General features: G+C 61.1%; 92 protein-coding genes, 1 tRNA gene and 1 pseudogene. 44 read left to right on the forward strand and 50 right to left on the reverse strand.

All coding sequences use genetic code 11. From position 1 onward, the window contains the following. The 3 genes from ACIPQ1_RS12905 to ACIPQ1_RS12915 all read left to right on the forward strand — a co-directional run. On the forward strand, positions 1-247 hold a 247-nt coding region (locus ACIPQ1_RS12905; protein WP_446534276.1), incomplete at its 5' end, for a hypothetical protein. 261 nt (positions 248-508) lie between these two features. Further along, on the forward strand, positions 509-2,167 hold the full coding sequence (locus ACIPQ1_RS12910) for a nitrite/sulfite reductase (protein WP_186706674.1): 1,659 nt from the start codon (positions 509-511) through the stop codon (positions 2,165-2,167). Continuing rightward, positions 2,151-2,645 (forward strand): DUF934 domain-containing protein, encoded by a 495-nt coding sequence (locus ACIPQ1_RS12915; RefSeq protein ID WP_123413203.1) that lies wholly within the window; start codon positions 2,151-2,153, stop codon positions 2,643-2,645. Before ACIPQ1_RS12910 ends, ACIPQ1_RS12915 begins: the two co-directional genes overlap by 17 nt. Before the next feature lie 315 nt (positions 2,646-2,960). On the opposite strand, the gene sohB is transcribed toward ACIPQ1_RS12915, so the two are convergent. Further along, positions 2,961-3,992 carry a protease SohB gene (sohB, locus tag ACIPQ1_RS12920; RefSeq protein WP_434705790.1) on the reverse strand — a complete coding sequence of 344 codons (1,032 nt, stop codon included), beginning with the start codon at positions 3,990-3,992 and terminating at the stop codon, positions 2,961-2,963. Between the two features lie 226 nt (positions 3,993-4,218). Here sohB and ACIPQ1_RS12925 point away from each other — a divergent pair, with 226 nt between their 5' ends. The 4 genes from ACIPQ1_RS12925 (at position 4,219) to ACIPQ1_RS12940 (ending at position 8,245) form a co-directional block, all read left to right on the forward strand. Beyond that, positions 4,219-4,929, forward strand: a complete 711-nt coding sequence (locus tag ACIPQ1_RS12925) for a histidine phosphatase family protein (protein ID WP_411385024.1) — start codon at positions 4,219-4,221, stop codon at positions 4,927-4,929. A gap of 51 nt (positions 4,930-4,980) precedes the next feature. Next, positions 4,981-5,295 carry an SCP2 sterol-binding domain-containing protein gene (locus ACIPQ1_RS12930; RefSeq protein WP_207961865.1) on the forward strand — a complete coding sequence of 105 codons (315 nt, stop codon included), beginning with the start codon at positions 4,981-4,983 and terminating at the stop codon, positions 5,293-5,295. A gap of 214 nt (positions 5,296-5,509) precedes the next feature. Beyond that, a complete protein-coding gene (locus ACIPQ1_RS12935; protein WP_446534238.1) occupies positions 5,510-7,228 on the forward strand; it encodes a hydrogenase maturation protein in 1,719 nt (572 codons plus the stop codon). A 153-nt stretch (positions 7,229-7,381) separates the two neighbouring features. Next, the gene (locus ACIPQ1_RS12940) at positions 7,382-8,245 is read left to right on the forward strand and encodes a LysR family transcriptional regulator (RefSeq protein WP_446534239.1); all 864 of its coding nucleotides are present in this window, start codon (positions 7,382-7,384) and stop codon (positions 8,243-8,245) included. 236 nt (positions 8,246-8,481) lie between these two features. Here ACIPQ1_RS12940 and ACIPQ1_RS12945 read toward each other — a convergent pair whose 3' ends face one another. Then, positions 8,482-8,715: a YdcH family protein gene (locus tag ACIPQ1_RS12945; protein ID WP_186706669.1), complete on the reverse strand. Its 234-nt coding sequence runs from the start codon at positions 8,713-8,715 to the stop codon at positions 8,482-8,484. A gap of 217 nt (positions 8,716-8,932) precedes the next feature. Between ACIPQ1_RS12945 and ACIPQ1_RS12950 the strand changes: the two genes are divergently transcribed. Next, complete coding sequence (locus ACIPQ1_RS12950; RefSeq protein WP_250965924.1) at positions 8,933-9,454, forward strand: DUF4142 domain-containing protein; 522 nt, start codon at positions 8,933-8,935, stop codon at positions 9,452-9,454. Between the two features lie 98 nt (positions 9,455-9,552). On the opposite strand, the gene ACIPQ1_RS12955 is transcribed toward ACIPQ1_RS12950, so the two are convergent. Together ACIPQ1_RS12955 and ACIPQ1_RS12960 are read right to left on the reverse strand one after the other, a co-directional pair. Beyond that, positions 9,553-10,338: a pyrroline-5-carboxylate reductase family protein gene (locus ACIPQ1_RS12955; protein WP_411385027.1), complete on the reverse strand. Its 786-nt coding sequence runs from the start codon at positions 10,336-10,338 to the stop codon at positions 9,553-9,555. After that, complete coding sequence (locus ACIPQ1_RS12960) at positions 10,328-11,032, reverse strand: TetR/AcrR family transcriptional regulator (RefSeq protein WP_250965922.1); 705 nt, start codon at positions 11,030-11,032, stop codon at positions 10,328-10,330. The genes ACIPQ1_RS12955 and ACIPQ1_RS12960 overlap by 11 nt, the downstream gene beginning before the upstream one ends. 454 nt (positions 11,033-11,486) lie before the next feature. On the opposite strand from ACIPQ1_RS12960, the gene choW reads away from it, so the two are divergent. The 6 genes from choW to ACIPQ1_RS12990 all read left to right on the forward strand — a co-directional run bounded on the left by choW (position 11,487) and on the right by ACIPQ1_RS12990 (position 18,061). After that, positions 11,487-12,335, forward strand: a complete 849-nt coding sequence (choW, locus tag ACIPQ1_RS12965) for a choline ABC transporter permease subunit (RefSeq protein ID WP_446534273.1) — start codon at positions 11,487-11,489, stop codon at positions 12,333-12,335. Continuing rightward, positions 12,332-13,555, forward strand: a complete 1,224-nt coding sequence (gene choV, locus ACIPQ1_RS12970) for a choline ABC transporter ATP-binding protein (protein ID WP_446534240.1) — start codon at positions 12,332-12,334, stop codon at positions 13,553-13,555. Before choW ends, choV begins: the two co-directional genes overlap by 4 nt. A 27-nt stretch (positions 13,556-13,582) precedes the next feature. Next, complete coding sequence (locus ACIPQ1_RS12975) at positions 13,583-14,521, forward strand: LysR substrate-binding domain-containing protein (protein WP_411385029.1); 939 nt, start codon at positions 13,583-13,585, stop codon at positions 14,519-14,521. Between the two features lie 139 nt (positions 14,522-14,660). Continuing rightward, entirely contained in the window at positions 14,661-15,917 is a 1,257-nt protein-coding gene (locus ACIPQ1_RS12980) for an aromatic ring-hydroxylating oxygenase subunit alpha (protein WP_446534241.1), read from the forward strand. Positions 15,918-15,926: 9 nt separating this feature from the next. After that, on the forward strand, positions 15,927-17,063 hold the full coding sequence (locus tag ACIPQ1_RS12985; RefSeq protein WP_446534242.1) for an FAD-binding oxidoreductase: 1,137 nt from the start codon (positions 15,927-15,929) through the stop codon (positions 17,061-17,063). Between the two features lie 83 nt (positions 17,064-17,146). Next, positions 17,147-18,061 carry a LysR substrate-binding domain-containing protein gene (locus ACIPQ1_RS12990; RefSeq protein WP_186731011.1) on the forward strand — a complete coding sequence of 305 codons (915 nt, stop codon included), beginning with the start codon at positions 17,147-17,149 and terminating at the stop codon, positions 18,059-18,061. Positions 18,062-18,074: 13 nt separating this feature from the next. On the opposite strand, the gene ACIPQ1_RS12995 is transcribed toward ACIPQ1_RS12990, so the two are convergent. Continuing rightward, positions 18,075-18,515, reverse strand: coding sequence for a hotdog fold domain-containing protein (locus ACIPQ1_RS12995; RefSeq protein WP_053121459.1), 441 nt, complete (start codon positions 18,513-18,515; stop codon positions 18,075-18,077). A 163-nt stretch (positions 18,516-18,678) separates the two neighbouring features. Between ACIPQ1_RS12995 and ACIPQ1_RS13000 the strand changes: the two genes are divergently transcribed. The 3 genes from ACIPQ1_RS13000 to ACIPQ1_RS13010 all read left to right on the forward strand — a co-directional run bounded on the left by ACIPQ1_RS13000 (position 18,679) and on the right by ACIPQ1_RS13010 (position 21,332). Next, a complete protein-coding gene (locus ACIPQ1_RS13000; RefSeq protein ID WP_250962185.1) occupies positions 18,679-19,311 on the forward strand; it encodes a TetR/AcrR family transcriptional regulator in 633 nt (210 codons plus the stop codon). A 290-nt stretch (positions 19,312-19,601) separates the two neighbouring features. Further along, entirely contained in the window at positions 19,602-20,480 is an 879-nt protein-coding gene (locus ACIPQ1_RS13005) for a glycosyltransferase family 2 protein (protein WP_250962186.1), read from the forward strand. After that, positions 20,481-21,332 carry an NAD-dependent epimerase/dehydratase family protein gene (locus tag ACIPQ1_RS13010; protein ID WP_446534243.1) on the forward strand — a complete coding sequence of 284 codons (852 nt, stop codon included), beginning with the start codon at positions 20,481-20,483 and terminating at the stop codon, positions 21,330-21,332. Between the two features lie 420 nt (positions 21,333-21,752). Here the strand turns inward: ACIPQ1_RS13010 and ACIPQ1_RS13015 are convergent, their stop codons facing one another. From ACIPQ1_RS13015 to ACIPQ1_RS13030, 4 genes and pseudogenes are all read right to left on the reverse strand, one after another. After that, positions 21,753-23,906 (reverse strand): glycosyltransferase, encoded by a 2,154-nt coding sequence (locus tag ACIPQ1_RS13015; protein WP_446534244.1) that lies wholly within the window; start codon positions 23,904-23,906, stop codon positions 21,753-21,755. Then, entirely contained in the window at positions 23,899-24,585 is a 687-nt protein-coding gene (locus ACIPQ1_RS13020) for a 2OG-Fe(II) oxygenase (protein ID WP_250962189.1), read from the reverse strand. Before ACIPQ1_RS13020 ends, ACIPQ1_RS13015 begins: the two co-directional genes overlap by 8 nt. Continuing rightward, complete coding sequence (locus ACIPQ1_RS13025) at positions 24,579-26,099, reverse strand: polysaccharide pyruvyl transferase family protein (RefSeq protein ID WP_446534274.1); 1,521 nt, start codon at positions 26,097-26,099, stop codon at positions 24,579-24,581. Before ACIPQ1_RS13025 ends, ACIPQ1_RS13020 begins: the two co-directional genes overlap by 7 nt. Then, a pseudogene (locus ACIPQ1_RS13030) lies at positions 26,079-27,302 on the reverse strand (ABC transporter ATP-binding protein); the annotation flags it as partial. The pseudogene ACIPQ1_RS13030 and the gene ACIPQ1_RS13025, both read right to left, overlap by 21 nt. 186 nt (positions 27,303-27,488) lie before the next feature. On the opposite strand from ACIPQ1_RS13030, the gene ACIPQ1_RS13035 reads away from it, so the two are divergent. The 12 genes from ACIPQ1_RS13035 (at position 27,489) to ACIPQ1_RS13090 (ending at position 41,335) form a co-directional block, all read left to right on the forward strand. Then, positions 27,489-28,307 (forward strand): ABC transporter permease, encoded by an 819-nt coding sequence (locus ACIPQ1_RS13035; protein WP_446534245.1) that lies wholly within the window; start codon positions 27,489-27,491, stop codon positions 28,305-28,307. Between the two features lie 66 nt (positions 28,308-28,373). Continuing rightward, positions 28,374-30,893 (forward strand): glycosyltransferase, encoded by a 2,520-nt coding sequence (locus ACIPQ1_RS13040; protein WP_446534246.1) that lies wholly within the window; start codon positions 28,374-28,376, stop codon positions 30,891-30,893. Positions 30,894-31,250: 357 nt separating this feature from the next. Further along, positions 31,251-33,560 carry a phospholipid carrier-dependent glycosyltransferase gene (locus ACIPQ1_RS13045; RefSeq protein WP_446534247.1) on the forward strand — a complete coding sequence of 770 codons (2,310 nt, stop codon included), beginning with the start codon at positions 31,251-31,253 and terminating at the stop codon, positions 33,558-33,560. 12 nt (positions 33,561-33,572) lie between these two features. Further along, positions 33,573-34,595, forward strand: coding sequence for a glycosyltransferase family 2 protein (locus ACIPQ1_RS13050; protein ID WP_411385037.1), 1,023 nt, complete (start codon positions 33,573-33,575; stop codon positions 34,593-34,595). A 92-nt stretch (positions 34,596-34,687) separates the two neighbouring features. Continuing rightward, complete coding sequence (locus tag ACIPQ1_RS13055) at positions 34,688-35,374, forward strand: class I SAM-dependent methyltransferase (RefSeq protein WP_446534248.1); 687 nt, start codon at positions 34,688-34,690, stop codon at positions 35,372-35,374. Continuing rightward, positions 35,371-35,778: a GtrA family protein gene (locus ACIPQ1_RS13060; protein ID WP_446534249.1), complete on the forward strand. Its 408-nt coding sequence runs from the start codon at positions 35,371-35,373 to the stop codon at positions 35,776-35,778. Before ACIPQ1_RS13055 ends, ACIPQ1_RS13060 begins: the two co-directional genes overlap by 4 nt. Positions 35,779-35,780: 2 nt before the next feature. Next, entirely contained in the window at positions 35,781-37,064 is a 1,284-nt protein-coding gene (locus ACIPQ1_RS13065; protein ID WP_446534250.1) for an NAD-dependent epimerase/dehydratase family protein, read from the forward strand. Further along, a complete protein-coding gene (locus tag ACIPQ1_RS13070) occupies positions 37,054-38,640 on the forward strand; it encodes an FAD-dependent oxidoreductase (protein WP_446534251.1) in 1,587 nt (528 codons plus the stop codon). Before ACIPQ1_RS13065 ends, ACIPQ1_RS13070 begins: the two co-directional genes overlap by 11 nt. Continuing rightward, the gene (gene wecB, locus ACIPQ1_RS13075; RefSeq protein ID WP_446534252.1) at positions 38,637-39,746 is read left to right on the forward strand and encodes a non-hydrolyzing UDP-N-acetylglucosamine 2-epimerase; all 1,110 of its coding nucleotides are present in this window, start codon (positions 38,637-38,639) and stop codon (positions 39,744-39,746) included. Before ACIPQ1_RS13070 ends, wecB begins: the two co-directional genes overlap by 4 nt. After that, a complete protein-coding gene (locus tag ACIPQ1_RS13080; RefSeq protein WP_446534253.1) occupies positions 39,737-40,843 on the forward strand; it encodes a glycosyl transferase in 1,107 nt (368 codons plus the stop codon). Before wecB ends, ACIPQ1_RS13080 begins: the two co-directional genes overlap by 10 nt. Before the next feature lie 60 nt (positions 40,844-40,903). Continuing rightward, positions 40,904-41,167, forward strand: a complete 264-nt coding sequence (locus tag ACIPQ1_RS13085; RefSeq protein ID WP_411385043.1) for a hypothetical protein — start codon at positions 40,904-40,906, stop codon at positions 41,165-41,167. An 81-nt stretch (positions 41,168-41,248) separates the two neighbouring features. After that, the gene (locus ACIPQ1_RS13090) at positions 41,249-41,335 is read left to right on the forward strand and encodes a hypothetical protein (protein WP_442087941.1); all 87 of its coding nucleotides are present in this window, start codon (positions 41,249-41,251) and stop codon (positions 41,333-41,335) included. 103 nt (positions 41,336-41,438) lie between these two features. On the opposite strand, the gene ACIPQ1_RS13095 is transcribed toward ACIPQ1_RS13090, so the two are convergent. Both ACIPQ1_RS13095 and ACIPQ1_RS13100 read right to left on the reverse strand, forming a co-directional pair. After that, positions 41,439-41,756: a type II toxin-antitoxin system RelE/ParE family toxin gene (locus ACIPQ1_RS13095; RefSeq protein ID WP_411385044.1), complete on the reverse strand. Its 318-nt coding sequence runs from the start codon at positions 41,754-41,756 to the stop codon at positions 41,439-41,441. A gap of 2 nt (positions 41,757-41,758) precedes the next feature. Then, positions 41,759-41,989 carry a type II toxin-antitoxin system ParD family antitoxin gene (locus ACIPQ1_RS13100; protein ID WP_250962202.1) on the reverse strand — a complete coding sequence of 77 codons (231 nt, stop codon included), beginning with the start codon at positions 41,987-41,989 and terminating at the stop codon, positions 41,759-41,761. A gap of 109 nt (positions 41,990-42,098) precedes the next feature. On the opposite strand from ACIPQ1_RS13100, the gene ACIPQ1_RS13105 reads away from it, so the two are divergent. Continuing rightward, positions 42,099-44,120 carry a DKNYY domain-containing protein gene (locus ACIPQ1_RS13105; protein ID WP_446534254.1) on the forward strand — a complete coding sequence of 674 codons (2,022 nt, stop codon included), beginning with the start codon at positions 42,099-42,101 and terminating at the stop codon, positions 44,118-44,120. Here ACIPQ1_RS13105 and ACIPQ1_RS13110 read toward each other — a convergent pair. From ACIPQ1_RS13110 to thrS, 11 genes are all read right to left on the reverse strand, one after another. Then, on the reverse strand, positions 44,117-45,157 hold the full coding sequence (locus ACIPQ1_RS13110; RefSeq protein ID WP_411385046.1) for a zinc-dependent alcohol dehydrogenase family protein: 1,041 nt from the start codon (positions 45,155-45,157) through the stop codon (positions 44,117-44,119). The genes ACIPQ1_RS13105 and ACIPQ1_RS13110 overlap by 4 nt on opposite strands. Positions 45,158-45,276: 119 nt before the next feature. Next, positions 45,277-45,516 carry a YceK/YidQ family lipoprotein gene (locus ACIPQ1_RS13115; protein WP_186706641.1) on the reverse strand — a complete coding sequence of 80 codons (240 nt, stop codon included), beginning with the start codon at positions 45,514-45,516 and terminating at the stop codon, positions 45,277-45,279. 154 nt (positions 45,517-45,670) lie between these two features. Further along, positions 45,671-45,747, reverse strand: a tRNA-Pro gene (locus tag ACIPQ1_RS13120). An 89-nt stretch (positions 45,748-45,836) separates the two neighbouring features. After that, positions 45,837-46,193, reverse strand: coding sequence for a MerR family transcriptional regulator (locus tag ACIPQ1_RS13125; protein WP_003179985.1), 357 nt, complete (start codon positions 46,191-46,193; stop codon positions 45,837-45,839). After that, complete coding sequence (gene ihfA / locus ACIPQ1_RS13130) at positions 46,174-46,476, reverse strand: integration host factor subunit alpha (protein WP_002553164.1); 303 nt, start codon at positions 46,474-46,476, stop codon at positions 46,174-46,176. Before ihfA ends, ACIPQ1_RS13125 begins: the two co-directional genes overlap by 20 nt. A 3-nt stretch (positions 46,477-46,479) precedes the next feature. Then, positions 46,480-48,858, reverse strand: coding sequence for a phenylalanine--tRNA ligase subunit beta (pheT, locus tag ACIPQ1_RS13135; protein WP_411385047.1), 2,379 nt, complete (start codon positions 48,856-48,858; stop codon positions 46,480-46,482). A 26-nt stretch (positions 48,859-48,884) separates the two neighbouring features. After that, positions 48,885-49,901, reverse strand: coding sequence for a phenylalanine--tRNA ligase subunit alpha (gene pheS / locus ACIPQ1_RS13140; RefSeq protein WP_186706639.1), 1,017 nt, complete (start codon positions 49,899-49,901; stop codon positions 48,885-48,887). A gap of 109 nt (positions 49,902-50,010) precedes the next feature. Beyond that, positions 50,011-50,367, reverse strand: coding sequence for a 50S ribosomal protein L20 (gene rplT / locus ACIPQ1_RS13145; protein WP_002553161.1), 357 nt, complete (start codon positions 50,365-50,367; stop codon positions 50,011-50,013). 30 nt (positions 50,368-50,397) lie between these two features. Beyond that, positions 50,398-50,592 carry a 50S ribosomal protein L35 gene (gene rpmI, locus ACIPQ1_RS13150; RefSeq protein ID WP_002553160.1) on the reverse strand — a complete coding sequence of 65 codons (195 nt, stop codon included), beginning with the start codon at positions 50,590-50,592 and terminating at the stop codon, positions 50,398-50,400. 60 nt (positions 50,593-50,652) lie between these two features. Continuing rightward, on the reverse strand, positions 50,653-51,204 hold the full coding sequence (gene infC / locus ACIPQ1_RS13155) for a translation initiation factor IF-3 (protein WP_169432615.1): 552 nt from the start codon (positions 51,202-51,204) through the stop codon (positions 50,653-50,655). Then, a complete protein-coding gene (gene thrS / locus ACIPQ1_RS13160) occupies positions 51,204-53,126 on the reverse strand; it encodes a threonine--tRNA ligase (protein WP_014337550.1) in 1,923 nt (640 codons plus the stop codon). Before thrS ends, infC begins: the two co-directional genes overlap by 1 nt. A 370-nt stretch (positions 53,127-53,496) precedes the next feature. Between thrS and ACIPQ1_RS13165 the strand changes: the two genes are divergently transcribed. Then, on the forward strand, positions 53,497-53,799 hold the full coding sequence (locus ACIPQ1_RS13165) for a hypothetical protein (protein ID WP_095962812.1): 303 nt from the start codon (positions 53,497-53,499) through the stop codon (positions 53,797-53,799). Between the two features lie 289 nt (positions 53,800-54,088). Then, positions 54,089-54,301 (forward strand): cold-shock protein, encoded by a 213-nt coding sequence (locus tag ACIPQ1_RS13170; protein ID WP_003179963.1) that lies wholly within the window; start codon positions 54,089-54,091, stop codon positions 54,299-54,301. 68 nt (positions 54,302-54,369) lie between these two features. On the opposite strand, the gene ACIPQ1_RS13175 is transcribed toward ACIPQ1_RS13170, so the two are convergent. Continuing rightward, a complete protein-coding gene (locus ACIPQ1_RS13175) occupies positions 54,370-54,684 on the reverse strand; it encodes an I78 family peptidase inhibitor (protein ID WP_250962207.1) in 315 nt (104 codons plus the stop codon). 155 nt (positions 54,685-54,839) lie between these two features. After that, positions 54,840-55,145, reverse strand: coding sequence for a hypothetical protein (locus tag ACIPQ1_RS13180; RefSeq protein WP_186706636.1), 306 nt, complete (start codon positions 55,143-55,145; stop codon positions 54,840-54,842). Positions 55,146-55,272: 127 nt separating this feature from the next. On the opposite strand from ACIPQ1_RS13180, the gene ACIPQ1_RS13185 reads away from it, so the two are divergent. Further along, positions 55,273-55,470 (forward strand): hypothetical protein, encoded by a 198-nt coding sequence (locus tag ACIPQ1_RS13185; RefSeq protein WP_250962209.1) that lies wholly within the window; start codon positions 55,273-55,275, stop codon positions 55,468-55,470. Between the two features lie 46 nt (positions 55,471-55,516). Here ACIPQ1_RS13185 and ACIPQ1_RS13190 read toward each other — a convergent pair whose 3' ends face one another. The 8 genes from ACIPQ1_RS13190 to ACIPQ1_RS13225 form a co-directional block, all read right to left on the reverse strand. After that, positions 55,517-56,545 carry a nucleoside hydrolase gene (locus tag ACIPQ1_RS13190; protein ID WP_003203636.1) on the reverse strand — a complete coding sequence of 343 codons (1,029 nt, stop codon included), beginning with the start codon at positions 56,543-56,545 and terminating at the stop codon, positions 55,517-55,519. A gap of 30 nt (positions 56,546-56,575) precedes the next feature. Further along, positions 56,576-56,980, reverse strand: a complete 405-nt coding sequence (gene rbsD, locus ACIPQ1_RS13195) for a D-ribose pyranase (protein ID WP_411385048.1) — start codon at positions 56,978-56,980, stop codon at positions 56,576-56,578. Further along, a complete protein-coding gene (rbsK, locus tag ACIPQ1_RS13200) occupies positions 56,977-57,891 on the reverse strand; it encodes a ribokinase (protein ID WP_446534255.1) in 915 nt (304 codons plus the stop codon). The genes rbsD and rbsK overlap by 4 nt, the downstream gene beginning before the upstream one ends. Before the next feature lie 23 nt (positions 57,892-57,914). Continuing rightward, the gene (locus ACIPQ1_RS13205; protein WP_411385050.1) at positions 57,915-58,934 is read right to left on the reverse strand and encodes a LacI family DNA-binding transcriptional regulator; all 1,020 of its coding nucleotides are present in this window, start codon (positions 58,932-58,934) and stop codon (positions 57,915-57,917) included. A gap of 3 nt (positions 58,935-58,937) precedes the next feature. Then, entirely contained in the window at positions 58,938-59,915 is a 978-nt protein-coding gene (locus ACIPQ1_RS13210; RefSeq protein WP_411385051.1) for an ABC transporter permease, read from the reverse strand. Beyond that, complete coding sequence (locus ACIPQ1_RS13215; protein WP_186706630.1) at positions 59,912-61,465, reverse strand: sugar ABC transporter ATP-binding protein; 1,554 nt, start codon at positions 61,463-61,465, stop codon at positions 59,912-59,914. The genes ACIPQ1_RS13210 and ACIPQ1_RS13215 overlap by 4 nt, the downstream gene beginning before the upstream one ends. A 55-nt stretch (positions 61,466-61,520) precedes the next feature. Next, entirely contained in the window at positions 61,521-62,480 is a 960-nt protein-coding gene (locus tag ACIPQ1_RS13220; protein ID WP_186706629.1) for a sugar ABC transporter substrate-binding protein, read from the reverse strand. A gap of 146 nt (positions 62,481-62,626) precedes the next feature. Next, complete coding sequence (locus tag ACIPQ1_RS13225; protein ID WP_446534256.1) at positions 62,627-63,079, reverse strand: hypothetical protein; 453 nt, start codon at positions 63,077-63,079, stop codon at positions 62,627-62,629. 204 nt (positions 63,080-63,283) lie between these two features. On the opposite strand from ACIPQ1_RS13225, the gene ACIPQ1_RS13230 reads away from it, so the two are divergent. Both ACIPQ1_RS13230 and ACIPQ1_RS13235 read left to right on the forward strand, forming a co-directional pair. Continuing rightward, positions 63,284-63,583, forward strand: a complete 300-nt coding sequence (locus ACIPQ1_RS13230; RefSeq protein ID WP_411385053.1) for a DUF1654 domain-containing protein — start codon at positions 63,284-63,286, stop codon at positions 63,581-63,583. 5 nt (positions 63,584-63,588) lie between these two features. Beyond that, positions 63,589-64,278, forward strand: coding sequence for an endonuclease (locus ACIPQ1_RS13235; protein WP_186706626.1), 690 nt, complete (start codon positions 63,589-63,591; stop codon positions 64,276-64,278). A gap of 155 nt (positions 64,279-64,433) precedes the next feature. On the opposite strand, the gene ACIPQ1_RS13240 is transcribed toward ACIPQ1_RS13235, so the two are convergent. Beyond that, entirely contained in the window at positions 64,434-64,799 is a 366-nt protein-coding gene (locus tag ACIPQ1_RS13240) for an SPOR domain-containing protein (RefSeq protein WP_411385054.1), read from the reverse strand. Between the two features lie 247 nt (positions 64,800-65,046). On the opposite strand from ACIPQ1_RS13240, the gene csrA reads away from it, so the two are divergent. Then, positions 65,047-65,241, forward strand: a complete 195-nt coding sequence (gene csrA / locus ACIPQ1_RS13245) for a carbon storage regulator CsrA (RefSeq protein WP_003179932.1) — start codon at positions 65,047-65,049, stop codon at positions 65,239-65,241. Between the two features lie 193 nt (positions 65,242-65,434). Here csrA and ACIPQ1_RS13250 read toward each other — a convergent pair whose 3' ends face one another. The 3 genes from ACIPQ1_RS13250 to ACIPQ1_RS13260 all read right to left on the reverse strand — a co-directional run bounded on the left by ACIPQ1_RS13250 (position 65,435) and on the right by ACIPQ1_RS13260 (position 69,170). Next, positions 65,435-65,890 carry a DUF2214 family protein gene (locus tag ACIPQ1_RS13250; protein ID WP_186706624.1) on the reverse strand — a complete coding sequence of 152 codons (456 nt, stop codon included), beginning with the start codon at positions 65,888-65,890 and terminating at the stop codon, positions 65,435-65,437. Positions 65,891-66,068: 178 nt separating this feature from the next. After that, complete coding sequence (gene cysS, locus ACIPQ1_RS13255; protein WP_446534257.1) at positions 66,069-67,451, reverse strand: cysteine--tRNA ligase; 1,383 nt, start codon at positions 67,449-67,451, stop codon at positions 66,069-66,071. Positions 67,452-67,472: 21 nt separating this feature from the next. After that, the gene (locus tag ACIPQ1_RS13260; protein ID WP_446534258.1) at positions 67,473-69,170 is read right to left on the reverse strand and encodes a glutamine--tRNA ligase/YqeY domain fusion protein; all 1,698 of its coding nucleotides are present in this window, start codon (positions 69,168-69,170) and stop codon (positions 67,473-67,475) included. A gap of 248 nt (positions 69,171-69,418) precedes the next feature. On the opposite strand from ACIPQ1_RS13260, the gene ACIPQ1_RS13265 reads away from it, so the two are divergent. Together ACIPQ1_RS13265 and ACIPQ1_RS13270 are read left to right on the forward strand one after the other, a co-directional pair. Further along, on the forward strand, positions 69,419-69,922 hold the full coding sequence (locus ACIPQ1_RS13265; protein WP_411385057.1) for a peptidylprolyl isomerase: 504 nt from the start codon (positions 69,419-69,421) through the stop codon (positions 69,920-69,922). Further along, a complete protein-coding gene (locus ACIPQ1_RS13270; RefSeq protein WP_446534259.1) occupies positions 69,919-70,686 on the forward strand; it encodes a UDP-2,3-diacylglucosamine diphosphatase in 768 nt (255 codons plus the stop codon). Before ACIPQ1_RS13265 ends, ACIPQ1_RS13270 begins: the two co-directional genes overlap by 4 nt. A gap of 114 nt (positions 70,687-70,800) precedes the next feature. Here the strand turns inward: ACIPQ1_RS13270 and ACIPQ1_RS13275 are convergent, their stop codons facing one another. From ACIPQ1_RS13275 to ACIPQ1_RS13305, 7 genes are all read right to left on the reverse strand, one after another. Continuing rightward, on the reverse strand, positions 70,801-72,330 hold the full coding sequence (locus ACIPQ1_RS13275; RefSeq protein WP_446534260.1) for a DHA2 family efflux MFS transporter permease subunit: 1,530 nt from the start codon (positions 72,328-72,330) through the stop codon (positions 70,801-70,803). 217 nt (positions 72,331-72,547) lie between these two features. After that, entirely contained in the window at positions 72,548-73,747 is a 1,200-nt protein-coding gene (locus ACIPQ1_RS13280) for an efflux RND transporter periplasmic adaptor subunit (RefSeq protein WP_186730384.1), read from the reverse strand. A 15-nt stretch (positions 73,748-73,762) separates the two neighbouring features. Next, complete coding sequence (locus ACIPQ1_RS13285; RefSeq protein ID WP_434571060.1) at positions 73,763-75,232, reverse strand: efflux transporter outer membrane subunit; 1,470 nt, start codon at positions 75,230-75,232, stop codon at positions 73,763-73,765. Continuing rightward, positions 75,229-75,702 (reverse strand): MarR family winged helix-turn-helix transcriptional regulator, encoded by a 474-nt coding sequence (locus ACIPQ1_RS13290; RefSeq protein ID WP_186706617.1) that lies wholly within the window; start codon positions 75,700-75,702, stop codon positions 75,229-75,231. The genes ACIPQ1_RS13285 and ACIPQ1_RS13290 overlap by 4 nt, the downstream gene beginning before the upstream one ends. A 240-nt stretch (positions 75,703-75,942) precedes the next feature. Further along, positions 75,943-79,629, reverse strand: coding sequence for a translocation/assembly module TamB domain-containing protein (locus ACIPQ1_RS13295; protein ID WP_446534261.1), 3,687 nt, complete (start codon positions 79,627-79,629; stop codon positions 75,943-75,945). Beyond that, positions 79,626-81,353, reverse strand: coding sequence for an autotransporter assembly complex protein TamA (locus tag ACIPQ1_RS13300; RefSeq protein ID WP_446534262.1), 1,728 nt, complete (start codon positions 81,351-81,353; stop codon positions 79,626-79,628). Before ACIPQ1_RS13300 ends, ACIPQ1_RS13295 begins: the two co-directional genes overlap by 4 nt. Positions 81,354-81,418: 65 nt before the next feature. Further along, the gene (locus ACIPQ1_RS13305) at positions 81,419-82,063 is read right to left on the reverse strand and encodes a GNAT family N-acetyltransferase (protein WP_411385063.1); all 645 of its coding nucleotides are present in this window, start codon (positions 82,061-82,063) and stop codon (positions 81,419-81,421) included. 177 nt (positions 82,064-82,240) lie between these two features. Between ACIPQ1_RS13305 and xthA the strand changes: the two genes are divergently transcribed. The 3 genes from xthA (at position 82,241) to ACIPQ1_RS13320 (ending at position 85,430) form a co-directional block, all read left to right on the forward strand. After that, positions 82,241-83,053: an exodeoxyribonuclease III gene (xthA, locus tag ACIPQ1_RS13310; RefSeq protein WP_434571067.1), complete on the forward strand. Its 813-nt coding sequence runs from the start codon at positions 82,241-82,243 to the stop codon at positions 83,051-83,053. Between the two features lie 205 nt (positions 83,054-83,258). Next, the gene (locus ACIPQ1_RS13315; RefSeq protein ID WP_446534263.1) at positions 83,259-84,593 is read left to right on the forward strand and encodes a substrate-binding domain-containing protein; all 1,335 of its coding nucleotides are present in this window, start codon (positions 83,259-83,261) and stop codon (positions 84,591-84,593) included. A gap of 492 nt (positions 84,594-85,085) precedes the next feature. After that, positions 85,086-85,430, forward strand: a complete 345-nt coding sequence (locus ACIPQ1_RS13320; RefSeq protein ID WP_446534264.1) for a DUF6124 family protein — start codon at positions 85,086-85,088, stop codon at positions 85,428-85,430. Positions 85,431-85,587: 157 nt separating this feature from the next. Here ACIPQ1_RS13320 and ACIPQ1_RS13325 read toward each other — a convergent pair whose 3' ends face one another. After that, the gene (locus ACIPQ1_RS13325; RefSeq protein ID WP_446534265.1) at positions 85,588-86,826 is read right to left on the reverse strand and encodes a M20/M25/M40 family metallo-hydrolase; all 1,239 of its coding nucleotides are present in this window, start codon (positions 86,824-86,826) and stop codon (positions 85,588-85,590) included. Between the two features lie 85 nt (positions 86,827-86,911). Continuing rightward, positions 86,912-87,997, reverse strand: a complete 1,086-nt coding sequence (locus ACIPQ1_RS13330; protein WP_446534266.1) for a diguanylate cyclase — start codon at positions 87,995-87,997, stop codon at positions 86,912-86,914. Positions 87,998-88,268: 271 nt separating this feature from the next. Between ACIPQ1_RS13330 and ACIPQ1_RS13335 the strand changes: the two genes are divergently transcribed. The 3 genes from ACIPQ1_RS13335 to ACIPQ1_RS13345 all read left to right on the forward strand — a co-directional run bounded on the left by ACIPQ1_RS13335 (position 88,269) and on the right by ACIPQ1_RS13345 (position 91,549). Next, positions 88,269-89,198, forward strand: a complete 930-nt coding sequence (locus tag ACIPQ1_RS13335; protein WP_446534267.1) for an alpha/beta fold hydrolase — start codon at positions 88,269-88,271, stop codon at positions 89,196-89,198. Between the two features lie 144 nt (positions 89,199-89,342). Further along, positions 89,343-90,731, forward strand: coding sequence for a 2-oxoadipate dioxygenase/decarboxylase HglS (hglS, locus tag ACIPQ1_RS13340; RefSeq protein WP_446534268.1), 1,389 nt, complete (start codon positions 89,343-89,345; stop codon positions 90,729-90,731). A gap of 299 nt (positions 90,732-91,030) precedes the next feature. Next, positions 91,031-91,549, forward strand: coding sequence for an Hcp family type VI secretion system effector (locus ACIPQ1_RS13345; protein ID WP_411385069.1), 519 nt, complete (start codon positions 91,031-91,033; stop codon positions 91,547-91,549). Positions 91,550-92,055: 506 nt separating this feature from the next. Here ACIPQ1_RS13345 and ACIPQ1_RS13350 read toward each other — a convergent pair. The 5 genes from ACIPQ1_RS13350 to ACIPQ1_RS13370 all read right to left on the reverse strand — a co-directional run bounded on the left by ACIPQ1_RS13350 (position 92,056) and on the right by ACIPQ1_RS13370 (position 96,760). Further along, a complete protein-coding gene (locus ACIPQ1_RS13350; protein ID WP_186708648.1) occupies positions 92,056-92,229 on the reverse strand; it encodes a hypothetical protein in 174 nt (57 codons plus the stop codon). 26 nt (positions 92,230-92,255) lie between these two features. After that, positions 92,256-92,498, reverse strand: coding sequence for a hypothetical protein (locus ACIPQ1_RS13355; RefSeq protein ID WP_250962236.1), 243 nt, complete (start codon positions 92,496-92,498; stop codon positions 92,256-92,258). A gap of 65 nt (positions 92,499-92,563) precedes the next feature. Further along, on the reverse strand, positions 92,564-93,634 hold the full coding sequence (locus ACIPQ1_RS13360) for a lipocalin-like domain-containing protein (protein WP_411385070.1): 1,071 nt from the start codon (positions 93,632-93,634) through the stop codon (positions 92,564-92,566). Further along, a complete protein-coding gene (locus ACIPQ1_RS13365; protein WP_446534275.1) occupies positions 93,624-96,092 on the reverse strand; it encodes an FtsX-like permease family protein in 2,469 nt (822 codons plus the stop codon). The genes ACIPQ1_RS13360 and ACIPQ1_RS13365 overlap by 11 nt, the downstream gene beginning before the upstream one ends. Continuing rightward, on the reverse strand, positions 96,092-96,760 hold the full coding sequence (locus ACIPQ1_RS13370) for an ABC transporter ATP-binding protein (RefSeq protein WP_186708642.1): 669 nt from the start codon (positions 96,758-96,760) through the stop codon (positions 96,092-96,094). The genes ACIPQ1_RS13365 and ACIPQ1_RS13370 overlap by 1 nt, the downstream gene beginning before the upstream one ends. Positions 96,761-97,114 lie beyond the last annotated feature (354 nt).

Raw genomic sequence — 97,114 nt, forward strand, 5'->3', positions numbered from 1 at the left:
TCCTTTGCCGGCTAATGCTATTGTACAGTCAGATATTTTTCGACTGACACCCCGCTATCGCGAGCAAGCTCGCTCCCACATTGGCTACGGCGTTGACGACAAATTATTGGTGACTGACCCAGAACACTGCGGTACCCACCACCAGGATAATCAGGAACAAAATGGCCCAGGCATCAACAGTACTGTCGCTTTTCCTTGCTTTGGTCGGATTGCTCATTGCATCGCCTCTTGTCGGTTTTGTAGGTGATTGCATAGGGACTCGACCACAGTTAAGACGATGATTGCCCGTACGACAAATGTGGGTTAGGCAATAATCAGTCTCATTAGTCGATTTGGTTCTTTACATATACTCAAACATCACTTTTGCGCATAACTCAAAACAGGTATCTTGCACCGGCTCCTCTAGGAGTGCGCGGCCGTGCGCGCAGAATTGCCGAGGCAGAACCCGATTCCAGCGAGCCAACATGCAGCTGTTTCTGATCGGCCCAAGCCTGAGACCGAGACTTATATGTACGTATATGACGAGTACGATCAGCGAATCATCGAGGACCGCGTCAAGCAGTTCCGTGATCAGACCCGACGCTATCTGGCAGGCGAGCTGAGCGAAGAAGAATTCCGCCCTCTGCGCCTGCAGAATGGCCTGTATATCCAGCGCTTCGCCCCGATGCTGCGCGTGGCCGTGCCTTATGGCCAGTTGACCTCGCGCCAGGTGCGCAAGCTGGCGCAGATTGCCCGCGACTATGACAAGGGCTATGCACACATCAGTACCCGGCAGAACGTCCAGTACAACTGGCCGGCCCTGGAAGACGTGCCTGAGATCCTGGCCGAACTGGCCACCGTGCAGATGCACGCGATCCAGACCAGCGGCAACTGCCTGCGCAACGTCACCACCGACCAGTTCGCCGGTGTCGCGGCCGACGAGTTGATCGACCCGCGGCCGTGGTGCGAAATCGTTCGCCAGTGGACGACGTTCCACCCGGAATTCGCCTACCTGCCGCGCAAGTTCAAGATCGCAATCAACGGCTCGACCTCGGACCGTGCGGCCATCGAAGTCCATGACATCGGCCTGGAGACGGTCTACAACGCCGCCGGCGAGCTGGGCTTCCGTGTGCTGGTGGGCGGCGGCCTGGGGCGTACCCCGGTGGTCGGCGCGTTCATCAACGAGTTCCTGCCGTGGCAGGACCTGCTGAGCTACCTCGACGCCATCCTGCGGGTGTACAACCGCTATGGCCGTCGCGACAACAAGTACAAGGCGCGGATCAAGATCCTGGTCAAGGCCCTGACGCCGGAAGTGTTCGCCGAGAAGGTCGAAGCCGAGATGGCTCACCTGCGTGGCGGCCAGACCACCCTGACCGAAGCCGAAGTGCATCGCGTCGCCAAGCACTTCGTCGACCCGCAGTACAAGGCGCTGGCCAATCAGGACGCCGAACTGGCTGCCCTCGACAAGGAACACCCGGGTTTCGCCCGCTGGCGCACCCGCAACACCCTGGCCCACAAGAAGCCGGGTTATGTCGCGGTGACCCTGTCCCTGAAACCGACCGGCGTCGCGCCGGGCGACATCACCGACAAGCAACTGGACGCCGTCGCCGACCTGGCCGAGCGCTACAGCTTCGGCCAACTGCGCACGTCCCACGAGCAGAACATCATCCTGGCGGACGTTGAACAGAGCCAGTTGTTCACCTTGTGGGGCGAGCTGCGCGAGCAAGGTTTCGCCACGCCGAACATCGGCCTGCTGACCGACATGATCTGCTGCCCGGGCGGCGATTTCTGCTCCCTGGCCAACGCCAAGTCGATCCCTATCGCCGAATCGATCCAGCGCCGTTTCGACGACCTGGACTACCTGTTCGACATCGGCGAGCTGGACCTGAACATTTCCGGTTGCATGAACGCCTGTGGTCACCACCACGTGGGCCACATCGGCATCCTGGGCGTGGACAAGAAAGGCGAAGAGTTCTACCAGGTCTCCCTGGGCGGCAGCGGTAGCCGCGACGCCAGCCTGGGCAAGATCCTCGGCCCGTCGTTTGCCCAGGACGACATGCCTGACGTGATCGAGAAGCTGATCGACGTGTACATCGAACAACGTACCCCGGACGAGCGCTTCATCGACACTTACCAACGTATTGGCATCGACCTCTTCAAGGAACGCGTCTATGCAGCGAATCATTAAGAACAACGAGGTCATCGACGAAACCTGGCACCTGCTGCCCAAGGACGCGAGTTTCGATGGCATCTCCAACTGTGACGACCTGATCGTGCCCCTGGCCCTGTGGCGCGATCATGCCCACGCCCTCAAGGCCCGCGACGGCGGCCTGGGTGTGTGGCTGGACGCCGACGAGGAAGCCGAGGAAATCGGTGATGATGCCAACCAGTTGCAGGTCATCGCCCTGAACTTCCCGGCCTTCACCGACGGGCGCAGCTACTCCAACGCACGCCTGTTGCGTGACCGCTATGGTTTCAAGGGTGAATTGCGAGCCATTGGCGACGTACTGCGCGACCAGTTGTTCTACATGCGCCGTTGCGGTTTCGACGCCTTCGCCTTGCGCGCCGACAAAGACCCCTATGAAGCCCTCGAAAGCCTCAAGGACTTCTCGGTGACCTACCAGGCCGCCACTGACGAGCCGCTGCCGCTGTTCCGTCGGCGCTGAAACCTGATACACAAAAAAGCCCTGATCCGGATGTACCGGTTCAGGGCTTTTTTGTTGATGGGTGATCGATGCCCAGCCCACCCCCGAACCACTGTGGGAGCGGGGGGGGGGGGGGGGGGGGGGGGGGGGGGGGGGGGGGGGGGGGGGGGGGGGGGGGGGGGGGGGGGACCGGGCGGGCCCACCCGCACCGGGGCTCGGGCAGGGGGGGGGTGTGTGGAGATGCAGTTTGTTTGGGCGCCGCGGTAGGGGGGCCACCCCCCCCCCCCCCCCCCCCCGCTCCCACAAGAGACTGGCGGTGCCCCTGCGGCCCTCGGATTACCAGAACCGTTGCTGGGTCAGGCGGCTCCACCAATTGAGCAGCACCCGATCCACCGAACCGCTGGCGGCCATGCCGATGCGTTCCTGCAGGCTTTTGCGTTCGGCGTAGTGCAGGTGGTACAGCTCGGCACCCTTGGCCCGTTCGGCCAGGTACTCGTCGCTGGTTTTCAGCTCGTCCACCAAGCGCTTGTCCAGCGCCGCGACACCCAGCCAGACTTCACCTGTCGCCACTTCATCGATAGCCAATTGCGGACGATAGTTGGACACGAAATTCTTGAACAGCTCGTGGGTGATGTCCAGGTCTTCCTGGAACTTCTCCCGGCCCTTCTCGGTGTTTTCGCCAAACACCGTCAACGTGCGTTTGTATTCACCGGCCGTCAACACTTCGAAATCGATGTCGTGTTTCTTCAGCAGACGATTGACGTTGGGCAATTGCGCGACGACGCCGATGGAACCCAGGATCGCGAAGGGCGCGCTGATGATCTTCTCGCCGATGCACGCCATCATGTAGCCGCCGCTGGCCGCGACCTTGTCGATGCAGACGGTCAGCGGCACGCCGGCCTGACGGATCCGCGCCAGTTGCGACGAAGCCAGGCCGTAGCTGTGGACCATGCCGCCGCCGCTTTCCAGGCGCAGCACCACTTCATCCTTCGGCGTCGCCAGGGTCAGCAGCGCGGTGATTTCATGACGCAGGCTCTCGGTGGCCGAGGCCTTGATGTCGCCGTCGAAGTCCAGCACGAACACCCGGGGCTTGGTTGCCGGCTTGTCCTTGTTTTTCTTCCCGGCCTTTTCAGCCTTGCCTTCGGCCTTGCGCAGCGTCTTGAGTTGATCCTTATCCAGCAGCGTCTGTTCCAGGCGCTCGCGCAGCCCCTTGTAGAAATCGTTGAGTTTGCTCACCTGCAACTGGCCGGCCGACTTGCGCCGCCCCTTGCTGCGCAGCGCAGCAAAACTGGCCAGCACCACCAGGATGGCGATCACCAGCGTCACGGTCTTGGCCAGGAAACCGGCGTATTCGATGAAAAACTCCACAGCAACTCCTTAAATGCAATGCGCCACTGAACGCAGGCGCGTAACGGCCCCAGCATACCCATGCGCCTGCGTCGCGGCCAGCCAAGAAACCTATGGTTACCTTGACGCGAGCGCGACAGGGCAAGGCTGCAACGGGCATTTCAAACAAGCGTATGTTTTATCATTGACAGCTCACCGCCATCCCCATAACCTCGCCAAACCTTCAACGTACCGGGATGACGCGGACGTGGGCAGTATCTATCTGATTCGACATGGCCAGGCCTCCTTTGGTGCGGACGACTACGATGTCCTCTCGCCCAATGGCGTACGCCAGGCGCAAGTGCTCGGCGGCCACCTCGCCGAGCTTGGTGTCGTATTCGATCGCTGCCTCTCGGGTGACCTGCGTCGCCAACAGGATACCGCCGTCGGCGCGCTGGGCCAGATGTCTGCCGCCGGCATGCCAGTCCCCGAGCTGGAAATCGACGCCGCGTTCAACGAGTTCGATGCCGACGCGGTCATTCGTGCCCTGCTGCCCGACATGCTCCCCGAGGAGCCCGAGGCGCTGCATATCCTGCGCAACGCTGCGCAGAACCGCGCCGAGTTCCAGCGCATCTTCGTGCTGATCGTCGAGCGCTGGCTCAGCGGCCGGTATGACCCGCCAGGCCTGGAAAGCTGGCTGGGTTTCGTCGAACGGGTCCAGGCGGGCCTGCAGCGCATCCTGGAACAAGCCGACAACACCCACAAGATCGCCGTGTTCACCTCCGGCGGCACCATCACCGCCCTGCTCCACCTGATCACCCGGATACCGGCCCGACAGGCCTTCGAACTGAATTGGCAAATCGTCAACACCTCGCTCAGCCACCTGAAATTCAGGGGCCGCGAGGTGGCCCTGGCTTCCTTCAACAGCCATGCCCACCTGCAACTGTTGAAGGCCCCGGACCTCATCACCTTTCGCTGAGTCCGGATTACTGTAGACCCTTGCTGTACCACCCAAATAAGGATCGAAACCATGACCTCCGTAGCCGACGCCGTACAAGCCATGAAAGCCAAGTTCAACCCAGCCGCCGCTGCCGGCCTGGACCTGGTATTCGGTTTCCGCATCGATGAATCCAAGCATTTCTCGCTGGTCGTCAAGGACAGCACCTGCGAACTGTTGGAAGGTGAAAACCCGGACGCCCAGGTGACCCTGGTGATGGACGCCGAAACCCTGGAAGGCATCGTCGACGGCAGCACCGACGGCATGCAAGCGTTCATGGGCGGCAAGCTGCGCACCGAAGGCGATATGATGCTGGCCATGAAACTGTCCGAGCTGTTCCCGGCCTGAGATTGAGTTCGCCCTCTTCACGAACCTTTCGATTGCAAACGAATCCCGCCCCCGTGGCGGGATTCGTGTTTCTGCCCTCCCTGATTCCCACCGCACACAACCTTGATCCCTGTCAGTTCCCGCTTCACCTGCAACCGCTAACGTAACGCTTCCATCAAGGCCAGGGACGGCTCATCGGGAGCCTGCGCCTGCGCATCTCAAGGAAGAGAGATTCATGCCCCCACTGAAGATCGTTCTGCTGTCCAGCGCCTTCAACGGCCTGACCCAACGCGCCTGGCTGGACCTGCGCGAGGCTGGCTATCGCCCCAGCGTGGTGCTGTTTACCGATGCGGCCTCGGTCTGCCGGCAAATCGAAGAAAGCGGCGCCGACCTGGTGATCTGCCCGTTTCTCAAGGATCGTGTACCCAAGCAATTGTGGCGCAACCCACGGCGCCCGGTGGTGATCATCCATCCGGGCATTGTTGGTGATCGCGGTGCCAGTGCCCTGGACTGGGCGATCACCCGGCAGCCTGATCGCTGGGGCGTCACCGCCTTGCAGGCGGTGGAGGAAATGGACGCAGGCCCCATCTGGGCCACTTGCGAATTCGACCTGCCCAAGGGCCTGCGCAAATCCGAGCTGTATAATGGCCCGGTCAGCGACGCGGCCATTCATTGCATCCGCGAGGTGGTGGAAAAACACCGCGACGGTTTCGTCCCGGTGCCGCTGGACTATGGCCGCCCTGACGTGATCGGGCGCTTGCAACCGAACATGACCCAGGACGATCGCAGCTTCAGCTGGCACGACAGCAGCGTTTTCATCCAGCGCTGCATCGACGCCGCAGACGGTCAACCCGGTGTGCTCGCCAGCCTGGCCGGCGAACAATTCTACCTGTACGACGCCCATCCGGATGTTCGCCATGGCCTGCCCGGCGAACTGTTGGCCGTGCGTGACGATGCGGTGCTGGTGGCAACAGGGGATGCAAGCCTGTGGATCGGCGCCCTGCGCCGCAAACCGCAACCCGGCGAACAGACTTTCAAACGCCCGGCGCGCCATGTCCTGTCGAACCGCCTCGAAGGCGTCCCGGTGCTCGACCGTTCCCTGGCCCGGCAGCCGTTCAGCGACGAGCCTTATCAACCTATTCGCTACCGCGAATGCGGCCATGTCGGGGAGCTGACGTTCGAGTTCTATAACGGGGCGATGAGCACGGAGCAATGCCAGCGCCTGGTGGCGGCACTGCGCTGGGCAAAATCCCGGGACACCCAGGTGCTGTTAATCCGGGGTGGACGCGGCAGCTTTTCCAACGGCGTGCACCTGAACGTGATCCAGGCCGCCGCCGAACCCGGCCTGGAAGCCTGGGCCAACATCCAGGCCATCGACGACGTCTGCCTGGAGTTGTTCAGCGCCCGGCAATTGGTGGTCAGCGGCCTGACGGGGAACGCCGGGGCCGGTGGCGTGATGCTGGCCCTGGCTGCCGATATCGTGCTGGCGCGCCACGACATCGTGCTCAATCCCCACTACGCGACCATGGGCTTGTACGGCTCCGAATACTGGACCTACAGCCTGCCCCGCGCGGTGGGTCCGGACATGGCCTGGAAACTCACCCAGGACTGCCTGCCCATCAGCGCCCTGGAAGCATTGCGCTGCGGCATGATCCAGGAGATCGGCCCGCGTTGCCCCGACGAGTTCGGCCTGTGGCTGCTGCAACGGGCCAACCGCGCACTGCTCGATCCGGCCTACGAAAGCATCCGGGTGCGCAAGGCCGAACGAAGCCTGGCGGCGATCCAGGCCTGTCGCAATGACGAACTCACACAGATGCGCCGCGACATGGTGGACGATCGCCACGGCTTCGCCGACAAGTGCCGTCGTTTCGTCTTCAAGCACAAGGCCTGCCGTACACCCGATCGCCTGGTTGCGCCTTGGGCACGGGCGGCACAGCCCCAAGCCGTCGAATAACAGCCAGCATCGAGACCATACTGCTCACTCAAGAACAACGATGCCCCCGTGGCGAGGGAGCTTGCTCCCGCTGGGCCGCGAAGCGGCCCCACGACGGTATCAGAGAGGCGCAGCAGCTCTTACAATGCCCGCTTCCCCCGCATCGGCCTGACCATGGACATCGACCTCGCCCGCACCTTCCTGGAAATCGTCCGCCACGGCAGTCTCGCCGCAGCGGCCGAGAAGCTGCACGTGACCCAGACGGCGATCACCGCCCGGGTCCAGAAGCTCGAAAGCCAGCTCGGCTGCGCGCTGTTCGTGCGCAACCGTGCCGGCGCGCGCTTGACCACCGACGGCGAGGCCTTCGTGGTCTACGCCAACCAGCTCGTGCAAACCTGGGAAGCGGCCCGCCGGGACCTGCCATTGCCCGAGGGCTATCGCAACGTCTTGCACCTGGGTGGCGAGGTCAGCCTGTGCAACCCGTTGATGCTGGCCTGGGCCGGAGCACTGCGCGAGAAAATTCCCGGCCATGCCTTGCGCATGGACATCCGCGACGGCGAAAAGCTGCTGCAGCAATTGGAGCTGGGGCTGCTGGATGCGGCGGTGGTCTATCAACCCGAATACTGGCCGCGCCTGCAAGTGGAACAATTGCTGGAAGAAAAACTCATCCTGGTGCGCCTGGCCGCCCGTCCCGAGCCCTACGTGTACATCGATTGGAGCGCGGATTTCCGGCGCCAACACGACACCGCGCTACCGGACAAGGCCAAGGCCGCGGTGACCTTCAACCTCGGTCCCCTTGCCCTGCAATACATCCTCGAGAATGGTGGCAGCGGCTACTTCCGCACACGGGTCGTGCAGAGTTACCTGGACAGCGGCATCCTGGAGCGGGTGCCCAAGGCGCCGGAGTTCAACTACCCGACCTACCTGGTGTATTCCAGGGACCGGGACTCGGCGGCGTTGCAGCAGGCGTTCGAAGTGCTGCGGGAGATCGTCAGGAGCGGTAGCGACTGGTCCCAGCGCTGGGATCCATTGACCTGACGGTCGGTCGTGCAAGGCTCCTTGGGTGGCGAGGGGATTTATCCCCGCTGGGCTGCGCAGCAGCCCTAAGACAGTGAACTCGATTTTCCTGACGCACCGAGTGGGCCGGTATGGGGGCCGCTGCGCAGCCCAACGGGGATAAATCCCCTCGCCACAGAGCACTAGTTCACTGTGCGACAGCGCAGCGGCGGGGACTTCCTCGCCACAAGAAAGCCCTCGGCACATTGCTGTCTGGGCTACCTCTGCATCCGCGCGGCGATCTGGTCCTTGATCTGAAGCCGTTCCTTCTTGAGTGTCTCCAGTGCATCGTCGGGCATTACGGCCGGGGGGCTCTCGGCCTTCACGACCTTGGCATCAAGTTTGGAATATTGCTTGATCAACGCATCGAGACTTTCATCCTCGCGGCGTTTTTTCAGGATGTCTTCTTCTGTGCACTTCAGATCCTGACAAAGATCATGGGACACCGGCATGGAGCACCTCCTTTGTTGGTTCGGTGGCAAGTGCTTTTCATGGCACTGCCTGTCACCAGCATGGCCTTGCCGGTCGGGTTCTGTCGACCGCCAATCCGACCAGCGGTGACCGTTCGTCGTACCGGATCGCTTGGCGATCAAACCTTTGCCCGGGCACAACCCTCCATTGATCAGAGACGACAAGAATCGCTCGTTCAACCTGTGTGGAGACTTACCTATGGACAGATTTACCCTGCGTCAACTCGGCCTGGCAGTTGCCCTGAGTACCAGCATGGGCATGGCATGGGCCGCGACTTCAAATGACTTTGTCGACAACGCGGCGGTCGGTGGCATTGCGGAAATCGAAACCAGCAAACTGGCCCTGGAAAAAAGCCAATCGGCGGACATCAAGACCTTCGCCAACAAGATGATCACCGACCACACCAAGGCCAACGAAGAGCTGAAGGCGCTGGCGAAAAAACATGACATCGAAGTGCCCGACGACACCACGCTGATGAAAAAAGCCAAGGGGAAAATCCTTGAGGTGCGCGATGAGTCCTTTGATGCGGCCTACGCCAACAATCAGGTCAAGGCCCACGAAGAAACCATCGAGCTGTTCAAGAAAGAAGCCAACACCGTTACCGACGACAAGAAAGCTGGCAACACCGAACTCAAGGCGTTCGCCCAGAAGATGCTGCCGGACCTGCAACATCACCTGGATGAAGCCAAGAAACTTCAGGCTGCTCACCCAAGCAAGTAACGGCAAGCCCGTCCCTTGAGCCGCCATAGGGCTCGCTCAAGAAAAAACGGCGCTTCTTCCGATAGAGGAAGGCGCCGTTTTTGTATCTCGAATTCTTATCAGGCCTGAAGCCCCTTGCGAGCCACTGCGGCACCGGCCTGCAACGCCCTGCCCACCTGCTCTTCGAAATCCCCCTGGCTCATCACCTGCAAGGCTGCGGCCGTGACGCCCCGATAAGCCACCAAGGCGTCGATCATCTGCTGGGGGTCGCGATTGGCCAACAGTTGACTGCTGTTGACCACGACATTTTTTGCGGCCATCTGCGCGATGTCGTCGGGTATGCCGGCCAGCATCGCTTGACGGGCCAGGGCCGTCATCAGCAAGGCCGCAAAGGCCGGGCCGGTGCCCGAGAGCGCAGAGAGGTAATCGATGAAGTCTTCTTGCTGGACTTCTGCCGCGGCGCCTACGCATTCGAACACACGCTGCACCAGGTTTTTCGTTGCCGCTCCTACCCCAGCCGAACAATGCCAAGGCGTAAAGGACTGCCCGATTTCCACCGCCGCGTTGGGCATCGCCCGCACGATCGCTGAAGCTGACGTCTGCGCGGCAATCATCTGGGCCGTAATCCCGGCCATCAATGAAATCACGGTTTTGCCCGTCGCATCGATGCCCAGGCTGGCGAAATGCTCGGGGCGCACCGCGATGATCACTACGTCGCTGCGATCCACCAACCCTTGGTTGTCCGTGACCAGGCGAGCGCCTTGTTCAGCCAACGGATGGTTGCCCGAGCGATTGGAAATGATCAGGTTCCCCGCCGGCACCAGTCCCTTGGCCAGGACCGCTCTGGCAATCGCGCCGCCCAACCACCCGGTGCCGCCAATGATCCCCAAGGTTTTATTGATCATCGGCATTGCCTTCGAAAGTGTCCGTCAACGGAACGAAGACCCCGGGCTCTTTTTCGGCATAGCCGAACTTCCCGTAGAAACGATCCAGCTCACGTGGCTTGGGGACTTTGCCGGTGAAGATGCTCACGTACTGCGGAATGCGCTGGAAGCGCACGGTGATCAACTCTGTGGTGTTCATGGTGATGTAGCCGATCTGCGTCAGGTAGATCGTTCGGGCCCGTGCATCAGCGCCTTGGGTGTCGTAGCCGAAGCGCTTGAACATGCTCGCCAGGGCATTCATGCGCTGCTCATCCACGACCGCCACCTCCTGGGCCACTTCAGCGGACTGAAGCGCCCAACTGCGCACGGCGAATTCAAATTGCGAGTCGAACAATTGCGGATTGAGCCAGCACTCGAACACATTCAGGATCGCCTCGGAAATGCTTTCGGCATAGCTTTCACTTTGCCGTATGAGCCCCCCTGTATTGGTCTCCCGCCAACGCGACAGCAATGCCGCCAGCAGTTGCTCGCGATCCTCGAAAAACCAGTAGAAGCTGGTGCGTGACAAGCCCAGGCGCTTGGCCAGCGGCATGACCCGAACCGCATCGATGCCCGACTCCTTCAGGGCCTCATAGGCCGCTTCCAGCCAACCCTCCGGCGAGCCCCGCCAGCCTGCGTCCTGGGCCTTGCCACGTGCCTTTCCTACCTGGGGCATCCTGCTTACCTTCTTCAATCATGCGTAGCGCGAATGTACTTGGATGACCGCTGAATGTACACCCAAGTACATTTAATCGACTTTTTTGACCCAGAAGTGGCGAATCATTGATGATAAAAACTCATGAGGCACTGACTTAAAATGGTTTGTCAGCCAAAGGCACCTGGATAACTATCTCCCACAGGCAACGGACTCCAAACCAAAACAACAACGAGCCGCCATTATGAATCTTGCAGTGCACTCTTCTGGAAAACCCTCGACATCCGGCCAAAGAAAGCCGGGGCGACTGGCGTTGTCACACGCTTCTTCTGTTACCCATTCCCTGCCCAAACTTCGATAACTGCTGACGCGACGCCTCGCACAGTCGTTTTGCGTTGCCTGCGAACCTGGCACGCGAAGCGGCGCCCGGGCGGTTGCTGGCATGCGGTTTCTTTCCATCAGCCGGATCAGTGATATGTGGATGACACAAGAGAAGCTTCCCCTGGGCGAACACATCGCTCGGTATGTCGAATGGTTGACTCAACATGGCGCCGGTATTTTCGACGCCATCTCGCTGTCGCTGTCGGGTGTGATCACCGCGTTTACCACCGCACTCCTGTGGTTCAACCCCTTGGCGTTGATCGCTGTTTTCGCCCTGCTCGCCTACTACATCCAACGCAAGGTGAGCCTCACCCTCTTCGTCACCTTCGCCTTCCTGCTGATCTTCGACCTCGGTTACTGGCAAGAGACCATGGAAACCCTTGCCCAAGTGACCTTCGCCACACTCGTTTGCGTGGTCATCGGTGTACCGCTGGGCATTGTTGCCGCGCACAAACCGATGTTCTACACACTGATGCGCCCGGTACTCGATCTGATGCAGACCGTACCGACCTTCGTTTACCTCATTCCTACGCTGACACTCTTCGGTCTGGGTGTGGTCCCGGGCCTGATCTCAACCGTGGTATTCGCCATCGCCGCCCCCATTCGCCTGACCTACCTGGGCATCCGTGATGTCCCCGAAGAACTGATGGATGCCGGCAAGGCCTTCGGCTGTTCGCGCCGCCAATTATTGGCGCGCATCGAACTGCCCCACGCCATGCCCAGCATCGCCGCCGGCATCACCCAATGCATCATGCTGTCACTGTCCATGGTGGTGATTGCCGCCCTCGTGGGCGCCGACGGGCTTGGCAAGCCGGTGGTCAACGCGCTGAACACCGCCGATATCTCGATGGGTTTCGAAGCGGGCCTTGCCATCGTGCTGCTGGCGATCACGCTCGACCGCATCTGCAAGCAACGTGAAACCCTGAAAAGAGGTGACGTATGAGCATCATCCGTTTTGAAGACGTCGACGTCATCTTCGCCGCCCGCCCGAAGCCTGCCCTGGATCTGCTCGACCAAGGCTTTTCCCGTCCGGAGATTCTTCAGAAAACCGGTTTGATCGTCGGCGTGGAGAAAGCCAACCTGGAGATCAACAAAGGTGAGATCTGCGTGTTGATGGGCCTGTCCGGCTCCGGCAAGTCCAGCCTGCTGCGCTGCATCAACGGGCTGAACACCGTCAGTCGCGGCAAACTGTTCGTCGAACACGAAGGCCGGCAGATCGACATCGCCGCTTGCACCCCCGCCGAGCTGAAAATGATGCGCACCCAACGCATCGCCATGGTGTTCCAGAAGTTCGCCCTGATGCCCTGGCTGACAGTGCGCGAGAACATCAGCTTCGGCCTGGAAATGCAGGGCCGCCCGGAAAAGGAACGGCGCAAGCTGGTGGATGAAAAACTCGAGCTGGTGGGCCTGACCCAATGGCGCAATAAAAAACCCCATGAGCTGTCCGGCGGCATGCAGCAACGGGTGGGCTTGGCCCGCGCCCTGGCGATGGACGCCGACATCCTGCTGATGGACGAACCCTTCTCCGCCCTCGACCCACTGATCCGCCAAGGCTTGCAGGATGAGTTGCTCGACCTGCAGCGCAAGCTGCACAAGACTATCGTGTTCGTCAGCCATGACCTGGACGAAGCCCTGAAGCTGGGCACGCGCATCGCCATCATGAAAGACGGCAAGATCATCCAGTACAGCAAGCCTGAAGAGATCGTACTGAACCCGGCCGACGACTACGTGCGCAACTTCGTCGCCCACACCAATCCGTTGAATGTGCTGTGCGCGAAAAGCTTGATGACCCCGCTGGGCCAGTGCGTTTTCGCCCGCGACGAATATTGCCTGGATATGGCTCAAAACCTGTGGATGGTGGTCACTGCGCAGCGTCATTTGAGCAGCGTGCGAAAAGGCGCCACGACCGCACACGTCCAATCCTGGAATCCGACCCAGGCCATCGGGACCTTGGCTCGGCAACCGACGTGCGTGCCGCCGACCACGACCATGCGCGACGCCCTGCAGATTCGCTACGAAACCGGCCACCCCCTCATCGTGCAGGACGAGGCCGGAACCCTCCTGGGCATCGTGGGCGACGGTGAACTGTATCGTGCATTGCTGGGGCATAACCTGTCACACCCGGTGCTTGCTGAACCCGCAGCAGAATCTTCGGTGGCGTAAGTCACGGCACGGCGTTGGAACACTTCTATGCAACCCAGCGATATCGATAAAAAGGTCAAGGGCTATCGGCGGCTGATACCGTCGATGACGGCGCTGCTGGAGTTCGAGGCGGTGGCGCGGCTGGCGAGCTTCACCCTGGCGGCCCAGGAACTGGGCGTGACCCAGGCGGCCGTCAGCAAACAGATCCGTTTGTTGGAAGAGACCCTGGAGACCAAGCTGTTCCATCGGCTTCATCGAGCGATCAAGCTGACTCATGAAGGTTATGTCCTGCACCTGGTCGTCGCGGAGTCCATACACCGCATGGCCAGTGTCTTCGACAAGATTGCCGAGGGTATTGGTGAGCAGGAGATCACCATCGCCTGCACCGAGGCGTTTTCGCACTTGCGAATACTCCCCAGGTTGACCGCGCTACGCACCCTGCAACCCAAGCTGAAATTGCGCTTGCTGACGCAGCAGGTCTCGCCCAGTTCATATCGCGATGACGTCGACCTGGCCATCCGTTTCGGCAATGGAAAATGGGAGGACGGAAGCTCGATTTTCCTCTTTGATGAAGAAGTCTTTCCCGTGTGTTCGCCGGCCTGGCTGGCCGCCAATCCGGCCCCTTCCTCCATTGCCGATTTCCTGGACACGGCGCTGATTGACTCCGATTCCACCCTGGAAGGCTGGATGACCTGGAACCGTTGGTGCCGGGAACTCGGTGATATGCGCCCCAAGCTCAGTTATTCATTTCGCTGCAGTTCCTACAACGATGCGATCCAGGCGGCCATGCAGGGCCACGGCATTGCACTGGGCTGGAGCCGGCTGATCGCGCACCGACTCAACAGCGGTGAGCTGATCAGAATCACGCCCTATGGGGTCAAGCCAAAAGACGCTTATTACCTGGTCATTCCAAGCGGTCGAAAACGTGAGTCCATCACCCAGGCACTGATCGACTGGCTGAGCGATGACAGCTACCTAAACCACTGATTATCAAGACGTTAAAGACCACTTCCAGGCATAACGCAAAGTTATGCGAACGTGAAAATAAAGCGCGTTGACGGTCTTATTGCACCTTCCCAAACTGTACTTGCCGCCTGATCAACCTTGAGTTTGAGCGAGACCCATAATGACTATCAATGCCGTGAAAACCCATCGTGCACTTCTGACCGACCGCACTCCCGGCCATGGCATGCCGGGTGGTTTGTTTGGTCGCCAGGATGTTTTTGAAACCGACGTCGAGATCTTTTTCACCCAGCATTGGATTCTGGTGGGGGTCACCAGCGACGTCCCCGAACCCGGTGATGTCTCCACCCTCGATATCGGCAAGTCATCCATCCTCCTGGTGCGCGACGATGACGAGCAGGTGCAGGCCTTTCGCAATGTCTGCCGGCACCGCGGGGCTCGCTTGAAGCAGGCCGGCAAGTCGACGGTGGGCATGCTGGTCTGCCCCTACCACCAGTGGACGTATGACCTCGACGGCAGCCTGAAACATGCAGCGCACATGGGGCAGGCCTTCGACCCTAAATGCAAAAGCCTGATTCCCGTGCACACTCGGGTTGTCGGCACCCATGTCTTCGTTTGCCTGGGCGACGAACCACCAGAAGACATCCAGTACCTTGATCAGGTCATGACACCGCGTTTCGCTCAATATGACATCGCCCGTTCAAAAATCGCCTTCGAATCGGAAATCATCGAGAACGGCAATTGGAAACTGGTGATCGAGAATAACCGCGAGTGTTATCACTGCGCAGCCACCCACCCGGAATTGACCGCCTCGTTCCTGCCCGAAGATTTCGGTTTCTGCACCGATGGCCTGGGGGAGGACTCACTCCAGGCGCTGGCGGAGTATCACCGCCGCAATGCCGAGACCAAGGCCAACTGGGAGCGCGAAGGTTATATCTGCGACGCCGTCGAACATCTAGGTGAAGACGTCGTGACCCAGTTCCGCTCGCAGCGGCTGGCCATTGCCGGCAACGGCGAATCCCAGACCCTGGACACCCGTGTGGCGTGCACCCGGCTGTTCGGCGACCTCACCCGCCGCGACTTGGGCGACATGCATTTCTGGACCCACAACTCGTGGACCCATGTCATGAGCGACCACGCCGTGGTTTCCTACATCATTCCGTTGGCGCCCGACAAGACTCTGGTGCGCAGCAAATGGCTGGTCCATGCCGATGCCGTCGAAGGCGTCGATTACCACCTGGATAAGCTGACCGAAGTCTGGGTCGCGACCAACCTGCAGGACGCCAGCCTCGTCGGCATCACCCACAGCGGCACCCAGGATCCGGCCTACACCCCCGGGCCGTTCTCGGCCTTTACCGAAACCTATGTCGACCAGTTCTCGCGCTGGTACGCGGCGCGCCTCGCCGCCCACGGCGTGTGAGGAATGAACATGACGACTTACGAACACCTGACGCGCCCTGGAAACGCCAGCGCGGTCCAGCGTTTCACCGACCCGACCACCTGGGGCACGTTCGGTGCGCAGTGGCACAGCGGCGAGCAGAAAATCCTGCAATGCTGCGCCGTACGCCAGGAGACCCACGATGTCAGGACGTTCATTTTTCGCTGTGCGGACTTCAGCGCCCTTAGTTTCGAGCCCGGTCAATTCATCACGATCTCGCCGGTCGTTGGCGGGCAAACCATTGCCCGCTGCTACACCCTGTCGTCTTCCCCGACCCGGCCCTTTGCATTTTCCATCACCGTCAAGCGCGTACCGGGGGGCGTGGTGTCGAACTGGCTGCATGACCACCTCAAGGCCGGCGATAGCCTGAAGGCGTCCGGCCCAGCAGGTAGCTTTACGCCGGTCGGCCATCCGGCCAACAAGTTGTTGTACCTGTCCGCCGGCTCCGGCGTGACGCCGTTGATGTCGATGACCCGGGCCGCATGCGACATGGCTGGCAACCTCGACATCGTATTCGTGCACAGCGCCCGCACGCCCACCGACATCATCTTCCACGGGGAATTGACGCGCATGCAGGCGGCCATGACGGGGCTGCGGGTCATCAGTATTTGCGAAGGGCTTGGCGACGCCCCTCAATGGCAGCAACCGATAGGCCGGCTCGACTTGTCGTTGCTGAGCCAGCAAGTGCCGGACTACAAGGAGCGGGAGATCTTCACCTGCGGTCCCCAGGGGTACATGGAAGCGGTCAAGTCGCTGCTCAGGGAAGCAGCGTTCGATTTCGCCCACTACCATCAGGAAAGCTTCGACATTGCCGCACTGAATGAGCAACCGTTGATCGAGCAGGCCGCTTCGCTCGATCGGCCAGCCGAGTTCACCGTGACCCTGTCGCGCTCCGGCAAGACATTCAGCATGGCGGCCAATCACACCGTGCTGTCCGCCGCCAAGAAAGCCGGCGCCATCGTGCCCTCCTCCTGCAGCCAGGGCGTGTGTGGTACCTGCAAGACCGCCCTGCTCCAAGGCACGGTGGACATGAATCACAACGGCGGCATCCGGCAGCGGGAAATCGACAAGGGCCTGCGTTTGCTGTGCTGCAGCAAGCCCACTTCCGACCTGGTGCTTGATCTTTAGCCGTTCCTCGCTAATTAGGTAGTCACTGCACGCCGGCTTCTGCACAATCTCTGTGCGCCTAACATTAATAAGACTGAAGCCTGATGAAACTGCAACCCTTGCCGCCACTCAACAGCCTGGTGGCGTTCGAGGCCGCCGCCCGCCACTTGAGCTTCACCATGGCGGCACGGGAACTGAACGTCACCCAAGGCGCCATCAGCCGCCAGGTACGCTTGCTCGAAGATTATCTGGGCACGGCACTGTTCACCCGCACGACCCGGGAAATCAACCTCACCGCCACCGGCAGCCAGTATTATGAAAGCGTGCGCGACACGCTGCAGCACATCGCCCAGGCCACCGCGGGCATACGCCATTGGCAAGGTGCGCAGCAAGTCACGGTGGTCACCAGCACGGCGATGGCGTCGCTATGGCTGCTGCCGCTGGTGTCGCAGTTCCAGCGCCAGAACGAGGAGATTGACCTGCGCATCATCGCGACGGATCAAGTCAGTGATTTTTCCCGGCTCGACTGTGACCTGGCGCTGTATTACTGCAGCACGCCGCCAAAAAACATGAAAGTCACGCCGCTGTTCAACGAGGAGATTTTCCCGGTGTGCAGCCCCGCTTATCTGGCGCAACACCCGGAAATCGAGACACTGGAGCAATTGGGTGGATGCACCTGGTTGTGGCTGGAAGACCAGCACAGCGACTGGATTGGCTGGAAAGAATGGTTCCAGCGTCTTGGCTACCCAGCGCCAGAACCTCGACGGCGCATCAATATCAACAGCTACGCCATGCTGATCCAATCAGCCCTGGCCGGGCAAGGGATCGCCCTGGCGTGGTCGGGCCTGCTCAGCAATCACCTGCAAACCGGCAACCTGGTGCGGCCAACGCACGCCATCCTGCGCACCGACGCGCAGTTCTGCCTGCTGGAACCCCAAGGCCGGGCCCCGAACAGACAAAGCGTCAACCGCTTCCGCCAGTGGCTGATGGCCCATCTGGCAGAAACGGTCGACGCTTGATGGGCCGGGCGATCTAGCCGATTTTCACGTTCATGGTGATGCGCGCCGTGAAGACCTTTACCCCCGCCTCGTCGAAGATCTCGACCGGGACAATCTTGTCGCCCGAAGTCTGCCAGTCGATGTCGCTGCCGTCGGCAATCGCGTGGATGGAGGTCTTGGCCTTGGCCAGGTATTCGACAGTCATGCCTTTGGGAATCCAGCGAGCGCCGCTGGGGATGGACACCTCGGTCATCATGCCGCCGGCCAGCTCTGCCGCGTTACACAGTGCGATGGCGTGAACGGACGCCAGGTGATTGGTGATTTCCTTGCGAAACGGCACCTTCACTTCGCCGCGACCGGGGGCCAACACCGAAATTTCCGGGTTGATGGTGCCGAAGTACGGGGCCATCTGGCAGGCCATATTGCTGAACGCGGACGGACCGACGCTTTGGTACATGCTGAGAGTCTGGCTCATGGGGTATCTCTGGTCAGGTGGGCTGGAGTCATGAACAGAACATTACTCGATTACAGAATTATGCTCTGTTACAGAACAATATTCTGTAATCTGCCACGCTGTCAATCGCTCGTGCCAAGCCTTCGTTTCAATTAACATGGCCCCTTTTTGCCCGGGCCGAAAAATGGAACCTGTCGATCTCCTCGAGCGCTGTTACCCAGGGCGTCGTGCCGAGTCCAAGCGGCATATCCTTCGATGTGCCTTGGCACTGTTCAATCAACAGGGCATAGAAGCGACCACCATCGATATCATCCGTGGCGAAAGCGAGATGAGCGTGGGGGCCATTTATCACCATTTCGAGAACAAGGAAGGTTTGGTCGCGGCGTTGTACATGACCGCCCTGGACGATCAGGCACGGCTCAGGGACAGCTACCTTGGTGCTGTCGCGTCGACCCGGGAGTGGGTGCATGCCCTGGTGTTCAGCTACGTGGATTGGGTGGTCAGCCAACCCGATTGGGCACGGTTCCAGTACCAGGCGCGCTTTGCGGTCGCGCGCAGCAGCTTCAACGAGCGGCTCGCCGAGGCGAATCTGGCCAGGAACGCCGAACTGAAGAAATGGTTCAGTGACCCGGCCCACCGGCAGGATCTGCAGGACCTGCCTTTCGAGCTGATCCCGTCACTGATCATCGGCTCGGCGGAAAGCTACTGTCGCGCCTGGCTCTCTGGCCGCGTCAAACGCAGCCCTGAAGGCTACCGGCAGCAGTTGGCCGAGGCCGCTTGGCGTGCCGTTGGCATGCACGCCGGCACCTCGTCCTGAAGGTTCTGAGCCCCCCGAACAGATTCATTGCATAGCGGCCCAGCCCTAGTGGCCTGTGTGGCTAATTCGTGCACTCGAATTAACCGTACAGGCCACTAGTTGCGCGCCGTCGGCATGGCGCGATGGCCGAAACTGGTCGATGGCCGCGAACCTGCTATCTTTGAAACAAACCTGAGTAGTTGCGATCCCATACGTATCCAGGTTTGTACAGGGAGTAACGAAGTTTGGAAGCAGTGGAACTGCTCGCTGTTGATGAATGGGCACCATCATGTCTACGTGGCGATTGTGATGTGATCATCGTCAACTACAACGCCGGTGAGCTTTTGCTGGCGAGTGTAGGGTCGGCGTTTGCCGCCGGGGCCTCCCGCGTGATCGTGGTGGATAACAACTCCCACGATGACAGCCTGGTGCAGTTGGAGCGAATCCACCCTGCCGGCGACTCGCTTCAGATCGTCCGCAATACCGCCAACCTCGGCTTTGCCGTGGCGTGCAATCAAGGTGCTCGCCTGTCTGCGGCCCCCAACGTTTTTTTCTTGAACCCGGACACCGAACTGGCCGCCAATGCCATGGACCGCATGCTGCAGGCACTGCGCAGCTCGCCCGAAATCGGCATGGTCGGAGGTTTCCTGTGCAATCCGGACGGCAGCGAGCAAGCCGGTGGACGCCGGGTGTTTCCAACGCCCAGACGCGCCTTCATGCGAGCTTTCGGGCTTTCGCGACTCTCGACGCTTTTCCCATCGCTGTTATCCGATTTTTTATTGCATAAGGAACCGCTACCCAGCGCCCCCACTGTCGTTGAAGCCATCTCCGGAGCTTGCATGCTGGTCAAGCGTGAAGCGATCGAGAGCGTCGGGCTGTGGGACGAAGACTATTTCCTTCATTGCGAGGACCTGGACTGGTGCATGCGCTTCCATCAGGCCGGCTGGCGCGTACTGTTCGTGCCGGATGCCCGGGTGATGCATGTGTTCGGCGGTTGCAGTCGTGATCGACCTTATTTCGTCGAATGGCACAAACACTTGGGGTTCCTGCGTTTCTATCGCAAGTTTTTCCGTCGTAAATACCCTGCCGTCCTGTGGATCAGCGTGGTGATCGGGGTCTGGTTTCGATTCAGCCTGGTGGTCCTTCGCCACGCCACCACCCGGCTTAAGCATGCATGGGACCTTCGATAATTGCGGCTAGGCGTATTGGGCGGCACCAGCCTCCTGGGCGAGCGCGCCCTGCCATTGCTGGCCCATGCCGGTCACTCGACGAGCGCCTTTGCCCGAAGCCTGCCCAGCGTGTCCTGCCCCGGGGTCACCTGGCGAAAGGCTGACGACTGGCACGGACTGGCGCTGGACACCTTCCTGTCATTCGCGCCCCTCTGGGTGCTACCCGACTACCTGGAGCGCCTTGCCGGCACCCAGGTCAAACGTGTTGTCGCCCTCTCATCCACCAGCCGTTTCGGAAAGCACGCATCGCCCGACGCTCGGGAAAGGGACGTGGCGCAACGCTTGATACGTGCAGAAGAACAGCTTGAGCAGTGGGCGGTCGAACGGCAAATCGAATGGGTAATCCTGCGACCGACCCTGATCTATGGTTTTGGCCGCGACAAGAATATTTCGGAAATCGCGCGGTTCATTCAACGCTTCGGATTTTTCCCACTGATCGGAGGCGGCACCGGGTTGCGCCAGCCGGTGCATGGGGATGACGTCATCCGGGCGTGCCTTTCCGCCGTGAGCACGCCTGACCTGCCTAGTGGCGCCTACAACCTCTCGGGGGGAGAGATCCTGTCTTATCACACCATGGTCAGGCGTATTTTCCAGGCCATGGGACGCCCGGAGCGAACACTGCCCCTCCCTGCCCCGGTATTGAGCCGGGCCGTTTCGATCATGCGCTGCCTGCCACGCTACCGACATCTTTCCAGCGCGCTGGTGGCGCGGATGAATGAGGATCTGGTGTTCGATCATTCCCACGCCAGTGATCGACTTGGCTTTGCGCCCAGGGCGTTTCAACTGATGGATGAGGACTTGCCTGGGCGCTGAGGCGGCTGACGGCGGTGGGTCAGCTGCCGGGATGTTGAGTTGACGGGGCCCATCGCGAGCAAGCTCGCTCCCACAAGGGTATCTGTGGTGCATGCAATACCTGGAACACCTCAAAAAACGGTGGGAGCGAGCTTGCTCGCGATGGCGGAGGGTCAGTTTGCGGTGATGTTGAATACCCACAAGGTTTTTTGGGTACTGCACGACCCTGTGGCGAGGGAGCGTGCTCCCGCTGGGGCGCGTAGCGGCCCCAAAAAAACGATGAGCGCTGCGCACTCAAGCGGGAGCAAGCTCCCTCGCCACAAAAACTATCCAGCCATCACGCCACAGATTGATCAACGGTAAACCCTGTGGGAGCGAGCTTGCTCGCGATGGCGGCGTGACCGTCGACGAGGATGTTGAAGGTGATGGCCCTGTGGCGGCTTAACCCTTCTCCCCCAGCTCGCTGCGGTGAACATGGGCTTGCCAAGCGCCCCATTTGCTTTCGAAGTACGCCTGGTTCTTGTCCCAGAGGGCCTGGTACTCGCCACTGGCGATCAGCTTCCTGAACGAGGCCTGCCCGTAGTGATGGATAAACGCATCTTCGGCGCAGACCGTCCGATATCCGGCCGCCTGCACGCGACGGCTGTAGTCGTCGTCCTCGAACATCCCGATCCCGAATGCCTCATCCAGATACCCCACCTCTTCGAGGACGCTGCGGCGAAAGGCAACACAAAACATCGCCAGCATCGAGATATCGAATGAGCGTCCCTTGCGGGTTTCGGTGTAGCGGTCTGCAAAGTCTTGCATCTGTTGAATGTCGGTATAGGAAACCTCGATTTTCGCTTCGTTGCCGACCGCATTCGTGACCGGCCCGACCAAGCCGATACTCGGATCCCGCACATGCCTGACCAGCGGGTCCAGCCAGCCGCCAGGCACGACCGTGTCGTTGTTGAGCAGCAGCAGCACGTCACCATCGGCTTCGCGCAAACCCTGGTTGTTCGCCGCGGCAAAGCCCCGGTTGTCCGGGTTCAGGATGATCTTCGCGCTCGGCACCGCTTGGCGCAGGCGTTCAAGATAATCACCTGTCCCATCGTCCGAGCCATTGTCGACAACAATGAGCTCGTAATGGGGCCAGGTGGTGTTACGCAGAATGCTGTTGACGCATTGAATGGTCAGGTTGAGGTTGTTGTACGTCACGAGCACGATGGAGACTTTTTCGTACAGGCCGACGATAGCCAGGTGCATGCTATTGAAGCGATCCTTCCAATCATTGGCCCGGGCCAGCTCCACGCGCCGTTTGTACAGGACCAGGTCGCGTTCGGCCAAGGCACGCTCGATCTGCTCGAGGAACTCATCGACCCCGGTGGCGAAGTACAGCAGGTCTTTATAGATGCTCATCTCCGTCAGTGGCGTAGAGATCACCGGCTTGCCTGCGCTGATGTACTCGTAGAACTTCACCGGATCAACCGCATGCGTCACGTTGTAGAGCCTGAAGGGAATCAGGCAGGCATCGAAATGATCCAGGTAAAGCGGCATTTGCGAGTACGGCTTGTGGCCCAACAGCTGCACATTGGGCTTGTGCTCGAGACCCGTCAGATCCTCGACGAAAATGTCCCCCACCAGGACGAAGTTCCACGCTGGCCGCCGGTCCGCCAGCGCCGCCAGCAAGGGATAATCAAGCCACTGGGCCAGGGCACCGTAGTAACCAATGACAGGCCCGACAAGCCCGCTCAACACATCATTGGTAAAACAGTGCTGCCGGAAAAAAGCGAAATCCACCGCGTTTCGGACCAACACACAGCGTGGGTTGTAGGCACACCATTTTTCGTAAAGCAACGCGGCGGAAACGGTCACCAGGTCGGCCTGGGCAATCAGGGTCTTTTCCTCGCTCAGCAACTGTTCGCCGATGTTCGGAAAGCCATCCCAGTCATCCATGCAGTCATAGTGAATGCGCCAGCCGTGCATGGCGCGCAGGCTGAGTGCCACCGGGCTCCAGTAGGCGATATGCACCACCGAGAGGGCGGTCCTGATCTGCATGTCGGCAACCAACGCAGCCAAGGCTCGCAGCAAGGCTTGATGATTCTGAGGCGTCACGGTCTTTTCGTAATACGCCTCTTGCGCGTCGCGCTGCAAGGCCACTTCAAAGACATTGGGCGCCACCGACGCCAATCGATAAAGCTGCCCCTGCTCCGGCACAACGGAGGGGACGATGTAAAACACCCGATAACCATTGTTCGCAAACTGGCTCATCAACTGCTGCGGTCGCTGAAAGCGCGCGGCCCACTCGATGTTGGCGAAGCAGAGAATATCCAGGCGTCCTTTCGTCGCAAAATCAGGTTCCACCGCAACGTTTGGCAACGGCTCCGGTGCTGCCGGGTAGACGATTGCCGCGGCCGTTTCGGGGAATTCCCGGGTGGCGGCAAAACCATAACGCATCACACGGAACAGTGAACGCAGGGGACGGGTGAAACGCCACGAACGGGTGTTTTGCAGGAAGTCGACTTTCGCCAGGGCGATATCGCGCTCGTTGATGGCCGCATCCCGTTGAGCCAAGGCGGCATCGCGGTCGATCAAGGCGCTGTCGAGTTTAAGCACGTGGGTACCCATGCAGCGGCGTGCTGTCACCCGGCGGCCACAGGGAACTAACGGAGCCCGGCCGGTAGAACGTCGCCGTCAGGCTGCGGCGGGAAGATTGGCAGCCACTCACCACGGGAGTGACGGCATGCCAGGAATGGTCCGAGCGCACCAGGATCGCCGAATTGCCCACCAACGGCTCGATCTCGGCCGCCACGGCGGTGGGATCGTTGCGGTGCAGGATGGTCAGGCAGCCGCCGTCGTTGCGGTCCCAGGACTCATTGAAATACAGGATATGGGTGACCAGTTTGTCGGGCAGGTCCGGATGGGCTCCCAGGCTCGCACCGGGGCCGTAATGAAAGACGTTGACCTCCATCGGCACACTGCGCAGATCGATCCCGCTCAGCTCCGACATGGCCTCTCGATAGGCGGCCGAGCCGAGGTCCTGTGCCAGTCGCAACCACGCCTCGCTCAGTTCTTCGGGAAACGCGATGGTAGGGGTGCCCATGCTTACCAGGGCCCGCGCCTCATAGTCATAGTTTTTCTCGCCACCGTAACCACTCACCGTCTTGAAGTGATCGTGAGGAAAGGTTGCCGCCAACGCGGCGGCATCCTCGGTCGAATACAGATTGCCGATTTCAGCCCATGAGAACGGATGGGCCTTTAGCGCCGCTGGCGTGAGACGAGAGAGATCTAGCATTGTCGGTTCTTGTTCGCTGTCAGGTTTCGGATACCACGGGCGATGGAACGCAGTGGTGCGGTCATTCGGAATGAATTGGAGTTCTGCAACTCAAGCATCCTGGCGTCACTGAGGGCCAGTTGCTGGCTGAGCTGGACAATCCGTTGCTGCTGGACGAGCTCCTGCGCCGCAAGGCTTTGTGCCGGTTCGATGCTGGCCGGCTCTGGCACGACAGGGCTTGCCGGCCGTTCAGTCGACACGGGGTCACGGCCCTCGGCTGCGGCTTCAAGCAGATTGGGCAGATGCTGTAGAAACGCTCCCAACACCGGCTGGGACGCTGTTTTACCCTGGCGAATGATCGCCGCGACCCGGTCCCAATGCTCGACCAACTGATCCGCCGCCGCACGCGCCGCGGGCGATGGACAGGTCTTGCCCACGCGGGCGAGCAACCATTGCGGATCGATCGTCGCCACGTCCGGCAAGGCGTGGAGCGAGTCGAACCCCGCCAGCGCCGTGTATTTGCCCGTGGTCAGGTCCGCCGAGCAAAACACCGGGACGCCAAACGCCAAAGCGGTGATCGCCAGGTGGTAGCTATGGCCGATGACCGCTTGGGCCTGGCTGAGAATTTCCGCCATCAGCAATGGCTCTGGCCAGAACGACAAGGTAACGGCCCCCGGCAGGCGCCCGGCAATGACCGACGGATCGTCCCCAAGGACGGGGCCAATCGGCACCACCAGGAACTGATAGCCCTGGAATGCCTCGGCGTGGTCTTCGAACAGTTTTATAAAGGATTCCACCACGTGAATGGCGTGGATCACGATGTAGGGCCCGGTCAGCCCGGCCTGTTCGCGCAGGCCAATGAACTCGGCCGAGGGTTGCTGCTCATCGATCAGGCGGGGCAAGCCAAACGCGGTATCGGGCAGCACTTCGATCTCGGCCTGTTGAGCCAGCGCGGCGAGGGTATCGCGCGACAGTGCATCTCGCACGCGCACGTACTGGCTCTGCTCAAGGGTCATTTTCAATAGCGGCCTGGCCCAGTCGGGAATATCGTTGCAATGCATCCCGGGGGCATTCCACATGACCGGGACCGCGTGTTGCAGCGCGATGAGCGCAGGGGTCAGCCAATAACCGGTGGGGTGGTGGATATCGGCGGTTGTCGGACCATAGCCGTGGGCAACGACTTTATCGAAGCGGATCAGGAAACCACCGCCAATCAAGACCCCATCCAGGCTCGCCGCGACACGGGGCAACTCCGTCAGCGATGTCACCGCATAAGGCCATTGCGGTCGGGTTTTCCCGTGGTAGGAAAACCGATGCAGGTTGACAGAACCCAAGCGCCGGGTCAGCTCCGCCTCGGCGATGATCGGAAACAGCAGATCACCGTAGTTTTCCACGTCAAAGGTGCCGAATATGGCGACCTGCCACGTGCGCGTGTCCGGGTGCTCCGTCAAAACCTGTTCTCCTTGAGCGGCGCAGACCTTGGGAGGTGGTTCAACCGGTCGAGGGTCGATCCGCTGCAACCCCAGGTCAACCATGCCCAAGAAGCTCTTGTGGTTCGGCAGCATGTCGAACGCCAAGGGCGCGACCTGCTTTTCGATCAGTTGCGAGGTGTCTTCCGTCGCGCCGTGCAACAGCTTGAGGGTGACATGATAGCGCCCCTCGGCGAGGTTGGCCGGGAAGCGCACCGTGATCGCCGCACGCCGCCAGCCGTTTTCGGGCGGGCTGGGTTGCAGTGCGAAGTTGCCCCCGCCGATCACCAGCAGCCTGGCCTCCTGGATAGTGAAGCTGATGTTCGGTTGCGTGATCGATTCATGCAGCAACGCCTCGACGCGAATCTCGATATCGTCGCCATACAGGTAGCTGGACGAAAGTTGCTGGGTATTGGTGAAGCAGGCAGCACTGATGTGCCCCTCTTCGGTCCCGAAGGCCATACCCTCCTGCCTGCCCATGAATGACTTGCGCGTCACCGGTATCACGCCACCACTGGCCCAGCGACGTTGCTCGTCCCGCATGTCGAGCAAGTGCAGCTCGGCCATTTCATCGGGCGAGCCGCTGGCCACGACCCGGCCTGCGCGCAGGTAGATGACCCGGTGGCAGAAGCGCTTGACCATGCTCATGTCATGGGAGACGAACAGCAGCGTCGTGCCTTTGGCAGCCAGTTCTTCCAGCCGGTTCAGGCATTTGAATTGAAAAGAGGCATCGCCAACGGATAGGGCCTCGTCGACGATCAGGATCTCCGGCTCGACACAGACCGAAACGGCGAAGGCCAACCGTACCAGCATCCCGCTGGAATAGATCTTGGTGGGCTGGTCGATGAAGTCGCCGATATTGGCGAAGGCGATGATGTCATCGAAACGAGCGTCGATTTCCGAGCGATCCAAGCCCAGCACCGCCGCATTCACATAGACGTTTTCGCGACCGGTGAACTCCGGGTTGAAACCGGACCCCAGCTCGAGCAACGCCGCAATCCGACCATTGCCCTGGACGCTGCCCCGGGTCGGCATCAACGTCCCGCAGATCAGTTGCAACAAGGTGGATTTGCCGCTGCCGTTACGGCCGATGATACCGACGGTCTCCCCCCTTGCGATGGTCAGCGAAACATCGTCCAAGGCCCAGAACTCGCGATAGAAACGCTTCCTGCCGCGCACCAGCATCTGCAATAGACGGTCCTTGGGCGCATCATAAATCTGGTAACACTTGCTCAGGTTTTCGGCACGAATGGCCACTTCAAACGACATCGACAAAACCCTTCCATGAATCACGGCCATTATTGCGGCGCTACTCAATCAGTCCTTCGCTGGGAACTGCGGATGAGTTAAGCACAGATGGGGAAAAAAACTTCGAATGAACCTGCACGTGGTCTACCCTCCAATGAGGACGCGACACAGGGAGCATCCGAATATTGCCTTAAGGATCAAGCACCAATGCAGTCGTTCAGCACGTCCCCCACCGCCATGATCAAGAGTGTCCTGGTCAATCGAATCCTGATCTACGTATTGATCCGCAGAGAAGTCATCGGGCGCTACAAGGGTTCGATGCTCGGCGTCTTGTGGTCGTTCTTCACTCCGGTTTTCATGCTGGTGGTCTACACCTTCGTGTTCAGTGTCGTCTTCAAGGCCCGCTGGTCGGGCGGCGGTGAATCCAAGAGCGAATTCGCCCTGGTACTGTTCGCGGGCCTGTTGGTCTTCAACCTGTTTTCCGAATGCGTGAGCCGTGCGCCGGGCCTGGTGCTGGCCAATACCAACTACGTCAAGAAGATCGTGTTCCCACTGGAAACCCTGCCCCTGGTGTCGCTCGGCGCAGCGCTGTTCCACATGGCGGTCAGCGTCCTGGCCTGGCTGATCTTTTATGTCGTCCTGTTCGGAACGCCACCGATAACGGCCCTTCTATTGCCATTGGTGCTTTTTCCCTTGGTGCTGATGACGCTGGGTCTCTCCTGGTTTCTCGCCTCGATCAGCGTCTACCTGCGTGATATCGGCCAGTTCATCGGCATCATCATCACGGCGATGCTGTTTCTCTCGCCGATTTTCTATCCGCTCTCGACGCTTCCGCAGAGCTATCAGGCCGCGTTGCAGGCAAACCCACTAACGCTGCCGGTGGAAATGGTTCGCGATGTGCTGTTCTGGGGCCGGCCGCCGCAATGGACCTATCTGGCGGCTTATTCGGCCATTTCCGTGCTGATTGCCTGCGCCGGGTTTGCCTGGTTCCAGCGGACCCGCAAAGGCTTTGCCGACGTTATATGACATTGTTGCGTGGCGCCCCGCTCAGCACCCGCTATGCTGATTCATGCCACGGCTGGAGCCTGGCTGGTGACTGACGCACACATCAATCCTGAAGACCGAGTGTGCGTCGCCGTATTGACCAAAGGACCAGAAAACCGCATGGACCAGATCAACCGTCTTGTTGATTGCATTGACCAACTGACTCGCTCAACACAATCCAGAACCATTGAAACCTTGCAGTTGGTCAAGGAAATCGAGAATCGAGATCGGCTTATCGAACAACTGAACCTTGGTTCGAAAGCGCTTCGCACCCGTCTGTCGCTCCAAGAAGGCAAGACCGGGCGACTGCGCGAGCAACTGCGGGTGGCCGAACAGCGCCTCAAGGACGCCGAGGCATTAATCCAGGCCAAGGAAAAAGAGGCTGTCGTGCTTTCCGATTGGGCGGTGGATCTGCGTGCCCAACTGGCGGCCAAGCAAGCCGAGCTGTTCAAGCTTTCCGACTGGGGCAACGCCATCGAACGTGCACCGCTGCGTTATTCGATACGCAAGCAGTTGTATAAATTATCGCGCCAGGTCTACGCCTGGTTGCCACTCACCGCACAGCAGAAAAGCAAGCTGGCGCGTCGGCTTCGAAGTTGGTTGAAACCCGGCAAGGCAACACCGGGCGAATCATCGGCAGACGCCAGTTCTGCGCTGCAATCTCTGCCACCGCCGGTAAACCTTGCAGTACCGTCCAGCCTCGGGCAGCCCACGATCCTGATGTTCGGCGTGATCGATTGGCACTTTCGCATCCAACGCCCACAAAACCTGGCAAAGGAACTGGCCCGGGCCGGACAAACGACTTTTTATATCTCGAACAATTTCATCGACGACGAGGCCCCCGGCTTCGAAGCAGAGCCCTTGGAAGGCTCCAACCGGCTGTTCCAGATCCGTTTCAAGGTGCTCGGTGCACCGGCCATTTATCATGCCCCGCCGTCAGCGGCCGCGATCCGCCAGTTGTGCGAAGGCCTGGCCATGCTCCTGCAATCGGCGAACGTCAACGCGGCGGATTGCATTGTCCAGCACGCCTACTGGTTCCCGCTGGCCAGGCGAGTGCCAAACGCCACGCTGGTCTATGACTGCATGGATCACCACGAAGGCTTCGGCAACGTGGCCCAGGAACTGCTCGACCTGGAAATCGCCCTGATGCGCCGGGCTGATCTGCTGGTGGCGACATCCGACTGGATCGAACAACACGGCAAGCGGGAAAACCGCAACGTTGAGGTGATCCGCAACGCCTGCGAGTTCAGTTTCTTCAGCCGACGTCCCGACAAGGTCTACCGGGCCCCCGGCAACAGAAAGATCATCGGTTACTACGGCGTCATTGCCGAATGGTTCGACCTGGACTTGGTCAAGCGGGTCGCCCAGTCCTTCCCGCAGCACCTGATCCTGTTGATCGGCAGTGATATCGTCCAGGCAAAAAGACACTTCAAGGCCTTCCCGAATGTGGTCCTGGAGGGTGAAGTCCCGTATGCCTCCCTGCCTTACTACCTTCACGCCATGGACGTTTGCCTGCTTCCGTTCAAGGTCATGCCGTTGACCCTCGCCACCAACCCGGTCAAGGTCTATGAATACCTGAGCGCGGGGAAACCGGTGGTGTCGGTGAAACTGCCGGAGTTGAGCCAGTTTGGCAAACTGGTCTGGGCGGTTGAAGAGCCGACTGAGTTCATCTCGACCCTGCGCAGCGTCCTGGGCGCACTGCCGGAGGACAGCGCCACGCTGGCGGCCCGTCAATCGTTCGCCCGGGGCCAGACCTGGCAGCATCGGGCCGCCAGCCTGCGCGAGGCCATTGCAACCTTGCCCGTGCCCAAAGTCAGCGTCGTGGTGTTGACCTACAACAACCTCGAACTGACCAAGGCCTGCCTCGACAGCCTGTTGACCCAGAGCCAGTACCCGAACCTTGAAATCATCGTCGTCGATAACCACTCCAGCGACCAGACCCCGGCGTTCCTCACTGCCTGGGCCGACGGCCATCCAGACCGGATCGTGATCCTCAACCAGGACAACAAAGGATTCGCCGCCGGCAACAACCTGGGCCTCGCCGCGGCCAGCGGCGACTACCTGGTTATCCTGAACAACGACACGGTCGTCACCGCCGGCTGGATCAAAGGCTTGATCCGCCACCTGCAAGACCACAAGGAGATCGGCATCATTGGCCCGATCACCAACAACATCGGCAATGAGGCCAAAGTCAGCACCCGCTATGAACGGATAGAAGACATGCCCGCCGAAGCCGCGCAAATGACCCGCGCCCGCATGGGCGAATGGTTCGAGATCAACACCCTGGCGTTTTTCTGCGTGATGTTCCCGCGCTCGACCTACGAGCAGATCGGTGGCCTGTGCGAAGAGTACGGCCTCGGGTTTTTCGAGGATGACGACTATTGCCGCCGCATACAGCGTCGTGGCATGCGCGCGGCCTGTGCCGAAGATGTTTTCGTTCATCACCACCTGTCCGCCTCGTTCAACACCTTGGGCGCCAGGAAAAAACAGGCACTTTTCGAAAAGAACCGGGCGATCTACGAAAGCAAGTGGGGATCCTGGGTCCCGCACACGTACCGAGACGCCTGAACGTCCTTCGCATGCAACGCTATTTACTCAAGGGAACAGATGAATGTGTGGCGAGGGAGCTTGCTCCCGCTGGGCCTGTAGGAGCTGTCGAGCGAAGCGAGGCTGCGATCTTTCCCCGGACACTTGAATCCCAAGTGAAAGATCAAAAGATCGCAGGCTTCGCCAGCTCCTACAGAGCCCAGCGGGAGCAAGCTCCCTCGCCACGAATCTTTGGTTTGCCTTAATGGACAGTGTTGTCCCTTTAGCCGAGACGATATTTTGCCCAGATTCAGCCTCAAATATGCAGTAGTGCTGTTGGTTCTGCTGGTAAGTGCGGTGGTCGGTGTATACGGTTTTTCGACGCTTGAACTGGCGTCCATGAACAGCAGTAGCCGGACGATATTGCTGTCAGTGGCAGTTCTCGCCGTCCTCACCGTCTTCACTCGCAAGCCACCGCTCATGCTTTGCCTGGGTTTACTGGCGTGCCTGGCCGTTGCCTGCGCGCAAGCTTGGCCGGTGATAGTGGTCGTAGTCTTCGCCCTGTCTGCCACGGTGCTCGGCAGGTGGATGCTCGGGCAAGCAGCCTCTGCCGATTGGAGTGTCCATCTGCTGGTAGGTGCCGGTACGTTCGGTACGCTAACGGGCCTGGCCGCGTATTGGCCGATCAACTACCCCTGGCTATATGGCGCGATGCTGTCGCTGCCGCTGCTACTGGGGCACAAGCACGTCACCGGGTTATGGCGTGAACTGCCGCGGCACATCCAGGCCACCCGCTCAGCACAAACACCCCTCCAGACCGGGCTTGACGTCCTGATCGGAGGCTTTGCCTGCCTTTACGTGCTGGTCGCCTTCATGCCGGAGGTCGGGCATGACGCGTTGGCCATGCACCTGTTCGTCCCCTCACACCTGGCCCAGCGACATCAATGGTCGTTCGATGCCAGCACCTATGTGTGGGCTGTCATGCCCATGCTGGCCGACTGGATCTACAGCATTGTCTATATGCTGGCTGGCGAAACGGCCGCGCGCCTGAGCAACAGCGCCTTCACCTTGCTGCTGGCGTGGCAGATCCGCAACATGACCCTCTGGGCCGGAGGCTCTGCCACCAGTGCCCGCTGGGCAAGCCTGATCTTTTTGTCGACACCCCTCGCCTTCGCCGAAAGCAGCAGCCTGCATATCGAGTCGGCGTGGACCGCCTTCATGCTGGCCGGCACCCTGGCGATCCTGAAGGTCGCAAGCTTCACGCCGGATCCCAGGGAACGCCTGTCGCAACTGCTCCTGGCCGGCGTCCTGCTGGGCTTCGCCCTGGCGACCAAGGCCGTGACGCTGAGCGTCCTGCCGGTCCTGCTGGTGATCCTGCTGGTGCAATTCAAGGCCTGGGTTGTGCCAGGCATCGTCAAGACGCTCCTGCTGGGCAGTGCCGGCCTGATACTGGCCGGTGCCACTCCCTACCTCTGCGCCGGGTTCTTGACCGGCAACCCGGTGTTCCCGTTTTTCAACGCCATCTTCCATTCGCCGCTCTGGCCCGACATCAATTTCGAACCGCCGGCCTCGTTCGGTACCGGGATGACCTGGGATACCCTCTATCGAATGGTCTTCAAGTCGCCCCAGTTCATCGAAGGGCGCGTCGGTGCGGCCGGCTTCCAGTGGCTGTTGCTGCCCACGGCCGCCGTCGCCGTGCTGTTGAGCGGCAACAAAAAAGCCCTGTGCATTCTCCTGGTTGGCGCCGGCGCGATGTTCACGACGTTCCACTCAACGGCCTACCTGCGTTATGTGTTCCCGTCCTTCGCGCTGTTTTCGGTGATCCTGGCCCTGCCCTTCTCCGACGCCAGGGTTTTCCCCCGCAGCCTCGCCATCGTCGCCGGTGCCCTGCTGGTCCTGGCCAATACCCGTTTCATTCAGGCCGCGACTTATTACGGCGACATCAGCCCCTCGGCACTGTTGAGCCAGGCAGGTCGGGAGGCCTATCTATTGCAACGCCTGCCTATCCGGAAAATGGTCGACACTGCCAACGCCTTGAATAGCGGTGATCAGCCCGTGGCGGTCTTTGCGTCGCCGCTGATGGCCGGTTTGCACGGCGATGCCCTTTACGCATCCTGGTACAACCTGAAGTGGAAAAACGAATTCGATGCGGCGGCCTCACCCTCGGCGCTCACCCAGCGCTTGCGCCAGCGTCAGGTGAGCTGGCTGGTGATCGACCTCAAATCCCTTCCCCAGGCGCCTCTCGATCGGCTGCTCGCTGTGTCCACGTCGTATGCCAGATTGGGTGACCTGGACCTGCGCAAACTCAACGTCACGCACGATGAACGCCTGCTCAACCCGGAGCTGTCCAGCCTCGAAGGCTGGAGCCTGACGTCACCCTCGGCGTATGACGCGGCGCGCAAGATCCTGACCGTCAACGTCAACACACCGGCCACGCAGCGGGTCGAAGTGACACCGGGACTGACGTACATCAACAGCGTGTCCGCACGCTGCGCAACAACGGCCACCACCGGCAGAATCCAGGCCAATTGGATGGACGACCAAGGCGATTTCATCACCGCCAGCATCGAGACATTTGACTGCACCACGCAATGGGAGACCCATGAAATGAGCGTCGTTGCCCCTGCAAATGCCACGTCCGCGATCATCTATGCGTCCGGGCATACCGACACTCCCGTGGCATTCAGGTCACTTTCATTCAGGCAATAGTGGGCGATATCGATGAACTCAAAAACCGAGCTTTTCACGGATGAACAGCGAGTCGCCGTCGTCATCCCCAGCTATCGGGTCACCGCGCACATTGTCGGCGTCATCGACGCCATAGGGCCGGAGGTCTGGCGCATCTATGTCATCGACGATGCCTGCCCGGACGGATCAGGCGGGCATGTCCAGGCCTCCTGTAACGACTCCCGGGTCAAAGTGCTGCCCCATGACGTCAACAAAGGCGTCGGTGGTGCGGTCATGACCGGCTATCGGGCAGCCCTCGCCGACGGTGCCAGTATCATCGTCAAAGTCGACGGGGATGGTCAGATGGATCCGACGCTGATCCCGCTGTTCATCGAGCCGATCCTGGCGGGTGAAGCCGACTACACCAAGGGCAATCGATTTTTCAATCTGGAAGAAGTGCAATCGATGCCGCGGCTGCGCCTGTTCGGCAACGCCGTGTTATCGCTGATGGCCAAACTGTCGACGGGTTACTGGGATCTGTTCGACCCTACCAATGGCTACACGGCGATCCACCGTGACGTCGCCCGGCTGCTACCCCTGGACAAGGTCAGCCAGCGCTATTTTTTCGAGACCGACATTCTGTTCCGCCTGAACACGGTGCGCGCCGTCGTGGTGGACATTCCCATGGAGGCCCGCTACGGCGACGAAGTCAGCCACCTCAAGATTTCGAAGATCGTGGGCGAATTCCTTTTCAAGCACCTGCGCAATTTCACCAAGCGCGTGCTCTACAACTACTATTTACGCGACATGTCCCTGGCGTCGATCGAGCTGCCGATCGGCATTCTGATGTTGTTGTTCGGCGTCTTCTTCGGCAGCTATCACTGGTATGAGTCGGCGCAGAATAGCGTCGCGACGCCCGCCGGTACCGTGATGCTCAGCGCCCTGCCCATGCTCATGGGGTTGCAGTTGATCATGGCGTTCCTCGGTTACGACATCGCCTCGGTACCCAGCAGGCCACGGCAATCCAGGCGCGGTAAAGCAACGTCATTGCGGGAAGAAAACTCATCAAAGCGCTAAGGGATTTTTTATCGGACCCGTCGCTCAAGGCATTGGATGTCGATGGCCTTGAACGCCTCGCACTTCACGGCAAAGTGCTTGAACGCAAGCGAATGCTGCGTGAAGTCTTCGTGGAGTTTCACCACGGGTTTCATCGCCTGGCAGACCGCTACTTCAAGGTCGAAGGCCTTGAGGTGGAGTTGGGGGCGGGCATCGCGCCCATGCGCGATTCGTACCCAGAAGTATTGGCCACGGACATTGTCGCCACCGAGCAACTGGACATGGCGCTCAATGCCGAAGCAATGAGCCTGGACGATCATTCGGTCAGGGCCTTTTATGGCCAGAACTGTTTTCATCACTTTCCTCACCCCGAGCAATTTTTCACGGAGCTGGAAAGAACGCTCAAGGTCGGCGGCGGCGCCATTTTGATCGAGCCCTTTCACGGACCCTTTGCCGCTTTTCTCTATAAACGCCTGTTCAAGTCCGAAGGCTTCGACATGCACTTCCCGTCTTGGGAGACACCCTCGACCGGCCCCATGAACGGCGCCAACCAGGCCCTCAGCTACATCGTCTTCGTGCGCGACAGACAGGCGTTCGAGCGCAAGCACCCAGGCCTGGAAATCGTCCACCAGGAAATCTGCGGCAACTATCTGCGCTACCTGGTTTCCGGCGGCCTGAACTTTCGCCAGTTGTTGCCTGACGCGCTGATCCCCGTGCTCAAGGTCGTGGAAAAACTGCTGCATCCGATGAGGCGACTGTTGGCACTGCATCACATCGTGGTGATCCGGAGGACGTCTTGACCTTTATCCGCTATGGCGCCATCCAGGTCATGGCCTATGCATTGGACATGGGTGCCTTTTTGCTGTTGATCGCGCTATTCGGGGGTCACCCCATCCTGGCCAACATTGCCGGCAAAGGCGTGGCCGGGGTGTTCGCGTTCTTTTTGCATCGACACTTCACGTTCCAGTCGACCCATGGCAGCAGCAAGGCGCAAGCGCTGCGTTATTTCTCGTTGCTCGCCATCAATATCCCGGTCGCTTCGGCGCTGTTCAGCGTGGGGCTGTATGTCGTCGACAGCCCTGCCCCGGTGAAATTTGCCTGCGACGTGATCTGCGTGGCCCTGACCTACTGGATCAGCAAACTGTTCGTGTTTCATTCCACTACGCCCCCGCCGGTCCCCACTGACCGAGCCGAAGGCGCATGACCATGAAGCTATTGATAACCGGCGCGACAGGCTACATCGGGCAACGTTTGTCCGCCCTCGCGACGGCAAGGGGATACGAGGTCATTTGCGCCACCCGCCAGCCGGGCCCTGCCCCCTATGCCTGGCTTCCTTATGACCTGCGGGGCCCGGCGCCCGAATGCCCGGCCGGCACTCAGGCGCTGATCCATTTGGCGGCCGACACCTCGACCGGTGCCGACAACGACGCGGACGATGAAGTCAACGCGGCCCTGGCGCTGATCCGATGCGCCCAACAAGGCTCGGCCAGGTTCATCTTCATCTCCAGCCAAACCGCCGAGCCCACGGCCCCGAGCGTTTATGGCCGGACCAAGTGGCGCATCGAACAGCATGTGCTGGCCGCCGGGGGCACCGTGATCCGCCCCGGGCAAGTCTACGGTGGTCCCGAACGCGGCCTCTTTGGCCTATTGTCGGGGCTGGTTCGCCGAAATCCGTTCATTCCGATTCTCTGGCCAGCGCCTTGCATACAACCCATCCATGTCGATGACCTCGCGGCCTCGATATTGGCCGTCGTCGAGCGGGACGACATTCGTGCCGAAATCCTCAACCTGGGCGCCGTGCAGCCGATTGCCTTCGACCGCTTCCTGGCGGCGATTGCAGCGCACCGGGTCCGTGCCGTTCGCCTGCCAATTCCCCTGCCGGTGGTACTGCTCAGGCTGTTGCGTCGGTTGCTGGGGCACTCCATGGGCGCGAAGCTGGGCCTGGAGCGGATTTTTTCCCTCATCCACCTGCCGCCCATGGACAGTGAGCGTTCCCTGCAAAAACTCGGCGTTCAACTGCGCCCGCTCGCCCACGGCATGCATCGCTCCGGCCGGGGGCAACGTCGCGGGCTTCTCCAGGAAGCCACGGTTCTCTTGAACTATCTGCTCAAGCGCCCGCCGCAAAGAAGCCTGGTCAGTCGCTATGTCAGGGCACTGGAGCGTGGGGGGAAAACCCGCCCCGTCATTAGCTCACGCTTGCTGATGAGCTGGCCGATACTCCTGACGCTGCTGGACACCCCCGGCGTCCTGGGCAAGCCCGACGGCCAGGCGCTGGCCTGGCGCCTGCAGGTTGCACTCGCTATCGCCGAAGCCAGCCCCCAGGGCGCCCAGGTGTTTCTCGGTATCCAACAATCGCGCAGCCCTGTCGCCACGCTGGTTGCGCTGGGGCTCACCGCGACCAAGGCGTTGACGTGGAAGCTAGCGGCGTTGTCAGGCCGGCCCTTTGCTCGCCAGCTGTTACGTGAAAGTGAAACCCACCGTGAAGCCTGACTTCGATGTGATCATCGTCGGCAGTGGCCCGGCCGGGACGTCGGCGGCCTATCCGTTGGTCAAGGCGGGCCTGAAAGTCCTCATGATCGATGCCCAGGCCAACATCGGCTCATCGGTGCTGCCAACCCGCCCGTTCCTCAGCGCCAGGGCCAACGATGCGCATCAGTGGAAATGGATGATTGGCGATAACTTCCACGCCTTGAACCAACTGGACGCGGTATCGCCCAAGCTGAAGACACCGACCCACGCCCATGTCTTCGAAGGATTCAGCGCCGGCAATCGCATCGAGACCGACAACTTTATCGGCGTCGGCTCCCTGGCCACCGGAGGCTTGTCCAATGCCTGGGGCTGCGGCGTGGCAACGCTGGGTGCCAGCGACTTAGCCGGGCTGCCCATCGATCATGCCGAGATGCAAGCGTCCTATGAAACCGTCGCCCGCCGGATCGGCATCAGTGGCCGGATCGACGATGATCTTTCAAGCTATTTCGGCCTCGATGAATGGTCGCAACCGCCGCTGGCGCTGGATGCCCTGCACCAACGTCTGCTCGATCAGTACGCCCGGCGTCGCTCGGCGTATCCCGAGCAGGGGTTTCGCCTGGGCCGCTCCAGGGTCGCCGTCTTGAGCCAGCCCCTGGACGCGCGCAAGGCCTGCGACCTGTCGGGAAACTGCTTGTGGGGCTGTCAGAACCAGGCCTTGTATAGCGCGTCGCAAGAGCTGCAAAAGCTCAAGCAGTACCCGGGATTCCAGCACGTCCAGGATTTCCTCGTGGAGGATCTGCAGAAACAGGACGGTTCATGGGCGGTCACCCATCATCGTTCTTCCCGGCGCTTCTGCGGTACACGCCTGCTGCTGGCGGCGGGCACCCTGGCCTCGACCCGACTCGCCCTCAAGGGCCTGAATCATTCGGCCCCGATACCGCTGCTGTCATCGCCGACAGCGGCCTTCCTGTTGTGGCTGCCAAAAATGCTCGGCACCCCGAGGGCACCGGCATTTGGCTTGGGCCAGCTATCCTTCACCCTGGCGCTGACGGCCGGTGCGACGGCTTTCGGCTCGACATTCAACACCACAGGCTTGCCCATGACCGAGTTTGTCAACCGGATCCCCCTGAGCAAACGCTACAGCATCGAGTTGCTGAAAAACCTGCTCAGTGCCTGCGTCGTCGGGAACCTCTTCCTGCCCGGGCACCTGTCCCACAACACGGCGGCCTTGCGCCCCGATGGCTCGTTGAGCATCAACGGCCACGTGCATCCCGAACTCCCCGGACTCATGAAGACTGCCGAGACAAAGCTTCGCCGGATCTATTGGAAAATGGGCGCGCTGTTGATACCCATGAGCTTCACCGTCGGCAGGCCGGGGGCAGATATCCACTATGCGGGCACGCTGCCCATGCACGCGACGCCCCGGATCGGGCAGACCGATCGCCTTGGCGAAGTCGCCGGCTTGCCCGGTGTGCATGTTGTCGACGGTGCCTGCTTGCCCAGGCTCACCGAAAAGTCCCACACGTTGACCCTCATGGCCAATGCGGACCGGATAGCCCGCTCACTTGCCACCACGATAGGACATCAAAAGGCATGACCCACAAGGTACTTTGCATCGTTGGTACGCGTCCGGAAGCCATCAAGATGGCGCCCGTGATCAAGGCGCTCCAGGCCGAAAGGAATATCGCTTGCCGGGTGCTTGCCACCGCCCAGCACCGAGGCCTGCTGGACCAGATCCTGGCCGGCTTCGCAATCACGGCCGACCTGGACCTGGACATCATGCGTCCCAACCAGTCATTGGCGGCCCTGACCTCTCGCCTGCTGCTCGAACTCGACAACGTCTTGCAAGCCGAGCAACCCGATGTCGTCCTGGCTCAAGGCGACACGACCACGGTCATGAGTGCCGCCCTGGCGTGTTTCTACCGGCAGATTCCCTTCGGCCATGTCGAAGCGGGCCTGCGTACCGGGGACCTCTGCAATCCGTTCCCCGAGGAAGCCAACCGGGTCATCGCCGGCAAGCTCACTCGCTGGCATTTCGCGCCCACCCAGGGCGCCGTGGACAACCTGCTGCGCGAAGGCGTCAGCGCCAGCGATATCACCCTGACCGGCAATACCGTGATCGATGCCCTGCTGATGACCGCGGCACAGGACTGCGCCTTGACTGTCCCATTGGACGCGAGCAAACGCCTGGTGCTGGTCACCTCCCATCGGCGGGAGAATTTCGGCGAACCGTTCCAGAATATCTGCCAGGCCCTCAAGCACCTGGCCGAACGGAACCCGGGCATCCAGATCCTCTATCCCGTCCATCCCAACCCGAACGTCAAGGAGGTCGCACACCAACTGCTCGGCCAGACCCCGAATATCTTGCTCTGCGCACCACTGGATTACGCGCCGTTTATCGCGGCAATGAAGCGCTCGTACCTGATCATCAGTGACTCCGGGGGGGTGCAGGAAGAAGCCCCGGCCCTGGGCAAACCCGTGCTGGTGCTGCGGGAGGAAACCGAACGCCCGGAGGCGGTCGACCTCGGCGTGGTCAAGCTGGTGGGCGCCAACCGGGACCTCATCGTCGAACAGGCACAGCGCCTGCTCGACGATCCCGAGGCTTACCAGGGCATGGCACGTGGGGTTTCCCCCTATGGCGACGGCAAGGCCGCAGCACGTATCGTCGATGTGTTAAGGCAGTACTTCCAGCCATGCGCATGATTTACCTGTCGCCGCTGCCATGGGCCAGCTTCAGCCAGCGCCCCCATCACTTCGTCGATTGGTATCACCACCAGACCGGGGCGCCGGTGCTCTGGATCGATCCGTACCCGACACGCTTACCCACGCTTAACGATTTCAGGGGCAAGCCGCCCGTGACCGATCAGCAAAGCGCCAGCGCTCCACCCTGGTTGCAGGTCCGCAAACCCCGTAGCTTACCCATCGAGCCCCTGCCAGGCTCAGCCATGCTGCTCAAGCGACTGTGGCGTGACCTGTTCAACGAGGCCGTGGCATTTGCCGCCCAAGGGCCCTGCATGATCTGTGTGGGGAAACCTTCCGAACTGGCCCTGCAGTTGCTGGCGCTGATCCCGCAAAGCCCCGCCGTCTACGATGCCATGGACGATTTCCCAGCCTTTTATGAGGGCCTGTCACGCAGGTCCATGGAACGTCGCCAGGCGCAGCTCATTCGAGGGGTGGGCACGGTACTGGCGTCGTCCAACCCGCTTCGCGACAAACTCCTGGGCATGACCGATCAGGTAGCTCTGGCCCTTAACGCTTGTGACCTGCATGGACTGATGCCGGTCGAGCGCCTGGACCTGGGTGCCAAGCAGCAGGTGCTGGGTTATGTCGGCACGCTGGGTCGTTGGTTCGACTGGGACCTGGTCATCGCGCTGGCACGGGCCAATCCTGGCAATCTCGTCCGGCTGATTGGCCCTGTCTTCAACCCCCCGCCTTGCGCATTGCCGGCCAACATCGAACTGCTTCCGGAATGCTCCCATGCCAGTGCAATCGCGGCCATGGCAAGGTTTTCGGTGGGTCTGATCCCGTTCAAGCGCAACCGCCTGACGGCCTCGGTCGACCCGATCAAATACTACGAGTACCGCGCCCTCGGCCTGCCTGTCATTGCCACTCGCTTCGGTGAAATGGCCCTGCGCGACCGGGAGCCGAGCGTCTGGATCGTGGAGGAAGGCACCGATTTGCGCAAAACCGTCGTCGAAGCGCTCGCCAGTCAAAGCGATTGTTCGGCTGTTCAGCAGTTTCGTGACGCCCATCGTTGGGCCCAGCGTTTTTCTGCGATCAACCTCAAACACGCGCCATAACGGCCGATACCCCGGATAAGACCCCACCACTGGGGCGCAGGACGGAACGGTAGGTCAGTCATGACAGAAATTTATTTGCTGATAGCGCACGGCACGGATCAGGGCGAAGCTTACGTGCTGGGCTGGTTCGACGACCGGAGCAAAGCCCGGGAAGTGGCCGAACAGAAAGAATGGGAAGCGTACCGCGCCAGCCTGAAGGAGAAACACCCGTGGTCTAGCCACACACCGCTGGCACCGGACCAGACGGACTATCGTCGCTACTGGATCAAGACCATCTCGAAATTCGAGCATGTGCCAGTGCCGAGATCTTTTGCGGTCCATTGATCATCACGACTGAATATTCGACGAAACGCGCGTGATCGGTGGCGGTCTAGACGATTAAGCCCATCCGATGAGAGCGTTCTTATGTTGAAATTCCTTGGCGGCACCGTAGGCATCATTTTCCTGATTGGCCTGATCGTGGTGATTGCGCTGTTCAAGTTCATTTTTTGAGCGTGGCGGCGGTCTTTGGTTTGGTGTTCATTTTTTTCAGACGTGAAAAAGCCCAATCTTTGCAGATTGGGCTACGTCATTGCCGCCAAACGTTTCGCTTGCTTCATGACGACATCCATTCAGGGATATCCCGCATGGCGTGTAAAACTCGCCATACGTCAATGTGCTCATCGCGCTCTACGTAGAACACCAGATAGGGATAACGCTTCAGCGGCCAGCAGAGTAATCCGGAAATATCCAGCTCATGGGCGTACCTGGACATACCCGATGCCGGATGGCGGCTGATATGCGTATAGGCATTTTCCAGGGCGTCGATGAAATTGAGTGCCGCCTGCTCGGCCTGCTCACCTAGGTAATAGTTGATGGCGTCCTCTACATCCTGGCTGGCAAGAGCTCGCGGAATGACGGGTTTCGCCTTCATCCTCACCCTTTGCGCACCTTAGCCCGTAGAGATTCGAAGTAGTCGCCATTCACAGGAGCAGTGGGATCCGACTCAGCCCCGGCCAGTACCAGGCCACGAAGGTGCTGCCGATCCTGATCCTTGCGAATCAGTTCCCGCACATATTCGCTACTGGTGCTGTAGCCTCTCTGACTAACCTGATCATCTATAAAAGATTTAAGAGCGTCTGGCAGCGAGATGTTCATGGTACTCATGACTTTGCCTGTTTTTTGACAAAATTTGCCAAAGTATACACCCTTGGGCCTGCCTCGCCAGGGGCGAGCTCGCGGGGGGCCAACCATCAGACGTTCAGGTCGCATCGACATGACAGACATAGACACGGATAAGGCTGACTGGGAAACGCTTAACCTTGAATGGCATCAAGGCTTCGCGTTCATGGACGGCGTGCTGCTGGGCGACGGGCAAGTGCCTGATGTGTACATCATGCTCAGCCCTGAAGGCGCACGCCCCGGCGAACTGGCACAAGCTGCCAACGCCGGGCACTATCCGCCCTCGCCCTTGCTGGCCGGTCAGCCGGTTTGGCGGCATCGACGCAGCCCTTGGGTCTTGCGCGACGTCCTGCGCGACTACTACCTGCTTCCAGCCTACCGGGCGCGCCACGGCTACCACGTGCTCCAAGCCTTGCCGTTTCGGTTCGACAGTGGCCTGGAAAGCCTCGGCCACCAGTACTGGCGTGACGCAGCCGGCGCCTATTGGTTCGGCGAGTACGCGATCAGCCAGATTCCCGAGGCCCGATCCGACAGCGTGGCCCTGTTGCCAGAGTCGCCCGCCTCGGTGACTTCAGCGTCCGCCCTGTTCAGCGACGGGATGAATATCTTTTTGCAGGGGCAACTTCTCGCCAGCGCCACGGCGCGGGTGCGGTATTGCAATCACCCGTCCTATCGAGTGATCGACGATCAGGTCTACAAGGGTTTCAAGCCCTTGCACCAAAAGGACGGCACGCCGCTGCCGGTGGCAAACCCGGACGACTTCCAGATGCTCGCCCAACGCTGGGGCACCGACGGACAGTCGATCATCGTGCAAGCGCAGCAAGGTTCAAGCATTTCCTACGAATACTTCTACCGCATCGACAATGCCGACCTGGCAACCTTCACCGTGCTGAATGAACGCTACGCCAAGGACAAGCAACGCGCCTATTACCTGACCGGCAAGAGCATCCGCTACGTTGGCGATTTCCACCTGCTCAAGTGCTGGCAGCCGACGTTCGATGAATGCGGGCGCGTGGCCAGCGCCAGCGAATACGAGGATGATTATTTTGCCGTGGACGACAGTTTCGTCTATGCCGCCGGGACCCGCATGCGTGACGCCCATGGCCCAAGCTTTCGCCATTTGGGGTTCGACTATTACCGTGATCACCTGCACGTCTACAGGCGCCAGAAACGCCTCGATGTCGACGCGCAAAGCTTCGTCGTGACCCAGCTCTGTCGCAATGACCAGGATTACTCTCCCGTGCTGGCAGGCGACAAGCACGGCCCGCTGGGCTCAGACGGGATCATCGATGCGGCCATGCAAGAGGCCTGGGCACCTTATTTCGAGGCCCATCCGCAGTTGGAGGGTTACTGGTGGCACCGTTTGCGGGCAACAACCGAGGCCGCGCAAACACACGCGCAAACGCAGCCGCTACAGGCCATCGGTCTCGGATTCGAACTAGGCGACCAGGTGTATTTCCATGGCCGCGCGATCAGCGGGTTGGACGCAGCGAGTTTCAAATTGCTCGACACGCACCTGTGCGGCGATGCCCAGGGCTTGTATCTGATCCCGTTTCATAACGCCGAAACGCAAGTGCCTGAACGGTTTTCCCAAGAACCCGCGGAGCACTTCCGCGCGCTCGGTGGGCCCTACCTGACCGACGGAAAAATCGTGTTCTGCCACCGGATTTTCTACCATTCTCCCGAACCGATTCGTAAGGCCCATGTGGCTACCTTCGAGTCCCGCGATCATGGCTGGGCCCAGGATCAAAATGCGGTGTATTACTACGGCGAAGCGAAAAAACGCCTACATCCCTCGGATACCCGCATTCTCGGCACCTATGCCGTCAGCCCTACCCTGATCCTCTCGGAAGGCAAACCGCTGGATGTACCGTTCGACCCCGACGAAGTCCGCGTGCCCCACCCTGATTTCCTGCAACTGGGCACGCGCAAGTTGTTCTGTCACCGACGGCCCGTCAGCGCCAAGCGTATCGACCTGGCCACCCTGGAATTCCTGAGTGAGCGCTATGCCCGAGACAGGAACCGAATGTACTACTACGACGGTTATGCAACCCTGACCGAGGTCGATGAAGCACAGTATCAGGAATCCCTCGGCCAGCCGGTGGCAAGCGTCTAGAACTGCGTCACCACCGTCACCCCTGCCGTGTCGAACCGGTCCATGTTCATAAGCGCATCAATGGATTGTTCGAGGCTGATGGTCTTGCCCACCAGTTTTTCAGGTGCCAGCTTGCCGGAGGTGATCATGTCCATCATTGCGCCGTAACGGTGTGCCTGCATGCCATGGCTGCCGCAGATCTCCAGCTCATAGGCAATGACTTTGCTCATCGGGATCGCCGGCGTGCTGTGATCGGCCAGCATCAAACCGACCTGGACATGCCGGCCACGCCGTCTCAGATTGTTGATGGAGTTGAAGCAGGTCGTTGGATGACCGAGCGCATCCAACGAAACATGAGCGCCGCCCTTCGTCATCTCAAGCACCGCCTCGGTCACATCCGCCACACGGCTTGCATTGACCGTCGCAACGGCACCAAGCGACTGGGCAAGCTTGAGCTTATCGTCGGAGATATCAATCGCGATAACGTTCGCCCCGACAGCGTGGGCGATCATCACCGCTGACAGCCCCACACCACCACAACCATGAACCGCCACCCACTGGCCCGCCGTGACCTTGCCTTGATCGACCACCGCACGGAACGACGTGACGAACCGACAACCCAGGCTCGCCGCCGTGGCGAAGTCCATGTTGTCCGGCAGCGCAACCAGGTTCAAATCCGCCTGGTGAATCCCAACATACTCGGCGAAAGAGCCCCAATGGGTGAACCCCGGCTGAAACTGACTGTGGCACACCTGCTGGTTGCCGCTATTGCATTCCGGGCACGCGCCACAGCCACCGACAAAAGGCACGGTAATGCGATCGCCCACCTTCCATCGGGTGACGTCCTTGCCCACCTCCGCCACGATCCCTGCCAATTCGTGGCCGGGCACATGGGGCAGCTGAATATCAGGATCATGACCTTTCCAGCCATGCCAGTCGCTTCGGCATACGCCCGTGCCGAGGACCTGGACAACCACACCGTGACGCTCGGGGGTTGGATCTTCGACGGTCATCACACGTGGGGGTTGGGAAAAGGCTTCGTAAACGACGGCTTTCATGCAGGATCCCTCTACTTTGGAAAAGCGCTATGCCTGAACCCTGGCTCGCGGACTGGCCTGGGCACAAACAAACGTCAACAGTAGCCACAAACGCCCCTGCACGTAAGAGCCTCTGTCGCTTAGAGGTTGCAGCTGTATTGATATTCGAAGGGAAAGAATACGGTATCGACCACCAAGGAGAACGGTGCGTCGATCAGCAGGAAAGGGATCAGCTTTCCTTTGGACGTGCCCACCAGCCACCAGTCAAAGCGCAGGCCGATGTAGGGGCATCGGTGTTTGTCGTAGTCCATTCGCATCGCGGTGGCCATACAGCCGCTTAGGCTGGTGATCAGCACCAGTAGAACCGCTTTCCGTAGCACGTAGTGTCCTTATTATGCTTTTGCCCGGCTGCGCAGGCAGGCTTAGTCGGATCTTCAGCACCGGATGCGAAGGAACATGGCCACAAATTTTGCGCAGGCACAAAAAAGCCGATCTATCTGATCGGCTTAACTGCCTGATTTTACTCAGTAAATATGGTCGGGACGGAGTGATTCGAACACTCGACCCCTAGCACCCCATGCTAGTGCGCTACCGGACTGCGCTACGCCCCGACTAGGCGTGAATCTTGTTCCGCTTCTCAGCGGAACGCTCAGGAATATAACGCAAGCTTTTGAAAACTGGAAGTATTTAAAAGCAGAAATTATTTCTTGAGCACCACCAGTACATCTTCGAGCTCGGCGATCATCTGGCGGATCATCTGTTTGTACTGGGTTGTATCGTCCTTGGCCTCATCACCGGAGAGGCGCAGGCGTGCGCCGCCGATGGTGAACCCCTGGTCGTACAGCAGCGCGCGGATCTGCCGGATCATCAGCACGTCTTGTCGCTGATAATACCGGCGGTTTCCGCGGCGCTTGACCGGGTTGAGTTGAGGAAACTCCTGCTCCCAATAGCGCAGCACGTGTGGTTTTACCGCACACAGCTCGCTGACTTCACCAATGGTGAAGTAGCGTTTGCCCGGGATGACGGGTAGTTCGTCGTTATGACTTGGTTCCAGCATAAGCCTCAACTCGGGCCTTCAACTTCTGCCCTGGACGAAAGGTGACCACACGGCGAGCCGTGATCGGGATTTCTTCTCCCGTTTTCGGATTGCGGCCAGGCCGCTGGCGTTTGTCCCGAAGGTCGAAATTGCCGAAACCGGACAACTTGACCTGTTCGTTGTCTTCCAGAGCGTGCCTGATTTCTTCGAAAAACAGTTCGACCAATTCTTTGGCCTCCCGTTTATTCAGGCCCAGCTCCTCATACAGACGTTCCGCCATCTCAGCTTTCGTCAGAGCCCCCATACGTCACTTCCTTAACGTGGCGTTCAACCTGGTTTCGAGCGAGGTGAGGATATTTTGCGTTGCGGTATTCACCTCATCGTCATTAAGAGTGCGCGATGGATGCTGCCAGGTCAAGCCGACTGCAAGGCTTTTTCTATGCGGATCAATACCTTTACCCTGATACACGTCAAATAGCCTGAGGTCCGTTAGCCATTCGCCTGCATTTTCACGAATTACCTCCAGTACAGCACTGGAAGCGACCTCACGGTCGGCCAGCAACGCCAGGTCACGACGCACTTCAGGAAAGCGCGATAACTCCTGGAATTTCGGCATTTTCCCCTGTGCCACTTCGGCCAGGACCAGCTCGAAAACGAAGACGGGACGATCGAGGCCCAGGGTTTTCGACAGCTCTGGGTGAATGGCACCGACATAGCCGACTTCACGCCCGTCTCGCTCGATCCGTGCAGTCTGCCCCGGATGCAGCGCCGGGTGCTTGCCCGGTACGAAAGTGAATGCGTCGAGCGCGCCGGCGAAGCCCAGCACCGCTTCCACGTCAGCCTTGACGTCGAAGAAGTCGACGACATCGCGACCTTGCGCCCAGCCTTCCGGCAAGCGACTGCCACAGACGACACCGGCCAACATCGGCTCTTGCTTCAAGCCTTCCAATTGACCGACAAAACGCAGGCCGCTTTCGAACAGGCGCACGCGATCCTGCTGGCGGTTCAGGTTGTGCTGGAGCGACTTGACCAGGCCCGGCCACAGGGACGAACGCATGGCGGCCATGTCGTTGGAGATCGGGTTGGCCAGCAACAGCGGCTCGACGCCCGGACTGAACAGCTCGAACTGGCGTGGATCGATGAAGCTGTAGGTGATCGCTTCCTGATACCCACGGGCCACCAGCAGGCGGCGCAGTTCCGGCAGGTCGCTGCGGGCTTCAGCCTTGGCTTGTGGGGCCAGGCGGGCTTGCGGGTAGCGAACCGGCAGGCGGTTGTAGCCGTACAGGCGGGCCAATTCTTCGATCAGGTCAACTTCCAAGCTGATATCGAAGCGATGGCTTGGCACTTCGACGCGCCACTGCCCTGCCCCAGCGGCGCTGATGTTCAGGCCCAGGGCGCTGAGCAGGCGTTCGACTTCGGCCGAATCCATTTCCATGCCCAGCATCTGGGTGATGCGCTGGGCACGCAGGGTGATCGGTGCAATCTTGGGCAGGTGCTGTTCGCTGACAGTCTCGATGACCGGCCCGGCTTCGCCACCGGTGATATCCAGCAGCAGGCCGGTGGCGCGCTCCATGGCTTCACGGGCCAGCTGCCAATCCACGCCTCGCTCGTAGCGGTGCGAGGCGTCGGTGTGCAGGCCATAGGAACGAGCCTTGCCAGCGACGGCGATCTGGTCGAAGAACGCGCTTTCCAGGAATACATCGCGGGTGGTGGCGGATACGCCGCTGTGCTCGCCACCCATCACGCCGGCAATCGCCAGGGCGCGGGCGTGGTCGGCAATCACCAGGGTGTCGCTGCGCAGAGTCACTTCCTGGCCGTCGAGCAGCACCAGCTTCTCGCCCTCTTCGGCCATGCGTACGCGGATGCCACCGTTGATTTCGGCGAGATCGAACGCATGCAGCGGCTGGCCCAGCTCCAGCATGACATAGTTGGTGATGTCGACGGCGGCGTCGATGCTGCGCACGTCGGCGCGACGCAGGCGCTCGACCATCCACAGCGGCGTTGGCTTGGACAGGTCGACGTTACGGATCACCCGGCCCAGGTACCGCGGGCACGCCGCCGGCGCCAGGACTTCAATCGAACGCACTTCGTCATGCACGGCCGGCACGGTCGCGACCGTCGGACGCGTCACAGGAGCGGCATACAGCGCGCCGACTTCACGGGCCAGACCCGCCAGGGACAGGCAGTCGCCACGGTTCGGCGTCAGGTCGACCTCGATGCTCGCGTCGTCCAGGCCCAGGTATTCACGAATGTCCTGGCCCACCGGCGCATCGGCCGGGAGTTCCATCAGGCCATCGTTGCCTTCGCCAATCTGCAGTTCGGCCTGGGAGCACAACATGCCGTTGGACTCGACGCCGCGCAGCTTGGCTTTCTTGATCTTGAAGTCGCCCGGCAGTTCGGCGCCGATCATGGCGAATGGGATCTTCAGGCCCGGGCGCACGTTGGGCGCGCCGCAGACGACCTGGAAGGTTTCCGCGCCATTGCTGACCTGGCAAATCCGCAGCTTGTCAGCGTCAGGGTGCTGCTCGGTGCCCAGCACCTCGCCCACCACCACACCACTGAATGCACCGGCGGCCGGTGTCACGCTATCGACCTCGAGGCCGGCCATCGACAGGCGAGCAACCAGCTCGTCCTGGCTTACCTGCGGGCTTACCCAGCCGCGCAGCCATTGTTCACTGAATTTCATCCTGCTCTCCTAAAGGTTCGTTACGACTAGCGAAATTGCGCGAGGAACCGCAAGTCGTTGTCGAAGAACAGACGCAAGTCGTTCACGCCGTAACGCAGCATGGCCAGGCGTTCCACGCCCATGCCGAAGGCAAAGCCCGAGAATTCTTCCGGATCGATTCCGGACATGCGCAGCACGTTCGGGTGAACCATGCCGCAGCCCATGACTTCCAGCCAGCCCGTCTGCTTACAGACGCGGCAGCCTTTGCCGCTGCACATCACGCATTCCATGTCGACTTCCGCCGAGGGCTCGGTGAATGGGAAGTACGAAGGGCGGAAACGCACGGCCAGCTCTTTTTCGAAGAATACCCGCAGGAATTCTTCGATGGTGCCTTTGAGGTCGGCGAAATTGATGTCGCGATCAACCAGCAAGCCTTCGACCTGATGGAACATCGGCGAGTGGGTGATATCGGAGTCGCTGCGATACACACGGCCTGGGCAGACGATGCGGATCGGCGGCCGCTGCGATTCCATGGTGCGGACCTGTACCGGCGAGGTATGGGTGCGCAACAGCATGTTCGCGTTGAAATAGAAGGTGTCGTGCATCGACCGGGCCGGGTGATGGCCTGGGATGTTGAGCGCCTCGAAGTTGTGATAGTCGTCTTCGACCTCGGGGCCTTCGGCAATGCCGTAGCCGATGTGGGTGAAGAACTGCTCGATGCGTTCCAGGGTCCGGGTGACCGGATGCAGGCCACCAGAAGTCTGGCCACGGCCAGGCAGGGTCACGTCGATGGACTCGGCGGCGAGCTTGGCGGCCAGGTCCGCCTCCTCGAACAACGCCTTGCGCGCATTGAGGACCTCTGTGACACGCTCCTTGGCAACGTTGATCAGCGCACCGACCTGCGGACGCTCTTCGGCTGGCAGGTTCCCCAGGGTCTTCATCACCTGAGTCAACTCGCCCTTCTTGCCAAGGTAGTGAACCCGGATTTGCTCCAGGGCATTGATATCTTCAGCGCTTTGCACAGCCTCTAGTGCTTGAGCGACCAGCGCGTCCAGGTTTTCCATGTACAGACTCCAGATACAAAATAGGGGAAGAGCTTTAAGGCTCTTCCCCTATTTATGACGTTTGACACCTGGGCCCACAGAGGTGGGCCCAGGTGACTGCCGGGGGTACTTAAGCCAAGGTGGCTTTAGCTTTCTCGACAATCGCAGCAAACGCCGCTTTTTCGTTCACTGCCAGATCAGCCAGAACCTTACGGTCGATCTCGATGGACGCTTTTTTCAGGCCAGCGATGAAACGGCTGTAGGACAGACCGTTAACACGAGCACCAGCGTTGATACGAGCGATCCACAGAGCGCGGAACTGACGTTTTTTCTGACGACGGTCACGGTAGGCGTATTGGCCTGCCTTGATTACCGCTTGCTTGGCAACACGGAATACGCGGGAGCGCGCGCCGTAGTAGCCTTTAGCAAGTTTCAGAATTTTTTTGTGACGCTTACGGGCAATGACGCCACGCTTTACACGAGCCATGAGTTACTTCCTCTATTCTTGATCCAAAAATTAACGAAGGCGCAGCATGCGCTCGACTTTTGCCACGTCAGACGGATGCAGCAAGCTGCTACCGCGCAGTTGACGCTTACGCTTGGTCGACATTTTGGTCAGGATGTGGCTCTTGAAAGCGTGCTTGTGCTTGATACCGTTAGCAGTTTTCAGAAACCGCTTAGCAGCACCACTTTTGGTCTTCATCTTTGGCATGTTCGGATACTCCGCATTCAGTTGATAAACATAATCGCAAGGCCTGCCGTGCCCTGGTGATTACTTCTTCTTTTTCGGGGCGATGACCATGATCAGCTGGCGTCCTTCCATCTTAGGATGCTGTTCGACCGAACCGTACTCGAGCAGGTCTTGTTCAACCCGCTTGAGGAGTTCCATCCCCAGCTCCTGGTGGGCCATCTCACGGCCGCGGAATCGCAAGGATACCTTGGCCCTGTCCCCATCACTCAGGAAACGTACCAGGTTGCGCAGTTTTACCTGGTAATCCCCTTCCTCCGTCCCTGGACGAAACTTGATTTCTTTTACCTGAATCTGCTTCTGGTTTTTCTTCGCCGCGGCAATCTGCTTCTTCTTTTCGAAGATCGACTTGCCGTAGTCCATCACCCGGCAAACCGGTGGGACTGCGTCCGCGGAGATTTCTACCAGATCAAGCTTGGCTTCTTCAGCAATACGAAGCGCTTCATCAATCGAGACGATGCCAATCTGCTCGCCGTCAGCGCCAATTAACCGAACCTCGCGTGCCGAGATATTCTCGTTGATCGGGGCTTTCGGTGCAGCTCGTTTATCTTGTCTCATTTCACGCTTAATAATAATTACTCCAAATCTGGGCGACCACGCCGGGAAACCGCTTGCGCGAGGAACTCAGCGAATTCGGCGACGGGCATCGAGCCCAGGTCAGCACCTTCACGAGTACGCACAGCGACAGTCTGCATCTCGACCTCCCGATCTCCAATAACCAAGAGAAAGGGAACCTTGAGCAAAGTATGCTCGCGGATTTTAAAGCCGATCTTTTCATTTCTCAAGTCGGACTTGGCACGAAATCCGCTTTGATTGAGAGTTTTTTCGACTTCAGCGGCAAAATCTGCCTGTTTATCAGTGATATTCATGATCACTGCCTGGGTCGGCGCCAGCCACGCAGGGAACGCGCCCTCGTAGTGTTCGATCAGAATCCCGACGAAACGCTCGAACGAACCGAGGATCGCGCGGTGAAGCATGACCGGGTGCTTGCGGCTGTTGTCTTCGGACACATATTCAGCGCCCAGACGGATCGGCAGGTTGAAATCGAGCTGCAAGGTACCACACTGCCACACGCGACCGAGGCAATCTTTGAGCGAAAATTCGATCTTCGGACCGTAGAAGGCGCCCTCACCCGGCTGCAGGTCGTACGCAAGCCCCGCGCTATCAAGGGCGGCGGCCAGGGCCGCTTCGGCGCGATCCCACAGCTCGTCGGAGCCGACGCGTTTTTCCGGACGAGTGGACAGCTTCATCTCGACCTCGGTGAACCCGAAGTCGCGATAGACGTCCATGGTCAGCTTGATGAACGCGGCGGATTCGGCCTGCATCTGCTCTTCGGTGCAGAAAATGTGCGCATCGTCCTGGGTGAACGCCCGCACGCGCATGATGCCGTGCAGCGCACCCGATGGCTCGTTGCGGTGGCAAGCACCGAACTCGGCCAGGCGCATTGGCAGTTCGCGGTAGCTCTTCAAGCCCTGGTTGAACACCTGCACGTGGCACGGGCAGTTCATCGGCTTGATGGCGTAGTCGCGGTTTTCCGACTGGGTGGTGAACATGTTGTCGGCGTAGTTGGCCCAATGCCCGGATTTTTCCCACAGGCTGCGGTCGACCACTTGCGGCGTCTTGATCTCCAGGTAGCCGTTCTCACGCTGGACCTGGCGCATGTACTGCTCAAGCACCTGGTACAGGGTCCAGCCGTTCGGGTGCCAGAACACCATGCCCGGGGATTCTTCCTGGGTATGGAACAGGCCCAGGCGCTTGCCGATCTTGCGGTGATCGCGCTTCTCGGCTTCTTCGATGCGCTGGATGTAGGCCGCCAGTTGCTTCTTGTCCGCCCAGGCGGTGCCGTAGACGCGCTGCAACTGCTCGTTCTTCGCGTCGCCACGCCAGTAGGCGCCGGACAGCTTGGTCAGCTTGAAGGATTTCAGGAAGCGCGTGTTCGGCACGTGCGGGCCACGGCACATGTCGACATATTCTTCGTGGTAATACAGGCCCATTGCCTGCTCGTCCGGCATGTCTTCCACCAGACGCAGCTTGTAGTCCTCGCCACGGGCCTTGAAGACTTCGATGACTTCGGCGCGCGGGGTGACTTTCTTGATGACGTCGTAGTCTTTCTCGATCAGCTGTTGCATGCGCTGTTCGATGGCGGCCATGTCGTCCGGGGTGAAAGGACGTTCGAAGGCGATGTCGTAATAGAAGCCTTCATCGATGACCGGCCCGATGACCATCTTCGCGCTCGGGTACAGCTGCTTGACCGCATGGCCGACCAGGTGCGCGCAAGAGTGGCGAATGATCTCCAGCCCCTCTTCATCCTTGGGCGTGATGATTTGCAGCGTGGCGTCGCTGTCGATGACGTCACTGGCGTCGACCAGCTTGCCGTTGACCTTGCCGGCCAGGGTGGCCTTGGCCAGGCCAGCACCGATGGATGCGGCGACCTCGGCTACGGAAACCGGGTGATCGAACGAACGTTGACTGCCGTCGGGAAGAGTAATAGTTGGCATGGCGCCTCCTCTCCTAGTGGTGACCCCTACCAAAGGTCACGTGGGTTGGGATGAGCCAGTACAAGATCCAGTCCAGGCCATTCAATGACGAACGCCTGCCTTACAGCGGCAGGAGCCTTGCGGCCAACCGGGAAACCGAACCAGAGTGACTGGGATTCAAATCAGGGTTATTCGGGTTCTTTGCCACCGGGACGAACGATCATCCGCAGCCTGGAAATAGCCGAGCCCGGCATGCTAGCACAGATGAACGGTCATCGCCGCGTGGGAATTGAAGCAGACGTAAATCCAGGGTTTTTATGCCAGAGTGCTGAACTGAAGCGAGCGCAACGCCTCAGATAACAAGACATCGACCCGAAAGGAGCATCTTCGCATGCGTCTGAATACATTGTTCGCAGTAGTCGCCCCCCTCGCCCTGCTGCTTCCACTGACCGCCCATGCCGACTGGCCAAAGGGCGAGCGCGAAAAATACATGGCCCAATGCACGGAGGCGGCAACACCCCAGATCGGCGCGGCCGCGGCCAAGTCCCATTGTGCCTGTGGCGCCGATGCGATCAAGTCCTACCCTGCCTCGGACATCCAGGCCTTGATGGACAACAAGGCCACCCCGGAGCTGCAGCAAAAGGCACTGGGGCAGATCGCAAAATGCAAGGCCGACAACAAGCCGAAAAAGTAAGAAAACAGGCTTCCCGAACAGGCTTGGCAGGGTGGAAAAACCCTGATTTCAGGCTTTTTTGAACGATTTATTCAGGTTTTACAGCTTTTTTTATTGTCTTTACTTTCGGCTGAAAGCCTTTAAAACCGGGCCTTTCAGCGGGTAAAGGCGATAAAGTAAACACGACTGATTGGCAAACAGCGCCTGCGGGGGGCTCCCAAATCGAACATTTCGACTATGATACCCGGGTGTGCCCAGTTGGCCTGAGCAGCACAGTACACTGAAAATATATGTTTCTTGGAGATACACCATGTCTAATCGCCAAACCGGCACCGTTAAATGGTTCAACGATGAAAAAGGCTTCGGCTTCATCACTCCTCAAGGTGGCGGTGACGACCTGTTCGTACACTTCAAAGCTATCGAAAGCGACGGTTTCAAAAGCCTGAAAGAAGGCCAGACCGTTTCCTTCGTGGCTGAGAAAGGCCAAAAGGGTATGCAAGCTGCACAGGTTCGCCCAGAGTAATTTCTCGGCGCACTAAAAAAACCCCGTCCATGTGACGGGGTTTTTTATGGGCGATTGAAAAGCGTCGATCAGCCGCAGTTCACTCGATTGATCACCAGGCTGGCATCGGTATTGAGGTTCAGGCGATCGGAGCGATATTCAAGCGTCACCATGTCGTTGGGCTTGAGGATCCGCGCATTCTGCGCGCCGGCACGGGTACGGGCCTGCTCCAGCAGCTCTGGCGAAGCTTTCTTTCCAATGGCGAACTCAGCGGCCTTTGCTTCGCAGCGGCTGTGACCGGTCTCGGCCGCCACAGGTTCAGGGGTCGATCCAGAGGTGTTGCTGCAACCGCTCAAGATCATGGCGGCCAGCAAAGTACTCAATGACGCGAGCTTCCAAGGCATGAAGCCTCCTTTTTTCGATGAATAAACAGTGAGCGTGCGACAACCTAAACAGCGCTTGGTTGCAACACCGCAGCCATCAGACTGGGAAAGCTGGCAGTTTGCCTGAGCCTGTTCCCGCTGTTCAGGCTTGAATCGTGACTGGATATGAACGCGACTCAATAAACGTCGATGTAATCGAAGGGTGGATTGGGCCAGTTGTCCTTCAGCGCGTTGTAGATCTGCATGACCCAAACCTCGTCACTGGCAGCGACGCGCCCGACGTAGCCCGAACCCTTGGCCCAGGTCTCGAGGCGAAACCGTAAACCGTCAATGTCGGTGCCGCCGACCACCCCCGAGGACAAATAGGCGATGCCGCCTTTGGTCACGCGCAGCTGGGTATGCTCGTCATCACTGGCCGAGGCCAGCAACTGACGAACCGCCTCGACGGTCAGGCCATCAGGAGCGTTCAAGTCGATCTGCACGGTGGGGCTCCTTAAAAATAAAAGACCAAGTGTCGCACAGCCCTCCCCCAATGCCTAAGTCGCAGTGCCAAATTCTCGGCAAAAATGGTTAACTCAGCCTACAGACCTCCAACTCGCGAGCCCGACCATGAGCACCGTCAGCATCGAAGCCACCATCAATGCCAAATGGTCGCAGGGCCACAGCTCCTATAGCCCGGGCAGCCCGGAGGAACTGGCGCTCATCGGTATAGAATTGTTGGTGAAGGCGCTGGGAACGGAAGTCGCCCGCGATTTCATCCAGCAGGCCTTCGAGCGTTACCCGAGCATCGTCGACGCCGTGGATTGAGGCTCATGCACCCGCAGCTCCGGCCTGCGGGCACATGACAAGCTAGTTACTTCAGGCGCGCCAGGCGCTCGGTCAGCAGGTCGAAGAAGCCCTGGGCATCGCCGTTTTCCACCCAAAACGCGTTCTTCGGTGCCTTCAAGCCGTCGTACCAATCGACGATGGTCTGCCCGAACGTCGGCCCCTCGCGGCTGTCCACGACGACATTGACCGAACGGCCGGTGAACAATTGCGGCTTGAGCAGGTAGGCAATCACCGTCGCGTCATGCACCGGCCCGCCCGTCATGCCGTAGTGCTCCATGTCGCCCTTGACGTATTCGTTGAGGATATCGCCCACCAGCTTGCTGGCGTTATTGTTCAACGCCGCGATCTGCTTCAGGCGCGCTTCGCTGGTGAGGATCTTGTGGGTCACGTCCAATGGCAGGTAGGTCAGCTTCACGCCGCTCTTGGCCACCACCTCGGCCGCCTGCGGGTCGGCGAACAGATTGAACTCGGCCACCGGCGTGATATTGCCGCCGTTGAAGTGCGCGCCGCCCATGATCACCACTTCCTTGATGCCCTGGACGATATCGGGCTCCTGGACCAAGGCCAGCGCCAGGTTGGTCTGCGGCCCCAGCATCGCAATGGTGATGCTGTGGGGCTTGGCAGCCTTTAGCGTGTCGATCAGGTAGTTGACGGCATTGCCCTCGGCCAACCCCTTCTTCGGCTCATGTACCGTGACACCCGACAGGCCTTCCTTGCCATGGATGTTTTCGGCGTAGATGGGCGTGCGCATCAACGGTTTCGGCGCACCGGCGTAGACCGGCACGTCTTCGCGCCCCGCCCATTCACGGGCCAGGCGAGCGTTGCGCGAGGTCTTGTCCAGGCGCACATTGCCGGCAACGGTGGTCAGCGCACGGATATGCAGTTCCTCGGGCGATGCCAGGGCGAACAGCAGCGCCACCACGTCGTCAGCGCCCGGATCGGTGTCGATGATCAAGTCAATTTTTTCCGCCGCCTGGGCGCTCGTTGCGGTGATCAGTGACAAAAGCAGCAGACTCCGGATCAGTTGATGCATTTTCTGAGCATAGCGGTGCATGGCGCACTCCTTGTGCAGGGTTGAACAGGATTAGAACGTCACACCCGCGACCAGCACGATATTGCAGTACGGCGAACACTCGCCGGTGCGAATGATCGCCCGCGCCTGTCGGCTGATGACCTTGAATTGCTCATGACTGACCAACGCCCGCTCACCCAGCGCACCCTCTGCATTCAGCGCTTGCAGGGTCGTCAGGGCCGACGGTTGCTTGTCGAGGATTTCCTCGGCCAAAACATGGCTTTCCACCTGCATTTCGCTGAGCACCACCTTCAAGGTGCTGACAAAGTCAGGAATGCCATGGGTCAGGGCCAGGTCGATCAACTCGACCTGGGGCGGCACAGGCAGGCCGGCATCGCCGATGACCACCTTGTCGCCATGGCCGAGGGAAGCGATCAGTCGGGACAGTGCCACATTCAACAACGGCGTCTTTTTCATGATTTGAAAGCCTGTACGTCCAGCAATGTGGGAATTGAAGGTTGCGCGCCGGATCGGGTGACCGACAGCGCGGCGGCGGCCTGACCGAAACGAATCGCTTCGACTTCGTTCTTGCCGCCGGCCAGGGCTGCCGCGAAGCCGCCGACAAAGGTGTCTCCGGCCGCCGTGGTGTCCACTGCCTTGACCCGCGGGGCCGGGAAATGTTCGAAGCTGGTACCGTTGGCGAACATCAAGCCCTGGGCCCCCAGGGTCACGATCACCTTGCCGGCACCGGCGGCTATCAGATGCGCTGCGGCGGCTTCGGCGGTTTCCAACGATTCCACCGCCAGCCCGCTCAGCACCGCGGCTTCGCTTTCATTGGGAATCAGATAATCGACGCAGGCATACCAGTCGGCCGGCAACGCATGGGAAGCCGGCGCGGGGTTGAGAATGATGATTTTGCCCAACTCACGGCCGCGCTTGAGGGCATGGCCGACGGTGGCGTCCGGCACTTCGAGCTGGCAGACAATGACATCGGCGCTTTGCAGCACTGCATCGACACTGTCCAAGACCTCGGCGGTAAGTGCTCCATTGGCCCCGGCGACGATGACGATGGCATTCTGGCTGTTGTCATCGACGACAATCAGCGCCACGCCACTTGAGTCCTCCACCACGCGCACCGCCTGGCAGTCGATACCCTCGACCAGCAGCGCGCCGCGCAATTGCTCGCCGTAGGCATCGCTGCCCACGCAACCCACCATCGACACCTGCGCCCCCAGGCGCGCGGCAGCGACCGCCTGGTTGGCGCCCTTGCCGCCCGGGATGGTAGCGAACGATTGACCGATCAGCGTTTCACCGCCACGGGGCAGGCGCGGCGCCCGGGTCACCAGGTCCATGTTCAGGCTGCCTATTACCACTACTTTTGCTGGCATACATCACTACTCATCAATTCGGTTCAGCGGTATTGGGCGAATGTACCGGACAGCGGTGCAGTCGACTCTCGCAGGACAATACTCGGCGTCACGATACGCTGGTCGGTGGCAAGGCTCGGCGTCGCGATACGCAGCAGCAGCACTTCGGCCGCCATCTCGCCAAGCTGCAGGATCGACTGCCCCACCGTGGTCAACGCCGGATAGACATAACGGCTCATCTGGATGTCGTCGAAACCGATGACCGACAGTTCGCTGGGCACGCGCACGTTGCGTTCGGCAGCGGCACGCAGCACACCGATGCCGATCATGTCGTTGGCCGCAAAGATCGCACTGGGCGGTTGCCGCTCAAGCAGTTGCGCAGCGGCGCGGTAGCCACCGGTACTGGTGAAATCGCTCTCGAGCATGCGCTCGACGGGCAACTCGATCCCCGCCTCTTTCAGCGCCCGGCAGTAACCGGCCAAGCGCATTTGCGCCACGCTGGTATTGGCCGGGCCGCCGATGAAGGCAATATCGCGGTGCCCCAGCTCCAGCAGATGCCGGGTCGCCAGGTAGGCACCGTATTCATGATCGATGCGCACCAGGTCCGCATCGACACCATCAAGCCCGCGGTCGACGATCACCATGGGCGTGCGCACGTTGGCCAGCCCCTCGGCCAGGCCGACATCACCGCCGGTGGACGCGAAGATCAGCCCATCGATACGTTTTTCCAGCAATACCCGCAGGTAGCTGCGCTGCTTGTCCGGGTTGTCGTCGGAGTTGCACAGGATCACGCAATAGCCGTTGCGCTCACAGTAATCCTCGATGCCCCGGGCCAGTTCGGCAAAGTAAGGGTTGAGGCTGTTGGGCACCAGCAGGCCGATGGTCGCCGTGGTCTTGGCCTTGAGCGACCGGGCCACGGCGCTGGGCACGTAGTCCAGGCGCTCGATGGCCGCCTCGACCTTGAGCCGTACCTCCTCGCTGACCGGTCGCGTCTTGTTCACCACGTGGGACACGGTGGTGTAGGAAATACCCGCGAGCGCCGCTACATCCTTGATCGTCGCCATGGTTCAAGCCCGCCGACTGGCGCGCTGGCTGCGGTAGGTATCGAGCACGACCGCCACCACGATCACCGCGCCGGTAATGATGCGTTTGGTCGGCTCGGTGGCGCCAATCTGCGCCAGGCCCGCCGCGAGCACGGAGATGATCAGCACGCCAAAGAAGGTGCTGATGACCGAGCCGCGCCCACCCATCAGGCTGGTGCCGCCAATGACGACTGCAGCGATCACCTGCAGTTCGAGCCCAGAACCGGCGTTCGGATCCGCGGCCTCCAGGCGAGAAATCTGGAACAGCGCCGCCACACCGGCCAGCAGCCCCATCAGGCTGAACACCAGGATCTTGTAAGGCTTTGGGTTGATGCCGGCCAGGCGCACGGCTTCTTCATTGGTGCCGATGCCGATCAGGTAGCGACCGAACACCGTGCGGGTCAGCACCGCTTGGGCAACGAAGATCACCAGCAAGGCGATGATGAACGAAGGCGAGATGCCAAAGGCGATGGGGTTGGACAGCCAGGCGAACGAGTCGCCGATGTAGGCAGTCCGGGAACCGGTCATCTGGTACGCCAGGCCCCGGGCCATTTCCAGCACGCCGAGGGAGACGATGAACGATGGAATCCGCCATGCCACGGTGATCGAACCGGTGACCGTGCCCGCCAGCGCCGCCACGGCCATGCCGAGCAAGGCCGATGGCCAGACGCTCCAGCCCCAGCCGAGCACGGCCACGCTGACCGTCGAGGCTGCCAGTGCGAGCACCGAGCCCACCGACAGGTCGATGCCGCCGATGATCAGGATGAAGGTCATGCCGACCGCCAGTACCATGAGGTCGGGAATCTGGTTGGCCAAGGTGCTGAACGTGTCATAGGACAGGAAATGGCTGCTCAGGACCGAGAACAGCGCGACCATGGCCAGCAGCGCGCCAGCCAGGCCCAGGTAAGTCCCGAGGCCATAGAAGTTGCCACTCGATTTGCCGACGGCAGATGCGGTTTTCATGAAAAATCCCTAGGCGCTGCTTCGTTGAGCAACGCATCACGTTTCTGGTAGCCGGCGAATGCGGCGGCAAGCAAGTCATCCTGGGTCCAGCTGTCGCGCTCGAAGGTGTCGATCAAGCGTCCGGCGGACAGCACGCCGATCCGGTCACAGATCAACATCAACTCCCGCAGGTCACTGGACACCACCACCAGCGCCTTGCCCTGGCGAGTCAGCTCGCCGAGCAGTGCATAAATGTCGAATTTGGCACCGACGTCGATGCCACGGGTCGGCTCGTCGAAGAGCATGACCGCACAGTCGCGTTCGAGCCAACGACCGATCACGACTTTCTGCTGGTTGCCGCCCGACAATTCGGACACCAATTGGGTCGGGCTTGAACTGCGGATGCGCATGGCATCGACCTGCCGCTGGGCCAAGGCCAATTCGGCATCGCCATTGACCAGGCCGGCGCTGGAAATTTCCGGCATGTTGCCCAGGGCAATGTTGGCGGCGATGGATTGGGTCAGCAGCAGGCCTTCGCCCTTGCGGTCTTCGGTGATCAACGCAATGCCATGGGCCACCGCATCGGCCGGCGAGCGAATGCTCACGACCTGGGCCGGCGAACCCAGCGCCACCGTACCACTGTCGGCCGGGTCGGCACCGAAGATCAGCCGCAACAGCTCGGTGCGCCCTGCCCCGATCAGGCCGGAGATGCCGAATATCTCGCCACTGCGCACTTCGAAGGACACGTCGCGGACCTTGTCGGAACGGGTCAGGCCTTTAACCGTCAACGCCGGCGCACCGATCTGGCGTGGGCCAAGGTCGATATGCTCGCCCAGCTCCCGACCGACCATCAGGGTTACCAGTTGCTCGCTGTCGTAGTTGGCCATCGGCTCGACGCAGACGAGGTTGCCATCGCGCAGCACGGCAATGCGCTGGGCAACTCGCGCCAGTTCTTCGAGGCGATGGGAAATGTAGATGATCGACACGCCGCGCGCCTGCAAGCGCGTGATCTGCTCAAAAAGCATCTCGACTTCGCGCGCCGTGAGCATGGCGGTCGGCTCATCGAGAATCAGCACATGGCAATCGCCGATCAGGTTGCGGGCGATCTCGACCATCTGCTGGTGACCGATCCCCAGCTCGCCGACCAGCGTGTCGGGATCGATGGCATCGAGGCCCACCTGGGCCATGGCCTCGATCGCCGCCTTGCGCAACTGCTTGCGGCTGATCCAGCCACCGTGGCTGGGCAGGTTGTCGAGAAACAGGTTTTCAGCCACGGACAGGGTCGGCAGCAGGTTGAGTTCCTGCATCACCATGCGCACGCCCAGCTCTTCAGCCTGGGTCCGGCTGCCAGGACGATAATCCTGCCCCTGAAATTGCATCTGCCCGGTCGTCGGCGTCACCAGCCCACCGATGATCTTGGACAAGGTGCTTTTGCCGGCGCCATTTTCGCCGGTCAGCGCCAGCACTTCACCGCGCATCAACGTCAAAGTGATATCGGTCAGTACCGGCTGGGCATAGGTCTTGCCGATACCGCTGACGCACAGGACAGCGTTCGGGTCGCGAACGGACATAACAAACTCTCCAATGCGCTCGCCCGGATGGGCGAGCACCGTTGTGTCGCCAGGATTACGGCTTGGTCACCAGCTCGACCGGAGTTTCGATAACGCCGTTGGTGCCGCTGTCGACTTTTTCGCCCTTGAGCATCTTCAGCGCTGTTTCGATGCCGAACACCGCCTGCTTGGCAGCGAACTGGTCGGCAGTCGCCAGGACACGACCGTCCTTGAGCATCGGCTTGATGGCGTTGATGTTGTCGTAGCCGACCACCTGCACCTTGCCGGCCTTGCCCGCCGCGCGCACGGCCGATACGGCACCGACCGCCATGCTGTCGTTACCGGCCAGCAGTGCCTTGATGTTCGGGTATTCGCTGAGCATCGACGCGGCCACCTGGTTGCCCTTGTTGATTTCCCAATCGCCGGATTGCAGGGACACGACCTTGACCTGCGCCGCTTCCATCGCATCCTTGAAGCCCGCGGTGCGGGCCTGGGCGTTGGTGGTGGTGGACACGCCTTCGATGATGCCGACTTCGTCACCGGCCTTGAGTTGCTTGGCCAGGTATTCGCCCACCAGACGCGCGCCCTTGCGGTTGTCAGGGCCTACGAACGGTACGGTGATGTTCTTGCTCTTGACCACGGCCGGATCGAGCTGGTTATCGATGTTGATGACCGTGATACCGGCATCCACGGCTTTCTTGATCACCGGCACCATCGCCTTGGAATCCGCGGGCGCGATGATCAGGGCATCGACCTTGGACACGATCATCTGCTCGACGATGCGAATCTGGTTGGCGGTGTCGGTTTCATCCTTGATCCCGTTGGAGATCAGGTCGAAATCGGCGGAGTGTTCCTTCTGATAAGCCTTGGCGCCGTCTTCCATGGTCAGGAAGAATTCGTTGGCCAGGGATTTCATGACCAGGGCGACCTTGGGTTTTTCTGCGGTCTGGGCGAATGCCGAGGAGAGAGGCAGCGCAGCGGAGGCAGCCGCGAGCATGGCAACAGCGAGAAGGCGTCCAGCGAATGGCAACTTCATGGGTTCACTCCGATCTTATGATTATTGTGAGCAAATCAGTGCACGGAACGCCGCGCAAACGTTTGCGTGAAGTGAACTATGGTAAGGCTTCGGGAATTTGTCAACGTTGCGATTTGATCCGCAACGTTGCAGTTGAACGGAGAAGCTCAGGCCGTCGTGTTGACCACCGTACCCGAACCGGCGCCCTTGGCCAGCTCCGTGACCAGGCGGCCGGTGACTTCCAGCAACGCGCCACTGGTATCGGCGATCTGGCCCTGAACCGCCATGATTGCCGAGGTCTTGGCTTCCTCCGTCGAATAGTTGCGCGCCTCGGCGGCGGCCAGTTGCTGTTGCTGCTCACGGAGCTGTTGCTGCAGCTCTTGCATCCGCTTGAGCAGCACCTGGACGGCCACGCTCTGGGTGCTGCCACCCTCCTGCGCCTGGTCGGTTGCTTCGGCGCTGGCACCCAGGCCCGTGCGGACCTTGCCCGAGGTTTGCGTCGTACCCAAGGCCTCATCGGCGGCCTGGGCTTCTGCCTCGCTCAGCGCCTTCAGGGTGGCTGCGGATTTGCCGCCGATGGTCACGGCTGCCGCACTGGGAAAGCCGATGGAAAAGGCCATGTCAAAACTCCATGAAGGGGGATTCCTACGAAGGACATCGTCCGCCGAAGCACTTTCTTTAGCGCTCGCTGAGATCAGCCGATCGCTTCGCCACCCTGAACGAGTGACACCTGTTTATTTAACGGAGAAAAAAATCCTTTCTCCTACACCAAAACGAAAAAAGTGCTGTCAGACGATCTTCTTGAATTTTAAGTAGTTGCGTAAATGCCTACGGTTAAATACTGTATGCACGTACAGCTTAATAAGGATAATCCTGTGGCCACTCCCTCCGCTGCAACCACCCCCTTAGATTCCTATACGCGACTCGGCCTGCGGGTCTCGAAAATCATCAATGCCCCCACCGCACAAAAAGCCAAGGCCGCACTGATCTTCCGCCTTCCCGACGAGCCTGTGGATGAGTGGGAGCGCCTCCTGGAAGAAATCGACGAGAACGACAACGTGACCCTCGCCTATCGCGACGACGGTGGCGTGCAGGTTTTCTGGGTTGTGCCGAAGGAAGATTGAGCGTGATGAGTGTTCGCTGCTTAGCTTTACTGCTTGTGTTTATCGCCACGGGGGCGCAGGCCGGTGCCCCGCGCACCTTCAACGAAGCCAAGAAAATCGCCTGGAAACTCTACGCCCCGCAATCCACGGAGTTCTATTGTGGCTGCAAATACACCGGCAACCGCGTGAACCTGGCCGCCTGCGGTTATGTACCGCGCAAGAATGCCAGCCGCGCCGCTCGTATCGAGTGGGAGCATATCGTTCCGGCGTGGCAGATCGGCCATCAGCGTCAATGCTGGCAAGCAGGCGGTCGCAAGAACTGCACCCGCTATGATCCGGTCTATCAACGGGCCGAGGCCGACCTGCACAACCTGGTGCCGAGCATCGGGGAAGTGAATGGCGACCGCAGCAATTTCAGTTTCGGCTGGCTGCCGGAGCAAAAGGGCCAATACGGCTCATGCCTGACCCAAGTGGATTTCAAGGCCAAGAAGGTCATGCCCCGCCCTTCCATCCGAGGGATGATCGCCCGGACCTACTTCTACATGAGCAAGCAATATGGCCTGCGCCTGTCGAAACAGGACCGGCGCCTGTATGAAGCCTGGGACAAGACCTACCCGGTCGAAAGTTGGGAACGCCAGCGCAACCAGAGCGTGGCGTGCGTCATGGGGCGTGGGAACGAGTTCGTGGGGCCGGTGGACATGAAGGCCTGCGGTTGACCTGCCCTTTGTAAACACCACAAACCCACTGTGAGAGCGAGCTTGCTCGCGATAGGGGCATGTCAGTCAACATCTATATTGGCTGATCCATCGCTATCGCGAGCAAGCTCGCTCCCACAGGTTTTGTGGCGTAACTGAGTTTTTGGGCTGCCCGGTTATTGAGCCGTCGGGTAATCCACCACCAACGCCTCGATGTTGCGTTTCTTCGCCCGGACCAACGCGGCCGTGACCTGTTCCTGCTTGGCTTTGGCTTCAGCCTCGGAGCTCAAAGGGCCGACCAGGACGCGCTCCTTGCCGTTTTCCCGCACCACGGTCGACATGAAGCTGTGCTCGATGAGCCAACCGGTCAGGTCGCTGACAGCCTGCGGTGTCTGCCCGCGAACCTCGACGGCCCACTGCGGTGCGGCAGCGGCGGCCGGTGCGGAGGTCACGGCGGGTTTCGGTTTCGGTGCTTCGACGTCACGCCCTTCCCCGCATCCTGCCAGTGCCAATACCGCAATTACCCAAGCCAATTTGCGCACAACGTTTCCCCTGGAAGACATGAGGCACGGATTTTAGCACCCGTGCCCATCAAGATCGCCGCAAACAATGCTCAAAACACGAGAATCCTGCCCGGCGTCTCTGTATAGTCGCACCCTGGGAATTAATGCAGCATCTGCACGTCAGAAAGAGGCACCCACATTGTGACACTTAGCACTAATCTATAAGCAGTACCGACATCTGCACTGTCTGAATCAGGTGCCCTATAAAGCAATCAAGGAGAACACCATGCTGATACTCACCCGCAAAGTCGGTGAAAGCATAAACATTGGTGACGACATCACGATCACCATTCTGGGCGTTAGCGGCCAACAGGTCCGGATCGGCATCAACGCCCCGAAGAACGTTGCGGTGCATCGCGAAGAGATTTATCAGCGTATTCAGGCCGGCCTCACCGCGCCCGACAAGCCGCAAACTCCCTGAGCCTTGCAAGCAGTCCGCAGCCAGCCCGTTTGCATCGTCGCAATGGCTGGCTAAAGATTCTGGTCGACCGCGCCGTACCCTGCCCTCCTCGCCTTCTTTCGTCCCGCCCGTGAACCGATACTAATGGCATGACCTCTAGCATGGCTGTCAGACGTTTCGTTTTAATGATGACGAAGCAGGCGTTCGCGGCCGGTCAGCCCAGGCCCACGCCGCGCGCCATGCCTGTGGCGGCGACCACCATCAAGATCAGCAACAAGGCTTCGATGTGGCTGATCCGCGCAAGTCGGCCTGCTTTCGAAGGATCGATCGCCGTCCCTTTGCCCAGCGCCATCCGCCATTTGATCAGGGCGATCATCGGCACGATCTCCAGCAGCAGGATCAGCAGCAGCAACGTCATCTTCAGATGAAACAGCGGTTGGTGCAGGTAATAGTCCGTGCCTTTTTCGAACCCGCCGAACGCTCGCATCCCACCGGTCACCAACAGCACCAGCGCCGACAAGCCCCACACGTTGTCGGCGACCAAGACACCCCGCACCGCATCCACGCCGCCCGCCAGGCGTCGTAGCGCCGTGCCGCGCGTCAGCACCGCCCAGAACCCGAGGGCGAACGCCAGCAAATGGATTGCCGCAAGCGACCAATGAGCCAACATGGAAGACTCCTGACAGAGAGAACGTCGAATCGACCTGACAGTACTAGCTCATAAAGCAATGATTGCCAGGGTTGGCATGCAAAAAACTGCGGGGGGTATCAGTGACAAAAGTGCTGCCTGACACACCGCATTCGCGAGCAGGCTCGCTCCCACAGGGGTATTACAGGCTTTAAGGATCTTAGTCCGCCAATCGCCAGGTCGTCCCGCCCTTCCCGTCTTCCAGTACCACGCCCATGGCGGTGAGCTGGTCGCGGATGCGGTCGGATTCGGCCCAGTCCTTGTTGGTCCGGGCGGTCAGGCGCGCCTGGATCAAGGCTTCGACCTCGGCGGCGTCCACCCGGCCTTCGGCGCCGGCCTGCAGGAAGTCATCGGCTTCGAGCTGCAACACACCCAGCACGCTGGCCAGTTCTTTCAGGCGGGCCGCGAGACCGGCCGCGGCATTGAGATCGCTCTCACGCAGACGGTTGATTTCGCGCACCATCTCGAACAGCACCGCGCAGGCTTCCGGCGTGCCGAAGTCGTCGTTCATCACTTCGGTAAAACGCGCCACGAACCCTTCGCCACCAGCGGGCGCCACGGCAGGCAGGCCCTTCAACGCATGGTAGAAACGCTCCAGGGCACCCTTGGCGTCCTTGAGGTTGTCTTCCGAGTAGTTGATGGCGCTGCGATAGTGGCTGGACACCAGCAGGTAACGCACGACTTCCGGGTGGTACTTGTCGAGCACGTCGCGGATGGTGAAGAAGTTGTTCAAGGACTTGGACATCTTCTCGCCATTGATGCGAATCATGCCGCAATGCATCCACGCGTTGGCGTAGGTCTTGCCGGTGGCCGCTTCGCTCTGGGCGATTTCGTTTTCGTGATGCGGGAATTCCAGGTCGCTGCCGCCACCATGAATGTCGAAGGTCTCGCCCAGGCAGCAGGTGGACATCACCGAGCACTCGATGTGCCAGCCCGGACGCCCGGCGCCCCATGGCGACTCCCAGCTCGGCTCGCCCGGCTTGGCAGCCTTCCACAGCACGAAGTCCAGCGGGTCTTCCTTCGACTCGTCGACTTCGATGCGTGCGCCGATGCGCAGGTCTTCGATCTTCTTGCGCGACAGCTTGCCGTAGCCCATGAACTTGGCGACACGGTAGTACACGTCGCCATTGCCCGGGGCGTAGGCATAACCTTTGTCGATCAAGGTCTGGATCATCGCCAGCATGCCCGGGATGTGGTCCGTGGCACGGGGCTCCAGGTCCGGCTTGAGGATATTGAGGCGCGCCTCGTCCTCGTGCATGGCCTTGATCATGCGCTCGGTCAGCGCATCGTACGGCTCGCCGTTTTCACGGGCACGGTTGATGATCTTGTCTTCGATGTCGGTGATGTTGCGCACGTAAGTCAGGTCGTAGCCACTGAAACGCAACCAGCGGGTCACCAGGTCGAAGGCGACCATGCTGCGACCATGGCCGATGTGGCAGTAGTCGTACACGGTCATGCCGCAGACATACATGCGGACCTTGTTGCCATCCAGCGGCTTGAAGACTTCTTTGCTCTTGGTGAGCGTGTTGTAGATCGTAAGCACAGGGTTTCCCTTAAGACTTGATCACTGACCCCAGGAATCGCGCAAGGTCACGGTACGGTTGAATACCGGAGCACCGGGTTTCGAGTCCTTGATATCCGCGCAGAAGTAGCCTTCGCGCTCGAACTGGAAACGGTCTTCCGGCTGTGCGTTGCCCAGCGAAGGCTCGGCACGACAACCCGTAAGTACTTGCAGGGAGTCAGGGTTGATGTTGTCCAGGAAGCTGGCGCTGTCTTCGGCCTTCTCCGGGTTCGGCGAACGGAACAGGCGATCGTACAGGCGCACTTCGCACTCGACGCTGGCGGTGGCCGGCACCCAGTGGATCACGCCCTTGACCTTGCGACCTTCCGGGTTCTTGCCCAGGGTGTCGGGATCGTAGGAGCAACGCAGTTCGACGATGTTGCCGTCGGCGTCCTTGATGGCTTCGTCGGCGCGGATCACGTAGCTGCCACGCAGGCGCACTTCACCGGCAGGCTCCAGGCGCTTGTAGCCTTTTGGCGGCTCTTCCATGAAATCGTCACGGTCGATGTAGATTTCCCGGGCGAATGGCAGGACGCGCACGCCCATGTCTTCTTTCGGGTGGCGCGGCAGCTCGAGGTTCTCGACCTGGCCTTCCGGGTAGTTGGTAATGACGACTTTCAGCGGACGCAGCACGCACATGGCGCGGGGGGCGCTGTGGTCCAGGTCGTCACGGATGCTGAATTCCAGCATGCCGAAGTCCACCACGCCGTCGGAACGGTTGGTGCCGACCATCTCGCAGAAATTGCGGATCGATTTGGGTGTGTAGCCGCGACGACGGAAGCCCGACAGCGTCGACATGCGCGGGTCGTCCCAGCCATTGACGTGCTTCTCGTCCACCAGTTGCTTGAGCTTGCGCTTGCTGGTGATGGTGTAGTTCAGGTTCAGGCGACTGAATTCGTACTGGCGCGGGGTGGCCGGCACCGGCAGGTGCTCGAGGAACCACTCGTACAACGGACGGTGGCTTTCGAATTCCAGGGTGCAGATCGAGTGAGTAATGCCTTCGATGGCATCCGACTGGCCATGGGTGAAGTCATAGTTGGGGTAGATGCACCATTTGTCGCCGGTCTGGTGGTGATGGGCGTGACGGATGCGGTACATGATCGGGTCGCGCAGGTTCATGTTCGGCGAGGCCATGTCGATCTTGGCGCGCAACACCCGGGCACCGTCCGGGAACTCACCGGCGCGCATGCGAGCGAACAGGTCCAGGTTCTCTTCCACGCTGCGTTCACGGAACGGGCTGTTCTTGCCCGGCTCGGTCAGGCTGCCACGGTATTCCTTGGCTTGCTCGGGGGTCAGGTCGCACACGTAGGCGTTGCCGGACTTGATCAGCTCCACTGCCCAGTCGTGCAACTGGTCGAAATATTGCGAGGCGTAGCGCACCTCACCGGACCATTCGAAACCCAGCCACTTGACGTCGCTTTCGATTGCGTCGATGTATTCCTGGTCTTCCTTGGCCGGGTTGGTGTCGTCGAAACGCAGGTGCGTGACGCCGCCGAACTCCTGGGCCAGGCCGAAATTCACGCAGATCGACTTGGCGTGGCCGATGTGCAGGTAGCCGTTGGGCTCCGGAGGAAAACGCGTGACGATCTGTGTGTGCTTACCCGAGTCCAGGTCCGCCTGGATGATCGGGCGCAGGAAATTGACCGGCACGGCCGGGCCGGTCTTGGAATTCGAGGTAGGGTCGACAGTGGGCTTGCTCATAGGATCCTTGAACAGACAAGTGCGCGGCCGGGTGCGGCCTGATAAATCAAAGCCCGTATCATAGCCGATGCTGTCAAGCACCTGACAGGCCAGGCCGGCAAACGATTGAATTTAATCGACGGCCAGATGAAAAACAGCCTCGAAATTCGTGACTGGCGCGCTAAACTGCCCAACCTGGCGATTGCAGCCGGACCGGTTGCGGGCGTTCGCGCCCCGAAACCCACGAATTTCTTGAAAGAGTAGTAATCATGACCCAAGTCAAACTGACCACCAACCATGGCGACATCGTCCTGGAACTGAACGCCGAGAAGGCTCCGATTACCGTTGCCAACTTCGTTGAATACGTCAAGGCAGGCCATTACGAGAACACCGTTTTCCACCGCGTGATCGGTAACTTCATGATTCAAGGCGGTGGTTTCGAGCCGGGCATGAAGGAAAAGAAAGACAAGCGCCCAAGCATCCAGAACGAAGCCGACAACGGTCTCTCCAACGACAAGTACACCGTCGCCATGGCCCGCACCATGGAACCGCATTCGGCCTCCGCGCAATTCTTCATCAACGTCGCCGACAACGCGTTCCTGAACCACAGTGGCAAGAACGTCCAGGGCTGGGGCTACGCGGTATTTGGTAAAGTCACCGCCGGCACCGACGTGGTCGACAAGATCAAAGGCGTCGCCACCACTTCCAAGGCTGGCCACCAGGACGTCCCGGCAGAAGACGTGATCATCGAGAAAGCCGAGATCATTGAGTGATACTGCTGATTTCAGACTTGCATCTGGAAGAGGAGCGCCCGGACATCACCCGGGCGTTTCTGGATTTACTGGCCACACGCGCCCGTTCGGCGCAAGCGTTGTACATTCTGGGCGACTTTTTCGAAGCCTGGATCGGCGACGATGCCATGACGCCGTTCCAGCGTTCCATCTGCCAGGCCCTGCGCGAATTGAGCGACAGCGGCACGGCCATTTTCCTGATGCACGGCAATCGCGATTTCATGCTGGGGCAGGCCTTCTGCAAAGCGGCCGGCTGCACCCTGCTCAAGGACCCGAGCGTCGTGCAGTTCAATGGTGAGCCGGTGCTGCTGATGCACGGTGATAGCCTCTGCACCCGCGACGAAGGCTACATGAAGCTGCGGCGCTGGCTGCGCAACCCGGTCACGCTGTTCATCCTGCGTCACCTGCCGCTGGGCAGCCGCCAGAAACTGGCGCGCAAGCTGCGCAGCGAAAGCCGCGCGCAGACACGCATGAAAGCCAATGACATCGTCGACGTCACGCCTGAAGAGATCCCACGGATCATGCAGCAATACGGCGTGAAGACCCTGGTCCACGGCCACACCCACCGCCCCGCCATCCACAAGTTGCAACTGGGCGAACACGCCGCCCGACGCATCGTGCTGGGGGATTGGGACAAGCAAGGCTGGGCGTTGCAGGTGGATGAACAGGGGTTTGCGTTGGCGCCGTTCGGGTTTGCGCCGCCGCCACAACTGCCGGCACCAGACACAATTCCTGACTACATATAGACCCCTTGTGGGAGCGAGCCTGCTCGCGAAAGCGGTGTGTCAGTCAAAACATTACTGACGAATAATCCGCATTCGCGAGCAGGCTCGCTCCCACAGGTTGGACTGCGCCCGCCATCAATGACCGCTGGCAGCAGGCCCCGCCTTCGCCGCGAACGGCGGTTTGGCCAGCCACACCAGCACGATCAACCCCATGAACGCCCACCCCAGCAACGTGAAGTAATCCACGGTGGAGAGCATGTACGCCTGGCTGTTGAGGATCTGGTCGAGCTGGGCATAGGCCGGCGCACTCGCGCCGCCGAGCTGGTTGAGGGCTTCGCGGGTGGTGGGCTCGAAGGTGCTGATGCTTTCGCTCAGGTAGGCGTGATGCTGGTCGGCCCGGCGGATCCAGATCCAGGTGGTCAACGACGCGGCAAAGCTGCCGCCCAGGGTCCGCAGGAACGTCGCCAGCCCCGCGCCGTCGGCAATCTGGTGCGGCGGCAGGTCCGACATCAGGATGCTCAAGGTCGGCATGAAGAACAGCGCCACGCCAATACCCATGAACAACTGCACCAGCGCAATGTGCTGGAAATCCACTTCGTTGGTGAAGCCGGCGCGCATGAAGCAGCTCAGGCCGATGGCCAGGAACGCCAGCCCGGCCAGCAAGCGCAGGTCGAACTTGTGGGCGTACTTGCCGACGAAAGGCGACATGAGCACCGGCAGGATGCCGATCGGCGCCACCGCCAGCCCAGCCCACGTCGCGGTGTAGCCCATTTGTGTCTGCAACCACTGCGGCAGGATCAGGTTGATGCCGAAGAACCCGGCATAGCCGCCCACCAGCACAATGGTGCCGATGCGGAAGTTGCGATAAGCGAACAGCCGCAGGTTGACCACCGGATGACGATCGGTCATTTCCCAGATCACGAACACCGCCAGGGCAATGACTGAAATCAAGGCTCCGATGATGATGAAGTTCGACTCGAACCAGTCAAGGTCGTTGCCCTTGTCGAGGATCACCTGGAGTGCACCGACGCCGATGATCAACGTGATCAACCCGACGTAGTCCATCGGTTGATGACTGGTGACCACAGGCCGCGCCTTGAGCTGCTGGCGCACCACCATCACCGCAAAGATCCCAATTGGCACGTTGATGAAGAAGATCCACGGCCAACTGTAGCTGTCGGTGATCCAGCCACCGAGGATCGGCCCGGCAATCGGCGCCACCACCGTGACCATCGCCAGCAGCGCGAGGGCCATGCCCCGCCTGGCCGGCGGGTACACGGCAATCAGCAGCGTCTGGGTCATCGGGTACAACGGCCCGGCCACCAGCCCCTGGAGCACACGAAAGCCAATCAGCTCCGGCATCGAAGTGGAAATGCCACACAGGAACGAAGCGAGCACGAACAGCATCGTCGCCCACAGAAACAGCTTCACCTCGCCAAAGCGCCGGCTCAGCCAGCCGGTGAGCGGCAGGGCGATGGCGTTGCTCACCGCGAACGAGGTGATCACCCAGGTGCCCTGCTCCGAGCTGACGCCCAGGTTGCCGGAAATGGTCGGCAAGGCGACGTTGGCGATGGTGGTGTCGAGCACTTGCATGAACGTTGCCAGCGACAGCCCGATGGTGCTGAGCAACAGGCTGGGCGGCGTGAAGGACGCGTTATTGCTCATTGCGAGAATCCTATGAAGCGCAGGTGGCGAATTACTGGCGCCCCGATGAAATGGAATTACGCCCTGTGGCGAGGGAGCTTGCTCCCGCTGGGCCGCGAAGCGGCCCCAAAACCCGCCGAATGCGGAGCATCAGTCACACCGCACCCGCCGGCTTTACGACTGCTTCGCAGCCGAGCGGGAGCAAGCTCCCTCGCCACAGGCGTTCGACGAAGCTAGTTCAGCGCTGCGCGGTCTTGCTCGCCGCGGCGCTGTTGTCGTGGATCAGGCGGGTGATCATCGCGTCGGCATCGGCCAGTTGTCGGTCATAGACCTGGGTGCTGAACGAAGCTTTCTGCGGTGGCTGCTGGGCCAGCACCGGGCCGCTCTGGTCGTGCAGGTTGACGCTGACCTGGGTCGACAGGCCGACCCGCAGCGGATGCTTGGCCAGCTCCTGGGCATTGATGTGAATACGCACCGGCACCCGCTGGACGATCTTGATCCAGTTACCGGTGGCGTTTTGCGCCGGTAGCAAGGCAAACGCGCTGCCGGTCCCGGCGCCCAGGCTGTCGATGGTGCCGCTGTACTTCACATCGCTGCCGTACAAGTCGGTTTCGATGTCCACTGGCTGGCCGATGCGCATGTCACGCAGTTGGGTTTCCTTGAAGTTGGCATCGATCCACAGTTGATCCAGCGGGATCACCGCCATCAGCGCCGTGCCCGGCTGCACCCGTTGCCCCAACTGCACGGTGCGCTTGGCGACATAGCCGGTGACTGGCGCGATCAAGGTGCTGCGGGCATTGGTCAGGAAGGCCTGGCGCAGTTGCGCGGCCGCGGCTTGCACATCGGGATGGGATGACACCACGGTATCGTCCACCAACGCGCTGGTCGTCTTGAGCTGTTGCCGGGCATTGGCCAGGGCGTTCTGCGCCGAGGTCAGGTCATCCCGGGCGTGGGACAGTTCTTCCTGGGAAATCGCCCCGCCGGCCGCCAGGTTCTTGCGTCGGCTGTAGTTTTCCTGGGCCTTCTGCACTTCGGCCTCTTGGGCATTGACCTGCGCCCGCATGCCGTCGACGTTGCTGTACAAGCCACGGACCTGGCGCACGGTCCGGGCCAGGTTGGCCTGGGCACTTTGCAGCCCGACTTCGGCATCGTTCGGATCGAATTGCACCAGCACCTGGCCTTCACGCACCAGGTCGCCGTCATCGGCACCGATGCTCACCACGGTCCCGGTGACTTGCGGAGTGATTTCCACCACGTTGCCATTCACATAGGCGTCGTCGGTGCTTTCGCTCCAGCGACCATACAGTTCATGCCAGCCCCACACCCCCAGGCCCGCGAGGATGACGATCAGCGTGAGTGCCAACAGCATGACCTTGCGCTTGCGTGGGTTGCCGCTGTCTTGGGTTTGTGCGGATTGAGTCGTTTCGGCAGTCGCCATGACAAGTACCTCGAATCAGTGGGTCGGCGTGGCAGGGGTCGGCGTGGCCGCCGCCAGGGTCTGGGCTTCGAAACCACCGCCCAGGGCCTGCATCAGTTGGATCGACAAATCGATCTGCTCGGCATTCAGGTTCGCCAGTTGGCGCTGGGCCTGAAGCAATTGCTGCTCGATGCTCAGCACGTCCAGGTAATTGCCGATGCCCGAGCCGTAGCGCTGGACCACGGTGTCGTAGGAGTTCTGCGCGATGTCGGTGGCATGTTGCTGGGCACCGATCTGGCGAGCGATGTCACGCAACTGGTTGATGGTGTCGCTGACATCGCCAAGGGCCGTGACCAGGCTCTTGTTGTACTGCGCCACCGCCAGGTCGTAATCGGCGTCCCGGGCATCCAGGTCCGCCCGCAAACGGCCGCCGTCGAAGATCGGCAGCGACACGGTGGGCGCCACGTTGAAGAAACGGCTGGGCGAACCGAACATCGCATCGCCCAGCAACGACTGCACTCCCGCCGCCGCGCTCAGGTTGAGGTTGGGATAGAACTGGGTCTTGCCAGCCTCGATGTTCTTGCTCGCCGCCTCCACCCGCCAGCGCGCCGCGACCAGGTCGGGACGGCGGCCCAGCAGCTCGGCCGGCAGGTTCGACGGCAAGGCGACCGCGCTGGCTTGCAGCACGTTCGGCCGGGCGATTTCGTTGCCGCGGTCCGGCCCCTTGCCCAGCAGCACGGCCAGGGCGATCTTGGCGCTCTGCAGGCGTTTCTCGGCGTCGATCAGGGTCGCATCGGCGCTGGCTTCCAGGCTTTCGGTCTGCTGGAACTGATATTCGCTGTCGATCCCGGCGCTGAGACGGCGCTTGCCCAGATCGAGCATTTGCCGGGTGCGCTTGAGGTCCTCGGCGGCCAGGTCATGAATGATGTGGGCCTGGCCCAGGTCGCTGTAGGCCCGGGCCACGTCGGCAGCCAGGGTCAGCTGCGCGGCCTGGCGATCGATCTCGGCGGCGCGGGCCTGGCCCAGGGCGGCTTCCCAGGCGGCACGCTGGCCACCCCAGAGGTCGAAGTTGTAGTTGAAGTCCACGCTCAGCGAACGCAGGGTGCTGTAGGCCCCGCCCTGCCCTTGCGGGTCCTGGTCACGGGCCAGGCGCGAACGGCTGACGCTGCCGCTGGCATCCAGGGTCGGCAGGCGTGCCGCGTTGGCGGCATAGGCCGCGGCACTGGCCTGGTGGACCCGGGCGCTGGCGACTTGCATGTCCGGGCTGTCGCGCAAGGCTTCACGGATCAGGCCGTCGAGTTGCGGGTCGCCGAGGCTTTTCCACCAGTCGTTTTTCGGCCACGCGGCCGGTGACAGCGTGACCCCATTCAACGATTGTCCAGCCTGGAGACTCTTGGCCTCGAGGCTGACGCCTTCGGTCTTCAAGCCACTGTAGCTGGCACAACCGGCGAGGCTCATGGCCAACAGCACCAGGCTCAAGCGAGTACGCAAGGTTTGACGTTTCATTTCTCCCCCAATCGCAACACGGTGATGGGATCACCGGCGGCGAGCAGTATTTTCTTGAGGATGTCTTCGAGGGTTTGCAGCTCCTCGCGGCTGATGGCACCGGCCAACTGATTCATGGCGTCGGCACCAATGAACGGCAGGCGATCGGCGAGGGCCTGGCCAGCTTCGGTCAACACCAATTGCACCTGGCGTCGATCCTCTGCCGAGCGCTGGCGGACCAGGAAACCTTTCTGCTCCAGGCGATCGAGCATGCGCGTCATCGAGCCGCTGTCCAGGGACAGGTAGCGACACAGCTCGACCGGCGTGTCGATGCCGTGCTGGGCCATGATGATCAACACCTTGAACTGCGCGGCGGTGATGCCGACGGGTTCCATGTGGGTGTCGATGATCCGGTCCTTGAGCAGCGCGGCGCGGCCGAGCAGCATGCCGAGGTGGCAATTGTGAAATTCGTCAGGGGTGAAATGCTTCATCCGGGCACCGTTTGCTGCCTAGGCAGTGAATGTATGTCGAAATATTACTGCTTAGGCAGCAAATGTCAAACAAATCGTTAGCGTGCTATTCACCAACAGACGAAACGCAGACAAACCTGTAGGCGAACAAATGTGGGAGCGAGCTCGCTCGCGATAGCGGTGTGTCAATCAACGACGAGGTTGAATGTCATGCCGCTATCGCGAGCAAGCTCGCTCCCACAGGGGGACTTGGGGATGAAGTTAGAAATCGCGCTTGTAGAAGATATCCAGCGAGCTGGCGACGCCGCTGGCGGCTTCGAGGTAGACCTTCTTGCTGAGCTTGTAGCGCAGGGCGATGGTGTTGGCCGGTTCGAACACACCGACGCCGTAGCGCAGGCTGAGCTTTTCCGAGAGGTTGCCGCTGGCGACCACGCTGGTGGTGTTGCCGCTGCCCTGGGTGTCGAGCTGGAAATCATCGATGCCCAGGTTATTGGCCAGGCTGCTGGTCACCCCCGAACTGCCCATCAACCCCAGGCCCAAGGCGGCCTGGGCGAGCATGTTGTTGTCCTCGCCCGTGGTGCTCAGCGGTCGGCCCAGCACCAGGTAGGACAATGCCTGCTCCTGGCTCATGGCCGGTTCGGAAAAGATTTGCGTGGTCGGTTGCTCGGCGCTGCCGCTCAAGCGGATGCCGGCGACCACATCGTCGGTCTGGCGGATCGCTTCGATGTCCAGGTAGGGCTGGTCGATGGGGCCGGCGAACAGCAGCCGTGCCCGGCGCACCGTCAGCCGTTGCCCGTAGGCACGATAGCGGCCGTCGTTGAGCCACAGTTCACCGCGAGTGTCCATGTTGTCGCCGATGTGCACCTGGCCCTGGACGTTGGCCGTCAGGCCGAAACCCGAGAATGCGAGTTTGTCCTGGCCGACGATCACGTCGATGTCCATCGCCATGGCCAGCGGCGCCTTGCCCTCTTCGGTCTGGTGGCCGACGATCACCGTATCATCCGAGACCTTGACGGTGGACGGTGGCAGTTCGCGAACAGTGATCTCGCCTTTGGGTACCAGGACCTTGCCGGCAATGGAAAGCTGCTCGCCCTGCATCGTGATGTTCAGGTCCGGTGCCACGTCGAGCACCGCATAAGGCTCAACGGTGACCGGCAGTTGCGAGCCCTTGAGGGCCAGGTTCATGGACAGGGCCTCGCCCCAGCCGATGTTCCCGGTCAGGCTGCCCTGCCCGCGCTTGCCACTTTTCCAGTCGCCGTCGAGCCGTACCGTTTCGCCGGCGATCATCGCCCGCACTTGCAAGGCTTCGAGGCTGACCGGCAGCTCCGGCCCGGAGACTTCACCGTCGCTGAGCACCAGGTTGCCGTTGACCTGGGGCGCGAGCAAACCACCGGACAACGTCCCGCTGCCGTTCAGGTGACCGGTGAGGGTTTCCACCATCGGTAAGAACGGCCGGGCCACGGACAAGTCCAGGCCAGTGAGGCGGAATGAGCCGCTCAAGGGCTTGCTCGCCGGCAGCGGGTTGATTTGCGCCTGGAGCATCAGTTCGCCGAGCCTGGCACCGACGAAATTCAGGTCGGTGTCGATGCGCTTGGGAGTCAGGCGGCTGTTGAGCGTCAGGGTCTGGTACGGGAAGTCCAGCCATCGCGGCTTATCACTCGCCTTATCCCGAATCCGCAAGGTGCCGCCACTGGCATCCACCAGGATACGGCCATTCGGGCCGCTGGCCGGCAGGTCCAATTGCAGGTCCGCGTTGAGCCGGCCCTGCCAGGCAAAATCCTTGGGCATCCACTGGGCCAGGCTTTCGATGGGGAATTGCTTGAGGTGATAACGCAGCTTTGGCTCCGGCATCAGCCGTTGGTCTTCACCGCACAGGCTGGCCTCACCGGAACGCCAGCAATGGGCGCCGACGTTGAGCGTGCCATCGGCCAGGCGCTCGAGTTTCGCCGGGGCTTGCAGGCGCCAGGCTTGACCGCCGGCCTGCACCTCGCCGCTGGCCAGGCGCCCGCGCCAACTCCCCTGGTCGAGGGCGCCGTCGAGTGCCAGGGCCGTGTCGAGCTGCGGCCCCTGCAAATCCAAGCTCAGTGATTGCCGCTTGATGTCGCCCTGCCCGCTGACGGTCAGCACGCCTAACGACGTTTCGCCGGCGCGGATGCCACTGGCCTTGAGGTCGAGCTTGCCGCGCTGGGCGCTGTCGAGGGTCGCATCCAGGTTCAGGCTTTGCAGGCGATTGTCCTGCAACGCCAACTGCGAGCCTTGCAGGCCGAGCTTGCCCTGGGGCGCCTTGAGCGTGCCGGCCATGTCGACCCGGCCGACCACTTGGCCGCGCAGTTGCGGCCAGAGCTGGGCCAGGCGCGAGAGCTTGATGTCGATCTGGCCGGTGATTTTCTGTTGCAGGCTCGCGCTGCCGTTGATGCGGTTGTCCCCCAGGCGGATATCCAGCGCGCTGAGGTTCCACTGCTCGCCGGCACCGCTGGCCTTGGCCTGGAATTGCGCCGGTTGGCCGCGCAGCTTGCCCTTGAGGTCCAGGTCCGCGTCGAGGTCGAGGCGGTCGTTCTTCATCGCCCCTTTGCTGCGCAACGGCCCGGCCAGGGTCCCGGGCAGTTCGCCCAGCCAGTACGCCGGGTTGATGGCCGACAGTTGCAGCGCCGTGTCCCAGGCAATGCCGTCGGCAAACTGCAGGCTCAGGTGCCCTTCGGCCTTGCCCTGCCCCGCGGCGAGCTTGAGCTGTGGCAGATGAATTTGCGTCAGGTCGCCGCTGAAGGGGCTGTCCAGGCTGAAGGCTCCAGCCGGTCCGTCCAGGGCGGCTTGGAAGTTACCCAGGTATTGACCATCGGTGTATGAGACTTCGCCGTTGAAGCTGCGCAAGGTCACCTGCGGCTCGTCGATCAGCGGATAAAGGCGATGCCAGGGGAAATCCAGCCAGGCGACTTTCGCCTCGGCGTCCAGGCCTTCGCGCCAGTCCAGCCGCCCGTTGAGCTTCAGGCTTTGCTGATCACCGGCGTCCAGGTCCAAACCGGCGATGTGTGCGCCATTGGCGTCCACGGTGCCTTGTAGCAGCAACGCCACCGGTCCTTTCTCGGCCGGCAGGGTCGCCTTGCCGAGCAGTTGGTAGCCGTTTTTCAGATCGCCTGCGCCGGTCAATTCCAGCTGGTTGAGCAACAAGGTGTCGGGCAGATCGCCGCTGGCCTTGAAGCCGTCGGCGGTGATGCGCACCTTGGCCGGCAAGTTGTCCGCCAACGGTTGCAGCTCACCGGTCAACTGGCCTTGCAGGTAGCCGCTGCTGTCGGCCTTGAGGTTGAGGGTCTTGAGCAGGTTGCCCTCGACTTTCAGGTCCAGGGCCCAGGGCGCTGCACCTGGCGCCGGCAAGGTCAATCGGCCTTCGGCGTTCAATGGCCAGTCGCCGCCCGGCTTCAACAAGCCGGACAGCTGCAGACCCAGCGCGTCGCGCTGTAATTGCACCGAATCGATCTGCAGGCCCTCGGCGGTCCAATGGGCAACCAATTGCAAGCCCTTGAGCTGCTCGCTGCCGTTGAACGACAGGCTGCCGACTTGCACATCGCCCAGTTCGATCGCGAGCGGCAAGTCCAGGTCCGGCAAGCTGATCGGGCCGCTGCTTGGCTCATCGGCCGAGGCTGGCAATTGCAACGCGATCTGGTCGGCCTTGAGTTGCTCGATGCACAGGGTCATGCGCACCAGGCACAGCGGCGACCAGGCGAATATCAGCCGATCCACCTCCACCCGACTGTCGCCCTGCTGCCACAGCAGCCGATCGGCGCTCCACTGCCCGCCCAACCGGCCCTGGAAATTCTCCACGCTCAGCCCAGGCACCAGGCCAAGGGCCCAGCGGCTGCCAAAGGCCGTGCCCAGCGCCACGCTCAAGGCCAGCACGACCGCCAGCAATACCCCGGCGAGCGCCAGCAGCGTTTTCTTCAAACCACGCGTCACAGCTCAGGCCCCATGGAAAAGTGCAATCGAATGCCGCCCTCGTCGTCCATCGCATGGGCCAGGTCGAGGCGGATCGGCCCCACCGGCGACACCCAACGCACGCCGACACCCACGCCGGTCTTCAGGCTCGGCAGCTCCAGGCTATTAAAGGAGTTGCCCTGGTCGATGAACGTCGCCACCCGCCATTTTTCCGCGATGGAATATTGATACTCCAGGCTGCCGGCAACCATGTAGCGACCACCGATACGGTCGCCCTCGGAGTTCTCCGGAGACAGGCTCTGGTAGTCGTAACCGCGCACGCTCTGGTCGCCACCGGCGAAGAAGCGCAGGGACGGCGGAATGGATTTATAGCCATTGGTGGCGCTCCCGCCGATCTGCGCCCGAGCCAGCAGCCGATGCTTGTCGAACACGGTGGTCAGGCCCTTGACCATGGCGGTGCCGTATAACAGGTTGTTGTCCGAACCCAGGCCTTCCTTGGCGACCTTGGTGTCGAACTGCAGACGGTAGCCGTTGTGCGGGTCGATGCGGTTGTCGCTGCGCAGGTAGGAATAACTCACGCCGGGCATCAACAACGTGCTCAGGCCCGCATCGTCGCCGAGGCGGTACTCCTCGCGCTGCCACTTGAGCGACACCACCCGCTGCCAGCCGCTGGGCAACTTGCTGTGCCATTCTGGGCCCACGGTGAGCAGTTTGCTGAGGCTGTCGGTGCCGGCCAGTTCTTCATATTGATAACCGCCGGCGTAGCGCATCTTGTCGGTCAGCGGCGGGTCCAGCGGCACGTCGTACCACAGGCCGACGTTCTGCCGGGGCGCCGACACTTCCGCTTCCCAGCCATAACTGTGGCCCTGGGGGTTGACCCAGTGACGCGTCCAGTTGGCTTTGGCCCGGGGACCGACGTCGGTGGAAAAGCCCAGGCCCAGGCCCATGGTGCGCGGCTTGCGCGTGTCGAGCTTGACCGCCACCGGAATCACGTTATCGGTGGCAGCGGTGGGCGCGGCATCGACGCGCACGCCTTCGAAATAACCGCTCGATTGCAGGGCCTGGTTGAGTTCTGCGATGAGTTCGGAATCGTACGCCGTGCCGGCCTTGAACGGCACCATGCGTTGCAGCAAGTCTTCGTCGAACGGCGTGTCGCCCTCGAAGCTGACCGGACCCAAGGCATAACGCGGGCCGCTGTCATAGACCAGCTCGATATCGGCGAGGCCCGCCTGAGGGTCTACCAGGAGTTTCTGCTGGGTAAAGCGCCCACTGAAATAACCATAGCGCGAGGCCTGGTTCTGGATGACCCGCTTGGCGTCTTCGTAACGACCATGGTTGAGCACCGCGCCGGGTTTCAGGCCGGCGTTGCCGGGTACGCGAAACGCCTTGAGCGAAGCCGCCGGGCCATCGATGCGCACAGTGACATTGCGCAAGTGCACCGGCTCGCCGGGATCGATGGTCAGCACCAGGCGCGGGTCCTTGCCGCCCTTGACCTCACTGTCGATCCGAGGCTGGTAGTAGCCCAGCGCCTGGGCGGCCTTGCGCGCCTGTTCCTCGGCGCCGCGACTGAAGCGCAGCAAGGCCTCCTCGTCACGATCACCCAAGCCACCAACGTAGCCTTCCACGTTGGCCTTGAGTTCGTCGTTGGACGGCTGGACGCGTACTTCCAATTCACTTTTTGCCAGGGCCGCGCAGCTGAGGGACAGCAAGAGCGCGCCACTGATCATTCTTCCTGAGCGGTTCATGGCGCGGATGCTATCACGAGCGTAGGTGCCTGATAGAGCCGGACATTTCCTAAAAGTTCGCCCGACTATGCCGTTGCGCTTTGCAGAACCTGCGGGTTGGCGTGGAAGAACACATGCTCGCGGATCGGTCCTACCGCCACTTCCCCGATTTCCTCGTAACCCTGGCGTTTATAAAACTCCAGGTAACGCGGGTTGCCGGTGTCCAGCACCACGCCCCGGGAATGTTCGTCCACCGCACACCAGTTATGCACCGCCGTGAGCAACTGTTCGCCGAAATGCTTGCCCTGGAACTGTGGGTGCACCCCCAGCAGCGGCAGTACATGGACCGCATCGGACGGCAGGCAGGCCAGCACCGCTGCGTGATAGTCCAAGTAGCGCCTTGTGCAACGAAAACCAGTGCTCAAGACCATGCGCAGGCGCCAGGCCCAGCTTTCAGTGATGCCCAGGCGCCGCTGCGGCGGGGCGATCAGGGCAATGCCGATCAGGCGGTCGTTGACCAGCAGGCCGACGGCCGGCAGGTCCTGGAGAAAATGCTGCTTGACCAGCTCACGCACCGTGGCCCGTACCCGCTGTTCATAACCGGGACGCTCGGATTCGAACAGGTAGCTGAAGGTCGGCTCATGGCGATAGGCCTGGTACAGCAACGAACGGGCTTCACGTGAATAACCACTGTCGAGCATATGGACGTCGGCGATGGCGGTTTCAGGCATGGCGTTGGATCTCCTGGGGCGAGGCTCGGTAAGGCCCTGCTCTTATTGAGTACGAACTCGATAGGGTCGTGATCGTTCCTACATGCAAAGGACATTAGCAGCGCATTTGTCCTACTGCCACGCTGGCTCCCTTCCCACATGTCAGCTAGCATCGCAGTTTTGCCAGGACAGCCGACCATGAAGATCGTCTCCTTCAACATCAACGGGCTGCGCGCCCGCCCCCATCAGCTGGCGGCGCTGATCGAGAAGCACCAGCCGGATGTGATCGGGCTGCAGGAAACCAAGGTCCACGACGAACAGTTCCCCCTGGCCGAAGTGCAGGCCCTGGGCTACCACGTGCATTACCACGGGCAAAAAGGCCACTACGGCGTCGCCCTGCTCTCCCGCCAGGCACCGCTGAGCCTGTACAAAGGCTTCGAAGGTGACGACGAAGACGCCCAGCGGCGCTTCATCTGGGGCACCTTCGCCGATGCCAACGGCGTGCCGGTGACCATCATGAACGGTTATTTCCCACAGGGTGAAAGCCGCGACCACCCGACCAAATTCCCGGCCAAGGAACGCTTCTACAACGATCTGCAGCATCTGCTGGAAAGCCGCTTCAGCAACGACCAGCCGGTGGTGGTAATGGGTGACGTGAACATTTCCCCGGAAGACTGCGACATCGGCATCGGCCCGGACAACATGAAGCGCTGGCTGAAGACCGGCAAATGCAGCTTCCTGCCGGAAGAGCGCGAATGGATGGCCCGCCTGAAGAACTGGGGCCTGGTGGACAGCTTCCGCCACCTGAACCCGGACGTCACCGACCGCTTCAGCTGGTTCGACTACCGCAGCCGCGGTTTCGAGGACGAACCCAAGCGTGGCCTGCGCATCGACCTGATCCTCACCTCCCACGGCCTGCTGCCACGGGTCAAGGATGCCGGCGTGGACTATGAGTTGCGGGGCATGGAAAAACCGTCGGACCATGCGCCGATCTGGTTGCAGTTGGGCTAAGTCCGAAGCATCCAAATACCCCCTGTGGGAGCGAGCTTGCTCGCGATAGCGGTCTAACTGTCACATAGATCCTGAATGTGCCGCCGTCATCGCGAGCAAGCTCGCTCCCACATTGGACTTCGGTGCCCCGTCGCACCCCTGTCACCTTTCAGTAACCTGACCGACTTAATCTTCCGGCACTTCCTCGGGTTCAGCAGGTGCCGGCATGCGGCTGTGTGTTGTCTTTTTCATGGGCCTCTGGCTGCCGTTCGTGGCATGGGCCGGCAATTTGCCCATTCCCGAACACGGCCCAGCCTTGCGCCTGCAGGGTTCCAATACCATCGGCGCAGCGCTGGGGCCGGCGCTGGTCAGAGGATTGATGGAGGACCAGGGGCTGCTCAGGGTCAGCAGCGAAATCACAGGGCGCGACAATGAGCAGCGCATCGTCGGCCAGACCGCCGATGGCCGACGGGTACAGGTCGATATCGCGGCCCACGGCTCCAGCACCGGCTTTGCTGCCCTCAAACAGGCCAGCACCGACCTGGCGGCATCCTCCCGGCCGATCAAGGACAGCGAACTGAAGGACTTGTCGTCCCTGGGCGACCTGAAAAGTCCTGCCGCCGAACAAGTCATCGCCATCGATGGCCTGGCGATCATCCTTCATCCCCACAACCCACTGCGCCAACTCGATACCGTACAGCTGGCACGAATATTCAGCGGCGAGGCAAAAACCTGGGACGCCGTCGGCGGCACGGGCGGGCCGATTCATCTGTACGCCCGGGATGAGCAGTCCGGCACCTACGACACCTTCAAGGAACTGGTCCTTAGCCGACAGGGAAAACGGCTGGATCCTACAGCGCGACGCTTCGAGTCCAGCGAACAGCTGTCCGACGCGGTCAGCCAGGACCCGCAAGGCATCGGTTTCATCGGTTTGCCCTACGTGCGCCAGGCCAAGGCGCTGGCCATTGTCGACGGCGCATCCCAGCCCATGCTGCCGCTCAACCACCTGATCGCCACCGAGGACTACCCGCTTTCCCGGCGCCTGTTCTTCTATCTGCCACCCTGGGGCACCAACCCCTGGGCCGAAGCATTGGTGGCGTTTACCCAAAGCGACAAAGGCCAGGCCATCGTCGCGGCCAACGGTTTCATCGCCCAGACCGTCCAAGCCATGGCCGTCGCACCGAATGCACTGATGCCCGAGGGCTACCAGGCCCTGAGCCGCCATGCCCAACGCTTGACCGTGAATTTTCGCTTCGAAGAAGGCAGCGCCAGCCTGGACAACAAGGCCCACCAGGACCTGGGGCGCGTGCTCGACTATATAAAGCAGCATGGCAAAGCCGACCGACGCGTGACCCTGGTGGGCTTTGGCGACGCCAAGGACGACCCGGCCCGGGCCGACCTGTTGTCCAAACTGCGGGCCATGGCGGTGCGACGGGAACTGGTCAAATACGGCGTGGCGCTGCGGGAAGTGCGAGGGTTCGGGGCGTTGATGCCGGTGGCGGCCAACAGCGAGGATGAAGGACGGGTCAGGAATCGGCGGGTGGAGGTTTGGGTTTACTAGCAACGACGCCATCAAACGCCTACCCGCTCTTGTGGCGAGGGAGCTTGCTCCCGCTGGGTCGCGAAGCGGCCCCAAGCATTTTGTATCAAACCAAAAAACTTGGGCCTGCTACGCAGTCCAGCGGGAGCAAGCTCCCTCGCCACAAAAGCTTTATGTTTATCGCATTAATCTCGGCGTAAGACCGAACGACCTCACCTTGCGCCATTGCCTACAACTACGCCAGAATCCGCCGGCTTGTGCACCTTGGGGCCAGGGCTTTATCGTTTCCGGGTCGCTGACAAATCAGCGATCGGGTTTGGTAGCCCGGTTTCCTGGCGCACGTGCATCCTGATGCAAGGGACTTCTACGTCCTCTGTTTTATGGTGGTCATGCGCAGGGCGTTCTCGGACGCGCCGGGTTGCCAGGTAACCGGTCTACCAACCTTCGTATGGCCACCACCCTTCGTTTGGTAGCGAGAGTGATGGCTCCAATTTCTTATCTGGAGTTTCATCTATGTTCAAACCAACACCCAACCCGCCGGACACCGATCCAGCCAACTCCAAAGCGTTCGACAAAGCCGCCGACCGCATCCTCGACCACTACCTCAAGCCCAAACCCAGCAAACCCGAGGCTGATGAAGGCCAACTTTTCACGGTCGCCAACGGTGTCGACACCGAAACCCTGCTCGCCAACCTCAGCGAAAACCTGGCCTCGGCCAACGCCATGCTCAGCGACCTGGCCTTCGACCTGGAAGGCTCAAGGCGCCACATTGCCCTGGGCATCCAGCAATTGATCGAATTGAGTGGACAGCTGGCAAACCGAGCGCTGGACAACGTCGAAGCGCGCCCGTCGACATAGCGCATCACCCCGTGGCGAGGGAGCTTGCTCCCGCTGGGTCGCGAAGCGGCCCCAAGCATTTTGTGTCTAACCAAAAGCTTGGGCCTGCTGCGCAGTCCAGCGGGAGCAAGCTCCCTCGCCACAAGGGCATGTGTGTCATGACTGAACGAGCGGCCTGTTACCGCCCCGCCAACTCCATGATCATCCGCGACAACAGATAAATCCTTGGCACCACGCTCTCGACTTCGGCGTATTCCTCCGGCGTGTGGATATTGCCACCGACGATGCCAAACCCATCCAGCGTCGGCGTACCGACCCCGGCTGACAGACTGGCGTCCGCCGCGCCGCCGCTGCCTTCTTCGGTGAGTTTGCGCCCCAGTTCGCCATAGATGCCCTGGGCCATGGCCATCAATCGGTCCGACTCCGCCGTCTGCGGCATCGGTGGCAGGCCGCGCTTGAGGCTGGTGGTGACTTCGGTATCGGCGATCAACTTGTCCTGTGAAACACGGGCCAGGTCTTTTTCGATACGGTCGAATTCTTCCGGCACCGCCGCCCGCACATCGGCCTTGGCGCTCGCCTGGTCGGGGATCACGTTGGTCCGGTCACCGGCCTTGAGCACCGTGAAGTTGATGGTGGTTTTCTTTTCCGCGTCGCCGAGCTTGCCCAGTTGCAGAATCTGGTGCGCAGCTTCCATCGCCGCATTGCGCCCCAGTTCCGGCGCGACACCGGCGTGGGACGCCTTGCCTTTGACCTCCACCAGCGCCGTGGCACTGCCCTTGCGCCACACCACCAGGCCGTCGGCCGGGCGACCCGGCTCGAGGTTGAGGGTCACGTCGTGGGCCTTGGCGGTTTTCTTGATCAGGTCGGTGGCCACATCCGAGCCGGTTTCCTCGCTGGCGTCGAGCAGGAAGGTGATTTGCGCGTAATTCTTGAAATCGAGGTTCTTGAGCACTTTCAAGGCGTAGATCCCGGCGACGATGCCGCCCTTGTCATCCATCACCCCCGGTCCGTAGGCGCGGCCATCCTTGATGTGGAACGGGCGTTCGGCGGCCGAGCCCTCTTTGAACACCGTGTCCATATGGGCCATGAGCAGGATTTTTGCTTTACCGGTGCCCTTGAGGGTCGCCAGGATGTGCTGGCTACCGTCGGAATTCGGCACCTTTTCGATGGTGGCGCCCAACTGCTTCAGTTCGTCGATGGCAATGTCACCGACCTGGGTCAGCCCCGGCACATAGCCGGAGCCGGAGTCGATATTCACCAGCCGCTCCAGCAGCTTCAGGGCCTCGCCCTGGTACTGCTGCGCATCGGTCAGGATTTGTTGATGGGGTTGCGCGAAGGCCATGGGGGTGAAGGCGCCAAGGGCCAGGCTCAGGCCGAGGCTGACGGCCAGACGGGAGCGAACAGCGGTCATCGTCATGATTTCATCCTTGTTCCGTATCGAGAGAGTGCCATGGGCACCCTACCTGACAACGGGGCAAGGCTCTAGACAGCAGGTGGCCATCTCAGAGGGAAACAACCGATGCTTCCAGCACCTGCCGATGTCGGTGGCAGGTGACCCGGTTGCGCCCGCTGGTCTTGGCTTCGTACAACGCCTGGTCTGCATCGTTGAGCCAGAGGGTAGCGTCGCCATACGCCGGGTTGAACGCCGCCAGGCCAATACTCAGGCTCACTTTAAGCGCCGGATCCTGCTCGTAGCCGAGGGTCGCGAAGCGCTCTCGCAAACCATCCATCGCCTGCACAGCGTTATGCAGGGTCAGGTCCGGCAAGACCACGCAAAACTCGTCGCCACCATAACGCCCGACAATGTCGGCGGCGCGCAGGTTCTGCCTGAGCAGCTTGCCGAGTCGGCGCAGCACGACGTCGCCGGCGCCGTGGCCGTAGGTGTCATTGATGGCTTTGAAATGGTCGATGTCGATCAGCGCAATCGCGCCATGGGTGGTCCCGTCCGCTGGATGGCGCCCGCAACGCTGGAACTCCTCGTTGAGGCGGTCTTTCCAGGCGCCATGGTTGAGCAACCCGGTCAGGCTGTCGGTACGACTCAGGGCCAGCAATTCACGTTTCTGTCGCCCCAGGGTGTAGGCCTGGCGAAAACAGATCCAGCCCAGTGCCATCGGATACAGGCACAGCAGCGGCAGACAAGCGTAGATCTGTGCCGGACTGGTCATGGGCACGCCGGTCAGCGGGAAGATCACCGTACCCACGGCGATGCCCGCCACTTGGGCCACAACCCCGACGAGCAGGAAACGCAGACCACCGATGGCGACGTTGTTCATCGCCATCATCGCCAGCGTGACGGCCGTGGGCAGCGGGTTGAATTGCATCGCCACGACCCAGAACCCGCCGAGAAAGGCATCGATCAACAAGTTGCGGTGTTCGGCGTGGTACGGCACCGCGCATCGGCGAGCCCACCCATAGGACAGGTGCGGCCAGAGCAGGCCGTTGAACAGCATGAAGCCCCAGACCCAGGGCGGCGGATCGAGGGGATAGAGCGCGGCGCTGACCAGCAGCAACCCCAGCGTCAGGCCCAGGATGCGCGATACGTAGAGCCTCCTGGCCAACGACAGTCCCTTTTTTCCCGTCTTTTGCATAGACGCCTCTGCACCGCGGGTTTCCCGAATCATCGGGATGGGCTTGCCTGGAGTCTATCAGGGCGGCATCAAATAGCCACCACTGAATGCAGGGGTATTTTTCTTCGGCAAAATGCGGGGGCTCTGCTCGGATTTTGGCTATATATGACAAGGAAATCCGTGACGCCTCGCAAAGCAGGGTTCCTGGGCAACGATGTTCCTGGGTTAAGCTTCACTGAACACCGCCTGATCCGTTTGATTACATTCTGTCGCAGCCCATGGAGGGCAAAACATGCTGGTGTTGTTCGTGGTTATTGCTGTACTTATCGCCTGGAGTTGGTTGACCTATCCCGGCATCGGCCATGTGATCTACGACATGAGCATGGCCTTGGAAGCACGCCTTTACCGGTTGCGCAAAATCACCGTGCCCATCAGCGAGATGACCGTGTCGACCTGGCAGGGCGGGCCTTATGAAGCATCGGCGAGCATCCTGATGCTGCACGGCTACAGCGGCGACAAGAACCTCTGGCTGCGGGTTGCCCGACACTTTGTCGGTGATTACCGAGTGGTGATCCCCGACCTCCCCGGCCATGGCGAAACCGGCTTCAAGGCCGGCGGCGGCTACGACATCCCGACCCAGGCCCGGCGGGTGATCGAGTTGCTCGACGCCTGCGGCCTGGACAAGGTCCACGTGATCGGCAATTCCATGGGTGGGCATCTCGCCGCGTGGCTGGCGGCCACTTCGCCTGAACGTGTGCTGACCCTGGCGCTGCTCAATCCGGCCGGCGTCACCTCCCCCCAACCCAGTGACATGGACCGCCAACTGGCCGCCGGTCGTAACCCGTCCCTCGTGCATTCGCGGGAGGAATTCATGCCGTTCTACGCAATGACCATGGCCTCGCCGCCCTGGGTGCCGGGCATGGTCATGGCCGCGGTGGCCGAGCGTTATGTACAGCAGCGCGAAGAACTGGCGGAGATCTACACCGACTTTCGCGCCAGCCCGCCAATGGAGCCCCACTTGGCCGCCATTCGTGCCCCTTCGCTGCTGCTCTGGGGTCGCCAGGACCGGGTGATCGACGTCAGCAGCGTACCCGTATGGAGCAAGGGCATCGCGGACTTGCGTGTGGAAATCTGGGACGGGATCGGCCACCTGCCCATGATCGAACAACCGGGGAAAACCGCGGCGCTGTACCGTGACTTTCTCAAGGGATTGGGGCAGTGATCATGATGCAAGCAACGCCCCGTGGTGAACCGGTGGGTCAGTCCCTGGCAGAATGAAGTCCTGAAGATTCTTCGTTTGCCGGGACCGGCGAAGGCTGCGATCTTTCGTCCAACTTTCCCACAGCCCTCGCCAGGAATTCTCACGATGAGCTTCGTCAGCCCCGACCTGATCCGTCAACGCTTCTCCAAAGCGATGTCCGACATGTACCGCGACGAGGTGCCGTTGTATGGCGCACTGATGGAGCTGGTGGAACACACCAACGCCCAGGTCCTGACCGAACAGCCGGAACTGGCCGCCCACCTGCGCAACACTGGCGAACTCGAGCGCCTGGACCTGGAACGCCACGGCGCGATCCGCGTCGGCACCGCCGCCGAGCTGGCGACCCTGGGGCGACTGTTCGCGGTCATGGGCATGCAGCCGGTGGGCTACTACGACCTCACGCCAGCCGGTGTACCGGTGCATTCCACCGCGTTTCGCGCCGTGCATGAAAGCGCCTTGCAGGTCAGCCCGTTCCGGGTGTTTACCTCGCTGCTGCGCCTGGAACTGATCGAGAATGCCGAGTTTCGGGCCTTTGCCGAATCGGTGTTGGCCAAACGGCAAATCTTCACCGCTGGCGCTCTTGAGCTCATTGACCTGGCCGAACGCCAGGGCGGCCTGAGCGAAACCCAAGCCGAGGACTTTGTCCTACAGGCCCTGGAAACCTTTCGCTGGCACCACAGCGCCACCGTCACTGCCGAACAATATCGGCAACTGAGCGCCCAGCATCGCCTGATCGCCGACGTGGTGGCGTTCAAGGGCCCGCACATCAATCACCTGACGCCGCGCACCCTGGACATCGACATTGTCCAGGCGCGGATGCCCGTGCATGGCATCACCCCCAAGGCCGTGATTGAAGGCCCACCCCGTCGCCAATGCCCGATCCTGCTGCGCCAGACCAGTTTCAAGGCGCTCGATGAGCCCGTTGCCTTCACCGACCAGCCCCAGACCCGGACCCAGCCCCAAGGCAGTCATAGCGCCCGCTTCGGCGAAATCGAACAACGCGGCGCCGCGCTCACGCCCAAGGGCCGTGCACTCTATGACCAATTGCTCAACGGCGCACGCGATGCGCTGGGGGAATTCCCCAACGAAGCCAATGCCGGGCGCTACAACTCGCTGATGACCGAACACTTCGCTGCATTCCCGGATAACCACGATGAGCTGCGCCAACAGGCATTGGCGTATTTCCGTTATGTCCCGACGCCCAAGGGCCTCGCCGCCAAGGGCACCCTCGAGGCAGCGACCTCCCTGGAACACTTGCTCGAACAGCAATACCTGCGGGCCGAGCCCTTGGTGTACGAAGACTTCCTGCCCGTCAGCGCCGCTGGCATCTTCCAGTCGAACCTCGGCGACGCCGCCCAGAGCCATTACGCCGGGCAGTCCAACCGCCAGGCCTTCGAGGCGGCGCTGGGGCGAGGGACCATCGACGAGTTGGGGCTGTATGCCCAGACGCAACAGCGCTCTATCGACGAGTGCAGGGCTGCATTGGGCGTGTAGGAATACGCCGAAGGATAAAACGGCAAGAAGTTGCCTGGGGGGCGTGCAGCGTGGCGCGCCATCCTGGGCGGTTCTGCCCGGGTGGCGCGGTGTCCGGGTGGGCCGCGAGGCTCTGTCATGCGCCGGGCAAGGGTTTGTGCACTTTGTGGCCGTCCGGGAGGAAATAAGCACCAAGATCCAAATCAACCTATTGATATCTATGATTTTTTTGAAGATGGCACAGCTCTTGATAACCGTCAGGCCACCTCGGGGCGATTTCCGTCCCAGGCTCTATCGTTATCCAGGAAGGAGAGCATCCCTTGGCTACCCCCGCGTACATGTCCGTTACAGGCACCAAACAAGGTCTGATCACTGCCGGTGCGTTTACCGCCGACTCAGTGGGCAACACCTATCAAGAGGGCCATGAAGACCAGGTCATGGTGCAGGCTTTCGAGCACCAAGTGACAATTCCTCGCGACCCTCAGTCCGGTCAGCCAACCGGTCAGCGCATACACAAACCGCTGATCATCACCAAGGTCTTCGACAAAGCATCACCACTGCTGCTGGCAGCCCTGACGAGCGGCGAACGCCTGACCGACGTCACGATCCAGTGGTACCGCACTTCGGCCGCCGGCACTCAGGAGCATTACTACACCACTAAGTTGGAGGACGCGATCATCGTCGATATCAAGGACTACATGCTCAACTGCCAGGCCCCAGAGAACGCACATTTCACCCATCTGGAAGACGTGCACTTCACGTATCGCAAGATCACCTGGACCCATGAAGTCAGCGGTACCTCGGGGTCGGATGACTGGCGTGCACCCACCGTCGGTTGAATCAGAGATAGCCGCTCACGCATCGGCCAACGCTGTTGGCCAGTTGGCAAACAAATAATTGAAAGTCATTAATTCAGGACGGTGTTCGCCCAGTGCGACGGCCTCGGCAATCCATGCACTGGTAAAGAGCCTGACACTGGGCGAACGGGGACAATAATAATGGAACTTTCAGACTATGTCCGGGAGACTGTTTAAATAATTGTTTATCTTTGATCGTAACTGCTGACGATTGATCATTACTTCACTTGTTCGTACAGCCAAGTCTGAGGGCTAGCCCCCAAACCTGTGGCGAGGGAGCTTGCTCCCGCTCGGGCGCGCAGCGGCCGCTTTTGGGGCTGCTTCGCATACCCACGGGGAGAAACGACCACGCCCCGGTGTTTGTAGGCGGCTTATGCGCTGGCTGCACAAACAGTTATACAAAACATGGACAAGTACACAAAAGTTATCGGCAAAAATTTAAACAGCCATTAAAAACTCTTTTTTAATACCCGCCGGCATGACGCACTTCATCCACGCCGTCCGGTTTTTTGCGCATCAGTGTCCCCCGCATCAGGGTCACCGTGTTGCTGTTTGCGCTTGGCCGGGTCATTTGGCCGCAAGGCATCGTTATCGCGTTCCACTTCGCCGGGCAATGCTGGCGCGTCCGGGTTGGGCCGGGTTTGATCGGGGCTGTGGTTCATGGTGAACTCCTGGGGTCGTTCGGGATTCAGGCATCGGGGTCGGCGACTTCTTCGGCGACATTGGCATCCGGAGAGCGAAGGTGCAGTTGCTTGGCCTGGGTCTGCAAATCCTGCCAGCGTGCCAGATCGATGGCGCCGCGGCCGAACAGGTCATCGGCCACCTGCCTCAACTCAGTGAAATGAGCATCGGGGGACTGCTGCCGGTAGGCCTGGTCGTCGAACAGTCGCTGCCAATCGGCCAGCGACGGAAGCTTGAGGTCATCGCCCATGACGGACTCCTGCGAGACATTCATAGGTTATGAGGGTCGGTGTTCGCGGGGAGTTCCAGTGATTTTCAGTAGCCGGTCATTTCCAGGTAACCCGTGCCGCCCTGGTTGCCACTCAGCCGTACCGGGCCTTCCCAATAGGGAATGCGCAAGTCCATCCAGGCCTTGGGATTGAGTGCCTGGGTGATGATGTCGAGTTGTTTGCCGGGGATCTTGATGGCCCAGCGTACCGGCATCGAGCGCCCGGAGACCTTGGCCGTGTCCAATGGCACGAGACTGATCTCCTCGGCGCGCAGGGTTTGCGCCCGGCCCTGGGCATCGATCCAGGTGCCCGTGAGGTAAGGCGCGCCGTGCTTGTGGCGCATGCGATAGAGCATCAGGTGCTCGCCATTGTCCAGGTGCAGGGAGAACCAGTCCCAGCCGGTCTGGTTGGCGGTCAGGGGCTGGCTGCTCCATTCGCGATCGAGCCAGGCCGGGCCGCTGACCGTGTAGCGCTGGCCGTCGATTTCCAGTTCACCATTGGCCTGGAAAAACGGCTGGCTGTAGTAGTACGACGCCTGGCCCTGTTCGGATTTCTGGCTGAAACCTTGATCGCCCTGCAACACCAACGGACGGTTCGACGTCAGCCGCAAGGCATAGCTGAAGCGTCGGTCCCGAGCCTTCAATTGCATGTCTGCCAACGGCTCGGCCGCTGAAGCCTGGGTGCCGAATTGCCAGTCGTCGATCCAGGCCTCGAAGGGGGCCACCTTTACCCCGGCCTGCCCCACCCCACCTCGCGCATAACGCTCGGCGGCATGGTGCACGCTGTCGGAAGTGACCGCCGCATGACCGAGCCAGATCGTCTGGTTGCGCCAGCCGCTGGCTTGGGGTGCGGCATTCAACGCGCTGCGAAACAGCGTCCATTGCACGCCGAATTCCCGGCCTTGGGCATCCTTGAGGTTGGCGGTGACGTACCACCACTCGATGCGAAAACCTTCATGAATACCGTGGTCGGCCGGGAAACTGAACACCCGCCCAGGCACGACCGGCGTGAACGCGACAGCCTGGTCACCGAGGCCGGCGAAGCCCTTTTGCGCCGGCGCCGAGTCCTCACAACCGCTGAGCAACGCCAGCAGCAACAGGCCGGCTTTAATTTTCATGGGCAAAGCTCCTCAGCAAATCCGCCGGCTGCGTGCGGTACAACGCATACAGCGGCCAGGCCGATGCCAGGAGCGTGGCGAGCATCGCCAGGGCCAGCAACTGCGCCAACTGCAATGGAAACACCCGCAACGGCAGGCGCCAGCCGAAAGCCTGCACATTGATCACCGCGTCCAGGCACCAGGCCAGGGCAATGCCCAGCGGCAAGGCCAGGACCAGGGTCAACAGCGCCAGTAGCCAGGTCTGGCCGAGGTTGAGCAACATCAATTGCCGACGCGTCACCCCCAGCGCCCACAGCGGCGCCAACTGGCCGAGACGACTCTGGCTCTGGGTCAGCAGGCTGATGAACAACGCCACCCCGGCTACCGCCAGGGTCAGGCTGTTGAGGGCGGCGGTGGCGGCGAAGGTGCGTTCGAACACCTGGGTCGACCAGCCCTTGAGCCGGGCCTGGTCGACGATGCGGCTGTCATCCAGGCCGAACCGGCCCTGCAATGCCGTCACTAGCGCCGGGATCGCGGACGGCTCGATGCGCAGGTTGAAACGGTTCGGCGTCAGGTTCGGCCAGTGCGCCAGCAAGTGCTCGACGTTGACAAGCACATGGCCCTTGGGATTGCCGTAATCGGCGTAGACACCGACGATGCGCAGTGCCCAAGGTCCCTGCGGCGTCGGCAAGGCCAACTGATCGCCGATCCTCACCTTGAGGCGTCGGGCCAGTTGTTCGCTGAGCATGAGGGTGTCGGCGGCGGCCAACTGCTCCCACGGCTTGTCGCCGGACGATTCCAGCAGCGGCCAATGCTGGCGATAGTGAGGGTGGTCGAGGATGCCATGGATATCCGTCGGCCAGCCCTGCAACGGGAGCGAGACTTGCCAGAGGGGCACAACGGCAATAATCGCCGGTTGCTGCTTGAGCCAGGTATGCAGCTCTTCGGCCTGGGCCGGGGTTTGCGGGTTGATGTACAACTCGGCGCTCAGCCGTTGTTCGAGCCAGTTGCTGAACGTCTGGCGAAAGCCGGCGGTCATGCTGCCGGCGCCGATGTTCGCCGCCAATGCCAACAGCAGGGCCATCAGCGCCAGGCTCAGGGTCGGCAATTGTTGGCGGCAATCGGCGAGAAACCATTGCCCGAGCACCGAGCGGCTGCGGCGCAACAACCACGTCAGCACGCCGCTGAGCAACACCGGCAAGGCCAGTGCCGCGCCCAGCAACAAGGCGGTCATCAGGACAAAACCGCTGGCCAGGCTGTCGCCCCAGACCAACGCCGATGCGGCAATCAACGCCGCCACCGTCGCCACCCAACCCTGGCGTCGCAGCCAGCGCCCATGGGCTTGATGCCAGGCTTGGGGATTGGCCAGCGCCAGCAAGGGCAGGCGCGCCGCCCGCAACAGGCTGTCGGCGCCGGCCAGCAGCGCGCCAAGCAAGCTCAGGCCGACCCCGCTGAGCCACCACGCCGGGCTGAGGTTCAAGTGCCCGGCCACTTCAGCACCGTACAAGCCCCGCAGGCTCGCCGCGACATCGGGCAATAACAGGCTCGCCAGCCAATAGCCGCTGAGCACCCCGGCGATTCCACCGAGCAAGGCCAACCCGCCCAGTTCCATCGCCAGGCTGGTGACCAGTACCCGCGCACTGACGCCACAGGCCCGCAGGGTTCGCAACAGGCTGCGGCGCTGTTCCAGAGCCAGGCCGATGGCCGCGTGAACGATGAACAGCCCCACCACAAAGGATAAAAAGCCCAGGGCGTCGAGGTTCAGGTGGAAACTTTCGGTCAGGCGCGAGAGGTTGTTTTCTTCATCGGCGCGCTTGAATTGCAGTCGATCGCCGAACGCCTCCGGCAGCGCGGCGCTGAACGTCGCGGGCAACAGCAGCCGCGACAGCTGGTCCGGCATTCCGAGCACCGCTTGGGCAAACCCGATGTCCATCAACAGCACGCCCGGCGCCATGTCCACTTGGACATGCAGCGGCGGCAGGGGTCGTCCATCGACGGTTTGGGGCTGGTCGCCCTCACCCAGCCCCAGGGCCTGCAAAGTCTGCGGGGCGATCCAGGTACGACCGGGACTGGTAAAGAACTCCACCACCTCGCTCATCTCCCGCGCCTGTCCCGCCAACGCCGCACCGGGCGGCAGCGACACCGGGTCGATGCCCATCAGTTGCAGACGCTGGTCCTCGTGACCCTTGAGCACCACCCGGGCCTGCAACACCGGCGACACCGGCCAGCCCTGGCGCCGCAAATCGACAAACCATTGCTGAGGGAAGGTGCCGCCGCCGGGTGCAGTGAGGCTGGACTGGGGTTCGCCGCCGATCAGTTGGCTGGCCCGGGCGTAGCTGTCCCGGGCCTGACTGTTCAGCGCTTGCACGCCGGTGAGCAGACTGGTGGCGAGCCAGAGGCCAGTCAACACGCTGAAGAACTGCACCGGGTGCTGGCGCCAATGGCTGAGCAGGGCCTTGAGGGCCTGGCGAAAAATCATCACCCCTGGGCCACCTGCGCCAACCGTCCGCCATGCAATACCACGCGTTGGGCCAGGCGAGCCGCTACCCGGGGACTGTGGGTCACCATCAACAGGCTGGTGGGGCTGCCCTCCAGCAGTTCCAGCAACAGTTGCAGCACTTCGTCACTGGTGGCTTCGTCGAGGCTGCCGGTGGGTTCGTCAGCCAGCAACAAGGGCGGTCGAGAAGCCAGCGCCCGCCCCAGCGCCACCCGTTGCTGCTGGCCGCCGGAAAGCTGCTCGGGGTAACGCCGCAGCAACCCTGAAAGCCCGAGCCGCTGCACCAGATGGGCTTGCCAGGCCGCGTCATAGCGACCGCACAAGCGGGCCTGGAACGCCAGGTTGTCCTCCACCGACAAGCTGCTGATGAGGTTGAACTGCTGGAAAACCAAGCCAATTTCCGTGCGCCGCCAATTCGCCAGCTGGCTTTCACTCATGCCGTCGAGTCGATATTCGCCACTGCGAATGCTCCCGCGATCGACCTTGTCCAGCCCGGCAACCAAATGCAGCAGGGTACTCTTGCCGCTGCCAGATTCCCCCATCAGCGCCAGGCTGCTGCCGGGCATCAGGGTCAGGTCGACGCCCTGCAGCACCGGCAACGGGCCTTGGGGCGTGGGGTAGCTTTTGAACACTTGGCGGACTTCAAGCATGGACAGCCTCGACGGGTGGGCGTGAGGCTCAGGATAGCGGAGGTTGGGCACACTCAACACCTCCACTCACTCACCCACCGCCATCGCGAGCAGGCTCGCTCCCACAGGGTTTACCGTTGATCAATCCGTGGCGTGATGGCTGGGTAGCTTTTGTGGGGGGGGGGGGTGGGGGCGGGGGGGTGGGGGGGGGGGGGGGGGGGTGGTTGTGGGGGGGGGGGGGGGGCCAGGGGGGGGGGGGGCGCCCGGCTTGTTTTTGTGGGGGCGGGCGGGGCCCCCCGGGGGCCACCCCCCCCCCCGCCACAGGGTCGTGCAAGACCTTGTGGGTATCCGACATCATCGCAAACTGACCCTCCG

The sequence above is a fragment of the Pseudomonas sp. LARHCG127 genome (assembly GCF_052871455.1).

Bases quoted from the DNA above. Each gene is read 5' to 3' on its own strand.
- choW (WP_446534273.1), top strand. From the start codon at position 11,487: ATGTGGATGACACAAGAGAAGCTTCCCCTGGGCGAACACATCGCTCGG.
- ACIPQ1_RS13185 (WP_250962209.1), top strand. From the start codon at position 55,273: ATGAGCACCGTCAGCATCGAAGCCACCATCAATGCCAAATGGTCGCAG.
- ACIPQ1_RS12955 (WP_411385027.1), bottom strand. From the start codon at position 10,338: ATGATCAATAAAACCTTGGGGATCATTGGCGGCACCGGGTGGTTGGGC.
- ACIPQ1_RS13285 (WP_434571060.1), bottom strand. From the start codon at position 75,232: ATGAAACGTCAAACCTTGCGTACTCGCTTGAGCCTGGTGCTGTTGGCC.
- rpmI (WP_002553160.1), bottom strand. From the start codon at position 50,592: ATGCCAAAGATGAAGACCAAAAGTGGTGCTGCTAAGCGGTTTCTGAAA.
- ACIPQ1_RS13100 (WP_250962202.1), bottom strand. From the start codon at position 41,989: ATGAGTACCATGAACATCTCGCTGCCAGACGCTCTTAAATCTTTTATA.
- ACIPQ1_RS13175 (WP_250962207.1), bottom strand. From the start codon at position 54,684: ATGCCTTGGAAGCTCGCGTCATTGAGTACTTTGCTGGCCGCCATGATC.
- wecB (WP_446534252.1), top strand. From the start codon at position 38,637: ATGACCCACAAGGTACTTTGCATCGTTGGTACGCGTCCGGAAGCCATC.
- pheT (WP_411385047.1), bottom strand. From the start codon at position 48,858: ATGAAATTCAGTGAACAATGGCTGCGCGGCTGGGTAAGCCCGCAGGTA.
- pheS (WP_186706639.1), bottom strand. From the start codon at position 49,901: ATGGAAAACCTGGACGCGCTGGTCGCTCAAGCACTAGAGGCTGTGCAA.
- ACIPQ1_RS13085 (WP_411385043.1), top strand. From the start codon at position 40,904: ATGACAGAAATTTATTTGCTGATAGCGCACGGCACGGATCAGGGCGAA.
- ACIPQ1_RS13300 (WP_446534262.1), bottom strand. From the start codon at position 81,353: ATGAACCGCTCAGGAAGAATGATCAGTGGCGCGCTCTTGCTGTCCCTC.
- ACIPQ1_RS13230 (WP_411385053.1), top strand. From the start codon at position 63,284: ATGCCTACGGTTAAATACTGTATGCACGTACAGCTTAATAAGGATAAT.
- hglS (WP_446534268.1), top strand. From the start codon at position 89,343: ATGAGCTTCGTCAGCCCCGACCTGATCCGTCAACGCTTCTCCAAAGCG.
- ACIPQ1_RS13260 (WP_446534258.1), bottom strand. From the start codon at position 69,170: ATGAGCAAGCCCACTGTCGACCCTACCTCGAATTCCAAGACCGGCCCG.
- ACIPQ1_RS13315 (WP_446534263.1), top strand. From the start codon at position 83,259: ATGCGGCTGTGTGTTGTCTTTTTCATGGGCCTCTGGCTGCCGTTCGTG.
- ACIPQ1_RS13020 (WP_250962189.1), bottom strand. From the start codon at position 24,585: ATGCTAGATCTCTCTCGTCTCACGCCAGCGGCGCTAAAGGCCCATCCG.
- ACIPQ1_RS13095 (WP_411385044.1), bottom strand. From the start codon at position 41,756: ATGAAGGCGAAACCCGTCATTCCGCGAGCTCTTGCCAGCCAGGATGTA.
- rplT (WP_002553161.1), bottom strand. From the start codon at position 50,367: ATGGCTCGTGTAAAGCGTGGCGTCATTGCCCGTAAGCGTCACAAAAAA.
- ACIPQ1_RS13205 (WP_411385050.1), bottom strand. From the start codon at position 58,934: ATGGCGACGATCAAGGATGTAGCGGCGCTCGCGGGTATTTCCTACACC.
- ACIPQ1_RS13170 (WP_003179963.1), top strand. From the start codon at position 54,089: ATGTCTAATCGCCAAACCGGCACCGTTAAATGGTTCAACGATGAAAAA.
- ACIPQ1_RS12960 (WP_250965922.1), bottom strand. From the start codon at position 11,032: ATGCCCCAGGTAGGAAAGGCACGTGGCAAGGCCCAGGACGCAGGCTGG.
- ACIPQ1_RS13105 (WP_446534254.1), top strand. From the start codon at position 42,099: ATGACAGACATAGACACGGATAAGGCTGACTGGGAAACGCTTAACCTT.
- ACIPQ1_RS12980 (WP_446534241.1), top strand. From the start codon at position 14,661: ATGACTATCAATGCCGTGAAAACCCATCGTGCACTTCTGACCGACCGC.
- ACIPQ1_RS13235 (WP_186706626.1), top strand. From the start codon at position 63,589: ATGAGTGTTCGCTGCTTAGCTTTACTGCTTGTGTTTATCGCCACGGGG.
- ACIPQ1_RS13360 (WP_411385070.1), bottom strand. From the start codon at position 93,634: ATGAAAATTAAAGCCGGCCTGTTGCTGCTGGCGTTGCTCAGCGGTTGT.
- ACIPQ1_RS13090 (WP_442087941.1), top strand. From the start codon at position 41,249: ATGTTGAAATTCCTTGGCGGCACCGTAGGCATCATTTTCCTGATTGGC.
- ACIPQ1_RS13065 (WP_446534250.1), top strand. From the start codon at position 35,781: ATGAAGCTATTGATAACCGGCGCGACAGGCTACATCGGGCAACGTTTG.
- ACIPQ1_RS13350 (WP_186708648.1), bottom strand. From the start codon at position 92,229: ATGAACCACAGCCCCGATCAAACCCGGCCCAACCCGGACGCGCCAGCA.
- ACIPQ1_RS13190 (WP_003203636.1), bottom strand. From the start codon at position 56,545: ATGCACCGCTATGCTCAGAAAATGCATCAACTGATCCGGAGTCTGCTG.
- ACIPQ1_RS13330 (WP_446534266.1), bottom strand. From the start codon at position 87,997: ATGCAAAAGACGGGAAAAAAGGGACTGTCGTTGGCCAGGAGGCTCTAC.
- ACIPQ1_RS13220 (WP_186706629.1), bottom strand. From the start codon at position 62,480: ATGAAGTTGCCATTCGCTGGACGCCTTCTCGCTGTTGCCATGCTCGCG.
- ACIPQ1_RS13225 (WP_446534256.1), bottom strand. From the start codon at position 63,079: ATGGCCTTTTCCATCGGCTTTCCCAGTGCGGCAGCCGTGACCATCGGC.
- xthA (WP_434571067.1), top strand. From the start codon at position 82,241: ATGAAGATCGTCTCCTTCAACATCAACGGGCTGCGCGCCCGCCCCCAT.
- ACIPQ1_RS12940 (WP_446534239.1), top strand. From the start codon at position 7,382: ATGGACATCGACCTCGCCCGCACCTTCCTGGAAATCGTCCGCCACGGC.
- ACIPQ1_RS13335 (WP_446534267.1), top strand. From the start codon at position 88,269: ATGCTGGTGTTGTTCGTGGTTATTGCTGTACTTATCGCCTGGAGTTGG.
- ACIPQ1_RS13355 (WP_250962236.1), bottom strand. From the start codon at position 92,498: ATGGGCGATGACCTCAAGCTTCCGTCGCTGGCCGATTGGCAGCGACTG.
- ACIPQ1_RS13080 (WP_446534253.1), top strand. From the start codon at position 39,737: ATGCGCATGATTTACCTGTCGCCGCTGCCATGGGCCAGCTTCAGCCAG.
- ACIPQ1_RS12990 (WP_186731011.1), top strand. From the start codon at position 17,147: ATGAAACTGCAACCCTTGCCGCCACTCAACAGCCTGGTGGCGTTCGAG.
- ACIPQ1_RS13055 (WP_446534248.1), top strand. From the start codon at position 34,688: ATGCTGCGTGAAGTCTTCGTGGAGTTTCACCACGGGTTTCATCGCCTG.
- ACIPQ1_RS13265 (WP_411385057.1), top strand. From the start codon at position 69,419: ATGACCCAAGTCAAACTGACCACCAACCATGGCGACATCGTCCTGGAA.
- ACIPQ1_RS12995 (WP_053121459.1), bottom strand. From the start codon at position 18,515: ATGAGCCAGACTCTCAGCATGTACCAAAGCGTCGGTCCGTCCGCGTTC.
- rbsK (WP_446534255.1), bottom strand. From the start codon at position 57,891: ATGCCAGCAAAAGTAGTGGTAATAGGCAGCCTGAACATGGACCTGGTG.
- ACIPQ1_RS12985 (WP_446534242.1), top strand. From the start codon at position 15,927: ATGACGACTTACGAACACCTGACGCGCCCTGGAAACGCCAGCGCGGTC.
- ACIPQ1_RS13215 (WP_186706630.1), bottom strand. From the start codon at position 61,465: ATGTCCGTTCGCGACCCGAACGCTGTCCTGTGCGTCAGCGGTATCGGC.
- ACIPQ1_RS13365 (WP_446534275.1), bottom strand. From the start codon at position 96,092: ATGATTTTTCGCCAGGCCCTCAAGGCCCTGCTCAGCCATTGGCGCCAG.
- ACIPQ1_RS13370 (WP_186708642.1), bottom strand. From the start codon at position 96,760: ATGCTTGAAGTCCGCCAAGTGTTCAAAAGCTACCCCACGCCCCAAGGC.
- choV (WP_446534240.1), top strand. From the start codon at position 12,332: ATGAGCATCATCCGTTTTGAAGACGTCGACGTCATCTTCGCCGCCCGC.
- ACIPQ1_RS13305 (WP_411385063.1), bottom strand. From the start codon at position 82,063: ATGCCTGAAACCGCCATCGCCGACGTCCATATGCTCGACAGTGGTTAT.
- ACIPQ1_RS12975 (WP_411385029.1), top strand. From the start codon at position 13,583: ATGCAACCCAGCGATATCGATAAAAAGGTCAAGGGCTATCGGCGGCTG.
- ACIPQ1_RS13280 (WP_186730384.1), bottom strand. From the start codon at position 73,747: ATGGCGACTGCCGAAACGACTCAATCCGCACAAACCCAAGACAGCGGC.
- ACIPQ1_RS13290 (WP_186706617.1), bottom strand. From the start codon at position 75,702: ATGAAGCATTTCACCCCTGACGAATTTCACAATTGCCACCTCGGCATG.
- ACIPQ1_RS13250 (WP_186706624.1), bottom strand. From the start codon at position 65,890: ATGTTGGCTCATTGGTCGCTTGCGGCAATCCATTTGCTGGCGTTCGCC.
- ACIPQ1_RS12950 (WP_250965924.1), top strand. From the start codon at position 8,933: ATGGACAGATTTACCCTGCGTCAACTCGGCCTGGCAGTTGCCCTGAGT.
- csrA (WP_003179932.1), top strand. From the start codon at position 65,047: ATGCTGATACTCACCCGCAAAGTCGGTGAAAGCATAAACATTGGTGAC.
- ACIPQ1_RS12910 (WP_186706674.1), top strand. From the start codon at position 509: ATGTACGTATATGACGAGTACGATCAGCGAATCATCGAGGACCGCGTC.
- ACIPQ1_RS13035 (WP_446534245.1), top strand. From the start codon at position 27,489: ATGCAGTCGTTCAGCACGTCCCCCACCGCCATGATCAAGAGTGTCCTG.
- ACIPQ1_RS12930 (WP_207961865.1), top strand. From the start codon at position 4,981: ATGACCTCCGTAGCCGACGCCGTACAAGCCATGAAAGCCAAGTTCAAC.
- ACIPQ1_RS12935 (WP_446534238.1), top strand. From the start codon at position 5,510: ATGCCCCCACTGAAGATCGTTCTGCTGTCCAGCGCCTTCAACGGCCTG.
- ACIPQ1_RS13275 (WP_446534260.1), bottom strand. From the start codon at position 72,330: ATGAGCAATAACGCGTCCTTCACGCCGCCCAGCCTGTTGCTCAGCACC.
- ACIPQ1_RS13050 (WP_411385037.1), top strand. From the start codon at position 33,573: ATGAACTCAAAAACCGAGCTTTTCACGGATGAACAGCGAGTCGCCGTC.
- ACIPQ1_RS13325 (WP_446534265.1), bottom strand. From the start codon at position 86,826: ATGACGATGACCGCTGTTCGCTCCCGTCTGGCCGTCAGCCTCGGCCTG.
- ACIPQ1_RS12945 (WP_186706669.1), bottom strand. From the start codon at position 8,715: ATGCCGGTGTCCCATGATCTTTGTCAGGATCTGAAGTGCACAGAAGAA.
- ACIPQ1_RS13165 (WP_095962812.1), top strand. From the start codon at position 53,497: ATGCGTCTGAATACATTGTTCGCAGTAGTCGCCCCCCTCGCCCTGCTG.
- ACIPQ1_RS13320 (WP_446534264.1), top strand. From the start codon at position 85,086: ATGTTCAAACCAACACCCAACCCGCCGGACACCGATCCAGCCAACTCC.
- ACIPQ1_RS13025 (WP_446534274.1), bottom strand. From the start codon at position 26,099: ATGGTTGACCTGGGGTTGCAGCGGATCGACCCTCGACCGGTTGAACCA.
- ACIPQ1_RS13045 (WP_446534247.1), top strand. From the start codon at position 31,251: ATGAACAGCAGTAGCCGGACGATATTGCTGTCAGTGGCAGTTCTCGCC.
- ACIPQ1_RS13110 (WP_411385046.1), bottom strand. From the start codon at position 45,157: ATGAAAGCCGTCGTTTACGAAGCCTTTTCCCAACCCCCACGTGTGATG.
- ihfA (WP_002553164.1), bottom strand. From the start codon at position 46,476: ATGGGGGCTCTGACGAAAGCTGAGATGGCGGAACGTCTGTATGAGGAG.
- ACIPQ1_RS13210 (WP_411385051.1), bottom strand. From the start codon at position 59,915: ATGAAAACCGCATCTGCCGTCGGCAAATCGAGTGGCAACTTCTATGGC.
- thrS (WP_014337550.1), bottom strand. From the start codon at position 53,126: ATGCCAACTATTACTCTTCCCGACGGCAGTCAACGTTCGTTCGATCAC.
- rbsD (WP_411385048.1), bottom strand. From the start codon at position 56,980: ATGAAAAAGACGCCGTTGTTGAATGTGGCACTGTCCCGACTGATCGCT.
- ACIPQ1_RS13125 (WP_003179985.1), bottom strand. From the start codon at position 46,193: ATGCTGGAACCAAGTCATAACGACGAACTACCCGTCATCCCGGGCAAA.
- ACIPQ1_RS13000 (WP_250962185.1), top strand. From the start codon at position 18,679: ATGGAACCTGTCGATCTCCTCGAGCGCTGTTACCCAGGGCGTCGTGCC.
- ACIPQ1_RS12915 (WP_123413203.1), top strand. From the start codon at position 2,151: ATGCAGCGAATCATTAAGAACAACGAGGTCATCGACGAAACCTGGCAC.